Source organism: Streptomyces oryzae (genome assembly GCF_017676365.1).
Lineage (GTDB): Bacteria > Actinomycetota > Actinomycetes > Streptomycetales > Streptomycetaceae > Streptomyces > Streptomyces oryzae.
In genome coordinates this window covers 1-86,341 of the sequence record NZ_JADKMA010000006.1, presented here as the reverse complement: position 1 = coordinate 86,341, position 86,341 = coordinate 1, and the positions used below count along the sequence as shown (strand labels likewise).

83 protein-coding genes and 5 pseudogenes are annotated in these 86,341 nt (G+C 69.1%); 55 read left to right on the top strand and 33 right to left on the bottom strand.

The window, feature by feature from the left end; translation table 11 throughout:
- Positions 1 to 6 precede the first annotated feature (6 nt).
- The 6 genes from ITI46_RS02360 to ITI46_RS02335 are packed head-to-tail and all read left to right on the top strand — an operon-like array spanning position 7 to position 6,735.
- On the top strand, positions 7 to 1,524 hold the full coding sequence (locus tag ITI46_RS02360; RefSeq protein ID WP_247745360.1) for a dihydrolipoyl dehydrogenase family protein: 1,518 nt from the start codon (positions 7 to 9) through the stop codon (positions 1,522 to 1,524).
- Complete coding sequence (locus ITI46_RS02355; RefSeq protein WP_209237647.1) at positions 1,521 to 1,679, top strand: hypothetical protein; 159 nt, start codon at positions 1,521 to 1,523, stop codon at positions 1,677 to 1,679. Before ITI46_RS02360 ends, ITI46_RS02355 begins: the two co-directional genes overlap by 4 nt.
- A gap of 5 nt (positions 1,680 to 1,684) precedes the next feature.
- Positions 1,685 to 3,085: a radical SAM protein gene (locus ITI46_RS02350; RefSeq protein WP_209237645.1), complete on the top strand. Its 1,401-nt coding sequence runs from the start codon at positions 1,685 to 1,687 to the stop codon at positions 3,083 to 3,085.
- 5 nt (positions 3,086 to 3,090) lie between these two features.
- Positions 3,091 to 3,816: a TIGR04283 family arsenosugar biosynthesis glycosyltransferase gene (locus ITI46_RS02345; protein ID WP_209237643.1), complete on the top strand. Its 726-nt coding sequence runs from the start codon at positions 3,091 to 3,093 to the stop codon at positions 3,814 to 3,816.
- Positions 3,816 to 5,540: a radical SAM protein gene (locus ITI46_RS02340; protein ID WP_209237641.1), complete on the top strand. Its 1,725-nt coding sequence runs from the start codon at positions 3,816 to 3,818 to the stop codon at positions 5,538 to 5,540. The genes ITI46_RS02345 and ITI46_RS02340 overlap by 1 nt, the downstream gene beginning before the upstream one ends.
- Before the next feature lie 28 nt (positions 5,541 to 5,568).
- Positions 5,569 to 6,735, top strand: coding sequence for an NAD(P)/FAD-dependent oxidoreductase (locus tag ITI46_RS02335; RefSeq protein WP_209237639.1), 1,167 nt, complete (start codon positions 5,569 to 5,571; stop codon positions 6,733 to 6,735).
- Here ITI46_RS02335 and ITI46_RS02330 read toward each other — a convergent pair.
- On the bottom strand, positions 6,710 to 8,605 hold the full coding sequence (locus ITI46_RS02330; RefSeq protein ID WP_247745340.1) for a CASTOR/POLLUX-related putative ion channel: 1,896 nt from the start codon (positions 8,603 to 8,605) through the stop codon (positions 6,710 to 6,712). The two genes, ITI46_RS02335 and ITI46_RS02330, sit on opposite strands and share 26 nt — an antisense overlap.
- Positions 8,606 to 8,731: 126 nt before the next feature.
- A complete protein-coding gene (locus ITI46_RS02325) occupies positions 8,732 to 9,271 on the bottom strand; it encodes a hypothetical protein (protein WP_209237637.1) in 540 nt (179 codons plus the stop codon).
- A 264-nt stretch (positions 9,272 to 9,535) separates the two neighbouring features.
- Between ITI46_RS02325 and ITI46_RS02320 the strand changes: the two genes are divergently transcribed.
- Positions 9,536 to 10,369 carry an alpha/beta fold hydrolase gene (locus ITI46_RS02320; protein WP_209237635.1) on the top strand — a complete coding sequence of 278 codons (834 nt, stop codon included), beginning with the start codon at positions 9,536 to 9,538 and terminating at the stop codon, positions 10,367 to 10,369.
- A 103-nt stretch (positions 10,370 to 10,472) separates the two neighbouring features.
- Here the strand turns inward: ITI46_RS02320 and ITI46_RS02315 are convergent, their stop codons facing one another.
- Positions 10,473 to 11,360 (bottom strand): helix-turn-helix transcriptional regulator, encoded by an 888-nt coding sequence (locus tag ITI46_RS02315; RefSeq protein WP_209237666.1) that lies wholly within the window; start codon positions 11,358 to 11,360, stop codon positions 10,473 to 10,475.
- Positions 11,361 to 11,437: 77 nt separating this feature from the next.
- On the opposite strand from ITI46_RS02315, the gene ITI46_RS02310 reads away from it, so the two are divergent.
- The gene (locus tag ITI46_RS02310) at positions 11,438 to 12,205 is read left to right on the top strand and encodes an SDR family oxidoreductase (protein WP_209237634.1); all 768 of its coding nucleotides are present in this window, start codon (positions 11,438 to 11,440) and stop codon (positions 12,203 to 12,205) included.
- Positions 12,206 to 12,321: 116 nt separating this feature from the next.
- Entirely contained in the window at positions 12,322 to 12,531 is a 210-nt protein-coding gene (locus ITI46_RS02305) for a 4-oxalocrotonate tautomerase family protein (RefSeq protein WP_209237632.1), read from the top strand.
- A gap of 20 nt (positions 12,532 to 12,551) precedes the next feature.
- Here ITI46_RS02305 and ITI46_RS02300 read toward each other — a convergent pair whose 3' ends face one another.
- Positions 12,552 to 13,241: a winged helix-turn-helix transcriptional regulator gene (locus tag ITI46_RS02300; RefSeq protein WP_209237630.1), complete on the bottom strand. Its 690-nt coding sequence runs from the start codon at positions 13,239 to 13,241 to the stop codon at positions 12,552 to 12,554.
- Positions 13,242 to 13,345: 104 nt separating this feature from the next.
- On the opposite strand from ITI46_RS02300, the gene ITI46_RS02295 reads away from it, so the two are divergent.
- Both ITI46_RS02295 and ITI46_RS02290 read left to right on the top strand, forming a co-directional pair.
- Positions 13,346 to 14,281 carry an alpha/beta fold hydrolase gene (locus ITI46_RS02295; RefSeq protein ID WP_307808031.1) on the top strand — a complete coding sequence of 312 codons (936 nt, stop codon included), beginning with the start codon at positions 13,346 to 13,348 and terminating at the stop codon, positions 14,279 to 14,281.
- A gap of 125 nt (positions 14,282 to 14,406) precedes the next feature.
- Positions 14,407 to 15,153 (top strand): DUF1838 family protein, encoded by a 747-nt coding sequence (locus tag ITI46_RS02290; protein ID WP_209237626.1) that lies wholly within the window; start codon positions 14,407 to 14,409, stop codon positions 15,151 to 15,153.
- Between the two features lie 43 nt (positions 15,154 to 15,196).
- Here ITI46_RS02290 and ITI46_RS34530 read toward each other — a convergent pair whose 3' ends face one another.
- The 3 genes from ITI46_RS34530 to ITI46_RS02275 form a co-directional block, all read right to left on the bottom strand.
- Complete coding sequence (locus ITI46_RS34530; protein ID WP_307808030.1) at positions 15,197 to 15,415, bottom strand: hypothetical protein; 219 nt, start codon at positions 15,413 to 15,415, stop codon at positions 15,197 to 15,199.
- Positions 15,416 to 15,796: 381 nt separating this feature from the next.
- Positions 15,797 to 16,510: an SDR family NAD(P)-dependent oxidoreductase gene (locus ITI46_RS02280; protein WP_209237624.1), complete on the bottom strand. Its 714-nt coding sequence runs from the start codon at positions 16,508 to 16,510 to the stop codon at positions 15,797 to 15,799.
- A 97-nt stretch (positions 16,511 to 16,607) separates the two neighbouring features.
- Complete coding sequence (locus tag ITI46_RS02275; protein ID WP_209237622.1) at positions 16,608 to 17,588, bottom strand: amidohydrolase family protein; 981 nt, start codon at positions 17,586 to 17,588, stop codon at positions 16,608 to 16,610.
- 185 nt (positions 17,589 to 17,773) lie between these two features.
- On the opposite strand from ITI46_RS02275, the gene ITI46_RS02270 reads away from it, so the two are divergent.
- Positions 17,774 to 18,226, top strand: coding sequence for a MarR family winged helix-turn-helix transcriptional regulator (locus ITI46_RS02270; protein WP_209237620.1), 453 nt, complete (start codon positions 17,774 to 17,776; stop codon positions 18,224 to 18,226).
- A gap of 155 nt (positions 18,227 to 18,381) precedes the next feature.
- Positions 18,382 to 18,597 carry a hypothetical protein gene (locus ITI46_RS02265; protein ID WP_209237618.1) on the top strand — a complete coding sequence of 72 codons (216 nt, stop codon included), beginning with the start codon at positions 18,382 to 18,384 and terminating at the stop codon, positions 18,595 to 18,597.
- 415 nt (positions 18,598 to 19,012) lie between these two features.
- On the opposite strand, the gene ITI46_RS02260 is transcribed toward ITI46_RS02265, so the two are convergent.
- From ITI46_RS02260 to ITI46_RS02250, 3 genes are read right to left on the bottom strand one after another with little or no spacing between them, the layout of a single operon-like run.
- Entirely contained in the window at positions 19,013 to 20,449 is a 1,437-nt protein-coding gene (locus tag ITI46_RS02260) for an Nramp family divalent metal transporter (RefSeq protein ID WP_209237617.1), read from the bottom strand.
- 50 nt (positions 20,450 to 20,499) lie between these two features.
- On the bottom strand, positions 20,500 to 20,967 hold the full coding sequence (gene aroQ, locus ITI46_RS02255) for a type II 3-dehydroquinate dehydratase (RefSeq protein WP_209237615.1): 468 nt from the start codon (positions 20,965 to 20,967) through the stop codon (positions 20,500 to 20,502).
- A gap of 49 nt (positions 20,968 to 21,016) precedes the next feature.
- The gene (locus tag ITI46_RS02250) at positions 21,017 to 21,910 is read right to left on the bottom strand and encodes a shikimate dehydrogenase (RefSeq protein WP_372451831.1); all 894 of its coding nucleotides are present in this window, start codon (positions 21,908 to 21,910) and stop codon (positions 21,017 to 21,019) included.
- Positions 21,911 to 21,955: 45 nt separating this feature from the next.
- Here ITI46_RS02250 and ITI46_RS02245 point away from each other — a divergent pair, with 45 nt between their 5' ends.
- From ITI46_RS02245 to ITI46_RS02200, 10 genes are all read left to right on the top strand, one after another.
- Positions 21,956 to 22,696, top strand: a complete 741-nt coding sequence (locus tag ITI46_RS02245) for an IclR family transcriptional regulator (RefSeq protein ID WP_307808028.1) — start codon at positions 21,956 to 21,958, stop codon at positions 22,694 to 22,696.
- A 271-nt stretch (positions 22,697 to 22,967) separates the two neighbouring features.
- Positions 22,968 to 23,780, top strand: a complete 813-nt coding sequence (locus ITI46_RS02240) for a 2-keto-4-pentenoate hydratase (protein ID WP_209237611.1) — start codon at positions 22,968 to 22,970, stop codon at positions 23,778 to 23,780.
- On the top strand, positions 23,777 to 24,688 hold the full coding sequence (locus tag ITI46_RS02235; protein ID WP_209237609.1) for an acetaldehyde dehydrogenase (acetylating): 912 nt from the start codon (positions 23,777 to 23,779) through the stop codon (positions 24,686 to 24,688). Before ITI46_RS02240 ends, ITI46_RS02235 begins: the two co-directional genes overlap by 4 nt.
- Complete coding sequence (dmpG, locus tag ITI46_RS02230) at positions 24,685 to 25,740, top strand: 4-hydroxy-2-oxovalerate aldolase (protein WP_209237607.1); 1,056 nt, start codon at positions 24,685 to 24,687, stop codon at positions 25,738 to 25,740. The genes ITI46_RS02235 and dmpG overlap by 4 nt, the downstream gene beginning before the upstream one ends.
- Entirely contained in the window at positions 25,737 to 26,528 is a 792-nt protein-coding gene (locus ITI46_RS02225) for a 2-keto-4-pentenoate hydratase (protein ID WP_372451829.1), read from the top strand. The genes dmpG and ITI46_RS02225 overlap by 4 nt, the downstream gene beginning before the upstream one ends.
- Before the next feature lie 2 nt (positions 26,529 to 26,530).
- Positions 26,531 to 26,731, top strand: a complete 201-nt coding sequence (locus ITI46_RS02220; protein WP_209237605.1) for a tautomerase family protein — start codon at positions 26,531 to 26,533, stop codon at positions 26,729 to 26,731.
- On the top strand, positions 26,724 to 27,140 hold the full coding sequence (locus tag ITI46_RS02215) for a carboxymuconolactone decarboxylase family protein (RefSeq protein WP_209237603.1): 417 nt from the start codon (positions 26,724 to 26,726) through the stop codon (positions 27,138 to 27,140). The genes ITI46_RS02220 and ITI46_RS02215 overlap by 8 nt, the downstream gene beginning before the upstream one ends.
- Complete coding sequence (locus ITI46_RS35685) at positions 27,137 to 28,093, top strand: VOC family protein (RefSeq protein WP_209237601.1); 957 nt, start codon at positions 27,137 to 27,139, stop codon at positions 28,091 to 28,093. The genes ITI46_RS02215 and ITI46_RS35685 overlap by 4 nt, the downstream gene beginning before the upstream one ends.
- Positions 28,090 to 28,932 (top strand): sugar phosphate isomerase/epimerase family protein, encoded by an 843-nt coding sequence (locus ITI46_RS02205; RefSeq protein ID WP_209237599.1) that lies wholly within the window; start codon positions 28,090 to 28,092, stop codon positions 28,930 to 28,932. Before ITI46_RS35685 ends, ITI46_RS02205 begins: the two co-directional genes overlap by 4 nt.
- A 105-nt stretch (positions 28,933 to 29,037) precedes the next feature.
- Entirely contained in the window at positions 29,038 to 29,634 is a 597-nt protein-coding gene (locus ITI46_RS02200; RefSeq protein ID WP_209237597.1) for a hypothetical protein, read from the top strand.
- Between the two features lie 101 nt (positions 29,635 to 29,735).
- On the opposite strand, the gene ITI46_RS02195 is transcribed toward ITI46_RS02200, so the two are convergent.
- Positions 29,736 to 30,017 (bottom strand): hypothetical protein, encoded by a 282-nt coding sequence (locus tag ITI46_RS02195; RefSeq protein ID WP_209237595.1) that lies wholly within the window; start codon positions 30,015 to 30,017, stop codon positions 29,736 to 29,738.
- 358 nt (positions 30,018 to 30,375) lie between these two features.
- On the bottom strand, positions 30,376 to 30,909 hold the full coding sequence (locus ITI46_RS02190; protein ID WP_209237593.1) for a hypothetical protein: 534 nt from the start codon (positions 30,907 to 30,909) through the stop codon (positions 30,376 to 30,378).
- A 554-nt stretch (positions 30,910 to 31,463) separates the two neighbouring features.
- On the opposite strand from ITI46_RS02190, the gene ITI46_RS02185 reads away from it, so the two are divergent.
- The 9 genes and pseudogenes from ITI46_RS02185 (at position 31,464) to ITI46_RS02145 (ending at position 40,784) form a co-directional block, all read left to right on the top strand.
- On the top strand, positions 31,464 to 34,061 hold the full coding sequence (locus ITI46_RS02185) for a heavy metal translocating P-type ATPase (RefSeq protein WP_209237591.1): 2,598 nt from the start codon (positions 31,464 to 31,466) through the stop codon (positions 34,059 to 34,061).
- Between the two features lie 376 nt (positions 34,062 to 34,437).
- The gene (locus tag ITI46_RS02180; protein ID WP_209237589.1) at positions 34,438 to 34,725 is read left to right on the top strand and encodes an SHOCT domain-containing protein; all 288 of its coding nucleotides are present in this window, start codon (positions 34,438 to 34,440) and stop codon (positions 34,723 to 34,725) included.
- 377 nt (positions 34,726 to 35,102) lie between these two features.
- Positions 35,103 to 35,885: a PspA/IM30 family protein gene (locus ITI46_RS02175; RefSeq protein ID WP_209237587.1), complete on the top strand. Its 783-nt coding sequence runs from the start codon at positions 35,103 to 35,105 to the stop codon at positions 35,883 to 35,885.
- Positions 35,882 to 36,160, top strand: a complete 279-nt coding sequence (pspAA, locus tag ITI46_RS02170) for a PspA-associated protein PspAA (RefSeq protein WP_209237585.1) — start codon at positions 35,882 to 35,884, stop codon at positions 36,158 to 36,160. Before ITI46_RS02175 ends, pspAA begins: the two co-directional genes overlap by 4 nt.
- Positions 36,161 to 36,337: 177 nt before the next feature.
- Positions 36,338 to 37,315, top strand: a complete 978-nt coding sequence (locus tag ITI46_RS02165) for an Acg family FMN-binding oxidoreductase (RefSeq protein ID WP_443742831.1) — start codon at positions 36,338 to 36,340, stop codon at positions 37,313 to 37,315.
- Positions 37,316 to 37,647: 332 nt separating this feature from the next.
- Positions 37,648 to 38,115, top strand: a complete 468-nt coding sequence (locus ITI46_RS02160) for a hypothetical protein (RefSeq protein WP_209237583.1) — start codon at positions 37,648 to 37,650, stop codon at positions 38,113 to 38,115.
- 151 nt (positions 38,116 to 38,266) lie between these two features.
- Positions 38,267 to 39,193 (top strand): annotated as a pseudogene (locus ITI46_RS02155) (cytochrome b N-terminal domain-containing protein); the annotation flags it as partial.
- On the top strand, positions 39,193 to 39,498 hold the full coding sequence (locus ITI46_RS02150) for a hypothetical protein (protein WP_209237579.1): 306 nt from the start codon (positions 39,193 to 39,195) through the stop codon (positions 39,496 to 39,498). The pseudogene ITI46_RS02155 and the gene ITI46_RS02150, both read left to right, overlap by 1 nt.
- Before the next feature lie 614 nt (positions 39,499 to 40,112).
- A complete protein-coding gene (locus ITI46_RS02145) occupies positions 40,113 to 40,784 on the top strand; it encodes a lysophospholipid acyltransferase family protein (protein ID WP_209237577.1) in 672 nt (223 codons plus the stop codon).
- Between the two features lie 41 nt (positions 40,785 to 40,825).
- Here ITI46_RS02145 and ITI46_RS02140 read toward each other — a convergent pair whose 3' ends face one another.
- Positions 40,826 to 41,251 (bottom strand): CBS domain-containing protein, encoded by a 426-nt coding sequence (locus tag ITI46_RS02140; RefSeq protein WP_209237576.1) that lies wholly within the window; start codon positions 41,249 to 41,251, stop codon positions 40,826 to 40,828.
- A 287-nt stretch (positions 41,252 to 41,538) separates the two neighbouring features.
- Positions 41,539 to 41,748, bottom strand: coding sequence for a hypothetical protein (locus ITI46_RS02135; protein WP_209237574.1), 210 nt, complete (start codon positions 41,746 to 41,748; stop codon positions 41,539 to 41,541).
- Positions 41,749 to 42,342: 594 nt separating this feature from the next.
- Here ITI46_RS02135 and ITI46_RS34525 point away from each other — a divergent pair.
- From ITI46_RS34525 to ITI46_RS02115, 4 genes and pseudogenes are all read left to right on the top strand, one after another.
- Positions 42,343 to 43,056, top strand: a complete 714-nt coding sequence (locus tag ITI46_RS34525; protein WP_307808027.1) for an HAD family hydrolase — start codon at positions 42,343 to 42,345, stop codon at positions 43,054 to 43,056.
- A 478-nt stretch (positions 43,057 to 43,534) separates the two neighbouring features.
- A pseudogene (locus ITI46_RS02125) lies at positions 43,535 to 43,723 on the top strand (DUF1918 domain-containing protein); the annotation flags it as partial.
- Between the two features lie 96 nt (positions 43,724 to 43,819).
- Positions 43,820 to 44,494: a thiamine pyrophosphate-dependent enzyme gene (locus ITI46_RS02120; protein ID WP_247745338.1), complete on the top strand. Its 675-nt coding sequence runs from the start codon at positions 43,820 to 43,822 to the stop codon at positions 44,492 to 44,494.
- Between the two features lie 101 nt (positions 44,495 to 44,595).
- Positions 44,596 to 44,967 carry a carboxymuconolactone decarboxylase family protein gene (locus tag ITI46_RS02115; RefSeq protein WP_209237570.1) on the top strand — a complete coding sequence of 124 codons (372 nt, stop codon included), beginning with the start codon at positions 44,596 to 44,598 and terminating at the stop codon, positions 44,965 to 44,967.
- A gap of 340 nt (positions 44,968 to 45,307) precedes the next feature.
- On the opposite strand, the gene ppsA is transcribed toward ITI46_RS02115, so the two are convergent.
- Positions 45,308 to 47,725: a phosphoenolpyruvate synthase gene (ppsA, locus tag ITI46_RS02110; RefSeq protein WP_307808026.1), complete on the bottom strand. Its 2,418-nt coding sequence runs from the start codon at positions 47,723 to 47,725 to the stop codon at positions 45,308 to 45,310.
- A 617-nt stretch (positions 47,726 to 48,342) separates the two neighbouring features.
- Between ppsA and ITI46_RS34520 the strand changes: the two genes are divergently transcribed.
- The 5 genes from ITI46_RS34520 (at position 48,343) to ITI46_RS02085 (ending at position 52,636) form a co-directional block, all read left to right on the top strand.
- Positions 48,343 to 48,627, top strand: a complete 285-nt coding sequence (locus tag ITI46_RS34520) for a hypothetical protein (RefSeq protein WP_247745337.1) — start codon at positions 48,343 to 48,345, stop codon at positions 48,625 to 48,627.
- Between the two features lie 151 nt (positions 48,628 to 48,778).
- Positions 48,779 to 49,633, top strand: coding sequence for a universal stress protein (locus tag ITI46_RS02100; protein ID WP_209237566.1), 855 nt, complete (start codon positions 48,779 to 48,781; stop codon positions 49,631 to 49,633).
- A 13-nt stretch (positions 49,634 to 49,646) separates the two neighbouring features.
- Entirely contained in the window at positions 49,647 to 50,318 is a 672-nt protein-coding gene (locus ITI46_RS02095; protein WP_209237564.1) for a CBS domain-containing protein, read from the top strand.
- 20 nt (positions 50,319 to 50,338) lie between these two features.
- Positions 50,339 to 51,247 (top strand): universal stress protein, encoded by a 909-nt coding sequence (locus tag ITI46_RS02090; protein WP_247745347.1) that lies wholly within the window; start codon positions 50,339 to 50,341, stop codon positions 51,245 to 51,247.
- Between the two features lie 42 nt (positions 51,248 to 51,289).
- Positions 51,290 to 52,636, top strand: coding sequence for a nicotinate phosphoribosyltransferase (locus ITI46_RS02085; RefSeq protein ID WP_209237560.1), 1,347 nt, complete (start codon positions 51,290 to 51,292; stop codon positions 52,634 to 52,636).
- A 115-nt stretch (positions 52,637 to 52,751) separates the two neighbouring features.
- Here ITI46_RS02085 and ITI46_RS02080 read toward each other — a convergent pair whose 3' ends face one another.
- A complete protein-coding gene (locus tag ITI46_RS02080) occupies positions 52,752 to 53,156 on the bottom strand; it encodes a DUF7144 family membrane protein (protein WP_247745336.1) in 405 nt (134 codons plus the stop codon).
- A gap of 45 nt (positions 53,157 to 53,201) precedes the next feature.
- Positions 53,202 to 53,336 carry a hypothetical protein gene (locus ITI46_RS35360; protein ID WP_280634697.1) on the bottom strand — a complete coding sequence of 45 codons (135 nt, stop codon included), beginning with the start codon at positions 53,334 to 53,336 and terminating at the stop codon, positions 53,202 to 53,204.
- 630 nt (positions 53,337 to 53,966) lie between these two features.
- Between ITI46_RS35360 and ITI46_RS02075 the strand changes: the two genes are divergently transcribed.
- Positions 53,967 to 54,566: a CBS domain-containing protein gene (locus ITI46_RS02075; RefSeq protein ID WP_247745346.1), complete on the top strand. Its 600-nt coding sequence runs from the start codon at positions 53,967 to 53,969 to the stop codon at positions 54,564 to 54,566.
- A 99-nt stretch (positions 54,567 to 54,665) separates the two neighbouring features.
- On the opposite strand, the gene ITI46_RS02070 is transcribed toward ITI46_RS02075, so the two are convergent.
- The gene (locus ITI46_RS02070) at positions 54,666 to 54,944 is read right to left on the bottom strand and encodes a DUF1876 domain-containing protein (RefSeq protein WP_209237554.1); all 279 of its coding nucleotides are present in this window, start codon (positions 54,942 to 54,944) and stop codon (positions 54,666 to 54,668) included.
- A gap of 280 nt (positions 54,945 to 55,224) precedes the next feature.
- Here ITI46_RS02070 and ITI46_RS02065 point away from each other — a divergent pair, with 280 nt between their 5' ends.
- Complete coding sequence (locus ITI46_RS02065) at positions 55,225 to 56,754, top strand: bifunctional aminoglycoside phosphotransferase/ATP-binding protein (RefSeq protein WP_247745335.1); 1,530 nt, start codon at positions 55,225 to 55,227, stop codon at positions 56,752 to 56,754.
- A gap of 92 nt (positions 56,755 to 56,846) precedes the next feature.
- Here the strand turns inward: ITI46_RS02065 and ITI46_RS02060 are convergent, their stop codons facing one another.
- Positions 56,847 to 57,716: a universal stress protein gene (locus ITI46_RS02060; RefSeq protein ID WP_209237553.1), complete on the bottom strand. Its 870-nt coding sequence runs from the start codon at positions 57,714 to 57,716 to the stop codon at positions 56,847 to 56,849.
- Positions 57,717 to 58,145: 429 nt separating this feature from the next.
- Between ITI46_RS02060 and ITI46_RS02055 the strand changes: the two are divergent.
- Together ITI46_RS02055 and ITI46_RS02050 are read left to right on the top strand one after the other, a co-directional pair.
- Positions 58,146 to 59,012 (top strand): annotated as a pseudogene (locus ITI46_RS02055) (DNA topoisomerase IV subunit B); the annotation flags it as partial.
- Between the two features lie 69 nt (positions 59,013 to 59,081).
- A complete protein-coding gene (locus ITI46_RS02050; RefSeq protein WP_307808032.1) occupies positions 59,082 to 59,903 on the top strand; it encodes a ferritin family protein in 822 nt (273 codons plus the stop codon).
- A gap of 679 nt (positions 59,904 to 60,582) precedes the next feature.
- Here ITI46_RS02050 and ITI46_RS02045 read toward each other — a convergent pair.
- Positions 60,583 to 62,196 carry a N,N-dimethylformamidase beta subunit family domain-containing protein gene (locus tag ITI46_RS02045; protein ID WP_247745334.1) on the bottom strand — a complete coding sequence of 538 codons (1,614 nt, stop codon included), beginning with the start codon at positions 62,194 to 62,196 and terminating at the stop codon, positions 60,583 to 60,585.
- A gap of 1,319 nt (positions 62,197 to 63,515) precedes the next feature.
- Entirely contained in the window at positions 63,516 to 65,312 is a 1,797-nt protein-coding gene (locus ITI46_RS02040; protein WP_307808025.1) for a molybdopterin-dependent oxidoreductase, read from the bottom strand.
- Positions 65,313 to 65,977: 665 nt separating this feature from the next.
- On the opposite strand from ITI46_RS02040, the gene ITI46_RS02035 reads away from it, so the two are divergent.
- Genes ITI46_RS02035 through ITI46_RS02025 form a run of 3 tightly spaced genes read left to right on the top strand, consistent with a single transcriptional unit; the run spans position 65,978 to position 68,527 of the window.
- Positions 65,978 to 66,760: a sulfite exporter TauE/SafE family protein gene (locus tag ITI46_RS02035; RefSeq protein ID WP_209237551.1), complete on the top strand. Its 783-nt coding sequence runs from the start codon at positions 65,978 to 65,980 to the stop codon at positions 66,758 to 66,760.
- 33 nt (positions 66,761 to 66,793) lie between these two features.
- Positions 66,794 to 67,111, top strand: a complete 318-nt coding sequence (locus ITI46_RS02030) for a rhodanese-like domain-containing protein (RefSeq protein WP_209237549.1) — start codon at positions 66,794 to 66,796, stop codon at positions 67,109 to 67,111.
- 3 nt (positions 67,112 to 67,114) lie between these two features.
- A complete protein-coding gene (locus ITI46_RS02025; protein WP_209237547.1) occupies positions 67,115 to 68,527 on the top strand; it encodes an MBL fold metallo-hydrolase in 1,413 nt (470 codons plus the stop codon).
- Between the two features lie 309 nt (positions 68,528 to 68,836).
- Here the strand turns inward: ITI46_RS02025 and ITI46_RS02020 are convergent, their stop codons facing one another.
- From ITI46_RS02020 to ITI46_RS01995, 6 genes are all read right to left on the bottom strand, one after another.
- On the bottom strand, positions 68,837 to 69,409 hold the full coding sequence (locus ITI46_RS02020; RefSeq protein WP_209237545.1) for an RBBP9/YdeN family alpha/beta hydrolase: 573 nt from the start codon (positions 69,407 to 69,409) through the stop codon (positions 68,837 to 68,839).
- A complete protein-coding gene (locus ITI46_RS02015; RefSeq protein ID WP_307808024.1) occupies positions 69,406 to 70,656 on the bottom strand; it encodes an MFS transporter in 1,251 nt (416 codons plus the stop codon). The genes ITI46_RS02020 and ITI46_RS02015 overlap by 4 nt, the downstream gene beginning before the upstream one ends.
- 114 nt (positions 70,657 to 70,770) lie before the next feature.
- Complete coding sequence (locus ITI46_RS02010; protein ID WP_209237541.1) at positions 70,771 to 71,688, bottom strand: TauD/TfdA dioxygenase family protein; 918 nt, start codon at positions 71,686 to 71,688, stop codon at positions 70,771 to 70,773.
- Between the two features lie 50 nt (positions 71,689 to 71,738).
- Positions 71,739 to 72,710 (bottom strand): quinone oxidoreductase family protein, encoded by a 972-nt coding sequence (locus ITI46_RS02005; RefSeq protein WP_209237539.1) that lies wholly within the window; start codon positions 72,708 to 72,710, stop codon positions 71,739 to 71,741.
- A 107-nt stretch (positions 72,711 to 72,817) separates the two neighbouring features.
- Entirely contained in the window at positions 72,818 to 73,876 is a 1,059-nt protein-coding gene (locus ITI46_RS02000) for a beta-keto acid cleavage family enzyme (RefSeq protein ID WP_209237537.1), read from the bottom strand.
- 310 nt (positions 73,877 to 74,186) lie between these two features.
- On the bottom strand, positions 74,187 to 75,209 hold the full coding sequence (locus tag ITI46_RS01995; RefSeq protein ID WP_209237535.1) for an AraC family transcriptional regulator: 1,023 nt from the start codon (positions 75,207 to 75,209) through the stop codon (positions 74,187 to 74,189).
- A gap of 503 nt (positions 75,210 to 75,712) precedes the next feature.
- Here ITI46_RS01995 and ITI46_RS01990 point away from each other — a divergent pair.
- The 3 genes and pseudogenes from ITI46_RS01990 to ITI46_RS01980 form a co-directional block, all read left to right on the top strand.
- On the top strand, positions 75,713 to 76,099 hold the full coding sequence (locus tag ITI46_RS01990; protein WP_209237533.1) for a hypothetical protein: 387 nt from the start codon (positions 75,713 to 75,715) through the stop codon (positions 76,097 to 76,099).
- An 85-nt stretch (positions 76,100 to 76,184) separates the two neighbouring features.
- Positions 76,185 to 77,687, top strand: coding sequence for a long-chain-fatty-acid--CoA ligase (locus tag ITI46_RS01985; RefSeq protein WP_209237532.1), 1,503 nt, complete (start codon positions 76,185 to 76,187; stop codon positions 77,685 to 77,687).
- 831 nt (positions 77,688 to 78,518) lie between these two features.
- Positions 78,519 to 79,015: pseudogene (locus tag ITI46_RS01980) on the top strand (IS5 family transposase); the annotation flags it as partial.
- Positions 79,016 to 79,098: 83 nt separating this feature from the next.
- Here ITI46_RS01980 and ITI46_RS01975 read toward each other — a convergent pair.
- The 3 genes from ITI46_RS01975 to ITI46_RS01970 all read right to left on the bottom strand — a co-directional run bounded on the left by ITI46_RS01975 (position 79,099) and on the right by ITI46_RS01970 (position 80,985).
- Positions 79,099 to 79,803, bottom strand: coding sequence for a recombinase family protein (locus tag ITI46_RS01975; RefSeq protein ID WP_307808023.1), 705 nt, complete (start codon positions 79,801 to 79,803; stop codon positions 79,099 to 79,101).
- Positions 79,800 to 79,985, bottom strand: coding sequence for a hypothetical protein (locus tag ITI46_RS34515; RefSeq protein WP_247745333.1), 186 nt, complete (start codon positions 79,983 to 79,985; stop codon positions 79,800 to 79,802). The genes ITI46_RS01975 and ITI46_RS34515 overlap by 4 nt, the downstream gene beginning before the upstream one ends.
- Before the next feature lie 115 nt (positions 79,986 to 80,100).
- Positions 80,101 to 80,985: a helix-turn-helix transcriptional regulator gene (locus ITI46_RS01970; RefSeq protein WP_209237528.1), complete on the bottom strand. Its 885-nt coding sequence runs from the start codon at positions 80,983 to 80,985 to the stop codon at positions 80,101 to 80,103.
- 139 nt (positions 80,986 to 81,124) lie between these two features.
- On the opposite strand from ITI46_RS01970, the gene ITI46_RS01965 reads away from it, so the two are divergent.
- The 4 genes from ITI46_RS01965 to ITI46_RS34510 all read left to right on the top strand — a co-directional run bounded on the left by ITI46_RS01965 (position 81,125) and on the right by ITI46_RS34510 (position 84,122).
- On the top strand, positions 81,125 to 81,388 hold the full coding sequence (locus ITI46_RS01965) for an Atu4866 domain-containing protein (RefSeq protein WP_209237526.1): 264 nt from the start codon (positions 81,125 to 81,127) through the stop codon (positions 81,386 to 81,388).
- A 114-nt stretch (positions 81,389 to 81,502) separates the two neighbouring features.
- Complete coding sequence (locus ITI46_RS01960) at positions 81,503 to 82,261, top strand: SDR family NAD(P)-dependent oxidoreductase (RefSeq protein WP_209237524.1); 759 nt, start codon at positions 81,503 to 81,505, stop codon at positions 82,259 to 82,261.
- 162 nt (positions 82,262 to 82,423) lie between these two features.
- On the top strand, positions 82,424 to 83,191 hold the full coding sequence (locus ITI46_RS01955) for an SDR family NAD(P)-dependent oxidoreductase (protein ID WP_209237523.1): 768 nt from the start codon (positions 82,424 to 82,426) through the stop codon (positions 83,189 to 83,191).
- 667 nt (positions 83,192 to 83,858) lie between these two features.
- On the top strand, positions 83,859 to 84,122 hold the full coding sequence (locus tag ITI46_RS34510) for a hypothetical protein (RefSeq protein ID WP_247745332.1): 264 nt from the start codon (positions 83,859 to 83,861) through the stop codon (positions 84,120 to 84,122).
- Here ITI46_RS34510 and ITI46_RS34505 read toward each other — a convergent pair.
- The 3 genes and pseudogenes from ITI46_RS34505 to ITI46_RS34500 all read right to left on the bottom strand — a co-directional run.
- A complete protein-coding gene (locus tag ITI46_RS34505; RefSeq protein WP_247745331.1) occupies positions 84,094 to 84,498 on the bottom strand; it encodes a hypothetical protein in 405 nt (134 codons plus the stop codon). The two genes, ITI46_RS34510 and ITI46_RS34505, sit on opposite strands and share 29 nt — an antisense overlap.
- Positions 84,499 to 85,066: 568 nt before the next feature.
- Positions 85,067 to 85,561, bottom strand: a complete 495-nt coding sequence (locus ITI46_RS01945; RefSeq protein ID WP_209237521.1) for a hypothetical protein — start codon at positions 85,559 to 85,561, stop codon at positions 85,067 to 85,069.
- A 162-nt stretch (positions 85,562 to 85,723) separates the two neighbouring features.
- A pseudogene (locus ITI46_RS34500) lies at positions 85,724 to 85,810 on the bottom strand (transposase); the annotation flags it as partial.
- Between the last annotated feature and the right edge of the window lie 531 nt (positions 85,811 to 86,341).

Sequence of the window (86,341 nt, the reverse complement as noted above, 5' to 3'; positions counted from 1 at the left end):
AGCGCGCTGGAGAGCGGCGGGCCCGTGCCGCCGTCCCGGCTGGCGCCGCTGCGCAAGGCGCTGGAGGACGAGGCCGAGTACACGGACTCCGAGCGGAAGGAGCGCGACCGGGCCTACTGGTCGGAGGGCAGCGCCGGGCTCACTGCCGCGCGTACCGCGGGTCGGCTGGGCGCACGGGTGCTGCTGGTCGAACGCGCCCGGCTGGGCGGGGACTGCCTGTGGACCGGGTGCGTACCGAGCAAGGCGCTGCTGCACGTGGCGGCGCAGGTGCAGGCAGCACGCGAGGGCGGTCGGTACGGGCTGCGTCCGGTGCCGGGCGGCCCCGCCGACCTGGCGGCGGCGATGAGGCATGTCCGGCAGGCCATCACCCGGATCGAGCCGCACGACTCGCCGGAGGCGCTGCGGCCGTACGGGATCGAAGTGGCGTACGGGACCGCGCGGTTCACAGGCCGGCGGATGCTGCGGGTGCTGGGGGCCGCTGAGCGGGCGGTGCGGTTCCGGTACGCGGTGCTCGCGACCGGCTCGTACCCGGCCCTCGCGCCGGTGCCGGGGCTGGCCGAGGCCGAGCCGCTGACCAGCGACAGTGTGTGGGAGCTGACCGAGCTGCCGGAACGGCTCGTGGTGCTGGGCGGCGGCCCGACCGGCTGCGAGCTGGCACAGGCGTTCGCCCGGCTCGGCTCGCACGTGACGGTGGTGGAGGCACTGGAGAGGCTGCTGCCCGGCGAGGAGCCGTACGCCTCCGCGGTGCTGCGCGACCGTCTGGAGGCGGAGAGCGTGACGGTCCGTACGGGCTGGCGGGCCGAACGCGTGGCGGACGGATCCGTGGTCGGCCCCGGCGGGCCGCTGCCCTACGACGCGCTGCTCGCCGTCACGGGACGTCGCGCCGCCGGCCGGGGCCTGGCGCTGGAAGCGGCCGGTGTGGAGCTGGACGAGCGCGGCAACGTACGCGCCGACCGGCACCTGCGCACCTCCAACCACCGCATCTACGCGGCAGGCGATGTGACAGGACGGTCCGCCTCCACCCACCTCGGCGGGGTACAGGGCGCCTCCGCGGCCACTCACGCACTGCTGGGGGTGCCCCGCCCGGTCGCCTACGACGCGGTGCCCTCGGTCACCTACACCGACCCCGAGGTGGCCCGGGTGGGACCGACCGAATCGGCGGCCCGGCAGCGGTACGGGGACGGCGTGGTGCGGGTGCACACACTGGGGCACGACAGGGTGGACCGGGCGGTTGCCGAGGGCCGCACCGAGGGCTTCACCCGGCTGGTGCTCGGGCCGCGCGGGCGCGTCGTGGGCGCGACAGTCGTCGCACCGCGTGCCGGTGAGACGATCGCACACCTGGCCGCGGCGGTGCGCGAGGGCTGGACGGCCTCGCGGTACGCGGCCACCGTGCACCCGTACCCGAGCTGGACCGACGGCCCCTGGCACGCAGCCCTCGCTGAGGTCCACCAGCGTCTCGGCACGCCCCGCACCCGGCGCCTCTCCGGCGCCCTGCTGGGGCTGCGCAGGAAGGTGCGGCGATGATCCCGCTGCTCCGCCCCGGCATGCTGCGCGGCACCTCCATGTGCGTCACGGACAAACGCGCCACCTCTGGGAGCGGCACCTCCATGCCCGTCACGGACAAACACGTCACCCGCCAACACGTCACCCGCCAACACATCACCGACAAGGAAGGCTGATCGCCGTGGGATTCATCGCGCGGCTGCGTGCCGTCGCTCGGGCCACCAGGCCGGTCGATCCGGAGTTCGCGGCGGTGCTGGAGCGCCGATGGGCCGAGCTGCCCGAGTCGGCCCGCACTCCCGGGCAGCTGCTGGGGCGGCATGCGGTGGGCTGCGAGGGCACCCACGGGGTCTTCCCCCGGTGCAACCTCAAGTGCACACCCTGCTACCACTCACGGGACGCCAATCAGGTACGCGTGGACGGCCCGCATACGCTGGAGCACGTCGCCGCGCAGATGGCGCTGCTGCGCGAGCAGCGCGGTCCGGTCGCGCACGCCCAGCTGATCGGCGGCGAAGTCTCGCTGCTGGAGCCGGACGACCACGCAGCCGCCCTGCGGGTCATGCGGAACTACGGGCGGGAGCCGATGAGCTTCACCCACGGGGACTTCGACTACGCCTATCTGGAGCGGCTGGCACTCGACGCGAACGGCGAACGCCGGATCGCGCGGCTGTCGTTCGCCGCGCACTTCGACAGGTTCATGTACGGGCGCCGCGGCATCACCCGTCCGGACAGCGAGGCGGCACTGCACCCCTACCGGCGCCGGTTCGCGGAGATGTTCGTCCGCCTCGAGCGCGAGCACGGGGTGCGGTACTTCCTGGCGCACAACATGACCGTCACGCCCGGCAATCTTGACGAAGTGGCCGATGTGATCCGCGAGGGCGCCCGGATGGGCTACGGGATGTTCTCGTTCCAGCCCGCCGCCTACCTCGGTGATGAGCGGCGCTGGAAGGAGAACTACCGCCAGGCCACCCCGGATGCGGTATGGGCGCAGATCGAGCGCGGCGCCGGCACGCGCCTTGACCACCGGGTGCTGGAGAACGGCGACGTGCGCTGCAACCGCGCCGCCTACGGCTACTACGTGGGGGAGCGCTGGTACCCGGTGCTGGAGCGGGAGGATCCGCGTGATCTGGCCATGCGGGACGAGGTGTTCTTCCGCCACTTCGGCAAGGTCAACCTCATCGGAGCGCCGCTGCCCGTGATCGCCGTACGGGTGGCGCGGGTGTTCGCCCGGCACCCGGGCGCCGCGGTGCGTACGGTGCGCTGGGTGGGCCGCTGTCTGCGCCGGGTGGGGGTGGTGCGGCTGGTGCGGCACCGGTTCCGTATCCGCCCGGTCTCCTTCGTCATGCACCAGTTCATGGACGCCGAACAGGTCGCCCCCGCCTGGGAGCTGATGCGGCGCGGTGAGCAGGCCGCCGACCCGGCGCTGCGCGAGACCCAGGAGCGGCTGGCGGCCTGTCACTACACGATGGCGCACCCCGAGGACGGCACGCTGGTCCCCGCCTGCGTCCAGCACGCGGTACTGGACGAAGCCGAGAACGCACAGCTGCGCACGCTGCTGCCGGTGGTGGAGGTCCGTACCTCATGAATGCCGTGAGCAGCCCCAGCGTGTCCGTCGTCATGCCGGTGCTGAACGAACAGGCCACCGTCGAGGCGGCCGTTCGCCGTGTTCTCCGGGACTTCCCCGACTGCGAGCTGGTCGTCGTGGACGGCGGTTCGGACGATGCCACCGCCGGGCTGGCCGCGCGGCACGCCACCGTACTGCGTACGCCCAGGGGCCGGGCACTCCAGATGAACGCCGGCGCCCACCACTGCACCGGCGAGGTGCTGTGGTTCCTGCACGCCGACACCGCGGTCGAGCCGGCAGCACTCGGCCAGCTGCGCGCAGCCCTGGCCGCGCCGGACGTGGTGGGCGGCGGCCTGACGCTCCGCTTCGACCGCCGTGGCCCTGCCCTGAACTACCTGGCACGCGCCTCCAACGCGCGGGCCCGCCGCCTCCATCACATCTTCGGCGACCAGGCGATGTTCGTGCGCCGTAGCGTCTTCGAGGAGCTGGGCGGGTTTCCCGAACTGCCCATCATGGAGGACCTGGAGCTGTCCCGGCGGCTGCACCGGCGCGGACGCCTGGTGCTGCTGTCCGCCACGTCCACGGCCTCTTCCCGGCGGCTGGTCGCCCACGGTGTGTGGCGAATGATCGTCTTCATGCAGTACCTGAAGCTGCTCCATTTCCTCGGCGTCGCCCCGGAAGCCATCCGCCGCCGCTACGCCGCAGGCCCACGCCTCCTGCCCCCACTCCCCACCATGAGGAGAGACTCCTGATGCGGATCGCGGTCTGCGGCGGCCCCTACGCCAACCCGTACGCCCTGCACGCCTTCGCGGACGACGCCCGCCGGCGCGGCTGCGAGCGGCTGTTCTGCCTGGGCGACCTGGGCGGATTCGGTGCCGAAATGGACCCGCTGTGGCCGATCCTGACCAGCAAGAGCATCGAATGTGTCGCCGGAAACTACGACGTCGCCCTGGCCCGCGGCGACGAGGACTGCGGCTGCGGCTACCGCGACCCCAAGGACAACGAGTACGCACAGCTGATCTACGACCACACCCGCGCCGCCACCAGCCCTCAGTTCGCCGCATGGATGGGCACCCTGCCCACGGAGCGCCGGGAGACGATCGCCGGAGTGGACGTCCACATGGTGCACGGTTCCACGCTCGCGCTGAACGACTTCTGGTGGGAGTCACTGCCGCCCGACGAGCACCGGCAGCGCGTACGGGCCTCCGGCGCCGACGTGGTGCTGTGCACCCATAGCGGACTGCCCTGGCAGCGGACCGTGGACGGCACCCTCGTCGTCAACGTCGGCGTCATCGGCAAACCGGCCAACGACGGCCGACGTGAGGTCCGGTACGCGGTACTCGACCTGGAAGCAGGCCGGACGGAGGCCGAGCTGGTGCCGCTGGCCTACGACTGGCGAGCCCAGGCCGCGTCCATGCGGGCTGTCGGGCTGCCCGAGTGCCTGGTCGAGACGGTCGAGACGGGCTGGTGGACGACCTGCCTGGAGATCCTCCCGCCCCGCGAGCGCTCCCGGGGCCGCTTCCACCTCTACCGCTCGACTCTCGCCACCGGCTTCCGGCCCGCCGATACGGGACACCGCCTCCAGGACGAGTCGGGGGAGGGCTGGGACAAGGCGGCGGCGACACCCGCCCTGCAGGACGCCACGGGCCGCCCGGTGGTGCCGCTGTTCGGCTCGCCCTACTTCCCGTCGCGCCTGTGGCTCTACACCAACTTCCACTGCAACCTGGCCTGCGACTACTGCGCCGTTGCCTCCTCCCCGAAGGCAGACCCGCGCAGGCTGGCTGAGGACCAGGTCAGGGCGCTGGTCGAGGAGGCGGTGGCCGCTGACTTCTGCGAGCTGTACATCACCGGCGGCGAGCCGTTCCTGCACCCCCACATCGTCTCCCTCCTCGACCACGCCTCCGCACAGCTGCCCACCGTCGTTCTGACCAACGCCATGCTGCTGCGCGGAAGCAGAGCACGCGGGCTCGCCGAACTGGCCGGGCGCAAGCTCACCGTGCAGACCTCCCTCGACGGGGCCACGGCGGCCACCCACGATCTGCACCGCGGCGCCGGCTCCTGGCAGCGCACCCTCGACGGCATCCAGCACCTGATCGGCCTCGGCCTGCCACCCCGGGTCGCCCTCACCGAGACCCCGGAGAACGCCCACGAGATCCCCGCCGTGGCAAGGCTCCTTGGCGAACTCGGGCTGCCCGCGGAGAACTTCGCCGTCCGCCCACTGCTGCGCCGCGGCTTCGCCGAGCACGCCGGGTACGGTGCGGAGATCGGCGCGGACTCCAGCATTCCCGAACTCACCGTCACCGCCGACGGACTGCACTGGCACCCCGCGGGAGCCGACAAGGCAACCAGCCCCGATATGCACCTGTCCGGCCCCGGCACCTCGCTGGAGCGGGGTAAACAACTGGTGACCGAGCACTTCTTCGCCGCCCGCCTGGCCGACGGCAGCCTGCCCAGGCCCGTCCGCTGCGCCGTATGACCCTTGTCAGCGAAGGGAGCCGACCGCCATGACCCCTCGCCACGTCGCCGTCCTCGGCGCCGGACCCATCGGCCTCGACGCCGCGCTGGCCTGCGCGGACGCGGGGCTGCCCGTCACCGTCTACGAAGCCGGGCCGACCGTCGCCGCGCACGTGCGGGACTGGGGACATGTACGGCTGTTCACCCCCTGGGAGCTGAACCTCTCCCCGCGTATGCGTGCCCACCTGGGCCCGCACGCACCCGAGGGCGACGCCTGCCCCACGGGAGCGGAACTGACCCGGCACCTACTGGAGCCGCTGGCCGAGCTCCCCGCACTGGCCGGCAGCATCACCCCGCGCACCCGGGTGGTGGCCGTTGCCCGCGAGGGGCTGCTGAAACACGAACACATCGGCACCCGGCAGCGCGCCGCCGCCCCCTTCCGCCTGCTCCTCGACGGACCGGCCGGCGAACGATACGCACACGCCGACCTCGTCCTGGACTGCACCGGCAGCTACGCCCACCCCAACCCGCTCGGCGACGGCGGCATCCCCGCACTCGGCGAGCGCGCCCTTGCCCACCGCATCACCCGCACCCTGCCCGACCCCGCCGCACCGGACCGCTGGCGCGGCACCGTCCTGCTCATCGGTGCGGGCAAGTCGGCCCAGACCGCTGCCCGCGATCTCGCCGGCATGCCGGACACCCGGGTCGAGTGGGCCGTACGCGCCACCAGACCCGACTGGGGCGAGATCCCCGACGACCAACTCCCCGAACGCCGGCGCCTCGTGGACACCTCCCGCGCCCTGGCAAGCGGCGCCTGCGACCGGGTACGCGTGCACACCGGCACCCGCCTCACCGCCCTCCGTCAGGACGGCCGCAGCATCCGGGCCACCCTGACCACCCCCGCAGGGCTGCGCGAGCTGCTCTGCGACCACGTGCTCGGCCTCACCGGCTACGGCGCCGACTCCGCCGTCCACCGCCAGCTCCAGATCCACGAGTGCTACGCCACCGCAGCACCGATGAACCTCTCCGCCACCCTGCTCGGCGCCGCGGGCGGCGACTGCCTCGCCCAGCCTCCCGCCGGGCTCGACACCCTCCGCAACCCCGAACCCGGCTACTACATCCTCGGCGCCAAGTCCTACGGCCGTCTCAGCACCTTCCTGCTGCGCACCGGCTACGCACAGGTCACCGAGGTCATTCCTCCTCGGCGAGCACAATGACGTGGTCGCCCTCGTCGAGGGTGAGCGGAGCGGTCTTGGGCGGGTTGAGGTGTACGCCGTACGAGGGCGGATCGTCGCGCTGTGCGCCCAGCCGGTACCCGATGGCGGTCTCACCGTGGCGGCGGGCCGCCTCGATGACCGTCGCGAAGTTCGCCCCGGCGCCGGGCTTGAGGTAGCGGGTCGCGGGCTTGAGGTAGATCTCGGAGCCCTCGGGATCGAAGAGATCGATCAGTACGTCGTGCAGATGCCGGTTCTCCGTGAGCTGCGTCAGCATCAGGCTGATCAGTTTGGAGCTGACGATGAAGTCGTCCGCCCTGGTGACCTGGGCGACTTCGCGGTTGCTGTCCTCGTTCATCTCCGTGACGATCGAATACGGGTCGCCGAGCCGGTCCTCGATGTCGCGCAGATGGAGCAGAGTCACCAGGGTGCGGTTGTCGGCCTGTTCAGGATCGGTGCTCTCGTCGCAGAGCACCAGGACATGCTGGTAGCTGCCGGGGTCGAGAGCCTCGAGGGAGCGTCTGCTGGTGGGCCGGCAGTGCTTGAAGCCCACCGTGAGGTTCTCGTACGGAGCCATCACGTCCGGCGGCGGCCGGTGCGACGCCGCGACGTCCAGCGCAGAGCCGGGCTCGACAAAGCTGTCCAGCAGCTCGATGATCTTCGGGACCCGCCCGTTCCAGCCGATCAGCAGGGTACGGTCCGGTGTCCGGTCCCGGGGCTCGGCGGAGACCAGCGCTTCCTCGACGATGCCGGCCCGGTGTCCGGTGGCGAGCTTGATGAACAGGTCGTCCTCGGCGAGCACGATGATGCCGTCGGCGGCGTCGATGACGGTGTCCATCGGCGGATTCAGCAGGTTCTGCCCGTCGGCCCGGCGCAGCCCCACAGGCACGCCGAGCTCGTACCGGTGCAGGGCCTCGCCATAGGTCACCCCGGCGAGCGAGGGCTCGGCGCGGATGTAGAGCTCGTTTCCGTAGAAGCTGAGCAGTTCGTTGCAGACCGTCGACAGCCCGGTCTGGCGGTGGGACTGCACGATGAAGCGGACGGCGATGTCGTCGGCGTCGATCACCCAGCCGTGCTTGCCCGCCGCGAGACGGGCCGCCGCGAGGTTGTCGGAGTCCTGTACAGCGGCGACGACATGGGGCCGGCTGCTGCGCCAGGCGCGGTTGTTCAGCACCAGCAGCGTCTTGATGACCATGGTGTCCGCCTCCGGGTCCGCGGGCGGCAGCACCATGATGGCCTTGCTGGTGTCCGGGCTGACCAGCTCCAGATCAGCGCGCTTGAGCGGGTTGCCCGACCGGCAGATCACCCGCGTCCGCCCCATTTTGGGGACCCGCAGTCTGATCTGCTCCTCCATGTCGACCTTGTCCCGGTCGGCGAGTACGACCACGCAGGAGCGGCGCTCACTCTGGTTGGCCTCGACAAGCTCCTCGATCACCGTGAAGATCTGCTCCGACCAGCCCAGGACGATCGTGTGGCCCCGTTCGAAGAGCCGTGACCTGCCCTTGCGGAGCCGTTCGATCCGGGTGTTCAGTCCGGCGGTCAGGACGCCGATCAGCGCACTGACCAGGAAGATTCCGCCGATCGTCACCGTCAGCATGAGAGCCAGGAAGACAGGGCGCCCGGTGTCGTCGCCCATGGTGCCCGGATCGAGCGTCCGCAGCAGGCTCATCCATGCCACACCGAGCCAACCGCCGTGCGCCTCGGTGTCCTCGTCGGTGAACAGCACCACCAAGCTGGCGACCACCACGATCAGACCGGCCGAGGCGAGCCCCAGCCAGCCGATCAGCGCCGGCGTCCCCCGGTCCATCGTGCCGTCGAACCAGTACCGCAGCCGTTCCCGTAACCGCACCAGGAAGCCCCGCCCCTCTCTCAACCACCCACACCAGGAGTGATCTTGCCACGCGCCGAGTTGGTGAAGCAGCTGAGGTGACCTGGCGGGCGCTCAGCCGAGCCGACGGCACCGGAGCGGAAGCCGCGGCAGATCGGAAGCCGCGGCAGATCAGAGCTCTTCCGACCTGGACAGCGCGTCGGTGATCAGGCGGGTGGCGAAGTCGGGGTCGTCGGTGACGCGGTTGATGTGTTCCGCGAGCAGAAGGGCGGTCGCTTCCAGGGCGGTCAGCTCCTCCTTGGTCCAGTCCCCGAACTGTTCCCGCCACAGGTTGGGGCTGAGGCCGGTGCCCGCGGCGATGACCAGGCCGGCCATGGTGGGAATGGCTTCGGGACGGCAGCTCTTGGGCATCATGCGCATCGTGGCCACGAGGCTGGGGACCACGTAGGCGAGGACGTCCTTGTCCTGGTCCTCGTGAGCCTCCCGCAGCCACCGCATGAACATGAAGATGAGCGTGCACATGCCGTCGAGCACGTCATCGGCTTCCCTGGGGCCCAGCGACGCGGTGTACTGGTCGACCAGCGCCTGTCGCTCGGGGTCGGTCGCGGCGTTGCCGCCGTTGTGGACGGCTTTGAGCTGAGAGTCGACCATCATGAGCGCCGCCCCCACATCGCCGACCGGAGCGTACCGAGGGTCGCAGGGCGATGACACAGGGTTCCTCCTCGCGGGACCCGCGGACCGCGGACCGCGGTGGACAGTGCGGCGTTGTCCGCACAGTAGCCGACTGGTGGCGGCCGGTGCCGATGGCTTGCCTCTTTCATGCCCAACTTCCTTTTGGGCCTTGACGCATCGATGGACGAGGGGGCACTTCGCAGTCGGCCGCCGATCTGTGAGCGATGAGTCTGTGCCATTTGCCGGGTCCTACTCATCGACAGACCCATAACAGCTCCACTGACAGCCTCATCCGGAGAACGCATGGCTACGAACCCGACCGACACCGCTGCTGCCGGCCTTCTCAAGGTGCCCGGCGCACAGCTGTACTACGAAGTGCGCGGCGAGGGCTCTCTCATCGTGCTGGCCGGTGCCCCGATGGACGCTGCAGCCTTCGCCCCGCTGGCCGAACTGCTCGCCACCGATCACACCGTGCTCACCACCGACCCACGCGGCATCAACCGCAGCAGACTCGACGACCCCGGCCAGGACTCGACACCCCAACTGCGCGCCGACGACCTGTCCCGGCTGATCGCCCACATCGACGCGGGACCGGCCGTCGCCGTGGGTTCCAGCGGCGGCGCCGTCAGCGTACTGGCCCTCGCCCAGCGCCGCCCCGACCAGGTGCACACCATCATCGCCCACGAGCCACCACTGATCGAGCTCCTGGATGACCGGGAGCAACTGCGCGCCGGAACCGAGGACATCGTCGCCACCTACCTCGCCGGCGAGGTGACAGGGGCATGGAAGAAGTTCTTCGCCCAGGCCAACCTCACGATGCCCGAGCCCCTCATTGAGCAGATGTTCGGCGGGGAGCGCGATCCGCAGCAAGTGGCCGACGAACGCCGCTGGTTCGCGCACGAGATGCGCGCCTCCACCTACTGGCGGCCCGACCCGGCAGCCCTGCGCGCCGCGCCCACCCGCATCGTGGTGGGCATCGGCGCCGACTCCGCCGGACAGCTGTGCGACCGGACCTCCCGCGCGCTCGCTCGGTCGCTGGGCACCGAGCCGACGGCGTTCCCCGGCGGCCACACCGGGTTCGTCGAGACCCCCGACGCCTTCGCCGCCCGCCTGCGCACGGTCATACGCAAGGGCTGAAGCCCACCAGGAACACACGCGCACCGTGCACCGCCGGAACCACGCAGTTCAGACGGTGCCCGGTGCGCCCTTCCGTGCCCGCGGGCGAGCCGGCCGTCATCCTTCAGCGCGTCGAATCGGCAACTCGTGGTGTGGCGGCGATTTCTTGAGTGCCCGTAACGGCGAGCAGGTCGAGCAGTTCGGCGCTGTCCGTGCCGACAGCCGGGGTGAACCAGAGCAGCCGCTGTCGGCCGTCCTCGCTGAAGAGACTCAGGCAGTTCAGCTCGATCAGACCGAGCGTCGGATGGTTGAGGCGTTTGCGGTCGTCCCGCCGGAACGCCACCTCATGGTCGGCCCACAGAGCGGCGAATTCGGGGGAGAGGTCGAGCAGCGCACCGATCAACGAGCGCGCTTCGGAGTCCTTCGCGTCCCGCCTGGCGGCCGCTGCCCGTAGATCGGCGACGAAAGCGCGGGACTGGACTTCGTGATCCGCTTCCGGATAGAGCCGCCGGGCTTCGGATTCGGTGAACCACCGGTGGACGAAGCTCGCCCGGGCGCCCCGGAAGCTGGACTGGTCTCCGACCAGAGCCACCGCGAGCGGGTTCTGCACCAGGGTGACGTGCAGGTCGGTGATGACCTGGGCGGGTGTCGATGTCAGACGTCCGAGCAGATCGAGCATGCCGGGGTGTACATGCGAGGCGGCGCCCCCCTGCGCAGGCACCGGGCGGTCGGCCAGATGGTAGAGGTGGTCGCGTTCGTCGGCGGTCAGGCGCAGCGCCCTGGCCAGCGCGGCGATCATCTGGGTCGACGGCTGGGACCCGGCTCCGCGCTCGAGCTCGTTGTAATAGTCCACCGATGCCCCGGCGAGCTGGGCGACCTCGTCCCGCCGCAGTCCTGGCACCCGGCGGCGGGGCCCGGTGGGGAGCCCCACCTCGGCCGGGCGGATGCGCGCCCGCCGCGAACGCAGAAAGGCCCCCAACTCGCGGTACTTCACAGAACCCATGCTCTCCATTCTGCGCTCGGCCGGGGCACGCACACGTGGGATGAGATCCCCTGGTTCCGCTGGTGGGCGCTGTTCACCATGGGGGCATGGACGTGAACGCAACTCCTTCCACGCGAACGCCGTCGGCCCCGCGGGTCGCCGTCGTCACCGGCGGATCACGCGGCATCGGCCGGGCGGTCTCCCGGGAACTCGCCCAGGACGGCTTCGCCGTCGTGGTGAACTACGCCCGTGACGCGGCTGCCGCCGACGAGACGGTGGCAGCGCTCACCGCCGAGGGCGCGCGTGCGATCGCGGTCCAGGCCGACGTGGCGGACGAGGACGCGGTCGCCGCGCTGTTCGACCAGGTGGAAGAGGAGTTCGGTGGCGTCGACGCCGTCGTCAACTCCGCCGGCAGGCTCGCGCTGTCGCCCATCGCCGAGCTGGACCTGGCGGTGTTCGACGCCGTGCACCGTACGAACGTCCGGGGTGCCTTCGTCGTCGCCCAGCAGGCAGCTCGGCGACTGCGGACCGGCGGCTCGTTCGTCGGATTCTCGACCTCCGTCGTCGGTACGCAGTTCCCCGCTTACGGCGCATACGCGGCGAGCAAGGGCGCCGTCGAGGCGATGACGCTGATCCTCGCCCGCGAGCTGCGCGGACGGGACATCACCGTGAACACCATCGCTCCTGGTCCCACGGCCACGGATCTGTTCCTGGAAGGAAAGACGGAGGACGAGATCGACCGGCTCGCCAAGGCCCCGCCGCTGGAGAGGCTGGGCACCCCCGAGGACATCGCCCAGGTGGTCGCCTTCCTCACCAGTCCGCAGGGCCACTGGGTGAACGGCCAGATCCTGCGCGCCAACGGCGGCATGGTGTGACGACGCGGCCCAGCGTCCTGGCCGTCCCCACAGAAGAACCCGCGGAAGCCGAAGAAACCGCAGAAGCCGAAGAAATCAAAGAGGCCGGAGAGGCCGGTCAATGGAGGAGCAGCACCATGCCTTTCGCCAACTTCAGGGTCCCTGCCGGCACCCTCACCGCCGAGGACAAGAAGAAGATCGTCGAGCGCACCACCGATCTGTACGCCGAGATCTACGGTGAGCGGGCCCGTCCCACCACCGTCGTCCTGGTCGATGAAGTCCCCGATGGCGGCTGGGGCGTCGCCGGCAACGTCCTGACGGCCGCCATGCTCAACGGAGACGCCTGACCGGCCACCCCGTGCCGCGGCTACGCGGAGCCTTCGGTCTCGGTCTCGGGTTTGGTTGCGGTCTCGGGTTCGGTCTCGGCGCGTCTGGGCGTGAATACGCGTCGTACCGCACCTTCGTCGCCGTCGATGTCGATGAGCCCGGCGGCGTCGTTGAGCGTGAGCACTCCCGCTGCCAGGCCGAGGACGATCGAGGCGTCGGCGCGCACGACGGCGTCGAGCTCGCGGCCGTCGTGCAGGCTGACTTCGGCGCCCGCGTCCGTCGTCCTCACCTGGAACAGTCGGTCGTCGTCGACCGCGATCCCCACTGTCGCCGGCTGATGTGCTGCCGCCTTGTCGGCGAGCAGGGCCGGGAGGGCGAGGAGGAGCCAGTCGGCGCGGAAGTGGTCGCCTCCGGGCCCGCGTGTCATGAGCGGTGTGGACCAGCGGATGAGCCCGTTGACCGGCTCCCGCAGCTCGGCGCCCCATGGGGTGAGGGCGTACACGACGGCGTTGCCCTCCTCGGCCAGGCGACGCTCGACCACTCCGGCGGTCTCCAGGTCGCGGAGCCGGTCGGCGAGCAGATTGGTGGCCACGCCGGGCAGTCCGTCGAGCAGTTCGCGGTAGCGGGCGGGGCCCATGAGGAGCTGGCGGACGATGAGCAGATTCCATCTGTCGCCCACGACGTCGAGCGCTCGGGCGAGACCGCAGAACTGGCCGTAGCTTCGTCCCATCCGCACCTCCTTGACCGCCTTGGGCCATCGCGTCCAACTGGAGCTTGACAATCTCAAGTTCGGTTGACTGAATCTAGCACAGTCGGCGAAAGGGAGTGGTGGTCGTGGCTGACAAGGGAAGGCCCGGATGGGTCGATGACGCGTTGTTCCCGTTCGAGAGCCGCTTCGTCACCATCGACGGGCACACCGTCCACTACGTGGACGAAGGATCGGGCCCGACGCTCCTGATGCTGCACGGCAACCCGACCTGGTCCTTCGTGTATCGCGACGCGATCCTGGCCCTGCGGGAACAGTTCCGCTGCGTCGCCCTCGACTACCCCGGCTTCGGGCTGTCGTCTCCCCGCCCGGGCTACCGGTACCTGCCCGAAGAGCACACCAAGGTCGTCACCGCCTTCGTCGATGCCCTGGCCTTGGACGGGGCCACCCTGGTGGCACAGGACTGGGGCGGCCCCATCGGCCTCGCCACCGTCCAACAGCGGCCCGCCGCTTTCGAGGGGCTTGTGCTGGCCAACACCTGGGGCTGGCCGGTCACCGGCGACCTCGCCTTCAAAGCCGTCTCCCACCTGCTGGGCGGCCCTCTGGGGCGCCTGCTGGTCAGGCAGTTCAACCTGTTCGTCAACGGGCTGATCCCCGCCGGGCACCGGCTGCGGAAGCCGACGGCCGACGAGATGGCCCACTACCGAAACGCTCTCGCCGGCCCCAGTGGGCGCGACGCCTCGGCCGTACTCCCGCGGCGCATCACCGCCAGCCGCGCCTTTCTCACCGGCGTCGAGGCCGGGCTGCCCGGCCTCGCGTCACTCCCGACGCTCATCGTGTGGGGCGACGCCGACTTCGCTTTCCGGGCCAAGGAACGACAGCGATGGGAGCAGATCTTCCCCGACCACCACACGGTCATCGCCAAAGGCGCCGGCCACTTCGTGCAGTCGGACGCCCCCGAGCTGTTCGCGGCAGCGATCCGCGACTGGCGGCCCGCAACCGGCGGCCCGCCCACACCCCCGGCGGGCGGGGCCGCCGAGCGCCGAACGCCAACGGAGCCCTGAACCGGCGGGCTCCCTCGGCGGCTTCCGCCTCCTGGCAAGAAGCGGCTCGAGATCTCCTGCGACTGGAGGTGATCCTTTTCGGGCCTGCCCGCCGCTCATCCGTTGGGTCGGGCAGGCTGGTCCCTATGACTACGCCCGCAGAGCTGCTCCGTTCCTTCGCCCGTACCCGTGCCTCGCTCGACGGGGAGGAGGTCACGTACTGGTGGTCCGGAGATGTGTACTCCTGGGCCCCCGACGAGCCCTACCAGCGCCTCTTCGGCTTCGAAGGGCTCAACGTCGCCCGCCTCGTCCAGGACGCCGAAGCAGGCCCGGACGCATACCAACTGCTCACCCGCGAGGCCGCCTTCTTCCTGGACCCCACCAGCCGGGAGATCCTGGAGACCTGGCAGGACCTCCCGGTGGTGCACATCTGGAACGACCCGGCGAACCAGAAGTGGCGCCCCTTCCCGATCCCGACCACCGATCTCGGCCGGCAGGTCTGCTTCAGCCTGGAGATCCCGCTCTCCTACCCGTCGCCGCTGCCCGTGGCCGAGTACCCGGTCCACTCGGCCGGCGACACGTACAAGGCCCTGGAGTGCTTCCAGTTCTTCGCCGACCGCGCCGACCTGGCCGGCCCGGCGCCCAGCGTCCCGGCCTCCATGTCGTGGACGCGGATGTCCCCGTGGCTCCCCTGGATGGCCTGCGGCCAGCGTCCCGGCGGGCTCACCTTCCACTGCCGGGGCCGCAAGCTCGGCTCGTACGCCGAGGTCTCCGAGCGGACCCGCGCCTATATCGCCGACCGCCACCCGGAGTTCGCCCACGCACCGGAGAAGTGGAGCGAGCCGAACGAGACCAGCTGGACGTACTTCCGCAAGCTCAACCCGCCGAAGTGACCTGCCGTGCTCGCTGCCCTGGAAGGCAACGAGTTCCAGCGACTCAGCGCCTGTGGTTGTGCATGACGTGTTTGGTGCGTGCGTAGTCGTCCAGGGTGTAGAGCCGCGGCGGGCGTTCTCCGTCCACACCGAGGCTGACAGGCCGAGTGGGACGTCGTTGGCTCGGCGTAGCCTCCTCGTCGGTGAAGGTCTCGACGGTGACCACGGGGCCGAAGATCTCCTCCCCGGCGGCCTCGGCTCCTTCGGGGACGTCGACCAGCACGGTTGGGGACGAAGTAGCCGGGGCCTTCGACGGCTCCGCCTCCCGCCGCGGCGCGGAAGCCGTCGACCTCCGCACGCTCCAGGTAGCCCGTGACGCGGCCGAAGTGCGCCTTGGAAACCATGGGGGCGACCTCGCCGTCCTCGCCGGTGCGCGGTTCCGCCGACGGCCAGTGACCGGACTTCACCGACGAGCTGCTCGACGAACCGCTCGGCGACCGAGGCGTGGACGAGAACGCGGCAGGCGGCCCCGCACTCCTGGACCGCGGGCATGGACTGACGGCCCCTTCGGTCTCCTCGGCCGGCGTCGCGACCGGCGCGGCCGGAGCGGTGTCAGGGATGCGCGTACGTGGGAGCCGCCGCGATGGTCGATTCCCGGCCCGGGTCACCAGGGGACGGGCTCGCCGAAGCGGTCCAGGTAGGCGAGGCCCTTGTTGTCGAGGTGGGAGAGCAGTACGTCCACGATGAGCGGGACGCTCTCCTGCACGGTGTACGGCGCGTCGTCGCCGCCGAGCTCGGTGCGGATCCAGCCGGGAGCCATCAGAAGCAGGGCCCGGTCGGAGTCGGTCTGGCGGGTGGCGTAGCTGCGCATGAACATGTTGAGTGCGGCTTTGCTGCCGCGGTAGACCTCGCGCAGTCCGTTCGTGTTGTTGGCGATGCTGCCCTGTCCCGAGGACATCACGCCGATCAGGCCGCTGGGGGTCACCAGGTCGTCGAGTGCCTCGATGACGCGCAGAGGGCTGAGCGCGTTGGTCACCATGACGTCGATGAAGTCCTGGGTGGGGACGGCTCCGATGGGGGTCTGCTCGTTGTTGGTGGTGCCCGCGTTGATGAACAGGATGCCGAGCTGCTGTCCGGTCAGGCGCTCGCGCAGGGGCGGGAGTTGTCCGGGCTCGGTGATGTCGAGGTGTTCGACGCGGACGCGTTCGGGGTTGCGGTCGGCGAGGTCGTGCAGCGGGGTGCGGGCGGTTCCCCGGACGGTGCCGATGACCGACCATCCCCGGTCGGCGAGTTCGGCGGTCATGGCGCATCCGAGGCCGCGCGACGCGCCGATGATCAGAGCGGTGGGTGTGTGTTCGCCTGCGGTGGAGTGCGGCATGTCGAGTCCTCTCCATGTCGGTGGTGCGGGCATGTCGGTGGTGGGTGCGGGCACCTGTGAGGTCCGGGTGCGGAGATCAGTGGGACCGGGATGCCGGTCAGGGTGCAGTGCTGATGCCGAAGAGGGTGGCGGCGTTGGCCGAGCCGACCCTGTGCCGGTCGGCGCCGGTGGCAAGGTGACCGAAGAAGGTGTCGATCTCTGCCCGGGTGGGCTGTTGGAAGGGGTAGTCGGTCGAGAAGATCAGCCGTTCGGTGGTCGTCACCGTCAACGCGTGGTGCAGCAGGGCGGGATTGAGCATTCCCGAGGCCGTGAGGAAGACGTTGGAGCGGATGTAGTCGGAGACGGGGCGCTCGAGGCCCGCGAGGCGGGAGAGGCGGTCGGTGCGGTCGAGCCAGAAGGGCAGCAGTTCGCCCCAGTGGCCGAGCACGATCTGCAGGTCGGGGTGGCGGTCGAACGTGCCGCGCAGGATGAGCCGAAGCGCCGCGGTTGCCGCTTCCAGGTGCCAGCCCCAGCCGAAGGTGGCCAGGCCCAGCTCGGTCATGGGGTCGAAGCCCCGGTAGGCGGCATCGCGCAATGCGTCGGAGGGGATCTGCGGGTGGATGAAGACCGGCTGGCGCAGGTCGGCTGCGGCGGCGAAGAAGTCGTCGTAGGCGGGATCGTCGAGGAACCGGTCGCCGGACCGTCCGTAGACCATGGTTCCCACGTGGCCCTGGGCTGCGGCGCGTTCGAGCTCGGCGGCGACGTGGCGCGGGGAGGACATCGGCAGCGCCGACAGGGACCGGAACCGTGTCGGGTGAATGCTGACCGCTTCGGTGGCGGTGTCGTTCGCGAGACGGCTGAGCGCGACTGCCTCCTCGGGCGGCAGCGCCTGGGTTCCCGGAGGGGTGAGAGCGAGGACGGCCAGGTCGATGCCCTGGGCGTCCATGGTGGCGATCCTGCCGGCGCCCAGGTCTTCGAGCCGCTCGCCGGCATCACCCCGCTCGTTGAAGAAGAGGCTCTCGTCCGGCTGTGAGGCGGCTTTGAGTGCGGAGGTCAGCTCCGGCAGCATCCAGTGTTCTTCGATGGCGATGAGGGTCATGGTCAGCGTCCCTTTGGCGTCGCGGGCGCACGCGCGCCTGCGCGCTGGTGGAGGGGAGTTGGTGAGAAGTACGTACGAAGTGGCGATTATCGAGTGATTCCAGCTGTACATGGGCAAAGCTAGGTGCCGGCTCGGTTGCCTGTCAAATGATAGTGATCCAGCGATAGGTAAATTACACTGAGGGCGTGGATGAGAAGCAAAAGGCCAGACTGTTCGAGCTCGCCGACCTGATTCTGGCGATCAGTCGGCATCTTCACGCCGCCAAGGCGGACGCGGCAGAGCCGTGGACGCCACTCGAAGCGGCGGTCATGCGCTTCATCGACCATCAGCCGGGCGCCACCGCGACCCAAGCGGCCGAGGCAACCCAATTGATCTCCAGCAACTTCAGCCGGGCACTGCGCAAGCTGGAGCATAAGGGCCTGGTGCGCCGCGAAGCCGACCCCGGCGACGCCCGGCGCGTGCGCCTGTACCCGACGCAGAAGGCGGGCGAAAACCTGGGGTACCTCCAAGACGCCTGGAGCCGTCTCCTGGAAGAGGCCGTCCCCGATGCCGGTGAGGCGGAAGCGTTGATCAGCACACTCCGGCACATCGAGTCGCAGCTCCTCGACCGAATCCGCAGCGGCACCGACCGCGGCTGACGAATCCGCAGGGGTACGGACCGCGACTGACGAATCCGCAGCGGTACGGACCGCGACTGAACCGACCGCTGAGGTCCGAAGCAGGTCAACAGGCCGCCGACGCCGTCGGCGATCGCGCCGCGCCGCGCCCGGGCCGGGCCGCAGCACTCGGCTCGGTGGGGCGGCAGACGATGTGGCGGCTGATCGAGGCGCTGCGGCAGATCGGGCTGCCCGCTTTCGATGCCGTCGTGGCCCGGCGCACCAGGGCCGAGAGGGTGCCCGACTGGTCACAGCTGCGGTGCGCGCGAGTTGAGCCTCAGACCGCAGCCCGCGCCCACCTGCTCGGGCTGCTCTCCCTCGTCAAGCGGAAGAACTGCTGGCAGCCGAGCTGAACAGGCCGTCACCTTCGGCCGGGCTCGGCCATTGCCCGCCCCGGCCACGCTGTTGGGCCAGAGCACGAACCGGCACTCCTGCCCGGCCCGCGAACACCTTGTGAAGGCCCCGGGCCCGAACCCTGTCGGCTCGGCTCGCAGCAGTTGGCAGTGCCCCGAGCGAGCGGCTGCGGCCGCTCGCTCCCCGCTGCCTTGTGCCGGTGTTGCTGGTGTCACCCGCCGGTGTGCAGGCCCACAGACGGGGACTGGCCGGCCGACTCCTACGCAACCCCACCCGTATCAGCCGGTGCCCGCGCCGGCGGCGGCCTTCGCGGTGCAGCTCTCGGCCTGGTCACCGCAGGGGTGACCAGGCCGAGAGAGTTGACAGGCCCTCGGGGTGGGCCATGGGGTGTTCCGGCGCTGTTTCAGTACAGGCTCACAGGAAGTTGTCCCGTATCTGCGTCACCACCATCGCGACGGCGAAGAAGCCGTAGAACCCGATGGCTACCGCCATTCCGCCGAGCCTGGCGCCGCGCAGGCGGATTGCGCTGGGCAGGTCCCTGGTGTTCAGGCGGACCAGCAGGACCGAGTAGAGCAGGGTCACCACGGACGCGGCGCAGGTGGAGACCACGAGCAGGGCGATCGGCTGGGTGAACCCGGCCAGCAGGATGAACGACCCCAGGATGATCTCGCCCCACACCACGGCGAGGTAGAGCCGGGATTCGGTCCAGAAGGCGGAGTTCGGAAGGTAGCTGCGCCGGAGGAAGTCGGCGGCCACCCGGCCGATGACGTCGAGGAGTCCCATGGCGGCCGCCCACAGCGATACCGTGACGATCGCGAAGAACAGCAGCTTGAGCCACTCCCCGACCTGATCGCTGAGAATGTCTCCCTGGATGTTGAGGAATTCGGGGCTGGAGTCGAGGTCGTCGCGGCCGAACAGCGTCTCGTACGCCAGCAGGCTCATGATGGTGATCGTCACGACGCAGACGACCGAGAACGTCAGGACGTGCTCGGCATTCGCCCGCTTCCACCAGGTCTTCCAGCGGGCGAGGTTGGTCTCGTCCTGCGGGAAGGCGTATCGGTCGGTGCCCGCGGCCTCCTCCTGGCCGGTGATCGGTGAGACGAGGCGGGGGACGTGGGCGCCCATCCCGTACCTCTTGTCGCGTATCCAGTTGCTCAGCACCAGGTTGTGCACGCCCCCGGCGCCGGCCGCTCCGATCGCGCTGAGCAGCATGGTGAAGGTGACGCCGTCCGGGATCTGCCCGAAACCGGTGGCCGTCTCCTTGGCTCCCTCGCCCCAACTGGTGGCGGAGATCACGAATATCACCACGATGGCCAGGAAGAAGAGGGTGAGCCCGACCTTGACGACCTCGACCCGCTCCACTGTCCGGTAGATGACCTTTGACGCCGAGAGCAGGGCGCCGATGACGCCCAGCGCGATCACCGTCACCCAGACCGGATCACCGCCACCGACGAGGTAGGTGAACACCGTGGAGCCGCTGGTGGCCCAGCCCGGCCAGACGTACTGGAACGCGCCGGCCAGGCAGATGGCGATTCCCCAGCCCTTCCACCACCGGGAGAAAGCGGCGACGACGGTCTGACCGGTGGCCAGTGTGTAGCGCTCGATCTCCATGTTGATGACCGTCTGGACGACCAGGGTGGTCAGGGCGAGCCACAGCAGCCCGAGGCCGCCGATCGAGGTGAGGTAGGGCCACAGGATGATCTCGCCGGCAGCCAGTCCGATCCCGACGGCCACGACACCGGGGCCGACCATCCGCCGCAGGGGCATCGGCTCCGGGAGGTCCCGGATCTCGGCGTCGCCGGGTTCGCCGGAACCGGGGGGTCTGACGGTCGTCGGTACTTCTTCTGACATGTCGTTCTCCAAGCGGTGCGGTGCCCCTGGGGAGGGGGGCGGGGACGGGGTCAGCGGGAGAGGAGGTGGGCGGCGTGCAGCGTCGCCAGGACGTAGCCGTGCGTACCGGCGCCGACGATCAGGGCGTCGGCGACCGCGGAGATGTAGGAGTGGTGCCGGAACTCCTCGCGCCGGTGCACGTTGGTGATGTGCAACTCGACGGTCGGCAGGGCGACGGCGGCGAGCGCATCCCGCAGTGCGACGGAGGTGTGCGTGAAGCCGGCGGGGTTGATGACGATCGCGCCGCACTCGGTGCGCGCCGCGTGAATCGCGTCGATCAGCACGCCCTCGTGGTTGCTCTGCACGAAGCGGGCGGTCAAGTCGTGTTCGGCGGCGGTCTTCGCGACGGTCTCCTGGACCTGGCTCAGCGTGGTGGACCCGTACGTGCCGGGCTCGCGCGTGCCGAGCAGGTTGAGGTTGGGGCCGTTGAGGAACAAGACGGTCCGTCCGGCGTCGCCGCCGGTGAGGCAATCGCCCATGTGCGGCTCCTTCAAGGGGATGTGGGCAAGGGGGTGTACGGAGCGCCGGTCAGGCGGGCGTGGCCGCCTCCCGCTGGGCGAGGAGCCGGGAAAGATGGCGGAGCATCCGCTCGGTGTCGGGTGTGCGGCCGGTGATGAGCTCGAATGCCCCCGCTGCCTGGAACACGCACATGCCGGTGCCGCCAAGGGTGCGCAGGCCGCGGGCCGCCGCCTCGGACAGCAGCCGGGTCTCGGCGGGCATGTAGACCACGTCGGCGACCCACTGGTCGTCCCGTAGCAGTTCCACGGCGACCGGGGTGCCGGGGTGGCTGAGCATGCCGACCGGGCTGGCGTTGACCACCCCGTCGGCGGCCGTCAGAGAGGCGGGCAGCCCGTCCGGGTCGACCGCGTCGGCGCGCTCGTCGCCGAACGCCTTCCGCAGGGCGCGGACCAGCGCCGCACTTCTGGACGGGTCGGGGTCCACGATCGCCACATGCCCGGTTCCCGCCTCGAGCTGGGCGTGCGCGACGGCGGCTCCGGCGCCGCCCGCGCCGAACTGGACGACGCGGCGGGTCGCAGCGCCGGGCAGTCCGCGCCGGAACGACCGGGCGAATCCGGACGCGTCCGTGTTGTGGCCGATCCGGCGCCCGTCGCGGAAGACCACGGTGTTGACGGCGCCGATCACCCGGGCGAGGGGGGAGAGCTCGTCCAGCTCGGGGATCACCCGCTGCTTATACGGGTGCGTGATGTTGAGCCCGGCGAGGCCCTGGGCCTCGGCGTCCCGCAGCAGCCCTCCCAACTCGTCCGGAGTGCCGGGTCGGGCGGTGTCGATCAGCATGTAGGACAGGTCCAGGCCATGGTGCCTGCCTTCCTCCATGTGGAGGGCCGGTGACAGTGATGTTCCTATGCCGGCGCCGATGAGGCCGTACGCGCACGCTTGCATGCCGTCTGGTGCTCCCGTCATGATTCGCGGATGTGTCCCGCTGAACGGAACGTTCCTGATTCCGGTGTGGCACGCGTCGCCGCCGTGCTCGGGGCCTTCGACGCGCTCCACGCCGAGTTGGGGGTGTCGGACATCGCCCGCCGGTCCCGCCTGCCCAAGTCCACGACCTCCCGCCTCGTACGGGACCTCGTCGCGTACGGATTCCTGGAGCGCGACGGCGCGATGCTGCACATGGGCACGCGGTTGTTCGAGTACGGCGAGCTGGCCTCCCGGCACCGGAATCTGAGGGCGATAGCCCTGCCGTACATGGCCGATCTGCGCGAGGCGACCCGACAGACGGTCCATCTCGCCGTCCTGGACGGCACCGAGGTCGTGTACGTCGAGATCTTGCGCAGCAAGGGCGCCCCCAAGATGGGATCCCAGGTGGGGGGCAGGCTGCCGGCCCACTCCGCCGCGGTGGGCAAGGCCCTTCTCGCGTTCAGCCCGGCGGAGGCGGTCGACGCCGTCTGCGTGCGTGGACTGGCCGCCATCGGCCCCCGGACGATCACGGCGCCGCAGCTGCTGAGGCGCGAACTGGAACGTATCCGCGGCGCGGGACTCGCGTATGAGAGCGAGGAGTCCGGCCCCGGCGTGGGGTGTGTGGCGAGTGCGATCCTGGGGGCGGGCGGCCGAGCTGTCGCGGCGGTGTCCATCTCGGGCTGGAGCGGCCGCCTCAATCTGCGACGGGTGGGCCCCGCGGTACGTACGGCCGCGCTCGCCATCAGCCGCGAACTGCGCGGCCCGAGCCCCGTTCCGGACGAACGCTGAGCGGACACGGCGCATGGCCCGTCCGGGCGCGGCTGGTCCGCTCATGCCGTTCCCTCCATTGCGTTCGGCCTGTGGTGTGTCACGCGTTTGCGGAGACCGACTGTCCTCCCGCGGTGCGGAGCGAGCAAGCAAGGTGATCCGCTGAGCGGGACACAATCTCGCATGGGTTGTTCGTGATCATGATCCGTTCAGCGGATCACGCCGCTTGTCGTTCCAGCAGCCGCCGAACATGCTTCGGGGAGACCGTCACAGCCCGACCGAGGAGACGCGGATGGACAGAGCCACGCATGGCGTGGTCGCCGAGGAACTGCAGGCGGCCCGGCGCAGCCGCGAGCCCATCCCCCCGCTCAGCCGGTCCCACCCCGGGCTGACGGTCGACGACGCCTACGCGATCCAGCTGGCGCAGGTCCGCGCCTGGACCGAGGAGGGACAGCCCGTCCAGGGACACAAGGTGGGGCTCACCTCGGCGGCCATGCAGCGCCAGCTCGGGGTCGACCAACCCGACTACGGGCATCTGATGGGCGGCATGTTCCACCTGGAGGGGCTGCCGATCCCGCTCGACGCGTTCATCAGTCCCAAGGTCGAGCCGGAGATCGCTTTCGTACTGAAGCGGCCGTTGAGCGGACCGGGGGTGAACGCCGCGCAGGCACTCTCGGCGGTCGACTACGTCCTGCCCGCCATCGAGATCATCGACTCCCGCATCCGGGACTGGAAGATCGGCCTGGTCGACACGGTGGCGGACAACGCGTCATCGGGCGGCGTGGTGCTCGGCAGCCGCCCAGTCCCGGTCGGCGCGGTCGATCTGCGGCTGGCCGGCTGTGTGCTGAGCCGGCGCGGCATGGTGGTCGGAACCGGCGCGGGAGGCGCCGTCCTCGGTTCGCCCCTCAACGCCCTGGTGTGGCTGGCGAACACCGTGGGCCGGCTCGGCGTCACCCTGGCGGCCGGCCATGTCGTGCTGCCCGGCTCCGTCTGCGCCGCGGTGCCCGTCGCCGCCGGTGACTGCGTCACCGCGACCTTCGGCGGTCTGGGCAGCGTCACCGCCCGGTTCGTCCGCGACCAGGCCCACGAACAGGAGGACGCATGACCCCCCGAACGACCGCCACCGCGGCCATTGTCGGACCGGGCAACATCGGCACAGACCTGATGGTCAAGCTGCTGCGCAACGACCACATCGACGTCACGTACATGGTCGGGGTTGACCCCGATTCGGACGGCCTGGCCCGGGCGGCCCGCGCGGGGCTGGAAGCGAGCGCCGGAGGCGTGGACTGGCTCCTGGCCCAGCCGCACCTGCCTGACCTGGTGTTCGAGGCCACCTCCGCCAGGGCGCATCTGGCGAACGCCCCCCGCTATGCGGAGGCCGGGATCACGGCCATCGATCTGACCCCCGCCGCGACCGGACCCTTCGTCTGCCCCGTGGTGAACCTGACCGAGCATGCGGCCGCCCCGAACGTCAACATGATCACCTGCGGTGGGCAGGCCACCATCCCGGTCGTCGCGGCCGTGTCCCGGGTCGTACCCGTCGCGTACGCCGAGATCGTCGCCTCGATCGCGTCCCGGTCCGCCGGGCCCGGCACCCGCGCCAACATCGACGAGTTCACCGAGACCACCGCACACGCGATCGAGGCCGTGGGCGGCGCCGAGCGAGGCAAGGCGGTCATCATCCTGAACCCGGTCGACCCTCCGATGATCATGCGCGACACGGTCTATTGCGCCATCCCGGCGGACGCCGACCGTGACGCGATCACCGCATCCATCCACCAAACGGTCGCTGAAGTGCAGGTCTACGTCCCCGGTTACACGCTGCGCGCCGAGCCGCAGTACGACGACCCGCGCCCCGGCTGGCAGGGACGGGCCAGGGTGGCGGTCTTCCTGGAGGTGCGCGGCAACGGCGACTACCTGCCGCCGTGGGCAGGCAACCTCGACATCATGACCGCCGCCGCCGTCCGCGTCGGCGAGCTGATCACGCTGCGACAGGGAGTCATGACGCCATGAGCACGACCACACCGGCGGTACGCATCACCGACACCACCCTGCGCGACGGGAGCCACGCGGTGGCCCACCAGTTCACGGTCGAACAAGTGCGGGCCGTGACCCGTGCCCTCGACGACGCTGGAGTGCGGGTCATCGAGGTCACCCATGGCGACGGCCTCGCCGGGTCGTCCTTCAACTACGGCTTCTCACACACCGATGAGATCGAGCTGGTCGAGGCGGCGGTGGACGAGGCCCGTGACGCGCGCATCGCTGTCCTGCTGCTGCCCGGCCTGGGCACGGTCGTGGACCTGCACCGTGCCCGGGACGCGGGGGCCGGGATCGTACGGGTGGCGACCCACGCCACTGAGGCCGACGTCTCCGTGCAGCACTTCCAGGCCGCTCGCCAACTGGACCTGGAGACCGTTGGTTTCCTGATGCTCTCGCACCGGATCGGGCCCGAGGCGCTGGCCGGGCAGGCCAGGATCATGGCCGACGCCGGTTGCCAGTGCGTGTACGTGGTCGACTCCGCGGGATGGCTGCTGCCCACCGACGTGACCGACCGCGTCTCGGCGCTGGTCGCCGAGCTCGGCGCGGACGCGGAGGTCGGCTTCCACGGCCACCAGAACCTCTCGCTCGGCATCGCCAACTCGATCGCCGCCTACCAGGCCGGAGCCCGCCAGATCGACGGCAGCCTGTGCGCGCTCGGCGCCGGGGCGGGCAACGCACCGACGGAGCTGCTGGCCACCGTCTTCGACCGGCTGGCGATCCCCACGGGCCTGGACGTGGACGGCGTACTGCGCGCCGCGCACGAGGTCCTCACCCCGCTGGTGCCACGGCTGCCCGTCGCGGACCGTCCGGCCATCGAGCAGGGGCGGTACGGCGTCTACTCTTCATTCCTGCTGCACGCGCAGAGCGCCGCCGAGCGTTACGGCGTACCGGCGCACGCCATCCTGCGGGCGGTCGGCGAAGCCGGATACGTCGGCGGCCAGGAAGACATGATCATCGATGTGGCGATCGGCCTGTCGTCGCGCGCCACGGTCCCTGCCACGCCCCTGGAAGGTGTGCCCCAATGACCGGTCTGACCGACTGGACGATCGACCGCGCGGTGACCGAGCTGCTGAGCCGGGAGGCGGACCGCCGGGACGGTGGCCGCATCACCGACGCATGGCCCGGCCTCGACCTGCCCACCGCTTACCAGGTGCAGGACGCGCTGCTGCGGCGCAAGCTCGATTCCGGCGAGCAGCTCGTCGGCGTCAAACTCGGTCTCACCTCCCGCGCCAAGCAGCAGCGGATGGGCATCGACTCCCCGCTCACCGCATGGCTCACCGATGCGATGGTGCTTCCGGAAGGCACACCGGTGCCCGTCGGTGAGCTCATCCACCCGCGCGCCGAGCCGGAGATCGTCTTCGTCATGGGCGAGCGGCTGGCCGGTCCCGGCGTGACCGCCGCGACCGCGCTTGCCGCCGTCAGCAGTGTGCACCCCGGCTTCGAGATCATCGACAGCCGCTACACCGACTTCGCGTTCACCCTCCCCGACGTGGTCGCCGACAACGCCTCCTCCTCCCGCTTCGTCGTCGGCGGCAACGGCCTCCCGGCACAGGGACTCGACCTCGCGCTGGAGGCATGCCTGCTCGGCATCGACGGCGAGATCACCCACTCCGCGACCGGCGCCGCCGTACAGGGCCACCCCGCCGAGGCGCTCGCGCTGGCGGCGAACTCCCTCGGGGCGCGCGGCATCGCCATCGAGCCCGGCTGGATCGTGCTCACCGGTGGCCTCACCGACGCAGTCTTCGTCGAGCCAGGACGGGAGATCAGCGCCGAGTTCACCCACCTCGGCACGCTGCGCATGACAGGAGCCTGAAGATGCCACTCGTCGAGATCAGCGTTGTCGCCGGACGCCCCCCGGAGAAGATCCGCGACCTCATCCACCGGGTGCACGCCGCCGTACGGGATTCCCTGGACGCCCCCGACACGGCCATCCGTGTCCTCGTACGCGAAATCCCTCCGGAGCACTGGGCGGTGGGGGACGTGACCAAGGCCGAACAGGAGGCATCCCATGACTGACCGACCGGAGAGCCCCGAGGACTACCGCGCGACCTACGAGCGGATGCTGGGCTTCGTCCCCCCACGGGTGGCCGCCCGGTTCGAGGCGTCGGAGCAGACCGATCCGGAACTCCTGCTCGCGCAGGAGCGCCTGCGCAATATGGTCATGTATCCGGAGGCGCTGGACCAGAAGACCGTCCAGCTCGTGCTCTTCGGCATCCTGCACGCCAAACTCAGCGACGCCGCCAAGCTGCACGGCCTCGCCGCACTACGAGCCGGTGCCGGCTGGGACGAACTGCGCGCCGTCATCGACCTGGCGTTCCTGTTCACCGGATACTCCGCGATCAATCGCGGCCCCCAGGTCCTCGCCGACATCGCGGAGCTGGAAAAGAAGGCGGAGAAGAAGGCGAAAGAAGGCGAGAAGCAGTGACAACGACCGAGCCGCTCTACGAGCTCGCCCACCTCGGCCACGCCGAGCTGCTGACCCCCGTGTACGACCAGAGCCTGGCCTTCTTCACCGAGGTCTACGGCCTGCACTTGGTGCATGAGTCCGGCGGCAGCGCCTATCTGCGCGCATGGGGCGACCACGACCTGACGACCCTGAAACTGACCGCGGCCGACCGCGCCGGACTCGGTCATGTCGCCTGGCGCACGGTGAGCCCGCAGGCCCTGACACGCCGGGTCGCGGCCCTGGAGGAACGCGGCATCGAGGGGGGATGGACCGACGGGGACTTCGGGCACGGCAAGGCGTACTCCTTCATCGCCCCGAGTGGCCAGCGCATGGAGCTCTACTACGAGACCGAGAAGTACCGCGCTCCTGAGGGCAAGGCGTCGTACCTGCCCAATCAGCCCCAGTCCTCCGTCTCCGCCGGTGTCGGCGCTGCGCGGATCGACCACATCAACGTCCTGGCGCAGGACGTGCCCGCCACGCGTGAGTTCATGTGCGAGACGCTGGGCTTCAAGCTTCGCGAACACCTGATCCCACCCGGCCGGCCCGAGGCGGGCGCCTGGCTCAGCCTGATGAACAAGGCCCACGACCTCGCCATCACCCGCGAGCCGGTTCCCGGGGCCACCGGGCGGCTGCACCACCTCGCGTACGCCGTCGAGAACCGCGAGGACGTGCTCCGCGCCGCCGACATCTTCTGCGAGCTGGGCACCCGGATCGAGTTCGGCCCGGCCAAACACTCGCGCACCCAGGGCTTCTTCCTCTACGTCCTGGAACCAGGCGGCAACCGCATCGAGGTGTTCGCCGGCGGCTTCCACATCTTCGCTCCCGACTGGGAACCGGTCACCTGGACCACCGAGGGCCAAGGCCGCTCCACCGCTTGGGGCCTCGATGTGCCCGACAGCTTCCACTCCCACGCCACCCCGACGCTGCCATGACTCCCGCACTCCCCGAACTCACCGCGAGCTTCGTGACCCTCTCCGGCGCCGGATTCGCGCAGCCGGCCCGCGTGCCGTTCGCCGAGCGTTGCCGCGCGGCGGCCGCGGCCGGCTTCACAGGCATCGGCCTGCACATCGACGACTACCAGCGGATGCGAGCAGCCGGCGCGAGCGACGAGTCCGTACGCACGCTGCTCGGCACACACGGACTTGCCCTGCGCGAAATCGAGTTCCTCGGCGGCTGGGCCACGGCGGACCCCGAAGAAGGTGACCTCGCCACCGTCGACGCTCTCGGGCACGCCTTCCGCCCCCATCACGTCACAGCGGGCGAGTTCACCGGCGACGAACTCGACGTCACCGCCGCGGGCGCCCGGCTTCGTGCGATCTGTGATGCCGTCGCCGAACGCGGTCTGCACGTCGCGGTCGAGGCTTTCCCCTGGTCCGGTCTGAAGGACGTGGCCACCGCGCGCGCGGTGCTGGAGGCATCGGGTGCCCCCAATGCCGGACTGATGATCGACGTCTGGCACTTCTACAACAGCCGCTCGACCCTCGCCGACCTCACCGGCCTACCCTCGGACCGCATCACCGCCGTCCAACTCAACGACGGCCGCCTCGTGCATGACGACTTCCTGGCCGAGGCACGACGCGGCCGCCTGTTGCCGGGCGACGGCGAACTGGACGTCAGGGACCTGCTGCTGGGCCTGCACGAACGCGGCTTCCGCGGCCCCTACTGCGTCGAGGTCAACTACCCCGGCTACCGGGACCTCCCCGTCGACGAGATGGCCACCCAGGCGTTCATGAAAGCATCCGCCGCCCTGGAAGTGCTTCCCACGCACTGAGCCCACCTGGTCCAACGGACACCCGCCGCCCGCATGCTCAACCTCCTGTCAGACTCCGCTGTTAAGTTGGCGCGAGGATCTTGCTTCGACCTCTGGAGAGGGCGTATGTACGAGGAACGGCTGGCCGAGTTCTCCCGCGAGCGGCTGGACGGCCGTCCAGTACCCGACGATCTGCGCGTGCTGCTGGTGGCGCAGTGGGAAGGCCGCAGCGACTTCGCCCACCTTCTCGACCTGGACTTCTTCGAGGCGGGAGAGGTTCACCCGCTCCTGGACACCAGCTATCGGAGCGAGAAGGAACTCGCGGACCCGGAGTCGCAGGCCGTCGACGCCGGGATCGCGGAGATGGCCAAGTACGTCAAGCTCGTGGCGAAGGGCGGAAAGGGGTGGATCGGCTACTGGCTGCACCCCGACGAACCCGGGGACCGTGCCTGGCACCTCATAGAGCTGGACACCGAGTGCACCTTCTGGGGCCTGGTCGGCCTCACCCTGACCGAGGGGGCCGCCGCCGCGCAGGCAAGCTACCAGGACGAGCCTGACGAGCGAATCGCATTCACACAACTTGCCGCCGAACTCGCCGTGCTCGGCCTGCCGCTGAGCACTCAGGACTACGACGCCCTCGATGACACCGAGTACACGGTGGACCCGGAGGAACTCATGGAGGAGCTGATCGAAGCCGAACGCGAGAAGCGCGGTCTTCGCTGAGTGGGGCGACGCCAGCGACACGGGGGCAGCAACGGGAGGTGGTTGCCATATTGGCTACCGCCGGTCATGAGATATCTCGTTCGTCGGTGGAGGCTGCGCAATCAGATGAATGCGCCGCGCAGCTCAAGCTCCGCCATGTAGCTGTCGGGCCTATGTCGAAACGCATGGCCGGCCGCCTCCAGTCCTTGGTCTTGTTGATGCACCGCTCCCCGGCGTTGCGCTTCTTGTACAACTCGGCGTCGTGCGAAACCGGATGCCCGCCCCTCGCCCTTCTTCGTCTGGTTGGCCGCCTGATCCGCCTTGTCTGGGACCACAGCCTTGATCTTCCGTCTCGGCAGGTGGGCGCGGTTGGCGCGAGAGGAGTACGCCTTGTCGCCGGCCACGTCACCAGGTCTGCTGCCCTGGGACCTCATCGTGCCTGTGCGCATTTGTGAGCCTCGCGGGCTCCCGTTGCGTCCGGGGTCAGGTGGGACCGACATATCCTCCCCGACCGCGCGCAGCTGACGGGCGCGGTCGCGCTGGCGTTGGTTGCTCTCGCCGCCCGGGATGAGACAGCGGCGGCCGATACCCCCGCAGCCGAGTTTCAGCAGATGAGCCACTTCGTTTCGGAGGCGAAGGACGACCCCCGGCAACATCCTTCGTCTCGCACGGCTGCGGTCCCTCGCCGCCGTTGACCCGGCCGACAAGCTTGCGCTTGTGTCCTTGCTCATTCGGGGCGCTGAGCTGTGGATGCGCAACCTCCTACGCGGAGATGGTCGAGAAAACCAATCCGGCGCTCCTGGATGGCAATCCCGGCGTCCGCGCGGCGCTCAACACCCAGCTCGGCTTCGACGCGACCGACGCCCTGGCCGTCCTCGACGCATGCCACCACCGGCAACACGCCGGCCTGAACGACCGCCTCAATGCCGTGGGCGGCGCCGCGCAGATTGCTATGGCTGCTACGGACAGGGACCGGGCGGACGCCCGGCCGCTGGAACGCGCCAGGTTCAGTCTCATGTCCTTGTTCGAGCCCGGCGCCGAGCAGCCACGGTCGCCATCGAAGACATCGCAGGGCACACAGGCATCGCCGTGGAACGTGTCAGAGCCGTTGTCGAGCGGTTCCGCCTCGACGTTGGCACGGCCGCTCTTGCGGACGTCATCGACGCCTTCGCAACCGGCAAGAACCCGATGCGCATCCGACCACTCATCGTCAGCGACAATGGGCGTCTCGCTGCCGCACCATGCGCCGGCATGCAGTCCTTGCGCCCCGCAGAGGATTTCCAGCGCGCTGTCCACCCGGACGCCAAGCGGCCACCGCGCGGCACGAAAAGCGTCCCCAAGCGAAAGCGGAGACGGTAGTGGCACCTCAACACCTCTGCCAGAGGCAGGCGATGAGCGTCAGGTCATAGCAAAGGCCTCTTCTCGCTGGATCGAAGCGGGGCCGCCTTTGGGTCCGCGCCAGAACGGCAGGTGCTGCTGACGGCGACGGGCGGCTTGCCGCTCGTCCTCGGGCGGCCTGTGCCGGGCCGTTCCTGTCGGCTCTCCGGCAGGCATCCCGTACGTGTGTTCGGCTGCTTAGGTGGCTCAATGGAGGTGATCACCTCCTCGGAGATCGCCCCTCACGTCGGGGGGCGTCCTGTCCCGCCGTGCGCTTCCGTGATGCACAGGCCCCCGTCTTCCTTGGTTCATCGTCGTGTCTGCTGTGGTCTGCGGCCGGGCGTGGTAACCCCACCGATCGGCAAGCCGGTCTGGGGCCGGATGGTCCAGGGCCAGCGGGCCGTTCAGCCTCCACCCAGCCGGGTACCCGGGCACAGGCCGGAGAGTGACCCGCCAAGGGAGGCGAGAAGCTCATGGGTGCCGTTGACGTCGTCGTGATCCTGGCGTCGGCCGTGCTGGTCGCCGTGCTGGGCCGGTACTTCTTCGGACCGCGCCGGGCCGGTGCCGCCCGGCTGGAAGGCGGCGTACAGCGGGTGGAGGTGACGGTACGGGGCGGATACAGCCCGGACGTGATCAAGGTCCGCCAGGGCACGCCGGTGGAACTGGTCTTCGACCGGAAGGAGGCCGGCGAGTGCACCTCCCGCGTGGTCTTCCCCGCTCTCAAGGTCGGTGCGGGTCTGCCCGCGCATACCCGCACAACCGTCCGGCTGAACCCTGACCGTCCAGGCTCCTTCGGCTTCGCCTGCGGTATGAACATGATCCACGGCACGCTGCTGGTCGAACCCGCGGAAGGCACCGCACCGCCCGCCCAGGACGGCGACGGCGCTTCGGCCGTCTTTCCTTCTGTGGTCGGTGGGGCGCCGTCGGCGGGTGAGGAACGGACGGCGGCCGAGGCGGAAGCCGCCGACGTCGCTGAGCGGATGGCGGAGATCAAGGACCTCGGCCGCAGGGTGCTGACGGGCGCGGTGCTCACCTTCCCCGTGCTGTTCGCCGTGATGGCGCACGAACTGTTCGGCGCGGACTGGGTGCCCGGCTGGATGCTGAACCACTGGTTCCAGCTGGCGCTGATCACGCCGGTGATGTTCTACGCCGGGTGGCCGATCCATGTGACGGGCTGGCTGACTTTGCGCCACCGGGCCGCGGACATGAATTCCCTGATCACACTGGGTACGAGTGCCGCCTACGGCTACAGCCTGCTGGTCACCCTCGCTCCCGGCCTGCTGCCGGAAGACGTACGCGAGGTCTACTTCGAAGCCGTCGGCGTCATCCTCACCCTGATCCTGCTCGGGCGGCTGCTGGAGGCCCGGGCGAAGGCCGGCACCGGCGAGGCGATCCGCGCCCTGCTGGGCCTGCGGGCACGCACCGCCCGTGTGGTGCGTGAGGGTGCCGAGATGGAGGTCCCTGTGGACGAGGTCGTGGTCGGCGACGAGATCGTCATCCGGCCTGGGGAGAAGATCCCCGTCGACGCCGGGGTTGTCTCGGGTTCGTCCGCGGTCGACGAGTCGATGGTCACCGGCGAGCCGATGCCTGTCACCAAGCGCACGGGGGACACTGTCATCGGCGCCACTGTCAATGGCACCGGGTCCCTGCGGGTACGGGCGGCCAAAGTCGGCGCCGACACGGTGCTCGCCCAGATCATCCGACTCGTTCAGCAGGCCCAGGCGTCCAAGGCCCCCATCCAGCGGCTCGCCGACGCCGTCTCGGCGTACTTCGTGCCCGCAGTGATCGCCATCGCGATCGGCGCCTTCGCCGTCTGGTTCGCCCTTGGGCCGGCGCCCGCACTGACCCTGGCACTGGTTTCCGCGGTCGCGGTGTTGATCATCGCCTGCCCGTGCGCGCTCGGACTCGCCACTCCGCTGTCGGTGATGGTCGCCACCGGCAAGGGTGCCCAGGCCGGCATCCTGATCCGCTCCGCCGAAGCCCTGGAGACCGCGCACAAGCTGGACACCGTGGTCCTGGACAAGACCGGCACCGTCACCGAGGGCAAGCCCGTCCTGACCGACGTCCACACCGCCGCTGAGTTCGACGACACCGAACTCCTGCGGCTGGTGGCCGCGGCCGAGGCTGACAGCGAACACCCCCTTGCCCAGGCCATCGTCACCGCTGTCCGCGACCGCGGCCTTCACCCGCACGCCGCGACCGGATTCGACTCGGTCACCGGCAAGGGCGTCCAGGCCACCGTCGACGGACACTCCGTCCTGGTCGGCACGGTCCGGCTCCTCGACGACTCCGGCATCGACACCACCGCACTCGTCCCCGTGGCGGCCGCGTACTCGGCTGAGGGCAAGACCCCCGTGCTCGCGGCCTTCGACGGACGTCCCGCCGGCGTGCTGGCGGTCGCCGATACCGTCAAGGACGAATCCGTCGCCGCCATCGCCGCCCTCAAGCTCCTCGGCATCGACGTCATCATCATCACCGGCGACAACGCCCGCACCGCCGCCGCCATCGCCGCCCAGGTGGGCGTGGACCGGGCCCTGGCCGAGGTGCTGCCCGAGCACAAGGCCGAAGAGATCCACCGCCTGCAGAACGAGGGCCGCACGGTCGGCATGGTCGGTGACGGCATCAACGACGCCCCCGCCCTGGCCGCCGCGGACATCGGGCTGGCCATCGGTACCGGTACCGACGTCGCCATCGAAGCAGCCGACATCACCCTCATCTCCGGCTCGCTGAGCGGCGTGGTCACGGCGATCCGACTGTCGCGGGCCACCATGCGCAACATCCGGCAGAACCTGTTCTTCGCCCTGGTCTACAACGCCGTCGGCGTCCCCCTCGCCGCGGGCGCCCTGTACCCGCTGTGGGGTCTCCGGCTCAGCCCGATCTTTGCCGCTGCAGCCATGGCGCTCAGTTCGCTGTCGGTCGTCACCAACGCGTCCCGGCTGCGCCGCTGGCACACCCGGCTGCTGCCTGATGCCCAGCCCGCGAGCGTCCAGCCCCGGGTCGAGTCCGGCGCCGGCCGCGCCCGGGCCGACAGACCGGCCGGGAGCGAGCACGAGAGAGGCGAATCCCGATGACCAGCGCTTCCGCTACCTGATGCGACGCCCGTAAGAAGCACACTCCGGCGTCCGATCACGCCGATCGCAAGGCCGATCATCTGGCCCGCCTGAACAAGATCGATGGCCGGATACGCGGCCTCTGCCGCATGGGCACAGGCTGGGCGCGGTTGCGGTCGGGCAAGGCCATCAGGAAGACCATGCCCCCGGGTCGGATGAGCCGGGTGGCACCACCATTTTCGCTCCGGATACCCCGGCCAGCGGGTCGGCTGCGCCCCGCATGAACTCCCGTCCGCCCGCGAGCGGGATGGATCGGCGGGAGGGACAATGAGAGTGACGGTGGCTTGCGGCTCAGCAAATTGTGGCTGCGCATCCGCGGTCTGGGAAGTGAATCGCCATGATGTTCTGGTACGGCCACGGCATCGGTGGGTGGGGCTGGTTCGCGATGTCGGCCAGCATGATTGTCTTCTGGGCGCTGGTCATCGGCATCGGAGCTCTGATCTTCCGCGCCGTGGCGCGTTCCCATTCCGGCGACAGTGAACGGCCGCAACCTCAACCCCATGCCCACCCTTCCCCCGGACCCACGCCCGAGCAGCTGCTGCGGTTCGCCCTAGGTGAGATCGACGAGGAGGAGTACCGGAGACGCCTGTCCACACTCTGTGCGACACCTCCACACTGGACGTGAACCGTGTGCGGATGCCGTGGGCCGCTTCGTCCACGAGAACCCTTCGCCCTTTCGGAGGCGACGATGACCTCGCCAGACGATCCTCGTATCCCTCGCAGGCCCGGCTCTGCGCGTGAGCCTGGAGGCGGCAGGGGCAGTGGCCGCGGCTGGATGGTGATCGCCTGCTGCGTCCCGGTCCTGGTCGTCGCCATCGTCCTGGCGCCACCGGAGTCATCGGCGTCGGCGTGCTGGTCGTGGTGATCGCCTGCACCGTCATGATGGCGCTGATGATGCGCGGCAAGAGCAGCGGTGATGGCTCAAGAGACCAGAGGCCTCGGACGCCGCCGCGCGACGTCCGGGGCCGTCGCGGAGCTCACTGGAAGAGGAGGCGGAGCACGATGACAAGCATCACCCGCCGCATCGCCGACCTGTTCAGAATCAAGGTGGGCAATGCACTGGGCCGTGCGGAGGATCCGCGTGAGCTGCTGGACTACTCGTACGAGAAGCAACGGGACCTGTTGCAGAAGGTGAGGCGCGGAGTGGCGGACGTGGCGACCAGCCGTAAGCGTGTCGCCCTTCAGATCACTCAGCTCGACCAGTCCGCAGTGAAGCTGGAAGGGCAGGCGCAGCAGGCGCTGGCGGCCGGGCGGGAGGACCTGGCCCGGGAGGCTTTGTCCCGGCGCACGGCGGTGAGTTCGCAGGTCAGCGAACTGCACGAACAGGAAGCATCGTTGCAGGCCGAGGAGGAGAAGCTCACCTTGGCCTCGGAGCGGCTGCAGGCGAAGGTGGACGCGTTCCGTACCCGTAAGGAGACGCTCAAGGCCGGCTACACCGCCGCCGAGGCCCGGACCCGCATCGGGGAAGCAGTCACCGGCGTCTCGGAGGAGATGGGCGATGTAGGCATGGCCATGCAGCGTGCCCAGGACAAGACCCAGCAGATGGAAGCCCGCGCCGGCGCACTCGACGAGCTGATCTCCTCCGGCGCGCTGGAGGACTCCACTCTCCCTGTCGCCCGGGACGATATCCAGGCCGAACTGGACACCGCCACCGAAGGGCACGACATCGAGGCGGACCTGTCCCGGATGAAGGCCCAGCTCACCGCGGCAGGTACCCCGCCCCCACCTGCCCTGGACACCCGCAACGGCCCTGCCGAGCCGCCGGAGGGAGAGTCCCAGTCATGATCGTGCGGATTCTCGGCGAGGGGCAGTACACCGTCGCCGATGACCACCTCGACAAGCTCAACCAGCTCGACGCTCAGGTCCAGCGCGCCGCCGATGCCGAGGACGAGGAGCGCTTCGCTGTCGCGCTGCGGGCCCTGCTGGACGCTGTGCGCACTCTCGGAACGCCGCTGCCCGACCAGACCCTGGAACCCTCGGAACTCGTACTGCCGGAGGGTGACATGGGCCTCGCTCAGGTGCGCGCACTGCTGAGCGACGAGGGCCTGATTCCGGGATGAACGCCCCGGGCCGATACGGGCCGCCTCCGGCTTCGCTATGGCGCCTGCAGGGAAGGCGCTCGCCAGTCAGGCGTCGTATGCGCGCCTTACCCCCGGCCTGAAGCTTCGTCGCTGTCGTGATGTGCGTCGACAAGGAGAGACGGACTGCATGCACCCGCCGGTCAAGGGAGGTCTTCGGTGGTGATAGGGCTCGACACCAGGACCGTGGTGGCGCTGGTGGAGGACGCCACAGCGGCCCCTTCCATGCACAATGCGCAACCGTGGCGATTCCGCTTCTGCTCTCGGAGCAGCACATTTCAGCTACGCGCGGATCTCGAGCGTGCCATGCCGCACTCAGATCCCAACAACCGCGCTCTGCGTCTGGGCTGTGGCGCGGCCCTGTTCAACCTGCGGGTCGGCGCTGTCCACGCGGGGTGGGAACCGGCCGTCCAACTGCTGCCCGACCCTGCGGATCCGGAGCTGCTCGCCAAGATACGACTGACCGAGCCGACACCCCCCGACAGCGGGCTCGGCCGTCTGCATCCCGCCATCCGCCGCCGTCACACCAGCCGCGATCCGTTCGCGGAGACGGACATACCTGCGGCTGTGCAGACCGACCTCCACGACGCTGCCCAGCAGGAAGGAGCACACCTGGTCCTCCCCGGAGCATGGCACGTGCAGTCGCTGCTGGAACTGGTCCACGACGCGGAGGGGCGTGATGCCCTCAACCCCGAACGCTCCGCGGAACTGGCCCGCTGGACGCGTGTCGGCACCGGTACGGCGACCGACGGCGTCCCCGCATACGCCTTCGGTCCCCGCAAGTGGGACGGCAAGGCTCCGGTACGCGATTTCGCCGGCCGGCGCGCTGTGGCCGACCGTGATGCCGCCATCTTCGAACACACGCCTCACCTGTTCCTGCTGGGCACGGAAGGCGACCTGCCGGAGGACTGGCTGCGGGCAGGCCAGGCGATGGAGCGCGTCCTGCTGTTGGCCACCCTGGAAGGGCTGGCCACCTCACTTACATCCCATGCCCTGGAATGGACTGACCTGCGCTGGCTGGTGCGCGATCCGACCACGGCCATGGGGTACGTGCAGATGGTGCTCCGCCTCGGATACGGCCCTCAAGGCCAGGCGACCCCGCGCCGTCCGGTGCATGAGGTACTTGACATCGATTGACCGGCGCACGCCCCTGAGCCATTGCACGAGGCCGTGCCCCATGTCAGGGGAGTGAACACCGTGCCGCGCGGCGGGTCAGTCAGTGAGAACCCTCCTCGCATGTCCCACACTCTCCGGTGTCGGCCGAAACACATGTCGTTCCCCCGCCCCCGGCAGACGACCGTCCGTCAAGGATCCCGCTGAAGGCGACCTCATGCGCAACAGATCGTCCGGACCCACGGCAGACGCGCGGTGCAGGGCGCTTTCCGCCTTCATGCCCCTGAGCGTGGCCGGGGCAGCTGTCGCGGCGTCGGCCTTGCTCTTCCTCCAGGCGCCGGGCGTTGCCTGGGCGCATGAAGGAGGAGAGCGACGAAGCCCCGGTGCTGGTCGAACAGGCCATCGCGTTGATCGCCAACGACGCGGGCGAGGAACGGGTGACCGAACGTATCGAAGACGCCATCGAGGCGCCGCACAAGGAAGGCGCCGACCTGGGGACCGTTCGCCGGGCCCTTGATGTCGTCGAACGTCCGGGCGAGAGTGAGACTGCCGGCCGGAAGGCGCGGGAACTCCTGCTGGATGCGATCGACGGAAAGCTGCCGTCCGCCCCTCGGGGTGGGCAGCTCGCGAAGGGCACGGAAACCGGCACGAGCACAGTGCTGGGGGAATTCCGCCCCGCACGAGGTATCGCCGATGGCGGAGACGCGGCCCTGTTCGGCCTGGCGCTCGCCGCGGTCGCTGCCGGGCTGTGGCTCTCGCGCAGGCTGCGCCCGCCGCACACCATCCGAGAACTCGCACACCGCGTGGGCAAGGGGAAGCGATGACTACCGGCCACCCGTCACCGTCGGTCGGCCCCGGATCGGCGGCACCCCGGCACCCGGGCAGATGGCGGCGGATCATCGACGCGGTGGATGACCGGATGGGTATCAAGGCGCTGGCCTACCCGGGCCCGAACACGCGAACAACCTCACCTGGAGTCTGGGCGGCCTGACAGCCGTGGCCTTCGTGATCCTGCTGGTCACCGGGGTCTACGTTGCGCAGTTCTACGCACCCGTTCCGGAGGATGCCAACCAGTCGGTACGCGATCTGGTCACCGACGTGTGGCTGGGCGGCTTCGCCCGGGGCCTGCACTACTGGGCCGCGCAGGCCATGTTCGTCCTCGCTCTGCTGCACCTGCTGCGGGTGTTCTTCCATGCCTCGTACAAAAAGCCGCGCGAGGGCAACTGGGTGGTGGGCTCGGCGATGTTCCTGCTCACCTTCCTCGCCGTGTTCACCGGCACCGTCCTCAAGTGGGACCAGGAGGGATTCGAGGCGCTGATCCACAATCTGGACGTCGCCGAACTGCTCGGCGGGGCCGGCGCCTGGTTCACATCGGAGCTGACCGACCGGGTGCCGATCCTCCTGCGCCTTTACAGCGCGCACGTGGTCATCATCCCCGGCCTGATCCTCCTGCTGTTCGTCTGGCACGCCCTGCTGGTCAAGCGGCACCGGATCTCCCCGCATCCCGAGATCCCAGTACCGGAGGAAGAAGTCCCCGAGCCGTTCACGGCCCACCTGCAGCGGGTGGCTGCGCTCGGACTGGTGCTGCTGGGGCTGCTGTCGCTCCTGGGGGTACTGCTGCCACCGGTGGTCGGCCCGACCCCGGTGGACGGGATCGAGGTGACCCGGCCGCTGTGGATGTTCTGGTGGTTCTTTCCGATGGAGGAGTGGTTCGGGGTCGCCTCCATCATCTACGTCATCGCGGGCGTCTTCGGGCTGGTCTTCCTCGTCCCGTTCCTCGACCGCAGCCCGAAGCGGCGGTGGCGCGAGCGCAAACTCGCCCTGGGCGCGGCCGGCTTGCTGCTGCTCGCCCTCGCCGCGACCACCATCCAGGTGTGGATCAACAACCCCAAGGGACACTGATGGAGACCACCGCCCTGCGGCGCGCCCGGCGCTGGTTCTGGACGCTCACCACCACCGCCGTACTCGCAGGAGGAACGCTGTATCAAGGGCTGCGCTCCACCGCCGGGCCCGGTGCGGGCGTGACCGTCCTGCTCAGCTCCCTGACGCTGGCCGCATCCACCATCCAGGCGGCACGCATCCTGAACGGACTCACTGGTGCACCCCGCTCCCGCTGCTTCGCCACGGCGGCGGGCGGCAGAGCAGGAACCGGAGTAACGGCGGAGCGGACCACACCAGGACGCCCTGAAAGGACATACGGCCTGTGACCATCTGAACCGCACGACGACAGCGCCGGGCCCGCCGTGAACCGGCATTCTCACCCAGCTTCTTACCCCGAAGACTTCTTCATCTCGTCCATCTGCTTCCGGCCCGTCATCCCGGGCATCCCAGAGCCGTCGCCGCGGTCCATGCTGGATGCGTCCTCGGGGACCTTCTCGCCCCAGGGCTTCAGTCAGCCCGACATCGTCTTGATCTGTCGGCGGGGTGCAGCTCACGGAGACGGTGCGCAAGGCCGATCTGAATACCGCGGTGTCGGCGGTGCTTCAGCTGTCGGCGGAAGCCGCCGGGTTCCACGATCCGGGCAAGAGGCTGCTGGATGTGGCGCTTTCGGTCGCGTTGGGCGGTGGTTGCCTGTCCGATGTCGGGGGCGGGCCGGGCCCGGGGTGTTCGTTTCGGCCGCCTCCGCCTCCCTGGTCACCTCCCTGGTCGAGCGCCTCGCCGGTGCCGGGCCGAAGGGCGCTGGCTGCGATCCGCTCGGCCATGGCCGTCGTGCGGCAAAGTCGGCTGCAAAGTCGAACGCGGCATAAAGTGACCACGAAACGTTCGCGCTGTTGCAGCGACAAGGCACTCCGTTGATCGTCGTCATGCTGAGGGGGGTGTCGTGCTCAGCCGTATCGCAGGCATCGTGGTGCCCGTCTTCGGCCGTCTGAACGTCACCTCGGATGCCGGTGCCGAGCCGGAGGTGGGCAGCATCATCATCGCCAACCACACTTCTCTCAGCGATCCCCCGATCATCCTTGCCGCGCTGCGTCGTCTGGGCACCGACCCAGTCGTCCTGGCGGCCGCCGGGCTATGGCGGATCCCCCTGCTGGGCGGCGTCCTCGCGCGGGAGGGGCACATTCCGGTGCACCGTCACGAGCAGCGGGCCACGCAGGCACTGCGGGACGCCCACGCCGCACTGGTCGCCGGACGGTCCGTCCTGCTCTACCCGGAAGGAGGGCTTCCGCATCGTGACGGCGTCCGGGAGACCCCGCCCCGCCCCTTCCACCCGGGCCTGTTCCGTCTCGCACGCTCGACCGGCGCCCAGGTCGTGCCAGTGGGCCAGGCCGGGGCCCGGGTACTGGCATCGGGCGGCGCCGCCGAACTGACGGCCAGGCTGCTCTGCGCTCCGCTGCGCCGCACGAGGCTGGAGGTGCATATCGGCGCACCGCTGTGGCTGGGCGGCGAACAGTCCCAGGCCCAGGCGCTTGCCCTGGCCCGCGGTGCGCTGACCCGGGCCTGGTACACCGCTGCCCGACGGCTCGGGGAGCCGGTGACCCCGCTCGCGTCCTGATCCAGTTCGCCTATGGCCGTCGCTCCCAGCCTGCCGGGCGGTCAGACGCCCCGGGCCACCACGGCTTCCACGAACTGCCCCACCTCCTTGTCGGGGAGATTGCGGGCCAAGTCGGCTTCGCTGATGATCCCAATGAGTCGGTGGTTCTCGCCGACGACCGGCAGCCGGCGGATCTGGTGTTCCTCCATCGTCTCCAGAACCAGCCTGATGTCCATGTCAGCCGTTACTGTGACCGGCTTTCCCTGGGCGAGTTCACCGGCGGTCATCGTTCTGGGGTCGCCTCCGGCGGCCAGACACTTGACCACGATATCGCGGTCCGTGATGATCCCGTGCAGTCTGTCGTCGTCACCGCAGATGGGCAGCGCCCCTACGTCAAGCTCCTGCATGCGGCGTGCCGCCGCGTCCAGGGTCTCGTGCTCGCCTGTGCACTCAGCCCCTGTGTGCATGACATCCCGCGCACTGGTCATGGAAGCCTCCCGGAAACGGAGAATCGGCTCGGATCAGCTTTGCGGAGGCGGAGCACATGGTCCGAGACCCTGATCGCCTCCTGGCGCTGTGCGCCTTCACACTCATCTTCACCCGGCGTGGGGCGGCCCGCATCCGAGCGGGGGACGAGCGGTCTCGGTGCGCGTCCGTCCGGTCAGGGGCGTCCCCTTGGTCAACGACGACGCGGTACGGAAAGCGGATGTCACCGAGAACGAGCTGTTCCGGGTCGAGGTCCGGGAGGGGAGGGCTGGACGGCGTGACAGCGCCGCTACAGACCCTGGGAGAGCAGGATCTCGTGGGCGAGCCGTGCGCCGCGGGCTGTTTCCTCCGGCGGCGTGTCCTGCGACGGGACCGCCTCCATGCCGTGGGCCAGAGCGCGCACGGCCTCGGCCAGTGTCGTCATCTGTGCTTCGAGCCGGCTCAGCCGGGCCTCCGCCGTGGGTGTGGCATCGGGGCCGGGAGCGTCGTGCTGCGCCATGTCGTGCTTCCTTCCATGGGTGACCGGTGTGATCGCCGTGACCGGGAATGCCGGGCATTGGCAGGTCGGACCGCGGTTCGGTGGGGGCGGTCAGGCCGTAATGGTCGTCGTGACGGTGGTACAGACGTTTTCACGTCCGGCGGTGTCGGCGGTGAAGAACTCGAACGGGTACCCGATGAGGTCCAGTTGCTGCTTGGCCTCGACCACGTTCTTCCGGGGGAGCGGGCAGGTCGCTGGTCGCCGACCGTGAGTGGCTGCGCCTGGACGAGGCGGTAGCCCGTCGGGCCGGACCGGTACAGCACGCTGTCGTCACCGGTGTCGATGGCGGTGAACAGCTGGAAATCGTAGTACACCACCTGCATCTCGAGGGGATCCTCGCCGGGCGATTCGCGGTCGGGGAGAGCGACTTGCTCGGCGCCCCGTAGGCCGCGGCGCGCGGACCTTTGCGCTGCGCGGGATCGACCGACCCCGATCGTCGTGTCCAGGCCACATCTGTCACCCCGGTCCCCGCCGTGGCCGGTGCGACATGTCCTGGTCCGCCGCGCGCTGATCGCGCTGTCGCGGCCCTGCGCACCCTGTCATCCCATTGTCCGGGTGCTGCGAGACGGCGCCGTACGAGAGCTGAATGCCGCGGATGTCGTCCCTGGAGACGTCGTCGGGCCGGATCGCAACCCTGCTGGCGCCGCGCCAGGCGCACTCCTCTGCAACGTCGGCTGGCCTGCGGAACCGGGCGAGCTCACGCCGCGCGTGGATGAGATCCCCTTCAGCAGCGAGCGCAAGCGAATGACCACGGTGCACCGTAGCGACCAGGACAGCTTTGGCGTCATCTGCAAGGGCGCGCCCGAAGCCGTGCTGCAGTCAGACCTCATCACTCCGGACGACGCAGCCCGGCGCGGCGAGACGCTGAAGCGCGCACAGGAATGGGCCTCGGAGGGCTACCGAGTGCTCGCCGTATCCGCAGGTGACAGGGGAGCGGAAGCAGCACAGGGCTGGGAGCGCGGGCCGGCGCTGCTCGGGCTCGTCGCGATCCTCGCCCCACCGCGGCCGGCGGCCACCGAAACGATCGCAGCCCGTCGGGCCGCAGGCGTCACGCCCGTGCTCGTCACAGGTGATCATCCGCTGACGGCCGAAGCCGTCGCCCGTCAGCTCGGTATCGCCGCAGCCGGGGCGGGCGGTGACAGGAGCACAGCTGCGGGCCGGAACGGTGGGAGACCCGACGGCGGTGCGGGTGTTTCGCTCGTGCGGCCCCTGAGTAGAAAATCGACACCGTCCAGTCCCACCAACGGGCCGGGCATGTGGTGGCCATGACCGGTGACGGCGTCAACGGACCAGTTCTGCGCCGGGCAGACATCGGCGTGGCGATGGCGTCCGCCGCCTGCCGCGCAACCTCGGTCCTCGGCCGCCCCAATCTCTGATCTTCCTGGTATTGGGCGCCACTCAGCTCGGCATCGGGCTCGGCTCCCGGATCCGACCCGGCACCTTGGCCAACCCCTTCCTCGTCGTGGCGCTGGCGTTTGCCTGGCTCTGCAGATCGTCGGGGCCTCCCTTCCCCTCCTCCGCGACCTGCTGGGCACCCAGCCACCGTCTTTGGCCGACCTGGTGAAGTCACGGTGCGTCGGCGACGTCCGCGAGCCTCTGCCATGCGAGACGTCACCCAGTGGCCCGCGTATCCGCAGCACAGCGGTGGCACAGTTCCGTCCCGCGGACAAGCGGGCTCGACCCGCGATGGCCTGCCGTATATGTCACGCTGGTTACAGCACCACTTCTGTGGAAAAGGAAGCCGATCATGCGAGCTCACCTCGGCGACCAACTCATCATCGAAAGCCCGACGACCGGCGTCCCCAGGCGTGACGGGGAGATCGTCGGACTCCGTCACGAAGACGGGACACCTCCGTACGACGTGCGCTGGTCGGACACGGACGACGTGACGCTCGTGTTCCCCGGGCCCGACGCCCATGTCCGCCACCTCGAACACGGACGGTCCGCAACCAGCCACGAATGGTCTCCGCAGGGGCGCAGGTAACTCCCCGGACAGTCGCCCCGCCGGGGTCCGGGCCACCGTCCTGTCGCGATGCGGCCCGGCGCGGCTTCGCGGCTGGTCATGCGCCGAGTGCTGCGCGCGCGTGAACTCGGCTTGCCCACCGGTGCCCTGTCCACCCTGGAGAGACCCGCAGGATTCCCGCACACGGCAGCAGCCCAAGGAAGACTCTCAGGGTCCCGAAGGCTTCGGAGCACGTCGGCGGCGCACACCAGGTGGGAAACGGGCCTTCCGCCGGCCTCGTCGGCCGCCGGGCACCGGGCCCTGCTGGAGGCTCTTCTGCGCGTCCGGCGCTTCGAGGAACGCTGCGTCAAGCTGTACAGCGCCGCGAAGATCCGTGGTTTCATCCACCTCCACATCGGAGAGGAGGCCGTCGCCGTCGGCGTCAACGAAGCCCTGACTGCGGACGACGCAGTGGTTTCCACCTACCGGAAGCACAGTCACGCACTGACCAACCTGGCCATGCGCGCCGCCTCCTACGGCATGCCCGCCTGGTCCGTGGACGGCATGGACGTCGAGGCAGTCGAGCAGACCGCCCGCCGGGCAGCGGAGGGCGTCCGGGCCGGCACCGGGCCGCTCTTCCTGGGGCTGCGGACGTACCGCTTCCGCGCGCACTCCATGTACGACCCGGGCCGCCAACTCGCCGCACCCGTTCCACCATTGCCGCTGGGCTCCCGACCACGTGCGGCAGCTCCGTCCCGAGGCTGAACCACGCCGAAGCGAAGCGTTCCCGCCGTACGGCGCCGGCAGGCTCATACTGAAAGCGCCGGGCGACCCACGACCCACGACCTGCGGAGGCGGAGCACGTCATGAGCAGCAGTTACGGCAGGGCCGTACGGGAAGAGCTCCGCCCGCTCACCCGGGAGCTGCGCCACGCCATCCCGGATGTCTACCGGGGCTACAGGGAACTGCACGACGCCGCTCTGCAGACGGGCACCCTTGATGCGAAGACCAAGGAACTGATCGCGTTTGCCGTAGCCGTCAGCAAGCAATGCGATGGCTGTATGGCCGCACACGCCCACAGCGCTGTCCAGGAAGGCGCGACTCCGCAGGAAGCTGCCGAGGCCATCGGCGTCACCTTCCTGATGAACGGAGGACCCGCGACCATCTATGGAGCCCGGGCCTTCGCCGCGTTCAACGAGGCGTACGTGGCAGAAACCGGTGACGAGCCGCCACGGTAGCGCCGAGAGGACCGTCACCACCGGCTCGCCCGGCCGGCCGCCGGGGACGCTCCCCGCCTCCTGGCGGAGGCGCGGTGCGGAGGGTGTGACCGTCGAGGTACCGGCGCTGACCACGCACGCCGATGGTGCGGCTTATGAGATCGAACCCTGGAGCCCGGTCGGCGGGAAGTTGCCGCAGCGTGTGCGGGCGGCTGCGTCGACGATGCGGTGTCAGGGGGCGTCGGCGTGCTCGTGTGCCACGGCCGGGTCGAGCGGTCGGTCCTCGAACCGCAGATCGTGGTCGTCGGTCAGGGGCCGGAACACCTCGCGTTCCAGCCCTCGGCCTCGAAGATGGAGATCTTCATCGGCCGGCCTCCTCGGCTTCGTCCGCTCCGGGTGCCTCCTCCTGCTGCCTCAGCTCGCTCTCGGCGGTGGCGACATTCTCCTTGACGAGAAGGAAGCTGTCAGGGGCGACTGAGACCGAGTCGATACCGGCGCGGACCAGGAGGCGTGCGAAGTCGGGGTCGTCGCTGGGACGCTGCCCGCACAGCCCGACTTTGCGGGATTTGCCGTGCGCATCGGCGATCAGCGCCTGGATGCTGTGGGTGACGGCCGGATCGCGTTCGTTGAACAGCTGTGAGAGCTGTTCGGAGTCCCGGTCGACGCCGAGGGTGAGCTGGGTGAGGTCGTTGCTGCCGATGGAGAAGCCGTCGAAGCGCTCGGCGAACTGCTCGGCGAGAACGATGTTGGCGGGGATTTCCGCCATCACGTAGCACTCCAGGCCGTTGCCGCCGCGGACCAGGTCGTGGTCGGCCATGGCCGCGAGGACGCGGTCGGCCTCCTGAAGGGTGCGGCAGAAGGGGATCATGACGATGGTGTTGGTCAGTCCCATGGTGTCTCTGACCCGGCGGATGGCACGGCATTCGAGGCCGAAGCCAGCACGGTAGCCCTCGCTGTAGTAGCGGCTGGCTCCTCGCCAACCGAGCATGGGGTTCTCTTCCGGCGGTTCGAAGACCGAGCCGCCGATGAGCTTCGCGTACTCGTTGGTCTTGAAGTCGCTCATCCGGACGATGACCGGCTTGGGCCACCAGGCCGCTGCGATGCGGGAGATGCCGTACGCCAGGCGGTCGACGAAGAACTCCGTCTTGTCGTCGTAGCCGAAGGTGAGTTCGGCGATACGCTGCCGGGCCGTCTCGTCGGCGAGGTCGCCGTAGTGGACCAGGGCCATGGGATGGATCTGGATGTGGTTGTTGACGATGAACTCCATCCGGGCCAGGCCCACCCCGTCGGCCGGCAGCCGCCACCACCGGAAGGCCGCGGAGGGGTTGGCGATGTTGAGCATGACACCGGTGGCGGTGTCGGGGACCCTGGCCAGGTCGATGTCGTGCTCGTCGTAGTCGAGGGTGCCCGCGTAGACGTGGCCCTCCTCGCCCTCGGCACAGGAGACGGTGACCTCCTGGCCGTCGCCCAGCGCATCGGTGCCGTTCCCCGTGCCCACGACGGCGGCCACGCCCAGTTCGCGGCTCACGATGGCGGCGTGTGAGGTGCGGCCACCGTGATCGGTGACGATGGCGGCAGCCCGCTTCATGATCGGTTCCCAGTCCGGATCGGTCGATCCCGTGACCAGAACCGCGCCGTTCTCGAACCGGCCGATCTCCTCGGTACTGCGCAGCTTGCATACTTTTCCGGCAGCGATGGCATCGCCGATGGCCAGGCCGTCGACCAGCCTGTGGCCGTGTTCGTTCAGCTGGTAGGAGCGCAAGGTGGCGGCCTGTTTGCGGGCCTGGACGGTCTCCGGCCGGGCCTGGACGATGTGCAGGTCGCCGCTGAGACCGTCCTTCGCCCATTCGATGTCCATTGGCCGGCCGTAGTGTTCCTCGATCGCGACGCCCCACCGGGCCAGTTGCAGGATCTCGCCGTCGTCGAGGACGTACGCCGCCCGCTGCTGCGCAGTGGTGCCGACGGTGATGGTGGGAGCCTTCCCCGCCACCTCGCTGTACACGATCTGGCTCTGCTTTCCGCCGGTTGTCTTGGAGATCACCGGATTGAGGTCTGCCCGGTCGAGCAGGGGTTTGAAGACCTGGTACTCGTCAGGGTCCACAGCGCCCGAGACCACAGACTCGCCCAGCCCCCAGGACGCGTTGATCAGCACGACACGAGGGAAGCCGCTGTCGGTGTCGAGGGTGAACATCACCCCGGCGCTGGCCTTGTCGGAACGGACCATCTGCTGCACGCCGACGGACAGTGCCACTTCCAGATGGTCGAAACCGTGCTGCTCGCGGTAGCTGATCGCCCGGTCGGTGAACAGCGAGGCGTAGCAGCGCCTGCAGGCGACCAGCAGCGCTTCCTCTCCGCTGATGCCCAGGTAGCTCTCCTGCTGCCCCGCGAAGCTGGCCTCGGGAAGGTCCTCGGCGGTGGCGCTGGAGCGCACCGCCACATCCGGGTCCGTGCGCTGGAGCGTGTCGCCGAGGGAGCGGTACGCGTCGCGGATGGCGTCGGCCACATGCGGTGGGAGTTCGGTGCCGCGGAGCGCGCGCCGGATCTCCTCGCCCACCGTCGCCAGTTCGGCCCCCCGGTGCAGAGCCTCGATTTCGCGCTGGATACGGGAGTGCAGGTCGCCGGCCTCCAGAAACTCCCGGTAGGCGTGTGCGGTGGTGGCGAAGCCGCCCGGGACCCGGACACCCTGCGAGGACAGGCTTCGGATCATCTCCCCGAGGGAAGCGTTCTTGCCGCCGACCACGGCCACATCGCCGTATGAGAGATCCTCAAACCGTCTCACCAGGGGTCCGTTGGTGTTCCGGTCAGGCATGGCACCCTCCAGTGTTGCTAGGGACCGCCGGGCCAGGTGGCGGCAGGTGCAGGTGGCGGAGGCTGTTCCGGGCAGCTGATGACGAACCATCACACCAGTTGCGTGTTGGTTCCGGCGTCCGCCGCGCCGTCGTGCTGCACGAAGCGCCCGGTCGATCCCGGCCGCGGTCTCGCCGTGCCTGGAGGGGTACCGCTCGCGCCCAGGGGATGAAGAGCCGTCCGGAGCAGATGGTGCTCCCGTCGCCCGAGCTCGATCCGTTCGTGCTGGTCGACCATCCGCGGGCCGTAGGTGCAGACAGGCGGCGGCTTCCACACGCGGATCGCGCGCAGGCTCGCCCCGCGCAGCTCCGCGGCTTCGAAGGCGTACGGGAAACCGCCTGGCCCGGCTGCCGTGGATCCACGACCACGACCACTGGACCATCGGCCGGGTGCTCCCGCGGTACATGGTCCTCCCGCATCTCCTCCCCCACGCGGTGTGCGCCGACGGCGGCGGGCGGGAAGGCGCCGGTGCCGTGCTGCTGGGGGCGTCCGCTGCGGTGGCCGCCGACCGGGTGAGGGGGCACGCTGGAGGGGGCGAGGAGGTGAGCGATGTCGGCGACAGCGATCAACGACATGACGGTGACGGAACTGGTCGGCGACGCGTTCGCGGCTCCGTCGACGCACAACGCCCAGCCGTGGCGGTTCCTCTGTCACTGCCGGAAGGGAGCGTCGATCTGTACGCCGATGCGGGCGATGCCGACAGTTGATCCGCCGGACAGGCGTGCTGCTGGCGACGCGGGCCGCGTCCAGATGATCCTGCGCCTGGGCTACGGCCCGATGGGCGCCCGCACGCCCCGCCGCGCCGCGCGGGACGTCCTGGAGGTCACTCCGTAAGGAGGCGGTATGGCCACTCTTGCGTATGGACTTGCTCAGGGGTGCACACGGTGCGTGAGCGGACGGACGGGGGGCCGGGCGGCGAGCAGGCTATCGGTCGGGCCGTCGGGGTGGACTCTTGCCGGCGGGTGATGAGGCTGGAGGGTGACCGGTGGAACGTCCGGTTGTAGTGGGCGTCGACGGGTCCGAGTCCGGTCTGGAAGCCGTCGACTGGGCCGCGGACGAGGCGGTGCTGCGCGGTGTCCCGCTGCGTGTGCTTCACGCGTCGCTGTGGCAGCGCTTCGAACACTGTGAGAGCCCGTCCCCGCAGGCGGACTCGGGGCAGTCCCCGGAACGGATACTGGCAGAACGCATTCTCGCCGCCGCTCAGCAGCGAGCGGCCCGGCGGCAACCCGACGCGCACGTCACCGCCGAGATTCAGGGCAGCGACCCGGTGGAGATGCTCTTGAGGGCCGGTGAGTCGGCGGCCATGGTGGTGACGGGCGCGCGCGGGCGTGAGCCGGTGAGGGAAATGCTGCTCGGCTCGGTCGCTCTCGGCACGGCAGGGCGTGCCACCTGTCCGACGGTCGTGGTCCGGGGCGGTGTACGGACTTTCGGCGGGTCCGGGACTGTCGTACTCGGCGTGAGCGCCAGGAGTCAGGGCACGGCGGCGGTTTCTTTCGCCGTTGAGGAGGCCGAGGCACGTGGCTGGGATCTGGAGTGTGTGCATGCCCTCGGCCGACGCGAGGGCAGTGACCCGGAGGGGGTGACGGCACGCGCCCGCGCGGGGGAGTCGTTGGACGCGCTGGCGCTCCCCGTGCCGGCCCGCGTGAACGTGCGTACCGCCGTCCTGGAAGGGACCCCTTGGCACGTCCTTCTCGATGTGGCCCGGGACGCCGGACTGCTGGTGGTGGGGGCGCGCAGACGGCAGGGCATCTTCGGTCTGGAGCTGGGCCTGGCCAACCATGCGGCGCTCATGCGCGCGCCGTGCCCTGTCGCTGTAGTGCCCGAACCGATGACAGCGTGAGGAGCCGTTGAGGATGACCCACAGAACAGTGCGGGACCTGATGACCCGGCCTGCTGTGTGCGTGCACACCGGGACGGGCCTCAAGGACACGGCTCGGCTGCTGGCCGAGCACGACATCAGTGCGCTGCCCGTGGTCGACGACCGTGACCGTCCGGTGGGAGTGGTCTCCGAAGGGGACCTGCTCCAGGCGCAGGCCGAGCCGGCGGAGCCGGCGGCAGATCTGCTGCCGGTTGGGCACAAGAGACATCGCAGGCAGGCCGGGGCCAGGGCCGAGGCTGGTACAGCAGGCGGACTGATGACAAGTCCTGCCGTGGTTGCCGGTCCCGAGTGGACGGTGGTGGAAGCGGCCCGGGCCATGCAAACGCAAGGTGTGAAGCGGCTGCCTGTGGTGAACGAGACGGGGCAGGTGATCGGCGTGCTGAGCCGCGCCGATCTGCTGCGCGTCTTTCTGCGCAAGGACAGCGCCATCGAGGACGAGATCGTCGACGAGGTGCTCGGGCACGCGCTCGGCCTGTCACGGGGGCAGGTGACAGCCGCTGTCGCCGACGGAGTGGTGAAGCTCCGCGGGGAGATCGGCAGCGAGGACTCCCTGCCGCTGATCGAGGTGCTCTGCCGGAGGGTCGACGGTGTGGTCGACGTCCAGCTCGATCTCGAGGTGGCCGGCCGGCCCCGGAAAGCGGCGTAGGAGAACTGAGGGTGCGAGATATGGCTCATGTCGTTACAGCGGGTGTCGATGGCACGCCGCAAAGCGCGGCCGCAGCTCGTTGGGCCGCCCGCGAGGCCGTGGCACGGAACGCGTCGCTCCGACTCGTGCATGTGCAGGTCGCGGAGAGCGCACTCGACCAGATGGTTGTTCCGGACGAGGACGACGCGACGCGTCAGCGAGCAGAACAGCTCGTCCAGGCCGCGGCTGTCGAGCTCGCGGCGCGCTTCCCTGGCCTCTCCCTGGACACGAGGACGACCGTGGGAGAGCCGGCCTGGGTGCTGACGGAGTTGTCCCGTACGTCGGACGTGGTGGTCATCGGGTCCCGGGGGCTCAGTTCTCTCGGGGGCTTTCTGGTCGGATCCGTCGCTCTCCCGACCGTCGCCCACGTACAGTGCCCCGTCGTGCTCGTCCGGACGGACACCGACAGCCCGAGCCGGGACGAGGCTCTGGCGACAGGCCCGGGAGACCAGGCAGACACGTCACGCCGCATTGTGGCCGGCGTGGATGTCCGGCATCCCTGCGATGAGCTGTTTGCGTTCGCTTTCGAAGCGGCGCAGCGTCGGTCGGTGCCGCTGGAGATCAGGCACGGTTGGGAACCGCGGCCCTACTACGGGGCGCGTCCCATGCCATTGGCCGGTCTGGCATTGGAAGACCTGCTGGACGAACGCGCTGATGCACTGGCGAAAATGATGCAGCCGTGGTGCGAGAAGTTTCCCGGTGTCGAAGTGGACGCGCGCGCCGTACTCGAACAACCCGCCTCGTTGCTGCTGCGAGCTGCGGAGAACGGCTCTTTGCTGGTGGTGGGGCGACGGCACCGGCCGTCCCGCTTCGGCGCTCACGTCGGGCCGGTCGCGCACGCCGTCATGCACCATTCCCGCGCACCCGTCGCGGTCGTCCCGCACACCTGAGCTGCCATCCGGGCAGCGCAACGCGGAGAGCACGGATCATTCATGAGCAGGGAAACGACGACGGATCTGTACGAAGTCACGATGGCTCTGTCGTATCTGCGCGAAGGCATGGCGCAGCCCGCAACCTTCGATCTGTTCGTCCGCGACCTGCCACCAGAGCGGGGATTCCTGGTCGTGGCGGGTGTCGAGCATGTCGTCGACTACCTGACCGACTACCGACTCGGCAGCGAGCAGATCCAGGGCTTCGCCTCGGTGCTGCACCGCCCTCCCGAGGACCTGGAGCCGCTCCTCGGTATCACGTTCGACGGCGATGTAAGGGCGGTGCCGGAAGGGCGGGTCGTACTCGGCGGCGAGCCGGTGCTGGAAGTGACGGCGCCTCTGCCGGTGGCCCAGTTGGTGGAGAGCTACGTGCTCAACCAGATCAGCCACCAGACCGCACTCGCCTCCAAAGCGGCCCGGTGCGTCCTCGCTGCCGAGGGGCACCCTGTGGTGGACTTCTCCCTGCGGCGGACCCACGGCATCGAGGCAGCCGCCCATGCGGCACGTGCAGGAGCGATCACGGGCTTCTCCGCAACCAGCAACGTGGCCGCAGCCGTCGAGCTGGGGCTGCCGGCCGTGGGCACGATGGCTCACTCCTACATCGAGGCGTTCGGACCGGAGGAAGCCGCCTTCAGGGCTTTCGCCGACGCGCACCCCGGCCCGGTGACCTTCCTGGTCGACACCTACCAGACGGAACAGGGCGTCCGCACCGCCGCACAGCTGCTGCGCTCGCTGGACGACGCGACAGGCTCAGGCTCAGCCATACGTCTGGACAGCGGCAACTTGGAGGAAGAGGCCCGGCGAGCCCGTAGCATCCTGGACGCCCACGGACTCCCGGAGGTGCGTATCGTCGTCAGCGGCGGTCTGGACGAGTACGCCATCGACGACCTGGTGCGGGCCGGCGCGCCTGTGGACGTCTATGCGGTGGGCACCCGTGTGGGCGTCTCCGCCGACGCCCCCTACCTGGACACGGCCTACAAGCTGGTCGCGTACGGCGACCGCCCCGTGATGAAACTGTCCACCGGAAAAGTGACCGCGCCCGGCCCCAAGCAGGTGTTCCGGCGAAACGGCTGCGAGGACGTCGTCGCACTCGCCGAGGAGGCAGCGCCCGCGGGTAGCCGCCCGCTACTGCACCCAGTGGTCCGAAAAGGTACCCGGATCGGTCCGGCACCTGGCCTCCAGCACATCCGCGAGCGGTGCGCCGCGGATGTCGCCGCGCTGCCCGAAGAAGCACGCCGGGTCACAGGCCCGACACCACTGCACTCCTCGACCTCCCCCCGGCTGCGAGCTCTCACCGACCGTGTGCGGCGGCACATACGGGACGCCTACCTGCCAGACGCCTCCCTTTAGACCGGAACGGCTCGCCTCGATCGTGCCTGCCGTGGGCGCTGCCGGACCGTACGGCATTGGACCGTGGCCACTTGCCCCATTGCTTCGCCTTCAGGACGGCAGACAGCCGCACGGCCTATCTTCGGCCGACGTGCGACTCGGGCCGGTATACACAGAGCGCCCAGATGATGAACGCGTACAGCGCTATCAGGACGATCGACCAGAGCGGGTAGTAGGGCAGGGCCAGGAAGCTGGTGATCAGCAGGAGCCCGGAGATGACGACTCCGACGATGCGCGCCCATAGTCTGCCCTGGACGAGGCTCAGGCCGACCGGAATCGCGAGCACGCCCAGGATCAGGTGAATCCAGCCCCAGCCCTCCACGTCGAATCTGAATACATAGTTCGGCGTACTCACAAAAATGTTGTCGTTCGCGATGGCCATGATCCCCCGGAGCGCGTCGAGCACGCCCGCCAGGACGAGCATGACTCCACCGAATGTGACCACACCCCCTGCCAGCGAATCGGTGCCTCGGTTGCTCATCGTGGACTGGGTCATCGAAAGCCTCCTCGAATCAGAGCCGTTGGCTCACGCCAGAATCAGAACGATGAAGAGTGCGCACGCCAGGATGTTCACCAGCCAGTTGTGAGTGTTCGTCCAGTCGCGGACTTTCGGCATCACATCTGCCTGGCCCGGGTGAACTCCGATGGTGAGCATCACCATGAGATCCGAGGGCATGAGCAGAATGAGCAGGCGTCCGGTCCGGAAAGCCTGCCGAGGCTTCCAGTAAAGTGCGCAACCATTCGGGAGTTGCACGGTTTCGCGGTTCCGTCAGTTCTTCCGCGCCGCCAGGCCGGCAGGGCAATCAAGTGTTGTGAGGCCACCGGTGAGAAGCCCGCTCGCTGACCGTTCGGAAGAACGGTCCCCGCCGGGGGCGGCTGCTGGTCCGTGTGTCGGGGCAGATGACTCCAGTCGACCCGCATTTGCTGCTCGACGCTTCCAAACGCAGGCCTGAACGGGTGATGGTTCCCGATGGGCCTCACCTGCTGTGTGGGGCCGACTGCACAACGTAAAGCTTGGAGTGCGCGCGGCAGGGATCTTCCTTGCCGGTGGTTGATCCGAAACCCGGGATGCACGCTGGAAGCGGGAGCAAAGAGGCGAAGAGGCAATGAGGCGAGGACGCTGGCCTGCGCGCTCCGCCGCGCTGTTGGCGTCCTGGAGGTCGCTCCCTGAGGAGGCATCATGGGAACGGAACACGCACCCGCTGCACAGGGTGTGAGTGCGAAGCGGGCCCAGCCACCGACGGGGCGGGACGCCACCGCGTACGTATCCCCTCGCACCGTGGGTGACGTCATGACCCAGACGGTGGTCGCGGTGGGCCGCGACGCCGACTTCAAGCGCATCGTCAGGACCATGCGCGAGTGGCAGGTCAGCGCGTTGCCCGTGCTGGAAGGCGACGGCCGGGTCATCGGTGTGGTGTCCGAGGCCGACCTGCTGCCGAAAGAGGAGTGGCACGCCCAGGACAGCCCTCTGCGCCGCCCGCGCACATACTCCGAGGAACTCGGCAAGGCCGCAGGCGGAACCGCGGCGGACCTGATGACCACTCCCGCGGTGACGGTGCATCCGGAGGCCTTTGTCAGCGCGGCTGCCCGGATCATGGCGGAAAAGAGAATCAAGCGGCTGCCGGTGACCGACGCCGCCGGCTGCCTGAGAGGGATCGTCAGTCGCAGCGATGTACTCAGCGTCTTCCTCCGGCCTGACGAGGAGATCGCGGCGGAGATCCGGGAGTCGATCCTCGGCCCGATGGCGGACACGCTCGGTGAGGTGAGGATTACCGTGCAGGAGGGTGTGGTGACCCTTTCCGGGGACCTCGGTGACTCGCACTTCGTTCCCCTGGTCGTGCGCACGGTGCTGTCCGTCGAGGGAGTGGTCAACGTCCACTTGGCCGTCTGACCGAGCGCGTCACCCGGCTCTGGTCCCCCCGCAGGCGCGGGGGAGTGGACCCCGACGGCCGGGTCGGCACGGTCGGCCTCGGCTGATGTCCCAGGTGGGTCATCCGGCGGCTTGGCGGTCCTTCGGCCGGGGAGCACCCGGGCCCTGGATGTCGCGCTCGGCGATATTCAGCAGTTGCTGGGCGAGGTCGTGCATGGCCCTGCCCGCTGCCAGTTCGTCGCCGATCTCCGGCACGTCCGTATCCGCGGGGTTGCAGTGCGCGGCTCCGCGGCCGGTGAGCGCTGTGGTTCCGGTGTCCAGTACTACGTGTGCCTTCGTCGCTCCCTTGTCGTCTTCGAAGAGGTCGAGATGGACGTTCCATTCCTTGGTGTGTGCCATCGCTCTCTCCTCACCTGGTTACGGTGCGACCACGGCCGGAAGCCATGAGCCCATGCGCGGGACCTCCAGCAGGTCACCGGCCCATTCCCCACTCGATTCCATTATCGAACGGCAGCGGCTTCGGCCGCAGGCCGGAAGACCGGTGGACGCCTGCGCTCCTCTCCGACCCACATGCGCCGCGGAGTGGATTGGGGTATCTCTCGATTGAGAGGTTCATCGACACTTTCAGCTTCCTACGCGACGGAGGACGTCGCCATGCGAGATCGCCGGTCCGTTCGCCATGACTGAGCGTCGCGCCCGCGGGGAGCCGGCGCGGCAGGTGCCGCGCGCGGAGGTGTGCGAGACACATACCGCGATCGTGTTCTTCGCTGGTGACCACGCCTACAAGTTCAAGAAGCCGGTGGACCTCGGATTTGTGGACTACACAACGGTGTCGGCTCGCCGCACCGCGTGCGAGCGTGAGGTCGCTCTCAACCGCCGCTTCGCACCCGACGTCTATCCGGGGCTCGGCGAGATCCGCAGCCCCGACGCCGAGGAGCCCGAGCCGCTCGTGGTGATGCGCCGTATGCCGGCCGACCGCAAGCTCTCCCGACTGGTGCGAGAGGGTGGCGCTGTCGATGACGTTCTCCGGGCCGTGGCCCGGCAACTCGCCGCCTGGCACACGAAGGCGCCCCGCGGCCGGGAAGTGGACGAGCAGGGTACGCGGGATGCGCTGTCGGCGCGCTGGGAGGCCGGCTTCGCGCAGGTCCGCCCGATGGCAGCAGACGGCTTCGTGCCGGAGGGCGTGGAGGAGGTCGAGCAGCTGGTACGCCGCTATCTGGCCGGCCGCAAAGGGCTGTTCGACTCCCGCATCGAGCAGGGGCGGGTGGTCGACGGCCACGGCGATCTGCTGGCCGAGGACATCTTCTGCCTCGACGACGGCCCCCGCATCCTGGACTGCCTGGAGTTCGACGACCACCTGCGCTACGTCGACGGCCTCGATGACGCCGCCTTCCTCGCCATGGACCTGGAACAGCTCGGTGCTCCGGAGGCCGCGGCGTACTTCCTGGCCCGGTACAGCGAGTACTCCGGCGACCCCGCGCCGGCTTCCCTGTGGCACCACTATGTCGCCTACCGTGCGTTCGTCCGCGCCAAGGTCTCCCTGATCCAGGCACGCCAGGGCGCGCCGGACGCGGAGTCGGCGGCACGACGGCTGGTCTCGGCAGCGCTGCGTCACCTGCGCACCTCCGCCGTCGGGATGACCCTCGTGGGCGGGCTGCCGGGAAGCGGGAAATCCACGCTCGCCGGTGCTCTGGCGGACCGGCTGGGGATCACGCTGCTCAGCAGCGACCGTCTCCGCAAGGAGCTGGCGGGCCTCCCCGCGGAGCAATCAGCCGCCGCCGACTACGGCGAGGGCCTGTACACGCCGGAGTGGACAGCCAGGACCTACAGCACCCTGCTGGAGCGCGCAGCCGCTCTGTTGTCCTCGGGTGAGTCCGTCGTCCTTGACGCCACCTGGACGGACCCAGGGGAGCGGGACGTGGCACTGCGGGTGGCCGAACGCGCCGACGCAGATCTGGTGGCCCTGCACTGCCACGTGCCCGACGACGTGTCGGCGGCCCGCCTGAGCGCGCGCACACCGGGAGTATCCGACGCCGACCTCGACGTCGCACAGGCCATGGCGGCCAGGGAGGCGCCGTGGCCCGAAGCGGTCCCGGTCGATACCAGCGGCCTGTTGGAGTCCGCGGTCGCCCAGGCACTGGCGGCCGTACGCCCGTGGGGCACCGGCCAGGCCCCGGTCTTCCGCCGTCCCTACATGGAACCGGACTGAGACGGCCAAGCCGACCGGGGTCCTTGGCGCGGGCCCGCCCACGGCGGCCTCGGCACCGGATGGCATCGACGGCATAGGTCTGCCGACGCCGGTCAGCGATGGGGCACGACAGCGACAGGACAGGCCGCCTGGTGCAGGGCCGTGTGGCTGACCCGGCCCAGCTGCAAGCCCACCTGACCCTGCCTCCGGACAGCGCCGAGAACCAGCAGATCCGCTTCGACCGACGGCCCGAGCAGAACCCGGTGCGCCGGGCCTTCCAGCGATGCCCGCCGCACGGGAACCGCCGGGTGTGCCGCCGTCGCCGCCTCCAGCACCTCCTCAAGGACGCCGAGCGCCTGATCCCCGTACGTCCGCGCGCCGGAATCCAGCGCGCCCAGAGAATCCGTGGGGTGCTGGGGGCTTCGCCAGGCACGTACGGCCACCAGCTCGCACCCGCGCGCTTCGGCCTCGCGCAACGCGAAGCGCACAGCTGTCGCGGCCTCGTCCGCCTCTCCCACGCCGACGACGACCCGATGGCTCATCCCCCGGATGTTGCGCTGCTCACCACGGGTGACGACGACCGGGCAGTGAGCACGCCCCGCGACCGCCAGGCTCACCGAGCCCAACAGGTGCTCCTTGACCATCCCCCGCCCGGAGGAGCCGCACACGACGGCGGACGCCGCCTGCGATTCCTCGATCAGCGCGTTCACCGCTTCGTCCGCTACGGTCACCGCACTGACCTGCAAGTCTGCGGAGAGCTGCCGGGCACGCTGCTCCGACGAGGCGATGATGTGCTGCGCCTCGATCTCCCCAGCCGGTCGTTGAGTGGTGAAGGAAGGGAGCGCTCCTTCGTAGCGCTCCCACAGCGACGCATGGACGATGCGCAGCGGCAGCCGCCGCCGCGTCGCTTCCTCCACCGCCCAGTCCAGGGCAGTCAGACTGCCGTCCGATCCGTCGACGCCCACGACCAGCGGACGCTCCATGCCGCTCACCGCCTCACCGGATGCCGGACTGGAGACCGGCCCTCGTCGTTCCTTCCTCCACCATCGCCCGCTGTCGACGACTTGGCATGTCAAGCCGCACGCGGCTACCTCGCCAGGCGGCCGAAGGACAGTGCGGCACAGTGCGAGGCGAAACCACCCGATCGGGGAGAAGGCCGATCACGCCCGGGCAGGTGACGCCGCCTGAGTGGGGAGATGCCGGTTGCCTGTGAGCGGAGCCAGTCACCTCTTGCGGCTACTGCTCGTCCCGGCTGTAGAGGGAGTTGAGGGTGGCGCTGTGCTGTTGCGGTCGGTTTCCGGCTGGTGTCGGACGGCCTGGCGCTCGCCCTTTCATCCCCGCCCTGCCGCCCCAGTTACGGCACTGCGGAGCACTGGGGATCGATCGCCCACTGCCTCGCCACCCCGGGACCGAACACCCATTCCGCCCAGCTCGAGCCGCTCCTGACGGAGTACGCCGACCAGCTCGCCGGCACCGTGGACGAGGCCCTGGTCGGCACCCGCGACCACATCGAGGTCATCCTCCGCGACGACGACTCCGTGGAAGTCACCGACAACGGCCGCCGCCTCCCCCGTGGACACCAAAACCCCGCACCGGCCTGTTCGGCGTCGAAATCGCCTATACCAAACTCCACGTCGGCGGATCGGCGGCGGCTCCTACGCCGCCTCCGGTGGCCTGCACGGCGTCGGCGGCTCCGTGGTCAACGCGCTGTCCGTCCGGCCGGATATCGAGGTCGACCGCCACGGCCGCACTCGCGCCATCAGCTTCCGTCGCGGCACGCCCGGTAGCTACTACACCTGCCCCGGACCCGACGCCGCCTGCACCCCCGCCCGGAGCCTGCGCCAGACCACAAAATCCCCAAGTCGCGGACCGGCGCCCGCGTGCGTTACCGGGCCGACCGCCAGATTCCTCAAGGACGCCAAGCTCTCCCTGAAGAACCTGCACCAGGGTGCCCGCCAGACTGCGTTCCTGGGGCCCGCCCTGACCATCGTCGTCGGCGACGAGCACGGCCTCGGTGAGGGCGCAGCCAGGGTGAGGAGTTTCAAGTTCGAGGGCGGCATCAGCAAGGTCTGCGAGTACCTGGCGAACGGAGGCCGGTCTGCGACATCCTCCGTTTCAGCGGACAGGGACCGGAGGTGACCGTTGGCCAGTTGATGGATGTGCTGACCCCACGGCGATGCGGAGGCGACCGCGCTACTGGCGATCAACCTGTTCTTCCCGATGGCTCACCGCTTGGCCGACATCACCACACAGGTGCGGGTGCCGCGTTGGCACTGACTGCCGCGGTATCGGTGTCCGCGGCACAGGCTGCTGCTTCGGCCAACCCGAAAACCCCGGCCTTGAGCACGGTGCAGGACACGCGGGCCGCGATGCGTGGTGAGGGCTTCGCCCACGCCTCCTACCTCTTCTATTCCGACCAGGCCGACCGCGAGGGACACGGCCGCGTCGCAGAGCTGTTCCGCAGCGCCGCCGAGGTGGAGCTCGACGACCACTTCACCAAGGAGGCCGCGACCATCGCGTACGTGGGCAGCGACGAGGCCAACATCCGGCAGGCGGCCGAGGGCGAGCGTGCCGAGGCGACGTCGATGTACCCCACATACGCCGAGGAGGCCCGGCAGGACGGGGACAAGGCAGCGGCCGAACTCTTCACGGAGATCGCTGCGGACGAGGCCGAACACCGCCGCCTGCTCGCCTCGGCCCTCAAAGCGGTCACCACCGGCAACGGCACCGTACCGGCGCCGCCGAAGGCGGATCCGGTCCAGGTACCGGCCGGACTGCCACAGGTCTCTTCCGCCCGGACCCGCGCCAACCTCGAAGACGCCATGCACGGCGAGGCACTCGCCAACGCCTCCTACACGCTGTACGCACATCACGCACGAGAGACCGGCCAAAAGCAACTCGCCCGACTGTTCGAGGGATTGGCCGACGTGGAACTGCGTGAACACTTCGCCGCCGAGGCCCGCCTGGACGGCCTGGTCTCGGACACCGCAACCAACCTGCGCACGTCCATCGCCGGCGAAACCTACGAAGCCGAGGTCATGTATCCCTCATTCGCACGCCGGGCCGAGAAAGCAGGCGACGCTCAAGCCGCGGACCTGTTCACGGAGATCGCCGGTGACGAAGCCGACCATGCCGCATCCTTCCGGAAGGCTCTGCACCACCTGAACTGAACCGCGCGTGGTGCGGGGGCCACGCAGCGAGCCTCCGCACCGCAGTCCCGCACCCCGCAGAAACGGTGGCGCCCGCGGCCCGGTCCGCACCATCCCGACTCACCGCTCGGCTACGAAACGGCCTGAATCGCCCCTGGTCAGGGTGGGAGGGTGGACGCGGTGAGCAAGTAGATGCCGTAGCAGGCGGAGAGCGCCGTGCAGATGGTCAGAGCCGGTATCAGGACAGGCTTGCGGGCGTGGGAGGCCCAGCGTGCCGCGTCGAACAGCAGAGGGAAGGCGGGGATGAGGAAGCGGGGCCGGGAGGCGAAGTAAGGGCGCCACCCAGCGCAACTCCTGTCAGCACGGCGCTGTACACGACCAGCGGCGCGGGAAGCCGTAGGGAACGCCATCGGGACTTCCCGGCGCCCTCACCCCCTCGTCACGGTTACGTCCATCGCTGCTTCGCCACTGGCCAGAAACCGACCCCCTCAGTGTGTGGGCGGCCAGCGCCCACATCTCAGCGCAAAACCGCTGGTCAATGAGGCATAGCACAGTGCAATTGGTGAGTATCCGGTCCCGCTGCGATCCAGACGGCGACCGCCCGGCGCTCGCGCTGGGAAAAGAACCCGTTGCCATCGCCGACCAGCACCGGGTAGACCACGGCCCAGTACTCGCCCACCAGCCGCGGAACGGCTACGTCTCAGACGCCGGCGTGGCTGCCGGAGGCCCCCGCTGTGGAGCCGGTGGCGGGCTGGTCCGCGTATACCTGTCGCACGTTGTCCCTGGCCGCGCCGCACTCCCGTGCCGCCGGTCCTCTGGCGAATCCGCGCAGCAGGTTCTCGGTGGTCTTCGTGACGAAGCGGCAGGTCCGTGCGTCCATCCCGTGGCTGCCCCCGCCATCGGGGGTGCCCGCCATCAGAGACTCCACCCAGCGCATCGTGCCGGTCGCGAAGACACCGGCGCCGCTGTCCACCGTGTAATAGGCCGCGTCCGCATGGGTGTGCCGTCCGTTGCACACCAACGGCGAGTGGGCCACGACCTCGATGGGCCGCGGTGTGGAGTCCTGTTCCGGGGTGACACGGTCGTACTCGACACCCACCAGATGGTCGAAGCGGTCGCCCTTGCGTGCGCCCGTACCCCGGAACACCCAGTGGTCCGGCTGGTGGACGACGAAGGGCGCATCGGCGGGATATCCCTCGTACAGCACCCCGGTCAGTGACGACTCCGGGTCCGGCCGCGGCGCGACCCGATAGTCGGTGGTGACCAGCGAGGGGCGGTCCGGGTAGACGGGATCGCGGTGCCAGTCGGTCTTGTAGCACACCACTGTCCGGTCCCGCCCCAGCGGCGAGGACTCCGGGCGAATCCGCCGGAAGCAGGTGTTCGCCCCCAGAAAGGCGATGTTGGTGCCCTGGTCCCTCGCCGCGGTGATGTGGCGGCGCTGTTGCGGGGTCCAGTACTCGTCGTGGCCGAGCGAGACGATACTCGTCGCACCGCGCAGTACGCCGGGGTCGGCGGAGATGTCCAGCCCGGTGGTGTACGCGAGCGGGATACCGACCCGTTCGGCCAGCACGACAAGAGGGCGCTCGTAGTACATGAACTTCTCGGCGCCGTCCTTGTCGTAGGGCCGGTCGAAGCTGACCGCGAGGGAGCGGTCCTGGTAGCCGCCGTCCTTCCCGGTGTAGAGGTTGTAACCTCCCCACCGGTTGTACGCCTGCCACGTGGCGGTCGCGTGCACCAGCACGGTCCGGCCCTTGGCGGCAGCTGAGCGCACCACCAGCGGCACGTACCGCTGGTGACCCGAATCGGCATCCAGGACCAGCAGGTAGGCACCCTCCGGCCAGCCCTGGGTGGAGATCCGCACACTGGGCTCCCAGTCGGTCGCGACGGTACGGGTACGCGTGTCGAAATCCGGGCCCTTCTGGCGCCGCCCCGTGACAGGCCGCGACCGCCACACCCTCCGCGCCTGCTTGCCGCGGTACCAGCCGACCCGGTAGGCCGTCACCCGGAACGCTCCGGCCAGAGTGGACACGAACAGCCGCACCTCCTCACCGGGGAGCACGCTCGCCCGGTCGGCGTACCCCTCGATCGCCTCCTGCGGGCCCTGACGCCCGAGACGCCACTGCGCGGTGCCCGGCCGATTTCGCTCGAGGGCCGCGGAGCGAGCAGCGCTGCTCCGCGTGGCCGCACCGGTCTGCTCGTCACACCCCGACGTCGCCAGGCCCAGCGCCGCCGTACCGACCAGGCCCGCCGCCGAGCCGAGAAAACGCCGACGTACAGGCCTCCCGCGGAACGCTCGTCCGGCCAAATCGTGCATGCCACCTTCTCCTCGGGGACTGAAAGAGACCGACTCCCTCCAGCCTGCGCCTCGACGGGCGACCGGACTCAGTCAGGAGGGCCACACGGGTGGCACCCGCAACCGCCCAAAGGACGTGCAATGAACACTCCCCTGCGCCTCCGTGCCGTCGCGGTCTTGGTCTCGCCGCTGCGGGCTGCGGGATCAGACCCGCAGAACCGGTCGCGCCGGCGAGCCCAGCACAGGTCTCACCAAGGGATTGCGGATCTACTTCGCCTCGGACACCGGCCTTGGCGGTCTCACGCCCCGGCCTGCCAGTGCGCCACTTCGACTCGGCCGTCAAGCTTCTCCTCGCCGGCCCGAACGAGTCCGAGCAGAAGAGCGGACTCGCCAATCTCGCGCTGTTCAACGGCTCGTATCACGCCTCCGCCAAACAGCGACCGCGTCACCCTGGACGCACCGGACGACTACCTCTCCGCCGACGACCGCCTCCGCACCGGACCGGTCGGCGCCAGGTCCGACGCCGAGGCGGCCCGTCCGCGCTGACCGAGCGCAACGCGCCGTATCGAGCGGAAGGGGCGTCCGCAGGCATGGCACCGGTCGAAGAAGACTGCTACCGGCCGAGCCCGCACGCGGGCAGCCCCCCAGCGCGGTCTCTGCCTTCTAACGCCCGTCGGCAGAGGCTCGCAACCGGACAGAGGCGGGCGCGCCGCGATGCCACTCTGGAGCGACGATCACTCAGCGGCGTAGACGGCTTGTGGCGGCTCTGCGGCTTTCTCGCACCCCTGAAGGTCGGCGTTGCGGGGGTCTCGAGCGGTCGGCGCCGAGGCAGACCGGCCGCTGGGACAGCTCTGACCTCGGAACGGGCCCAGGCCCGGATGGTGAGGCGGAGTCCCTGCCTCCCGCGCCGGCAAGCCAGCCTGGTCGAGGACCGGGAGGAGGGCGGATAAGGCGGACCGGGACAGGGACTCGATGCCTGCGGGCAGGAGCCGCCGCACTCCCGGGCCGACGTCTGGCATGTGCCTCCTCCGAGCCGCCGTTGTGGCAGGGCGTCGGCGTGGGCGGGGATCGACCTTGCGATTCGGTCTTCCTGACCCAGCGCCGACCTGCTCCCGAACCACAGCCGGCTGCTGGCGGCGTCCTGGGGGACGGCGGTGCGGGGTCAGGGGTGAGGTTCTCGGGAGAAGTTCCGGTGAACTTCTGCTGTGCCTCGGTGAAGCCGCTCAGGAGAGGTTCCACGATGTCGGTGCGCGGCTGTACCTCGCCGCCCGCGCCACGTCCGCGGGGCGAAGCGGTGGCCAGGACCGGGTCGGAACCGCACCATCGGCACCAGGAGTCATTCAGAGGGATTGGCGGTAGCCGAAGAACTCGTGGTCCTGGTTGTAGCCGCCGTGTCCACCGCCGATCTGGGCGAAGTCGGCGACGAATTCGATGCCTTGGATCCACTTGACCTGTTTGAAGCCGAGCTGTGCTTCGTTGCGCAGGCGCAGGGGGGCGCCGTGGCCGAACGACAGCGGGTGGTCATTCATGTCGTAGGCGAGCATGGTCAGGTGGTGGCTCATCTGCTCGATGGGATGGGCGTCGTAGTAGCGCCCTTTGTCCGGGCCGTCGCCCAGGGAGTAGAAGACGGCCCATTTCGCCTCGGGTTTCGGTTTGACCAGGTCCAGAATCGTGCGCATAGAAACGCCGCCCCATTTGGCGACGCCCGACCAGCCCTGGATGCAGAAGTGCTGGGTGATCTGCTCATGGTGGGCAAGGGCCCGCAGTTGGCGCAGGTCGAGTTCGACGGGGTTGTCGACCAGGCCGTGAATGCGCAGTCGGTAATCGGTGAAATTGCCGTCGTAGAGCTGTCGGTATTCGGGCGAATCAGGGTACTGCCCGTTATGCCAGAAATATGGAGAAATGTCCTTCTCGGTGTACTCACCCGGTCTGGCATCCAAGTGCTCGAACAGGCGCTGTACGGGGCCGATCAGTGCGTACCCGGCGCGCTGCACCACCCGGGGGTGGCGCAGCGTGAACGGGGTGGCGGCGATCCAGCCGGCGATGACCACGGCCATCGAGGCAAGGAAGATCCACAGACCTGTCCAGCCGTCGCCGCCGCGGGCGGCGTACATCTGGTTCAGGCTGCGCGGCAGGTTCGTGGTGAACACCAGGGTGACGTGGACCGTGATGAAGACCAGGAACCAGACGAGGACCAGGAAGTGCAAAGAGCGTGCCACCTGGATGCTCAGTGGTTTGCTGATCCGTCTGAACCGGGTCGAGAGAGCCGGCGACATGCCCAGTCCGGTTACCAGCGCAAGCGGGGCGGCGAGGAAGACCGTGGCGAAGTAGGCGAGTTGCTGCAGGCTGTTGTAGTTCACCCAGGCAGGCTCGGTCGGCCAGTCCAGTGACAGGTATTGGATCAGTATTGACGCCGCGTTGGGGAAGACGTCCCAGCTGGTGGGGACCACCAGTCGCCACTGCCCGGTGGTGAACAGCAGCACGTAGAAGACCACGCCGTTGAGCAGCCACAGCGTTACCGTGCCCAGGTGCCACCACCGGGCCAGCCCGATCGAGTGCCGCAGCCCGGGCAGCCCCACCTGTCCGGGCAGAGCGACGGAGTCCTTCTTCGCGGTCCACAGCGGATCGGACGGCACCGGCTTCTGCACTCGGAACCACTCTCGGCCCGGCGTGCTGTGTCTGGTCCAGTACAGACGCGGGTGGTCACCGATGATCTGGATCCCGGACCGGATGATGAAGATCAGTAGGAACAGGTTGAGGAAGTGCTGCCAGCCCAGCCAGGCCGGCAACCCGCCCCTGCGCGCCCGCCGCGAGACCGGGATCGTACCCGGATAGGCCTGGATGAACTGCTGTACCGGCCCGAGGCCGCGCAGGTGTTTGGCCACCGCGACCGCGATGATCAGACCCAGGAATCCCAGTGGCAGCAGCCAGAGCAGGTTGAACCATCTGTTGCGGCCGATGCGCACCCGCGGAGCGATGCCGTACACCTGCGGCACCGAACCGGACCAGGTGGCCGGATCAATGGCATTCTCACCTTCAGTCAGCTCGCTCCGGTATTTCCGGACCGCCTCGGGTGATACGGGCGTGTCCGGCGGAGCCGGAGCCTCGCCGGACATCGGCCGCCCTTCTTCGTCCACCACACGCACCTTCCGCCAACCGCGCCGGTCGTGACACTCACTCGGCGATATTGGCTGAAAACAGGCATTATGTCCCGTAGGTGCGCACCCGGTGATCCGGACCCGCGACAGGTATCCGCCGGGGCGCGTCGTGTCCTCGTATGCATGCACCCATGCGCTCTCCTGGGCCGGAGGTCCGCCGGCTACCGAATGCGGTCGAAGGCCACCGAGGCGCCTCCGGCACCCGGAGCGGGCACCGGTGAAGCGGGCCGGCTCCCGACCGCCGGTGGCGTAGGCGGTGTGCAGGCGGGTTCCCGCTCGGCAGACGATGCGTACGCCGCGCCGGGCGGCGGTGGCATGGCCCGGTCGATGCCGCGCGGCGGGTCCACCGCCACGGCACGCGGGCCACAAGCCAGGTGGCTGCGGCTGCCCAGGTGGTCAGGTTCCGGGTGTCGACGAAGAACCTGACTGCGACTCCTCCGGCGGCTGGCCCCGGAGGATACGGCCGCGCCCTGACAGAGGTGCGGGTGATTCCTTCGAGTGGTTGCTGCCGGGGGCCGGCCTGAGCGGCGGGGCGGGGATTGCCTGGCCGATCGAGGGCAACCCGCGCCCGAAGAGACGTTCTCTACGAGCACGGGGAGACCGCTGGTGCGCAGGTGCGAGCGTCTCGTGGCGAGGTGGATGGGATGCTTGTGCTGGCAGTGCTGTTCGGATCGATGACCGGCGTCGCGCTCGGCCTGACGGGCGGGGGCGGCGCGGTCCTGGCCCTGCCTGCACTCGTCTACGGTCTGGGGCAGCCGGTAGCGCAGGCGGTGCCCACCTCGTTGCTGGTGGTGGCCGTCTCCTCGGCCGCGGGACTGGCGCCGCGCCTGGGGCGAGGCCAGGTGCGCTGGCCGGTAGCCGGTATTTTCGGGGCGACCGGGGCGGCAGCGGCCTTCGCCGGTACGGCGGTCAACCGCATGATGCCCGCGCGAGCGCTTCTCGGGCTCTTCGCGCTCCTCATGGTCATCGTGGGGGTGCGGATGCTGCGCTCCGGGTCCGCCCCCGAAGGCGCCTGCGCGGTCCGCGGTGGCCGGATCAACTGGCGGGCATGCCTGGCCAAAGCATTGCTGACAGGAGCCGGAGTGGGCTTTGTGACCGGGCTGCTGGGCGTGGGCGGCGGATTCGTCACCGTGCCGGCCCTGATGTGGCTGCTCGGACTGGAGCTGCCGGCCGCGGTTGCCACCTCCCTGGCGATCCTGGTGATCAACTCCCTTGCCGGGCTGGCCGCCCATCTCGGAGAGACGAGGTTGGACATGACCGTCACGGGCATTTTCGCCGGGGCCGCGCTGGCTGCGTCGCTGGCAGCCGGACGGCTGGCGAGTCGGGTGCCCCAGCGGGTCCTGCGGCGCGGCTTTGCCGTGCTGGTGCTCGTGGTGGCGGCATTCGTCGCGGTGCAGACCGCCATCAACCCTGGCGTCCTCGGATGACCGAAGCGAAACGAAGTGATCAAGGAGGACCTGATGGAACCCAACCAGTTGCAGCAGCAAGACCGGGTCCAGCTGGTGGATGTGCGGGAGCCGTCCGAGTGGTACGCCGGACGGATTCCCGGCGCCCGATGGATGCTCATGGGGGAGCTGAGCCGGCGGCTGGACGAGCTGGAGCGGGAACGTCCCGTGGTCACGGTCTGCCGCAGCGGACACCGCAGCAGCCGGATGGCCGACTACCTCACCGAGCGTGGCTACCGAGCGGAAAACCTCGACGGCGGCGTCACGGCATGGACCGAGCAGGGCCTGCCCCTGCGCCGGCCGCAGGACGAGAAGCCGGGGGAGGTGGCGTAGACGATGTTCTTCCAGCAGTTCTACCTTCCCTCCCTCGGACACGCCTCCTACCTCGTCGCAGACGAGCAGAGCGGCCAGGCGCTGGTGTTCGACCCGCGCCGCGATGTCGAGCCCTATCTGGAGGCCGCCCGGGAAAACGGCCTGCGCATCACGCACGCGGCCGATTCCCATGGCCACAACGACTACCTCTCCGGGCTCACCGAGATCACCGTCCACACCGGCGCCCAGGTGTGGGGAGCAGCGTCCGCCGGCCTCGGGTACCCCCACCAGCCGCTCCAGGACAGCCAGGTGATCGAACTCGGGGACGTCGGCATCGAAGTACTGCACACCCCCGGGCACACTCCGGAACATCTCAGCCTGCTCATCTATGACCGGGCCATGAGCGCCGACGAACCCGCGCTGCTCCTGTCCGGCGGTGCCCTGCTGGTGGGCGACCTGGCCCGCCCGGACCTCCTCGGCGGCGGGGAAAAGGCGCGCCAGGCGGCACAGACATTCTGCGAGACCATCCAGACCAAGCTGCTGCCCCTGCCCGACCACGTCCAGGTCTATCCCACCCATGTGGCGGGCTCGCTGTGCGGAGGCAACATCGGCAGCCGCCTGTCCACCACGATCGGCTACGAACGCCGCACCAACCCGGTCCTCGCCGAGGTCGACTCCAAGGACGACTTCGTCCGCGAATGCATCCGGATGGACAACCTGCCCGCCGTGCCCCCGTACTGGCGGCGCATGCGTACCCGCAACCTGCGCGGCGTGGAACCCCTCGGCGTGCCGGCAGAGCCACCCGCCCTGACCGCTGACAAGTTCGAGCACCACCGCGGCTCCGGAGCCGCGGTACTTGATACTCGCGCCCCGGAAGCCTTCGGCGGCGGTCACATCCCCTCCGCCCTCAACGTCGGTCTCGGCACGGCGTTCGCCACCTGGGCGGGAACAGTGCTGCCCGACCAGGCCCGCGTGGCTCTCGTCCTCGACCGGCCAGAAGACCTGTGGGAAGCCACCTGGCAGCTTCTGCGCATCGGCTACCCACCCCCCGTCGGCTGGCTGCGCGGCGGCATGACCGCCTGGCGCACTGCGGCCAAACCGGTCAAGACCACCCCGCAGATCACCGTGAACGACCTCAAAGTGCGCCTGGAGCGCGGCGAGGTCGACCTGCTCGATGTCCGCCAGCCCGGCGAGTGGGCGGGCGGGAACGCGCCCGGGGCCATCCGCATCACCGGCGCAGAACTGCCCGACCGGCTCGATGAGGTACCCGACACCAAGCCCGTGGCCGTCGTCTGCGGCTCCGGCTACCGCTCCTCGGTCGCCGCCAGCTTGCTGGCGGCACACCGTGACCTGCCCGTCCTCAACGTGCTCGGCGGAATGACCGCATGGAAGGCCGCCGACCACCCCACCGAAATCCCCCCGGACAAGGACCAGTGACAGGGACTGCGTCCGCACCATCACCGTCGACCAGCCCTGGACCTCCGGGGGCCCAGGGGATGGGCGGGTTCTCCCCAGGCGGATTCCGCTTCCACTCCGTCGGTGACGGCAGCGCGGAGTGCCGTCGAACGCCAGGAAGAGGACGCCGAGCAGGACGAACACCGGTTCCGCCGTGCCCAGGCTGTAGAGGCCGGGGCCGTAGAAGGCCGGAAGCGCACCGCCCCGTCCGGCCGGAAGGCACCTCCCGTCGCCGCGAGGGCCAGGACGGCGCCGAGGACCGGACCCGACGCAGAAGCCCGGCAGGCCGCGTCAGACGAAACCCAGGCTGAGCTCTCGGACGAACTCTTGTGCTTGATGCCATTCGCCGTAGCCGGAGGCAGGGTTGAGGTGTCCGACCGGGCCGAGTTCCTCCAAGCGGCTTCCCCAATCGCGGGCGAGATCGGCGACGCGATGAAAGGCTGCCAGGGGGTCGTTCGTGCTCGCCGCGACGATGCTGGGGAAGGCCAGGGGTGTCCGAGGCACGGGCGTCCAGCCGTTTTCGCGCAGCGTCTCCGGAGTGGGGTAGCCGGGCGGCAGCGGATTGTCGAAGTCGGGCGGCGCCGCGAGCAGTGCGCCATTGACCGGGCGGCTGTGTCGTCGAGCCCAGTGTGCCGTGGTCATCACCCCGGCACTGTGGGCAACGATTACGACCGGTCCTGAGATGTCCGACAGCACGTCGTCGAGTGCGGAAATCTGGGCGTCGCGGCTCAGCCGGTCGTGGGTCAGCGGCGGAATGGTGCGGGCGTTCGCGATCTTGTCCGCGAGGATGGTCTGCCAGTGGTCCGGCACACGATCGCGTAGTCCGGGGACGATCACGACCGTCGTTGAGGCGGTGAGGCTCATGGTTGCGGCTCCGGGGTTCCGAGCGCCACGTCGGGGAGGAGCCCGATGCGGCACAGGTCCTTCTCGTAGTACCGCTTGCCGATGACGAAGGCTGCACCGGCGACGGCGGCGACCAGCGGGACCACTTGGAGTGCGCTCAGCAGGCCCATGTGGTCGGCGAGCATGCCTGTGACGGCAGGTCCCGGGGCAAGCCCGAGCAGGCTGTTGGCGAGGGTGAGCGTGGCCATGGCCGTCGCTGCGATGGCGGCGGGCGTCAGATTCGCGACCATGGCGGCTGCCGGTCCGGCAGTCGAATTGGAAAGCAGGGTCCCGGCGCCGATCAGTACGAGTTGCAGCGGTCCGGCCGGCAGCTGGAATCCGACCGTCAGCAGCGCCAGCGTCCCGAGGCTGCAGGAGATCGCGACGGTCCACTTCCGGGCGCCGACTGTCCGACTGAGGCGGTCCGCAACGATCCCGCCCCCGACCATGCCGATACCGGTGATCAGTGCGAAGCCTCCGGCAACCAGGCCCGCCTTGGCGGGAGGCATGGCGTAGTAGCGGTTGAGGAAGCTGGGCATCCAGGCGAGAAGAGCCATCGTGATGAACATCTGCAGGCCGCTGCCGACGTAGGCGCAGATGACGGAGACCGAGGAGAACAGTCGCGGCAGCAGGGCGCGGACCGGAGCCCGTTCGCCGGGTGCGCCGCGACGACGGCCGGTGGACGGACTCAGCCGCTTCTCTCTGACCACGAGGGCGTACAGGGTGGCCAGTACAAGCCCGAAGAGCCCCATGACGCCGAACGCCCAGCGCCATCCCAGGTGCTGGGCGACGACTCCGCCGATCGACACGCCCAGCACGGATCCGAAGGCGCCTCCGCCGATGAAGGCGCCGGAGAGCGTGGCCCGCAGTGTGACAGGGAAGATGCTGAGGACCACTGCGATGCCGACGCTGCCGTAGGCCGCTTCTCCGACACCGACCATGAACCGCCCCAGGAACATCTGGCCGTAGCTTGCCGACACGGCGCAGCCCAGGGTCGCCAGGCTCCACACCGTCGCGGCGGCAACGAGGCTCTTGACTCGGCCCCAGCGGTCCGCCAGCAGCGACAAGGGGAAGGTGAGCACCCCCACCATCAGGGCCACGATGCCGCTGAGGGAACCCAACTGGGCGTCGGACAGGAGCCACTCCGCCCTCAGGAGCGGAAAGACCGCGTTGAGGACCTGCCGCGACATGTAGTCCGACAGCAGAAGCCCGAAACTCAGGGCGAACACCAGCCAGGCATACCCGCGGGATACAGCCGGTTCTGCGGGAGACGTTCCCGGCACTCTCATGTCGGCAGCGTGAAGACCCATCGGCACCACCTTTCTTGTCTCCGGCCCCGGGGTTCAGAAGGGGCTGTCGCCGATGATTCCGGCGCGCTCCATCTTGCGGACGGCGGGCCAGTAGTCCTGGACGGCGTAGTGCTGAGTTGAGCGGTTGTCCCAGATGGCGAAGCTGTTCTTCTGCCAGCGCCAGCGCACCTGGTACTCGGGGATCGCGGCCTGGCTGATCAGGTAGTTGAGGAGGTTGCCCGCCCCGGGTGCGTGGTCCTGGCCGAATCGCACGTTCTCGGGCGTGTGGTGGTTGACGAAGTGTGTGGTGAAGGCATTGACGAACAGGACCTGCTCGCCGGTCTCCGGGTGGGTCCGCACCACCGGATGCTCCGCGTCCGGGTACTGGGCCTTGAGCTTGTGCCGCTGCTCGGTCGGCATGACGGCACCGAAGCTCGCCTCGACGCTGTGCCGTGCGCGCAGCCCTGAGATCTGCGTCTTGATGTGCTCCGGCAGCCTGCGGTAGGCCTCAGCCATGTTGACCCAGATCGTGTCCCCTCCCACGTCGGGAGTTTCCACGCAGCGCAGTACGGCGCCCATGGGCGGGCATTCGCGCCAGGTGCCGTCGCAGTGGAGTGCGTTCTCGTAGTGCTCGGGCTTGCTGTCCAGGTCTTTGTAGATGCGGACCAGCCCCGGGTGGTCCGGGTCGCCGCCGAGTACCGGATGGTCCTCCAGCAGACCGAAGCGTGCGGCAAAGGCAACGTGCTCCGCGCGGGTGATGTCCTGGTCTCGCAGGAAGAGGACCTTGTACCGCAACAGCAACTGCTTGATCGCGGCGAACAGGTCGTCGTCGCGCGCGGCGACGCCGAGATTCGCGCCGAAGAGCTCGGCGCCGATGGTGCAGGTCAGCGGCTCAACTGTGATTGAGGTGCGTCGGACGTCGGGACGCACCAGGGCGGGCGCGTCTCCCCTCGGGTGGACAGTCTTGGCCATGGTGCTCACTCCTGAGTGTGGCGTGCCGTGATGTTCGGGGCGCGGTGTGCTCAGAGGACGAATACGGAAGATCCCGTGGTGCGTCCTGCTTCGAGGTCGCGGTGTGCTTGTACCGCGTCCTGAAGGGCGTAGCGCTGATTGATTTCGATCTTGATGCGTCCGGACGCGACGTGGCCGAACAGTTCACCGGCCAGGGCGCCCCGCTCCGCGGGCTCGGCGATGTAGTCGGCCAGCGCGGGCCGGGTCACGAACAGCGAGCCGTGGATGGCGAGTTGCATGGCGTCGAGCGGCGGGACTCCGGAGGCCGTACCGAAGCACACCAGCAGTCCGCGGCGCTGCAGCGAGGCCATCGAGCCGGCGATCGTGTCCTTGCCTACGCTGTCGAAGACGACCGGGACACCCTTTCCGTCGGTCAGTTCGCGCACCCGCTCGGCCACGTCTTCGCGTCGGTAGTAGATGATGTGCTCGCATCCGTGGGCACGCGCGATCTCGGCCTTCTCCTCGCTGGAGACTGTGCCGATCACCGTGATGCCGAGCAGTTTCGCCCACTGGGAGACGATGAGGCCGACTCCGCCCGCTGCCGCGTGGAGCAGTACGGTGTCGCCGGACTGCAGCGGGTGGATCCGGCGCAACAGGTAGGCCGAGGTCAGGCCGCGCATGGTCATAGCGGCGGCGGTCTCGCAGCTGATCTTGTCGGGCAGCCTGATCAGCGAATCCGCGGGCATGACGCGTTCCGTGCTGTAAGCGCCCAGAGGGCTGCCCGTGTAGGTCACACGGTCGCCCTCGGCGACGTGGACCACGCCCTCGCCCGCGGCTTCGACCACGCCGGAAGCCTCAACCCCGAGCCCCGCGGGCAGCGGAGCCGGATACAGCCCGGTGCGGAAGTAGGTGTCGGCGAAGTTGAGTCCGACGGCGATGTGCCGGATGCGCACCTCGCCGGGGCCCGGGGCGCCGACGTCGGTGGTCTCCCACCGCAGGACGTCGGGGCCACCGGTTGCGTGGAAGCGAATGGCGTGTGCCATGACCTGCTCCGTTCGCTCGGGGTGGGGTGGCGGCGGTCGTGAGCCGGCTCCGATCGGCTGGATGGCTGCCGTGCCGGTTCCGCGACCGCCCACTCGTTGGATGCAGGTCAGCGCTTGACGTCGCGCAGCATGGAGCCGCGTCGGCCAGGGCGGCGGTTGGGCACCATGCCGAGGTGGGCCAGAGTCTCGTCAGCGCCCGAATACCATTCGCCGATCTTGTAGATTCCCCTCGCCTCCTGCCCGGTGGCGATCTCCCGGCCGAGCGCCTCCGAGATCCGGACCATCTGCTCGACCTGCTCCACGGACGACATCCGCTCGCCCTTGTGCCGCCACAGGTTGTCCTCGTTGCCCACTCGTACGTGCGTGCCCAGGGCGATGCCGATCGCGTTCATCGGCGCCACCGCGCGCATGGAGGCCTCGATGGTGAGCACGGCGCCATCCGGGACACGGCGGACGAACTCGATCAGGTCGGCCGGGTGCCGGCCGGCGAACCCACCGCCGATGGCGACGTAGTTGAGTATCAGCGGCCCGCTGTAGACGCCTTTGCGGATCAGCCGTTCCACGGTCTCCAGTTGTGCCAGGTTGGCCAGTTGGAAGTGCGGCTGGATGTCGTTGCCGCGGAGCCGCTCGAGGTGTTCGAGGTAGAAGTCCGGTCCGGCCTCGACCACCATGTCCCGGTAGGCCTTGTAGTAAGCCGGTTTGGCGATCGAGGTGCCCTCGATGTCCTCGTCGTCGAAGAGCTCGACGATGTTCATCTGGTTGGTGTTGATCGCGATGGTGACCTGGTCCGGCCTGGGGGTGATCTCGGCCAGCATGTGGCGGGTGTCGTAGCTGAGCCACTTGGCGTCGGCCCCCTCGTCCTCGGGGGCGAAGGAGATCGAGCCCCCGATCTGGAGGACCATATCCGGCACGGCTTCGCGCAGTCGGGCTATCAGTTCGTTGAACATGGAGAGGCGCTTGGAGCCGTGACCGTCCAACTCGCGCACATGAATGTGCAACACCGTGGCGCCGGCGTTGTAGCAGTCGACCGCCGCCTGCACATGCTCGTCCATGGTGAGCGGGAGGTCGTCGGCGTCGCCGGGAAGCCACTCCGGCCCGTAGGGCGCGGCCTGGATGACCAGCTTCTCCTGGTTCTCCGGATACAGGGAGTCGTCGAAGAAGTGCACGGTCCATCTCCTTTGTCGGACGGGGTTTCACTCGCTGTACGCATCGCTGCCTTCGATGCGGGGCCTGGGAGGCTCGGCGAGGAGTGGTGTGTGAGAGTGCAGACGGGGCCCCGGGCTCGCGCTGGACAGCCCGGACACATCAGCGGGTGCCGGGAAGATGCGGCCTCGGGCAGGGGTCCTGCTCGGCTTCGTAGGCCGACGGTCTCCCTTGCGGTATTGCAACGTTAAGTGCCGACAGCCGAGGTTGCTTAACCGCTGGTGACAGATGACTTATCAGTTGGGGACCAGGGCGGTGGGGGACCGCCGGCGGTCATTCCTCCGTGCAGGGCTGCTGCCTGGCCCTGCGGTTGCGCCACTCCCGCGGGCTGCAACCGAACCGCTCGCTGAACCAGCGCGAGAAGGCGCTTGGTGCGGAGAACCCGAGCAGTTCGGAGATCTCCGTCAACGAACGGCGCGGGTTGGCCACGAGCTGCTCCGCGAGCTGGGTACGCGTCATATTGAGGAGGGAGGAGAACGTCTCGCCCGAGGCCGACAGGTGCCGGTGGACGGTCCTCCGGTCGACGCCGAGGCTGCATGCGACCTGCTCGATCGAACAGCGCCCGGTCGGCAGCAGGACTTCGATCAGATCGCGCACGCGGTCGAGCACGGTCGTGTCCCTCGAGACTGCGATGGAATCGAAATACTGCCTGGCGTAGGTCCGCAGCAGCGGGTCGGACATGGGGTTGGGCGCGTTGAGATCGTTCGCGTAGAAGACGATTCCGTTGAATTCCCGGTCGAATTCCACCACGGGACCGAAAATGCGCTGGTGGGTCCCCGCATCCGCTGGAGCGCCGTGTGTGAAACACACGGAAACCGGCTGCCAGCGAGAACCGAGGAATCCGCGGAGTATCTGGTGGAAAGCGCCCACGGTCAGCTCGATGCCTTGGCGGGCCGCCATGACCTCACCGACCTCCAGGCTCACCTTGAGCGTGCCCAGACCCCTCGCCTCGGAGAGCCGGCTATGGAGCATCTCGTTGTACATGTACTCGTGGCGGACAAGAAGCTCGATCGCACTGCGAACATCTGGTTCTTCACGTACGACCAAGCTGATGGGGCCCAGGTTGGAGAAGCGTCGGCGCTCGGCGAGGAGCAGGCCGAAGTCCTCGCGGCGTGAGGCCGCCGCCGACAGCTCCAGCAGCTGGGTCACGGCCACGCCGGAGATCCATCTGTCCTGGACCGCGAGGCCGACGGGGTCCAGGCCCACGCGTTTCATCAGGGACCGCGGGTCGATCCCGAGCGACTGGCTGACCTCGATGTAGCTGCTCAGCGCGGCATTGCGGACAAGAGGCTTCATAGCGCACTCCAGGGCTCTGTCCCCAAGTGATAAGTGACCTGTCACGTCAAGTCAAGCGATGACCCAAGCCGTGACCTAGCGTTGCACCACTGCGCTGGAGCTCGCCCCTGGATTCGGAGTCCCAGCCGATCGGAAATCGACAAGAACACCATGGCAAACTGTTCAACCCGTTGACCACCCCTGGAAAACGCCGGCGGATCCCATGCGGATCACCGGCCTCTTGGCGCAAGGACCGTGCTGCGGAAGCGAGTTCTTCCGCGACGAAAGGTAAAGGGCGGTCTAAGTTTCCGGCCCCAGCCCGGAGAAAAACCGCACGCACATCCAGCGGAGTGGGCATCCGACCCTGAGAGGCCACCATGACGAGCGTGTTCAGCGTGTTGCGCGCCCGCCCTGCACCGGGCCGTCCGTGTGGAACGGCCCAGACCTGGCGGACTCGTGCGAGTGGGTTCTGCGGCCTTCCCCGACGCAGACCCGCGAACTCGAAGCGGTCCTGCGCGCGGCGCGTGAGCGAAGCCTTCCGCTGCTGCTGGGCGGCCGACGACTTTCCGCTGCCGACCCTGGCCGGCGAAATGGAACGCGTCGCCGGCGTACTGGAGAACGGCCGTGGCTTCGTGCTCGTCAAACGCATTCCGGTCGAGCGGCACAGCGAGCGCTACAGCAGGGAATGCCGGCGCGGTCTTCCGGGGACCGGGCCGGCACCTGGGTGTCCCCTGTTTCGAAGAACGCCGCAGGTCCACATGCTCGGTCACGCGGGACACCGGCCGCAGCACGGCAGATCCCGCAACGCGCGGCTACCAGACCAGAGCAAGGCTGCCATTCGCAATCATGCAGTGCTGCACTCCCGCACGGAGTTTGAGGACTTCGTCAGCCTGAGCGGAAGCGCCACGTGATCGCGGCAACAGGATCGCCGAGCCTTGCTGGCTCCCGCCGCCCTCGGTGACTGACCGTCAATCGCCCAGATCAGGGGAAAACCACATGAGTAATCTCGTGACATTCCTGACCGAATCGGCTTGGGCGGACGGTGAACACATCGCCGTCCGCCAGGACGACCGTGTGCTCACCTACGCCCAACTGAACGACACCAGCGCCCGGATCGCCACGTTGCTGCGAGCCAAGGGCGTCCGCCCCGGCGACCGCGTGGCGTTGGTCATGCCCAACGTCACCGATTTCCTGGTCGCGTACTACGGCATTCTCCGCTTCGGCGGCATCGCGGTGCCGATGAATCCGTTGTGGAAGGCTCGCGAAATCGCGTTCGCCCTTCAGGATTCAGGGGCCGCGATCGTACTGGCCTTCCCGCCCTTCGGGTACGAGGCCGCGAAGGCGGCAGCCGAGACCGGAGTCGAATGTCTGATCACGGATGCCACGTTTGACGCCCTGATGCAAGCCACCGAACCCGTGCCCGAAGTCGCGGACCGGGCGCAGGACGACACTGCCGTGATCCTCTACACCTCGGGCACGACAGGAGCGCCGAAGGGCGCCGCGCTGACCCACCACAACCTGATGACCAATGCGGTCACCGCGGCCGAGACACTGCTCCACGTCGGACCGAACGACGTACTGTTCGGCGGGCTGCCAATGTTCCACGCGTTCGGGCAGACCTGTGCCCTCAACACCGCCGTCGCTACTGGCGCCACCCTGAGCTTGTTGCAGCGGTTCCAGCCGGACAAGGCGCTCGAGATCATGCACCGGGACAGGGTCACCATTTTCCTGGGCGTCCCCACGATGTACACGGCCCTGCTCGGTGCCGGGGTCCCCGATGACTACGACCTCTCCGGGCTTCGCCTGGCCGTTTCCGGCGGTGCCTCTCTGCCAGTCGAAGTGCTGCACAACTTCGAGCGCGAATTCGGTGTCACTGTGCTGGAGGGCTATGGGCTCTCGGAGACTTCGCCGGTTGCGTCCTTCAACCTTCCGGATCGGCCACGCAAGGCCGGTTCCATCGGGCTCCCCATCCGAGGTGTCGAACTCAAGCTCGTCGCGGACGACGGCACCACGGCCGGGCCGGGCGAAGTCGGTGAGATCGCGATCCGCGGTGAGAATGTCATGAAGGGCTACTGGAGCCGTCCGGACGCAACCGCAGAAGCCATCCGGGACGGGTGGTTCCACAGTGGGGATCTCGCACGTGCTGACGAGGACGGCTACTACTTCATCGTCGACCGGAAGAAGGACCTCATCATCCGCGGCGGATACAACGTCTACCCACGTGAGATCGAGGAAGTGCTCTACGAACACCCAGATGTCGCCGAGGCCGCCGTCGTCGGCGTCCCGCACGAGGTCCATGGAGAGGAGGTAGCGGCCGTCGTGGCTCTCCGGGATGGTGCCCAGGCCACAGCTGAGCAGATACGTGACCACGTCAGACAGCGAGTAGCTGCCTACAAATACCCCCGGATCGTCACGTTCGCCGAAGCGCTCCCCAAGGGAGCGACGGGCAAGATCCTCAAACGGGAGATCGTCGTCAGCCAGGAGACGCCCGAGGACTGAATCGCAGGAGACCTGCGTACATGAGGTTGTGCACAGAGCAGTTCGGCCGGAAGCGTCGTAGGTTCTCCGCGTGATTTGCCGCCTGCCGATCCCGAAACCGCCTGCGCAGGGAGAGCGAGGAGTGGAGTGTGCGGTGGGGATCGCCACGATCCGCGTCCCGCGTACCGGAGCGGAGGGCTCAGGACGCGCCTTGGACAGCGTCGCAGCTGACAGGGCCTACAGCAATCGAAGAACGCGGGCCCATCTGCGCCGGCGCGGCATCCGGCACATGATCCCGGGAGAAGAAGGTCTCAAGACGGCCCGCCTGCGGAGGGTTCACGCGGCAGCGGCCGCCAGGGTTCGACGAGCGGTACCAGAAGCACAGGCGCTAACGTTGTCGCGGGGGCGATCAACAAGCTGAACTATTTCGGCCCGTGGCCACTCGCCCGGTCGGCGAGGTTGAGGGCCCATCCCCCGCGGTCCAGCAGGTCCGCGGCCCGCACGTCGGCCGGGCTCGGGATCGTGGTTCGCGGTCTTCGCCCGCGCACGACACCGGACAGTCCGAGCGAGCGCATCGCCCGGTCCACCGCCCCGGATCCGGCCTGGGGCAGAAGAGTGCGACGGACAAGACCCTGCCCGGGCGCACCAGGCCCGCAAGTTTCGTGCCGCGGTCCTCAGCCCACCTTGGTCCAGGGCGATGAGGCCGACTCGATGGCAGACCCCTCGGCCCGCATCTGATCGACCAGCGGCACGATCAGCGGGTCCGGGGGGCTAGGCCGTTTCTTTCGGATTCGTTCGGATCATCTGAGCGTTGGTCGGGGTGTGTCGTTGACTGATGCGCAGTAGGCGCGGATCGAGCCTCTGTTACCGGATCGGACGCCGATGCGGGGTGGGCGGTGGCGGGATCATCGGCAGGTGATCGACGCGATCGCGTTCAAGTACCGCACCGGAACACCGTGGATGGATCTGCCCGAGCGTTTCGGCTGGTGGAAGGGCGTGCACAACCGGCTGCGCATGTGGGCGGCTGACGGCACCTGGGAGAAGGTGTTCACCGCGCTGCTGGCCCAGGCCGACGCCGAGGGTGACCTGGACTGGGCCGTCGCGGTCGACTCGACCATCGTGCGCGCGCACCAGCACGCGGCCGGGGCCCGTCAAAAGGGGCCCCGGCCAGCGAGCCGCACGACCATGCCCTTGGACGCTCCCGCGGTGGACTGACCTGCAAGATCCACGTGGCTGCCGACAGTCACTGCCGCCCCCTGGCCCTCGTCCTCACACCCGGCCAGGCCGGTGACGCCCCGGCATTCGAGCAGGTCATGGCACACCCCCGGGTACCCGGCCGGTCGGCAGGCTGCGGTGACAGGACTCCTACGACTGCAGGAACGGCCGAAGGGAACTCGGTCGCAGAGCTCGGCGGAGCAGCGCCGTGTGCGGCTCATTTTCGGGGCTGTTCAGCGGCTTGTCGCTGCTGGTTCGGTGCGGTGTTTGTAAGGGGGCGAAGCCGAGGTGTCCGGGGCCTCCGGGGGTGGCTGGGTGCCCTGTCTCGGCCCTGGAGTCCTAGCTCAGACACCAGCCGCAAACCAGCCCGGGGTACGGGCTTGCTGCTGTGGCGGCCTGTTCGTCGTGTTCGTGCAGCATCCGCATGACGGTGGCGGGTGAGGGGTGTTTGGCCCTTCTTCGTGCCGGTGGTGAGGACGAGTCGCTTGGCGATGTCGCGCAGGCTCATCTCCTGGTCGCGTAGGTGGAGGGCCATGGACTGCATGTCCTCGTCGGTGACGCCCGCGTCCTCGATGGTCTTGCCGCGCTTGCGGGCGGACTCGTCGCCTTCGAGGGTGGGATCGCGGATGTACTCGCGCTCCGTGCCGGACATGGCCGTGAGCACGGTGAACACGATGCCGGAGGGGGCGTGCGAGCCCTTCAGTTCTCCGGTGAGGAACTCCAGGCCGATGTGGCTCGCCTTCAGTTCCTCGGCGAGCATGGTGAGTTCGATGCCGCGGCCGAGCCCCTTGTGCTCGCGGACGACGAGGGTCACGGCGACGCCGGAGGACCGGATCTGCCGGGCGAGCTTCACGGCGGCCTCCAACTCGGGGGGCCGGGTGGCGCGGGTGGAGATCTTTTCCGAGACGACGACCCGGGTCACCCCGCTTCGGCGAGGGAGTCGAGCTGCGCGTCGAGGGACCGCCGGGCGGTCGAGGCCCGTGCGTAGCCGTGGCGGACATGCCCGACCGGCTCGGTGCTGGCGCTCACCGGCCGGGGCAGCTCGGTCCACACCGACCCCGGCTTGCGTACGGGCGGGGTCGGCATCCGCGCGCTTGAAGTCATCGCTCGCGCCCCGGAGCGTTTCATGAGCATGAAACATGATCGCAGCAGGCGGACCGCCGGGCGGGCGGGTGTTTCACGAGCGACCACTTATGAAGCGCGCTGAGGCGAAGTCGCACTATCGGTGCGGGTCTCCGGGTTGTGTTGGCTGGTCAGCTGTGTGCTGGGGGTGGGCTTGGCGCCGGGTGGCGTGGAGGGAGCCGAGCAGGTGGAGGGAGTGGGCGCTGGGGCTGCCCGGTTCGGCGTGGTAGATGACGAGTTGCTGGCCGGGTGCTTCGCGTACGTCGAACGCCTGGTAGGTGAGCGTGAGCGGACCGACGTCCGGGTGGAGGAAGTGTTTGGCGTCCTGCGTCTTGCCTCGCACGGTGTGGGACTGCCACAGGCGTGCGAAGTCCGTACTGTGCTCGGTGAGGGTGTTGACGAGTTCGCGTAGTCGTGGGTTGTCCGGTTCGAAGCCGGTCGCCTCGCGGAGGTTGGCGACGGTGGCTTGTGCTGCTCGGTTCCAGTCCGTGTAGAAGGTAGGGCCCGCGGGGTCGAGGAAGGTCATGCGGGCGAGGTTGTCCGCCGGGGCGAACGCCGAGTAGAGGGCCTGGGCCAGCGCGTTGACCGCGAGGAGGTCGAGGGTTCGGTTCATGACGAACGCCGGGGTGTTGGGGTAGCCGTCCATCAGCTGTCGCAAGGCGGGGCTGACGCGCCCGGTGGAGTGAGGCGAGAGTCGGTCGTCGCCGGGCGTGGCCCCGGCCAGCCGGTACAGGTGCGTCCCGGCGTCCTCGTCGAGGTGCAGCGCGTGGCTGAGGGCGTCGATCACCTGGGGTGAGGGGTTGCGTTCGCGGCCTTGTTCGAGGCGGGTGTAGTAGTCGGCGTTCACTCCGGCCAGGACGGCGACCTCCTCGCGGCGCAGTCCGGCGACTCTGCGGGTCCCGTGGCTCGGCATGCCGACGTCGTGCGGGCGCAGGGCGGCGCGGCGTGCGCGCAGGAAGTCCCCCAGGTGATTGTCGTCCATGTCTTCAGGCTAGGCGGCGCGCCGGTGGGCTGCCTGGGTGTGGTGCACCCAGGCAGCATGCGTCCTGGTTGGTCGCCGCTGACCTGCGCAGACTCGGTGGAGCGGGAGGGACCGCACCGTTCGAGGAGAGGAGGCCGCCATGGCCGCGATCGAGGACGGCCACGTGGATGTGGTCGGTATGTGGGTGACCGCGGATGGGCACATCCGGCAGGAACTGCTGCCGGACGGCCGTTACGACGAGGCGCGCGGCGAGCGGGCCGGCGCGTACACCGGCCGGTACACGGTCACCGGCAGTCACCTGGACTACGTCGACGACACCGGGTTCATCGCCACAGGCGACATCCGCGACGGAGTGCTCTACCACGAGCACCTCGTGCTCCACCGGGAGCAGAGGTCGTCGTAGCGGGGCCGGGCAACAGCTGGTCCGGTCGGGCGACCGACTCCTTTGAGGGCGGACCGACTGGCCCGAGGCAGCAGTCGGCGACTCACGTATCAATGCAATGGGAGGACCGTATTCATGACCGCGCGACGTCTAGAGGGCAAGGTGGCCCTGATCACGGGCGCGACCGGGGGTATCGGTGCGGCGACCGCCGAACTCTTCGCCCAAGAAGGCGCCCGGCTGGTGATCACCGATATCGCCCAGGACCCCCTCCAGAAGCTGGCGCGGCGCATCGAGGCGGGTGGCGCGGAGGTGGTCACCGCCCTCCTCGATGTCTCCTCCGCCCGGGAGTGGGACGAAGTGACGGCCCTCGTACGCGGCCGTTTCGGCGTGCTGGACGTGCTGGTGAACCTCGCCGGAATCCTGGACTGGCCGGGTATCGAGGACACGAGGGAGGAGGTGTGGAACCACGTCGTCGACGTGAACCAGAAAGGCACCTGGCTCGGTATGAAGGCGGCGATGCCGCTGCTGCGAGCGAGCGGCAAGGCGTCGGTGATCAACACCTCGTCCGTCCTCGGCCTGGTGGGCAGCGGCGCGGCCGCGGCCTACCAGGCGTCGAAGGGGGCCGTACGCCTGCTGAGCAAGACGGCCGCGGTCGAGTACGCCCGGCAGGGCGTACGGGTCAACTCGATACATCCCGGAGTGGTCGCCACGCCGATGATCCAGGAGCTCCTGGACGAGCAGGGCGACCAGCAGCCGGACATCCAGCGCACCCCCATGCGCCGAGCCGGCCGCGCCGATGAGGTCGCCCCCGCGATCCTCTTCCTCGCCGGCGACGACTCCTCCTTCGTCACCGGCTCGGAACTCGTCGTCGACGGCGGCCTTACCGCACACTGAGCAACCCGCCCCGCCGGGCGCCACGGCGCCTCCCACGCGCACGCCCGGTAAGCGCGCTCATCTCCTGTGCCGTCTGCCTCGTGAGTGCGTGACCGTACAGCAGCCCAGACAGCCGGCGCGGGAAGCTGCGCGCGAGCCCGATCTTTACGAGAGGACCTCATCATGACGCCCACCGCTGCGTCTGCCGAAGCATCCGAGTTCGCCGGGAAGACCGCCCTGGTCACCGGGGCCGCGCGCGGCGTGGGCAAGGAGACCGTGGCACTGCTGCATGCCCGCGGTGCCCGCGTCGTCGCCGTCGACCTGCGTCCCGACGTCACGACCCTGCAGGACGAATTCCCCGGCATACTCGCGATGCGGGGCGACATCACACGGGAGGAGACCGCCGTCCACGCGGTCCGCTCGGCGCTGGACACCTTCGGAGGACTGAACATCCTGGTGAACAACGCCGGATGCACCCTGAACAAACCCGTCACCGAAACCACCACCGAAGACTGGGACACCGTGATGGCCGTCAACGCCCGCGGATCCTTCCTCTGCGCCCGAGAAGCCTTCCGAGCCATGCAGAGCCGGGGTGGCGGGGCCATCGTCAGCACCGGGTCCTACGCCAGTACCGTCGCCCTGCCCGAAGGCGCCGCCTACAGCGCGTCCAAGGGCGCCCTGGCCCAACTGACCAAGGTGCTCGCCGTCGAAGGCGGCCCATGGGGCATCCGCGCCAACCTTGTCGCCGCAGGCGTCATCGAGACGGACTTCCTCGACACGATCCGCCCCGACAGCCGCGCCTACCTGGCATCGTTCGCCGACGCCCAGCCCCTGGGCCGAGTCGCACAGCCCGAAGAGATCGCCGAGGCCCTCTGCTTCCTCGCCTCACCACGCTCCAGCTTCATCACCGGAGCCGTGGTACCCGCAGACGGCGGCTTCACCGCCGTCTGACGTGACGGGCCGATCAGCCGTTGCTCGGACACACCACCCTGCCTGCCGGACGGCGGGTTGCCGGAAGTTCGTCATCGCGTCTCCGCACGTGATCGACCGGCGGTGATCGACCGGCGGTGTCTGTCGCCTCCCTGGTGAGATTTCAGCGGAGGTGGTGAGTCCTGTCAGAGCCGGCACACCACGTCCATGACTCTCCTCCCTCTGCGGCAGACCCGATTCTCCCGGCTTCGCCTGGCAGTAGCGCTGCGATCCCCGCGGCTGGCCCCAGCTCCAACGTGCTTGAGGCGTACGGTGACGTCGAGTACCGGCAGGACCGGTCCGCGCCCTTCCGGGCCCGGCTGCGTTGGCACGATCCCGCCAGCGGTCGGCGACTGACCCCTCGAAGTCCCGCGGCACCCCCCAACAGGCATACGCCTGGACCTCCTTGCTGCTGGAGGCCGCACCCGCAACGGCATCGACCCCGCGCTGATCACCCGGTGGCTGACCCTGCTCGCCGACGCCACCAAAGGCGACCTCGATCCAGCCCTGATCACCGCAAGCCTGGCCGAATACGGCAACAGCAACATGGCGTTCATCCTGCGCGGCCTGGGAGACCACCACCCACGCCCCCTGCTTGGCCGGCTGGCGGCTGCGCGTCCTGCCCTGGCTCGGCCACCTACCGCTACGCATGATCACCCCCGGGGCGGTCGACCGGACCGTGCACGGCTGGATCGCCGATGAATGCGGACGTTCCACCGTCAAGAGCAGTCTCGCCATCCTGGTCCGGGTCATGGAACAGGCCCTGCGGAACGGCATCATCACCACCAACCCCGCCCGCGTCACCGGCTGGCAGGGCCAGTACGACCGCGCCGAGGACGAACTCGACAACCCACGCTCCCTGGCCCTGCCCGACTGGAACGCGCTTACCACCCTCGCCGGCGCCCTGGTGTAAAGGTCGCAACGGCCAGTTCCTCGGCCGGGGCAACGTCGTGATCTTCGCCGCCGGCACCGCCGCCCGCATCGGCGAGCTCCGGTGTCCGGGTGGGGGACATCGACACCACCAACTGGATCTGGACCGTGCGCCGCCAGACCACCCCTCCCTGGGCGGGCTGATCGACAAAGGCACCAAGGGCAAGCGGGCCCGCAAGATCCCCCTGATCGAAGAGGTCCGGCCCCTGGTCACCCAGCGCCTCCTCGCGGCAGGACCTGACCTCGACGCCCGCCTGTTCACCGGGCCCAGGGGCGGGCGGATCTCCACCGCCGCCCTCCGCGACGCCACCCACTGGGACGAGGTCGTCACCGGCCTTGGCCACGAGCACCTGCGCCACGTGGGTCTTCCAGCCCGCGGTGACCGGCTGGTGCCCGAAGAAAGCGCTGCAAGAGGCCCACTACTCCCACGTCACGGACGCGATGCGGCGGGACCTCGTTCAGGGGCTCACCCGGCTGTGGGAGGAGACTCTGGAGCAGCGTCGAGCGCTTTCCCCGCGGTCACCTGTCGCGGAAGACCCGCCCTCACCTGCTCTTTCTCCGGTCGGGACGGCGGGATTTGAACCCACGGCCCCTTGACCCTCAGCCGCGCGTCAATTCCATGCCATGGCTCGCATGGAGTTGTACCGGGCCGTACGGTGCCGCGCACGATTGTCACGCGCAGTAGCGAGCCTCGAGGTGAGTCAAGTGGCCTCGGGTGAGGCCGAAACTACCCGCCTCACCGATCATGGGCTCGGTCAGGAGCCGGCTGATGCCACCCCCTGCGCTTCATCCGCCACGAACGCCAAGCCAACTCGGGCGGGCCCAACACCAGGGCATAGAAGCTCAGTCCGCGTTTGAGATCTGGCCGGCGCCGTGTTGAGAGGTTGCTGTTGCTGCCCGTCGATCGAGGGTCCGGAGCGTCACTGTTCAGTTGAAGCCGACCTCGGTGAAGGCGCAACCCCCACGCTCTGTGTATGACAGTGCCTGTTGAGAGATGAGCGTCGGAGCCTGCCGGAAGTACTGGCGGTATCCGGACGCGCGGAACTTCAATTCGAACGCATGGCCCTCAATGTGCCAGAGCGGCAGATCTTGTCGGCCGTCGTCAGGCACCAGACGGTGCAAACCGTTGATCTCCAGGTCCGGGATCGTGCGCTTGAAGTCAAGGTCCCCCTCAAGGTCCCAGACATCTTCGAAGACGAGCGTTGCGGGGGACACCCAGAAGGAGAAATGCGTCGCCGGCGGGACCGGGTGGACCCAGCGCACGATGTAGTCGAGGTCAAAGAGAAGCCGCGGCAGAATCTCCCGGGTTGCCTGCACTGACAGGCCATGGATGGTGGCGTCGTGCCAGCCCATCTCCTCAAAGTCGGCATCGCTCCACGCGCTCTTGGAAAGACCTGATTCCTGGTGACCGCCGTTGTCCATATTCGTATCCAAGCAGACCGCTTGCCGGTCCCCGTCATGGGCTGAGGACGCAGGAGAGGGGCCGAGGTCCTTGTCGTGTCACTGGTCGGCCTCGCGTGAGGCGGCGGACCATGATGCCGATCACCGCCCAGCGGATCACGGTCTCCGACCTGGCCGGCTGGTCTCGTAGTCCCGGGCGAGGCGACGGCGAGCGTTCATCCACGAGAATGTGCGCTCAACCGCCCACCGCTTCGGCTGGACCTGGAAGCCCCCGCTGGTCAGGGGCCTTGCGGGCGATCCCCAGTTCGCGGCCGAGGATCGTGGCGGTCCAGTCGACCAGACGGCCGGCGAAGCCCTGGTCAACCCAGATCTTCTTGACACTCGGGTGGTCGAGGCGGGTCCGCAGCAGTGAGCGTTTCGCGCCGTCGCGGTCCTGGAGGTTCGCGGCGACGATGAGAGAGAAACGCCTGGTACATCTGCCGTGTCGGGCCCATGTCCACGGTCCGTTGGCGGGACAGCAGGCCCGCAATGGCTTGGCTGGTGTCGCCCGTGCTCGGGAACTCAGCTTTTACCTGGGGGTGTTCGGCGATCTGTCAACGTTCCAGACTGCGCCCGCCGGATGCGGCAACAGCGGGCGGTGCTTTTTCCGGGGGCCGGATGCTGCGAGTCGTTAACCTCGCGCTTTCACGCGGCGGGGCGTCCGGTGGGTGATCAGAAACGCGAAGAGTGCTCCTGACCTGCAACGATGGGACTTGTCTAGGGTCCAGGTCGTCGCGTGAAAGAAGCACTCTCCAGGTGAAG

What these genes read in the sequence shown, in the direction of transcription:
- ITI46_RS02010 (WP_209237541.1), bottom strand. Translation starts at nt 71,688, where the DNA reads ATGGCCAAGACTGTCCACCCGAGGGGAGACGCGCCCGCCCTGGTGCGT.
- ITI46_RS02005 (WP_209237539.1), bottom strand. Translation starts at nt 72,710, where the DNA reads ATGGCACACGCCATTCGCTTCCACGCAACCGGTGGCCCCGACGTCCTG.
- pspAA (WP_209237585.1), top strand. Translation starts at nt 35,882, where the DNA reads ATGATCGTGCGGATTCTCGGCGAGGGGCAGTACACCGTCGCCGATGAC.
- ITI46_RS02135 (WP_209237574.1), bottom strand. Translation starts at nt 41,748, where the DNA reads ATGGCGCAGCACGACGCTCCCGGCCCCGATGCCACACCCACGGCGGAG.
- ITI46_RS02020 (WP_209237545.1), bottom strand. Translation starts at nt 69,409, where the DNA reads ATGAGCCTCACCGCCTCAACGACGGTCGTGATCGTCCCCGGACTACGC.
- ITI46_RS01945 (WP_209237521.1), bottom strand. Translation starts at nt 85,561, where the DNA reads ATGGACAACGGCGGTCACCAGGAATCAGGTCTTTCCAAGAGCGCGTGG.
- ITI46_RS02175 (WP_209237587.1), top strand. Translation starts at nt 35,103, where the DNA reads ATGACAAGCATCACCCGCCGCATCGCCGACCTGTTCAGAATCAAGGTG.
- ITI46_RS02185 (WP_209237591.1), top strand. Translation starts at nt 31,464, where the DNA reads ATGGGTGCCGTTGACGTCGTCGTGATCCTGGCGTCGGCCGTGCTGGTC.
- ITI46_RS02205 (WP_209237599.1), top strand. Translation starts at nt 28,090, where the DNA reads ATGACTCCCGCACTCCCCGAACTCACCGCGAGCTTCGTGACCCTCTCC.
- ITI46_RS02225 (WP_372451829.1), top strand. Translation starts at nt 25,737, where the DNA reads ATGACCGGTCTGACCGACTGGACGATCGACCGCGCGGTGACCGAGCTG.
- ITI46_RS02355 (WP_209237647.1), top strand. Translation starts at nt 1,521, where the DNA reads ATGATCCCGCTGCTCCGCCCCGGCATGCTGCGCGGCACCTCCATGTGC.
- ITI46_RS02070 (WP_209237554.1), bottom strand. Translation starts at nt 54,944, where the DNA reads ATGGCACACACCAAGGAATGGAACGTCCATCTCGACCTCTTCGAAGAC.
- ITI46_RS02085 (WP_209237560.1), top strand. Translation starts at nt 51,290, where the DNA reads ATGAGCAGGGAAACGACGACGGATCTGTACGAAGTCACGATGGCTCTG.
- ITI46_RS02250 (WP_372451831.1), bottom strand. Translation starts at nt 21,910, where the DNA reads ATGACGGGAGCACCAGACGGCATGCAAGCGTGCGCGTACGGCCTCATC.
- ITI46_RS01965 (WP_209237526.1), top strand. Translation starts at nt 81,125, where the DNA reads ATGGCCGCGATCGAGGACGGCCACGTGGATGTGGTCGGTATGTGGGTG.
- ITI46_RS02220 (WP_209237605.1), top strand. Translation starts at nt 26,531, where the DNA reads ATGCCACTCGTCGAGATCAGCGTTGTCGCCGGACGCCCCCCGGAGAAG.
- ITI46_RS34520 (WP_247745337.1), top strand. Translation starts at nt 48,343, where the DNA reads ATGTCGGCGACAGCGATCAACGACATGACGGTGACGGAACTGGTCGGC.
- ITI46_RS02060 (WP_209237553.1), bottom strand. Translation starts at nt 57,716, where the DNA reads ATGGAGCGTCCGCTGGTCGTGGGCGTCGACGGATCGGACGGCAGTCTG.
- ITI46_RS01960 (WP_209237524.1), top strand. Translation starts at nt 81,503, where the DNA reads ATGACCGCGCGACGTCTAGAGGGCAAGGTGGCCCTGATCACGGGCGCG.
- ITI46_RS02260 (WP_209237617.1), bottom strand. Translation starts at nt 20,449, where the DNA reads ATGTCAGAAGAAGTACCGACGACCGTCAGACCCCCCGGTTCCGGCGAA.
- ITI46_RS02075 (WP_247745346.1), top strand. Translation starts at nt 53,967, where the DNA reads ATGACCCAGACGGTGGTCGCGGTGGGCCGCGACGCCGACTTCAAGCGC.
- ITI46_RS02320 (WP_209237635.1), top strand. Translation starts at nt 9,536, where the DNA reads ATGGCTACGAACCCGACCGACACCGCTGCTGCCGGCCTTCTCAAGGTG.
- ITI46_RS02240 (WP_209237611.1), top strand. Translation starts at nt 22,968, where the DNA reads ATGGACAGAGCCACGCATGGCGTGGTCGCCGAGGAACTGCAGGCGGCC.
- ITI46_RS02335 (WP_209237639.1), top strand. Translation starts at nt 5,569, where the DNA reads ATGACCCCTCGCCACGTCGCCGTCCTCGGCGCCGGACCCATCGGCCTC.
- ITI46_RS35360 (WP_280634697.1), bottom strand. Translation starts at nt 53,336, where the DNA reads ATGGTGATGCTCACCATCGGAGTTCACCCGGGCCAGGCAGATGTGATG.
- ITI46_RS02180 (WP_209237589.1), top strand. Translation starts at nt 34,438, where the DNA reads ATGATGTTCTGGTACGGCCACGGCATCGGTGGGTGGGGCTGGTTCGCG.
- ITI46_RS02095 (WP_209237564.1), top strand. Translation starts at nt 49,647, where the DNA reads ATGACCCACAGAACAGTGCGGGACCTGATGACCCGGCCTGCTGTGTGC.
- ITI46_RS02035 (WP_209237551.1), top strand. Translation starts at nt 65,978, where the DNA reads ATGCTTGTGCTGGCAGTGCTGTTCGGATCGATGACCGGCGTCGCGCTC.
- ITI46_RS02025 (WP_209237547.1), top strand. Translation starts at nt 67,115, where the DNA reads ATGTTCTTCCAGCAGTTCTACCTTCCCTCCCTCGGACACGCCTCCTAC.
- ITI46_RS01955 (WP_209237523.1), top strand. Translation starts at nt 82,424, where the DNA reads ATGACGCCCACCGCTGCGTCTGCCGAAGCATCCGAGTTCGCCGGGAAG.
- ITI46_RS02235 (WP_209237609.1), top strand. Translation starts at nt 23,777, where the DNA reads ATGACCCCCCGAACGACCGCCACCGCGGCCATTGTCGGACCGGGCAAC.
- ITI46_RS02280 (WP_209237624.1), bottom strand. Translation starts at nt 16,510, where the DNA reads ATGCCGCACTCCACCGCAGGCGAACACACACCCACCGCTCTGATCATC.
- ITI46_RS02160 (WP_209237583.1), top strand. Translation starts at nt 37,648, where the DNA reads ATGAAGGAGGAGAGCGACGAAGCCCCGGTGCTGGTCGAACAGGCCATC.
- ITI46_RS02120 (WP_247745338.1), top strand. Translation starts at nt 43,820, where the DNA reads ATGCGGCCCGGCGCGGCTTCGCGGCTGGTCATGCGCCGAGTGCTGCGC.
- ITI46_RS02310 (WP_209237634.1), top strand. Translation starts at nt 11,438, where the DNA reads ATGGACGTGAACGCAACTCCTTCCACGCGAACGCCGTCGGCCCCGCGG.
- ITI46_RS02290 (WP_209237626.1), top strand. Translation starts at nt 14,407, where the DNA reads ATGACTACGCCCGCAGAGCTGCTCCGTTCCTTCGCCCGTACCCGTGCC.
- ITI46_RS02045 (WP_247745334.1), bottom strand. Translation starts at nt 62,196, where the DNA reads ATGCACGATTTGGCCGGACGAGCGTTCCGCGGGAGGCCTGTACGTCGG.
- ITI46_RS02030 (WP_209237549.1), top strand. Translation starts at nt 66,794, where the DNA reads ATGGAACCCAACCAGTTGCAGCAGCAAGACCGGGTCCAGCTGGTGGAT.
- ITI46_RS02080 (WP_247745336.1), bottom strand. Translation starts at nt 53,156, where the DNA reads ATGAGCAACCGAGGCACCGATTCGCTGGCAGGGGGTGTGGTCACATTC.
- ITI46_RS34510 (WP_247745332.1), top strand. Translation starts at nt 83,859, where the DNA reads ATGATCACCCCCGGGGCGGTCGACCGGACCGTGCACGGCTGGATCGCC.
- ITI46_RS02305 (WP_209237632.1), top strand. Translation starts at nt 12,322, where the DNA reads ATGCCTTTCGCCAACTTCAGGGTCCCTGCCGGCACCCTCACCGCCGAG.
- ITI46_RS01985 (WP_209237532.1), top strand. Translation starts at nt 76,185, where the DNA reads ATGAGTAATCTCGTGACATTCCTGACCGAATCGGCTTGGGCGGACGGT.
- dmpG (WP_209237607.1), top strand. Translation starts at nt 24,685, where the DNA reads ATGAGCACGACCACACCGGCGGTACGCATCACCGACACCACCCTGCGC.
- ITI46_RS02340 (WP_209237641.1), top strand. Translation starts at nt 3,816, where the DNA reads ATGCGGATCGCGGTCTGCGGCGGCCCCTACGCCAACCCGTACGCCCTG.
- ITI46_RS01970 (WP_209237528.1), bottom strand. Translation starts at nt 80,985, where the DNA reads ATGGACGACAATCACCTGGGGGACTTCCTGCGCGCACGCCGCGCCGCC.
- ITI46_RS02315 (WP_209237666.1), bottom strand. Translation starts at nt 11,360, where the DNA reads ATGGAGAGCATGGGTTCTGTGAAGTACCGCGAGTTGGGGGCCTTTCTG.
- ITI46_RS02115 (WP_209237570.1), top strand. Translation starts at nt 44,596, where the DNA reads ATGAGCAGCAGTTACGGCAGGGCCGTACGGGAAGAGCTCCGCCCGCTC.
- ITI46_RS02065 (WP_247745335.1), top strand. Translation starts at nt 55,225, where the DNA reads ATGACTGAGCGTCGCGCCCGCGGGGAGCCGGCGCGGCAGGTGCCGCGC.
- ITI46_RS01995 (WP_209237535.1), bottom strand. Translation starts at nt 75,209, where the DNA reads ATGAAGCCTCTTGTCCGCAATGCCGCGCTGAGCAGCTACATCGAGGTC.
- ITI46_RS02150 (WP_209237579.1), top strand. Translation starts at nt 39,193, where the DNA reads ATGGAGACCACCGCCCTGCGGCGCGCCCGGCGCTGGTTCTGGACGCTC.
- ITI46_RS02200 (WP_209237597.1), top strand. Translation starts at nt 29,038, where the DNA reads ATGTACGAGGAACGGCTGGCCGAGTTCTCCCGCGAGCGGCTGGACGGC.
- ITI46_RS02215 (WP_209237603.1), top strand. Translation starts at nt 26,724, where the DNA reads ATGACTGACCGACCGGAGAGCCCCGAGGACTACCGCGCGACCTACGAG.
- ITI46_RS02275 (WP_209237622.1), bottom strand. Translation starts at nt 17,588, where the DNA reads ATGACCCTCATCGCCATCGAAGAACACTGGATGCTGCCGGAGCTGACC.
- aroQ (WP_209237615.1), bottom strand. Translation starts at nt 20,967, where the DNA reads ATGGGCGATTGCCTCACCGGCGGCGACGCCGGACGGACCGTCTTGTTC.
- ITI46_RS02300 (WP_209237630.1), bottom strand. Translation starts at nt 13,241, where the DNA reads ATGGGACGAAGCTACGGCCAGTTCTGCGGTCTCGCCCGAGCGCTCGAC.
- ITI46_RS34515 (WP_247745333.1), bottom strand. Translation starts at nt 79,985, where the DNA reads ATGACTTCAAGCGCGCGGATGCCGACCCCGCCCGTACGCAAGCCGGGG.
- ITI46_RS02090 (WP_247745347.1), top strand. Translation starts at nt 50,339, where the DNA reads ATGGCTCATGTCGTTACAGCGGGTGTCGATGGCACGCCGCAAAGCGCG.
- ITI46_RS02140 (WP_209237576.1), bottom strand. Translation starts at nt 41,251, where the DNA reads ATGACCAGTGCGCGGGATGTCATGCACACAGGGGCTGAGTGCACAGGC.